This window comes from Curtobacterium sp. JUb34, assembly GCF_003755065.1.
Lineage (GTDB): Bacteria > Actinomycetota > Actinomycetes > Actinomycetales > Microbacteriaceae > Curtobacterium.
The window spans coordinates 917913-1006435 of record NZ_RJVH01000002.1; the positions used below are offsets into that span (position 1 = coordinate 917913).

At 70.6% G+C, this 88523-nt stretch carries 87 protein-coding genes; 47 read left to right on the forward strand and 40 right to left on the reverse strand.

Translation table 11 applies throughout. The annotated features are described in order from the left end of the window. Positions 1 to 35: 35 nt before the first annotated feature. Complete coding sequence (locus tag EDF63_RS10785; RefSeq protein ID WP_148061766.1) at positions 36 to 845, reverse strand: GAF domain-containing protein; 810 nt, start codon at positions 843 to 845, stop codon at positions 36 to 38. Between the two features lie 113 nt (positions 846 to 958). On the opposite strand from EDF63_RS10785, the gene EDF63_RS10790 reads away from it, so the two are divergent. Further along, positions 959 to 1855 (forward strand): patatin-like phospholipase family protein, encoded by an 897-nt coding sequence (locus EDF63_RS10790; RefSeq protein WP_123312990.1) that lies wholly within the window; start codon positions 959 to 961, stop codon positions 1853 to 1855. After that, positions 1852 to 3891 (forward strand): alpha/beta fold hydrolase, encoded by a 2040-nt coding sequence (locus tag EDF63_RS10795; protein WP_123312991.1) that lies wholly within the window; start codon positions 1852 to 1854, stop codon positions 3889 to 3891. The genes EDF63_RS10790 and EDF63_RS10795 overlap by 4 nt, the downstream gene beginning before the upstream one ends. A gap of 89 nt (positions 3892 to 3980) precedes the next feature. Here EDF63_RS10795 and EDF63_RS10800 read toward each other — a convergent pair whose 3' ends face one another. Beyond that, complete coding sequence (locus tag EDF63_RS10800; RefSeq protein WP_123312992.1) at positions 3981 to 5174, reverse strand: acyl-CoA dehydrogenase family protein; 1194 nt, start codon at positions 5172 to 5174, stop codon at positions 3981 to 3983. Positions 5175 to 5221: 47 nt separating this feature from the next. Here EDF63_RS10800 and EDF63_RS10805 point away from each other — a divergent pair, with 47 nt between their 5' ends. Beyond that, the gene (locus EDF63_RS10805; RefSeq protein WP_123312993.1) at positions 5222 to 5830 is read left to right on the forward strand and encodes a QsdR family transcriptional regulator; all 609 of its coding nucleotides are present in this window, start codon (positions 5222 to 5224) and stop codon (positions 5828 to 5830) included. Beyond that, complete coding sequence (locus EDF63_RS10810) at positions 5827 to 6270, forward strand: thioesterase family protein (RefSeq protein WP_123312994.1); 444 nt, start codon at positions 5827 to 5829, stop codon at positions 6268 to 6270. The genes EDF63_RS10805 and EDF63_RS10810 overlap by 4 nt, the downstream gene beginning before the upstream one ends. Positions 6271 to 6289: 19 nt before the next feature. On the opposite strand, the gene EDF63_RS18680 is transcribed toward EDF63_RS10810, so the two are convergent. The 3 genes from EDF63_RS18680 to EDF63_RS10820 form a co-directional block, all read right to left on the reverse strand. Continuing rightward, on the reverse strand, positions 6290 to 6439 hold the full coding sequence (locus tag EDF63_RS18680) for a hypothetical protein (protein WP_185021375.1): 150 nt from the start codon (positions 6437 to 6439) through the stop codon (positions 6290 to 6292). 47 nt (positions 6440 to 6486) lie between these two features. Then, positions 6487 to 6927, reverse strand: coding sequence for a VOC family protein (locus EDF63_RS10815; RefSeq protein WP_111086862.1), 441 nt, complete (start codon positions 6925 to 6927; stop codon positions 6487 to 6489). Positions 6928 to 7084: 157 nt separating this feature from the next. Continuing rightward, positions 7085 to 10543: a bifunctional proline dehydrogenase/L-glutamate gamma-semialdehyde dehydrogenase gene (locus tag EDF63_RS10820; protein ID WP_123312995.1), complete on the reverse strand. Its 3459-nt coding sequence runs from the start codon at positions 10541 to 10543 to the stop codon at positions 7085 to 7087. Between the two features lie 105 nt (positions 10544 to 10648). On the opposite strand from EDF63_RS10820, the gene EDF63_RS10825 reads away from it, so the two are divergent. The 4 genes from EDF63_RS10825 (at position 10649) to EDF63_RS10840 (ending at position 15861) form a co-directional block, all read left to right on the forward strand. Beyond that, positions 10649 to 11551 (forward strand): LysR substrate-binding domain-containing protein, encoded by a 903-nt coding sequence (locus EDF63_RS10825; RefSeq protein ID WP_123312996.1) that lies wholly within the window; start codon positions 10649 to 10651, stop codon positions 11549 to 11551. A 135-nt stretch (positions 11552 to 11686) separates the two neighbouring features. Beyond that, positions 11687 to 13249, forward strand: coding sequence for a putative Ig domain-containing protein (locus EDF63_RS10830; protein ID WP_123312997.1), 1563 nt, complete (start codon positions 11687 to 11689; stop codon positions 13247 to 13249). Positions 13250 to 13469: 220 nt separating this feature from the next. Next, positions 13470 to 15086: a putative Ig domain-containing protein gene (locus EDF63_RS10835; RefSeq protein WP_123312998.1), complete on the forward strand. Its 1617-nt coding sequence runs from the start codon at positions 13470 to 13472 to the stop codon at positions 15084 to 15086. Between the two features lie 142 nt (positions 15087 to 15228). Next, positions 15229 to 15861 carry an FMN-dependent NADH-azoreductase gene (locus EDF63_RS10840; RefSeq protein ID WP_123313158.1) on the forward strand — a complete coding sequence of 211 codons (633 nt, stop codon included), beginning with the start codon at positions 15229 to 15231 and terminating at the stop codon, positions 15859 to 15861. A 2-nt stretch (positions 15862 to 15863) separates the two neighbouring features. On the opposite strand, the gene EDF63_RS10845 is transcribed toward EDF63_RS10840, so the two are convergent. The 3 genes from EDF63_RS10845 to EDF63_RS10855 all read right to left on the reverse strand — a co-directional run bounded on the left by EDF63_RS10845 (position 15864) and on the right by EDF63_RS10855 (position 17649). Beyond that, positions 15864 to 16244, reverse strand: a complete 381-nt coding sequence (locus EDF63_RS10845; RefSeq protein WP_123312999.1) for an antitoxin HicB — start codon at positions 16242 to 16244, stop codon at positions 15864 to 15866. Between the two features lie 11 nt (positions 16245 to 16255). Next, a complete protein-coding gene (locus EDF63_RS19120; RefSeq protein ID WP_395871820.1) occupies positions 16256 to 16459 on the reverse strand; it encodes a type II toxin-antitoxin system HicA family toxin in 204 nt (67 codons plus the stop codon). 146 nt (positions 16460 to 16605) lie between these two features. Then, complete coding sequence (locus EDF63_RS10855; RefSeq protein WP_185021376.1) at positions 16606 to 17649, reverse strand: MBL fold metallo-hydrolase; 1044 nt, start codon at positions 17647 to 17649, stop codon at positions 16606 to 16608. A gap of 169 nt (positions 17650 to 17818) precedes the next feature. Here EDF63_RS10855 and EDF63_RS10860 point away from each other — a divergent pair, with 169 nt between their 5' ends. The 3 genes from EDF63_RS10860 (at position 17819) to EDF63_RS18690 (ending at position 19302) form a co-directional block, all read left to right on the forward strand. Then, the gene (locus EDF63_RS10860; protein ID WP_123313002.1) at positions 17819 to 18862 is read left to right on the forward strand and encodes an ATP-dependent DNA ligase; all 1044 of its coding nucleotides are present in this window, start codon (positions 17819 to 17821) and stop codon (positions 18860 to 18862) included. Positions 18863 to 19000: 138 nt separating this feature from the next. After that, complete coding sequence (locus EDF63_RS18685) at positions 19001 to 19162, forward strand: hypothetical protein (RefSeq protein ID WP_159573681.1); 162 nt, start codon at positions 19001 to 19003, stop codon at positions 19160 to 19162. Next, on the forward strand, positions 19159 to 19302 hold the full coding sequence (locus tag EDF63_RS18690) for a hypothetical protein (protein ID WP_185021377.1): 144 nt from the start codon (positions 19159 to 19161) through the stop codon (positions 19300 to 19302). The genes EDF63_RS18685 and EDF63_RS18690 overlap by 4 nt, the downstream gene beginning before the upstream one ends. Positions 19303 to 19320: 18 nt before the next feature. Here EDF63_RS18690 and ligD read toward each other — a convergent pair whose 3' ends face one another. After that, positions 19321 to 20340 carry a non-homologous end-joining DNA ligase gene (ligD, locus tag EDF63_RS10865; RefSeq protein WP_123313003.1) on the reverse strand — a complete coding sequence of 340 codons (1020 nt, stop codon included), beginning with the start codon at positions 20338 to 20340 and terminating at the stop codon, positions 19321 to 19323. A gap of 32 nt (positions 20341 to 20372) precedes the next feature. Between ligD and EDF63_RS10870 the strand changes: the two genes are divergently transcribed. Genes EDF63_RS10870 through EDF63_RS10880 form a run of 3 tightly spaced genes read left to right on the forward strand, consistent with a single transcriptional unit; the run spans position 20373 to position 23097 of the window. Continuing rightward, positions 20373 to 21269: a DUF429 domain-containing protein gene (locus EDF63_RS10870; protein ID WP_185021378.1), complete on the forward strand. Its 897-nt coding sequence runs from the start codon at positions 20373 to 20375 to the stop codon at positions 21267 to 21269. A gap of 9 nt (positions 21270 to 21278) precedes the next feature. Beyond that, positions 21279 to 22496: a glycosyltransferase gene (locus tag EDF63_RS10875; RefSeq protein ID WP_123313005.1), complete on the forward strand. Its 1218-nt coding sequence runs from the start codon at positions 21279 to 21281 to the stop codon at positions 22494 to 22496. A gap of 1 nt (position 22497) precedes the next feature. Further along, complete coding sequence (locus EDF63_RS10880; RefSeq protein WP_123313006.1) at positions 22498 to 23097, forward strand: uracil-DNA glycosylase; 600 nt, start codon at positions 22498 to 22500, stop codon at positions 23095 to 23097. A gap of 19 nt (positions 23098 to 23116) precedes the next feature. Here the strand turns inward: EDF63_RS10880 and EDF63_RS10885 are convergent, their stop codons facing one another. Then, on the reverse strand, positions 23117 to 23545 hold the full coding sequence (locus EDF63_RS10885) for a DUF6892 domain-containing protein (RefSeq protein ID WP_123313007.1): 429 nt from the start codon (positions 23543 to 23545) through the stop codon (positions 23117 to 23119). A 98-nt stretch (positions 23546 to 23643) separates the two neighbouring features. Between EDF63_RS10885 and EDF63_RS10890 the strand changes: the two genes are divergently transcribed. Together EDF63_RS10890 and EDF63_RS10895 are read left to right on the forward strand one after the other, a co-directional pair. After that, positions 23644 to 25098 carry an APC family permease gene (locus tag EDF63_RS10890; RefSeq protein ID WP_123313008.1) on the forward strand — a complete coding sequence of 485 codons (1455 nt, stop codon included), beginning with the start codon at positions 23644 to 23646 and terminating at the stop codon, positions 25096 to 25098. A gap of 301 nt (positions 25099 to 25399) precedes the next feature. Then, positions 25400 to 26020 carry a hypothetical protein gene (locus EDF63_RS10895; protein ID WP_123313009.1) on the forward strand — a complete coding sequence of 207 codons (621 nt, stop codon included), beginning with the start codon at positions 25400 to 25402 and terminating at the stop codon, positions 26018 to 26020. A 28-nt stretch (positions 26021 to 26048) separates the two neighbouring features. Here the strand turns inward: EDF63_RS10895 and EDF63_RS10900 are convergent, their stop codons facing one another. The 3 genes from EDF63_RS10900 to EDF63_RS10910 all read right to left on the reverse strand — a co-directional run bounded on the left by EDF63_RS10900 (position 26049) and on the right by EDF63_RS10910 (position 27693). After that, positions 26049 to 26480 (reverse strand): hypothetical protein, encoded by a 432-nt coding sequence (locus EDF63_RS10900; protein ID WP_123313010.1) that lies wholly within the window; start codon positions 26478 to 26480, stop codon positions 26049 to 26051. A 335-nt stretch (positions 26481 to 26815) separates the two neighbouring features. Continuing rightward, the gene (locus EDF63_RS19125) at positions 26816 to 27136 is read right to left on the reverse strand and encodes a hypothetical protein (protein WP_123292409.1); all 321 of its coding nucleotides are present in this window, start codon (positions 27134 to 27136) and stop codon (positions 26816 to 26818) included. Positions 27137 to 27312: 176 nt separating this feature from the next. Then, the gene (locus tag EDF63_RS10910) at positions 27313 to 27693 is read right to left on the reverse strand and encodes a hypothetical protein (RefSeq protein WP_123313012.1); all 381 of its coding nucleotides are present in this window, start codon (positions 27691 to 27693) and stop codon (positions 27313 to 27315) included. A 76-nt stretch (positions 27694 to 27769) separates the two neighbouring features. On the opposite strand from EDF63_RS10910, the gene EDF63_RS10915 reads away from it, so the two are divergent. After that, a complete protein-coding gene (locus tag EDF63_RS10915) occupies positions 27770 to 28105 on the forward strand; it encodes a hypothetical protein (RefSeq protein ID WP_123313013.1) in 336 nt (111 codons plus the stop codon). 6 nt (positions 28106 to 28111) lie between these two features. Here EDF63_RS10915 and EDF63_RS10920 read toward each other — a convergent pair whose 3' ends face one another. Beyond that, positions 28112 to 28603: a DUF427 domain-containing protein gene (locus EDF63_RS10920; RefSeq protein WP_123313014.1), complete on the reverse strand. Its 492-nt coding sequence runs from the start codon at positions 28601 to 28603 to the stop codon at positions 28112 to 28114. A 187-nt stretch (positions 28604 to 28790) separates the two neighbouring features. Here EDF63_RS10920 and EDF63_RS10925 point away from each other — a divergent pair, with 187 nt between their 5' ends. Beyond that, positions 28791 to 30209 carry an amino acid permease gene (locus EDF63_RS10925; RefSeq protein WP_123313015.1) on the forward strand — a complete coding sequence of 473 codons (1419 nt, stop codon included), beginning with the start codon at positions 28791 to 28793 and terminating at the stop codon, positions 30207 to 30209. Positions 30210 to 30368: 159 nt separating this feature from the next. Here EDF63_RS10925 and EDF63_RS10930 read toward each other — a convergent pair whose 3' ends face one another. The 4 genes from EDF63_RS10930 to EDF63_RS10945 form a co-directional block, all read right to left on the reverse strand. Then, complete coding sequence (locus EDF63_RS10930; protein ID WP_185021379.1) at positions 30369 to 31064, reverse strand: M23 family metallopeptidase; 696 nt, start codon at positions 31062 to 31064, stop codon at positions 30369 to 30371. Positions 31065 to 31250: 186 nt separating this feature from the next. Beyond that, positions 31251 to 32249 (reverse strand): helix-turn-helix domain-containing protein, encoded by a 999-nt coding sequence (locus EDF63_RS10935; protein WP_185021380.1) that lies wholly within the window; start codon positions 32247 to 32249, stop codon positions 31251 to 31253. A 99-nt stretch (positions 32250 to 32348) separates the two neighbouring features. Then, the gene (locus EDF63_RS18695; protein WP_185021381.1) at positions 32349 to 32525 is read right to left on the reverse strand and encodes a hypothetical protein; all 177 of its coding nucleotides are present in this window, start codon (positions 32523 to 32525) and stop codon (positions 32349 to 32351) included. Between the two features lie 110 nt (positions 32526 to 32635). Next, entirely contained in the window at positions 32636 to 33193 is a 558-nt protein-coding gene (locus EDF63_RS10945) for a hypothetical protein (RefSeq protein WP_123313018.1), read from the reverse strand. Between the two features lie 83 nt (positions 33194 to 33276). On the opposite strand from EDF63_RS10945, the gene EDF63_RS10950 reads away from it, so the two are divergent. Next, positions 33277 to 36705 carry a DEAD/DEAH box helicase gene (locus EDF63_RS10950; RefSeq protein ID WP_148061767.1) on the forward strand — a complete coding sequence of 1143 codons (3429 nt, stop codon included), beginning with the start codon at positions 33277 to 33279 and terminating at the stop codon, positions 36703 to 36705. 42 nt (positions 36706 to 36747) lie between these two features. On the opposite strand, the gene EDF63_RS10955 is transcribed toward EDF63_RS10950, so the two are convergent. Then, on the reverse strand, positions 36748 to 37527 hold the full coding sequence (locus EDF63_RS10955; RefSeq protein ID WP_123313020.1) for an aldo/keto reductase: 780 nt from the start codon (positions 37525 to 37527) through the stop codon (positions 36748 to 36750). A 137-nt stretch (positions 37528 to 37664) separates the two neighbouring features. Between EDF63_RS10955 and EDF63_RS10960 the strand changes: the two genes are divergently transcribed. The 5 genes from EDF63_RS10960 to EDF63_RS10980 all read left to right on the forward strand — a co-directional run bounded on the left by EDF63_RS10960 (position 37665) and on the right by EDF63_RS10980 (position 41623). Then, positions 37665 to 38444: an HNH endonuclease family protein gene (locus EDF63_RS10960; protein WP_123313021.1), complete on the forward strand. Its 780-nt coding sequence runs from the start codon at positions 37665 to 37667 to the stop codon at positions 38442 to 38444. A 76-nt stretch (positions 38445 to 38520) separates the two neighbouring features. After that, positions 38521 to 39186 carry a GPP34 family phosphoprotein gene (locus EDF63_RS10965; RefSeq protein ID WP_123313022.1) on the forward strand — a complete coding sequence of 222 codons (666 nt, stop codon included), beginning with the start codon at positions 38521 to 38523 and terminating at the stop codon, positions 39184 to 39186. Between the two features lie 143 nt (positions 39187 to 39329). Next, positions 39330 to 40133 carry an SDR family oxidoreductase gene (locus EDF63_RS10970; protein ID WP_123313023.1) on the forward strand — a complete coding sequence of 268 codons (804 nt, stop codon included), beginning with the start codon at positions 39330 to 39332 and terminating at the stop codon, positions 40131 to 40133. A gap of 25 nt (positions 40134 to 40158) precedes the next feature. Further along, positions 40159 to 40575, forward strand: a complete 417-nt coding sequence (locus EDF63_RS10975; RefSeq protein WP_185021382.1) for an SseB family protein — start codon at positions 40159 to 40161, stop codon at positions 40573 to 40575. 367 nt (positions 40576 to 40942) lie between these two features. Continuing rightward, on the forward strand, positions 40943 to 41623 hold the full coding sequence (locus EDF63_RS10980; protein ID WP_123313025.1) for a hypothetical protein: 681 nt from the start codon (positions 40943 to 40945) through the stop codon (positions 41621 to 41623). Positions 41624 to 41633: 10 nt separating this feature from the next. On the opposite strand, the gene EDF63_RS10985 is transcribed toward EDF63_RS10980, so the two are convergent. From EDF63_RS10985 to EDF63_RS11010, 5 genes are all read right to left on the reverse strand, one after another. Then, positions 41634 to 45128: a TM0106 family RecB-like putative nuclease gene (locus tag EDF63_RS10985; protein WP_123313026.1), complete on the reverse strand. Its 3495-nt coding sequence runs from the start codon at positions 45126 to 45128 to the stop codon at positions 41634 to 41636. A gap of 87 nt (positions 45129 to 45215) precedes the next feature. Next, positions 45216 to 45767 carry a hypothetical protein gene (locus EDF63_RS10990; RefSeq protein ID WP_123313027.1) on the reverse strand — a complete coding sequence of 184 codons (552 nt, stop codon included), beginning with the start codon at positions 45765 to 45767 and terminating at the stop codon, positions 45216 to 45218. Beyond that, positions 45767 to 46564, reverse strand: a complete 798-nt coding sequence (locus EDF63_RS10995) for a hypothetical protein (RefSeq protein ID WP_123313028.1) — start codon at positions 46562 to 46564, stop codon at positions 45767 to 45769. Before EDF63_RS10995 ends, EDF63_RS10990 begins: the two co-directional genes overlap by 1 nt. Next, positions 46555 to 47040, reverse strand: a complete 486-nt coding sequence (locus EDF63_RS18700) for a hypothetical protein (RefSeq protein ID WP_185021383.1) — start codon at positions 47038 to 47040, stop codon at positions 46555 to 46557. The genes EDF63_RS10995 and EDF63_RS18700 overlap by 10 nt, the downstream gene beginning before the upstream one ends. 65 nt (positions 47041 to 47105) lie before the next feature. Beyond that, a complete protein-coding gene (locus tag EDF63_RS11010) occupies positions 47106 to 47360 on the reverse strand; it encodes a DUF1653 domain-containing protein (protein ID WP_185021384.1) in 255 nt (84 codons plus the stop codon). Between the two features lie 47 nt (positions 47361 to 47407). Here EDF63_RS11010 and EDF63_RS11015 point away from each other — a divergent pair, with 47 nt between their 5' ends. The 4 genes from EDF63_RS11015 to EDF63_RS11030 all read left to right on the forward strand — a co-directional run bounded on the left by EDF63_RS11015 (position 47408) and on the right by EDF63_RS11030 (position 49577). Continuing rightward, a complete protein-coding gene (locus EDF63_RS11015) occupies positions 47408 to 48007 on the forward strand; it encodes a TMEM175 family protein (protein WP_123313030.1) in 600 nt (199 codons plus the stop codon). 18 nt (positions 48008 to 48025) lie between these two features. Beyond that, positions 48026 to 48397, forward strand: coding sequence for a hypothetical protein (locus EDF63_RS11020; protein ID WP_123313031.1), 372 nt, complete (start codon positions 48026 to 48028; stop codon positions 48395 to 48397). Positions 48398 to 48639: 242 nt separating this feature from the next. Then, on the forward strand, positions 48640 to 49104 hold the full coding sequence (locus tag EDF63_RS11025) for a co-chaperone YbbN (protein ID WP_123313032.1): 465 nt from the start codon (positions 48640 to 48642) through the stop codon (positions 49102 to 49104). Then, on the forward strand, positions 49101 to 49577 hold the full coding sequence (locus EDF63_RS11030) for a DUF4395 domain-containing protein (protein ID WP_123313033.1): 477 nt from the start codon (positions 49101 to 49103) through the stop codon (positions 49575 to 49577). The genes EDF63_RS11025 and EDF63_RS11030 overlap by 4 nt, the downstream gene beginning before the upstream one ends. 84 nt (positions 49578 to 49661) lie before the next feature. On the opposite strand, the gene EDF63_RS11035 is transcribed toward EDF63_RS11030, so the two are convergent. Further along, complete coding sequence (locus EDF63_RS11035; RefSeq protein ID WP_123313034.1) at positions 49662 to 50603, reverse strand: ADP-ribosylglycohydrolase family protein; 942 nt, start codon at positions 50601 to 50603, stop codon at positions 49662 to 49664. A 91-nt stretch (positions 50604 to 50694) separates the two neighbouring features. Between EDF63_RS11035 and EDF63_RS11040 the strand changes: the two genes are divergently transcribed. After that, the gene (locus EDF63_RS11040; RefSeq protein WP_123313160.1) at positions 50695 to 51339 is read left to right on the forward strand and encodes an NrtR DNA-binding winged helix domain-containing protein; all 645 of its coding nucleotides are present in this window, start codon (positions 50695 to 50697) and stop codon (positions 51337 to 51339) included. Positions 51340 to 51382: 43 nt separating this feature from the next. Here EDF63_RS11040 and EDF63_RS11045 read toward each other — a convergent pair whose 3' ends face one another. After that, positions 51383 to 51811 (reverse strand): hypothetical protein, encoded by a 429-nt coding sequence (locus EDF63_RS11045; RefSeq protein ID WP_123313035.1) that lies wholly within the window; start codon positions 51809 to 51811, stop codon positions 51383 to 51385. A 94-nt stretch (positions 51812 to 51905) separates the two neighbouring features. Here EDF63_RS11045 and EDF63_RS11050 point away from each other — a divergent pair, with 94 nt between their 5' ends. From EDF63_RS11050 to EDF63_RS19065, 10 genes are all read left to right on the forward strand, one after another. Beyond that, positions 51906 to 52649, forward strand: coding sequence for an ATP-binding cassette domain-containing protein (locus EDF63_RS11050; protein ID WP_123313036.1), 744 nt, complete (start codon positions 51906 to 51908; stop codon positions 52647 to 52649). Next, positions 52649 to 53941, forward strand: a complete 1293-nt coding sequence (locus EDF63_RS11055; protein WP_123313037.1) for a hypothetical protein — start codon at positions 52649 to 52651, stop codon at positions 53939 to 53941. The genes EDF63_RS11050 and EDF63_RS11055 overlap by 1 nt, the downstream gene beginning before the upstream one ends. Beyond that, entirely contained in the window at positions 53938 to 54543 is a 606-nt protein-coding gene (locus tag EDF63_RS11060; protein WP_123313038.1) for a hypothetical protein, read from the forward strand. The genes EDF63_RS11055 and EDF63_RS11060 overlap by 4 nt, the downstream gene beginning before the upstream one ends. After that, positions 54525 to 55112 carry a hypothetical protein gene (locus tag EDF63_RS11065; protein WP_123313039.1) on the forward strand — a complete coding sequence of 196 codons (588 nt, stop codon included), beginning with the start codon at positions 54525 to 54527 and terminating at the stop codon, positions 55110 to 55112. Before EDF63_RS11060 ends, EDF63_RS11065 begins: the two co-directional genes overlap by 19 nt. A 190-nt stretch (positions 55113 to 55302) precedes the next feature. Further along, a complete protein-coding gene (locus EDF63_RS11070) occupies positions 55303 to 56190 on the forward strand; it encodes a MurR/RpiR family transcriptional regulator (RefSeq protein ID WP_123313040.1) in 888 nt (295 codons plus the stop codon). Positions 56191 to 56198: 8 nt separating this feature from the next. After that, the gene (murQ, locus tag EDF63_RS11075; RefSeq protein ID WP_123313041.1) at positions 56199 to 57113 is read left to right on the forward strand and encodes an N-acetylmuramic acid 6-phosphate etherase; all 915 of its coding nucleotides are present in this window, start codon (positions 56199 to 56201) and stop codon (positions 57111 to 57113) included. A 60-nt stretch (positions 57114 to 57173) separates the two neighbouring features. After that, positions 57174 to 58709 (forward strand): PTS transporter subunit EIIC, encoded by a 1536-nt coding sequence (locus EDF63_RS11080; RefSeq protein ID WP_123313042.1) that lies wholly within the window; start codon positions 57174 to 57176, stop codon positions 58707 to 58709. Next, positions 58709 to 59734, forward strand: a complete 1026-nt coding sequence (locus EDF63_RS11085; RefSeq protein WP_123313043.1) for a MupG family TIM beta-alpha barrel fold protein — start codon at positions 58709 to 58711, stop codon at positions 59732 to 59734. The genes EDF63_RS11080 and EDF63_RS11085 overlap by 1 nt, the downstream gene beginning before the upstream one ends. Before the next feature lie 64 nt (positions 59735 to 59798). Further along, positions 59799 to 60284 carry a DNA mismatch endonuclease Vsr gene (gene vsr, locus EDF63_RS11090; protein WP_123313044.1) on the forward strand — a complete coding sequence of 162 codons (486 nt, stop codon included), beginning with the start codon at positions 59799 to 59801 and terminating at the stop codon, positions 60282 to 60284. Beyond that, a complete protein-coding gene (locus EDF63_RS19065; protein ID WP_185021386.1) occupies positions 60248 to 60568 on the forward strand; it encodes an NUDIX domain-containing protein in 321 nt (106 codons plus the stop codon). The genes vsr and EDF63_RS19065 overlap by 37 nt, the downstream gene beginning before the upstream one ends. A gap of 55 nt (positions 60569 to 60623) precedes the next feature. Here the strand turns inward: EDF63_RS19065 and EDF63_RS11100 are convergent, their stop codons facing one another. The 3 genes from EDF63_RS11100 to EDF63_RS11110 form a co-directional block, all read right to left on the reverse strand. Further along, positions 60624 to 61418, reverse strand: coding sequence for a hypothetical protein (locus EDF63_RS11100; protein WP_148061768.1), 795 nt, complete (start codon positions 61416 to 61418; stop codon positions 60624 to 60626). Positions 61419 to 61797: 379 nt separating this feature from the next. Then, complete coding sequence (locus EDF63_RS11105; protein WP_123313046.1) at positions 61798 to 63510, reverse strand: DUF2075 domain-containing protein; 1713 nt, start codon at positions 63508 to 63510, stop codon at positions 61798 to 61800. Then, positions 63497 to 63817 carry a nucleotide pyrophosphohydrolase gene (locus tag EDF63_RS11110; RefSeq protein WP_123313047.1) on the reverse strand — a complete coding sequence of 107 codons (321 nt, stop codon included), beginning with the start codon at positions 63815 to 63817 and terminating at the stop codon, positions 63497 to 63499. Before EDF63_RS11110 ends, EDF63_RS11105 begins: the two co-directional genes overlap by 14 nt. A 185-nt stretch (positions 63818 to 64002) precedes the next feature. Here EDF63_RS11110 and EDF63_RS18885 point away from each other — a divergent pair, with 185 nt between their 5' ends. Together EDF63_RS18885 and EDF63_RS11120 are read left to right on the forward strand one after the other, a co-directional pair. Further along, positions 64003 to 64506 carry an HNH endonuclease gene (locus tag EDF63_RS18885; protein ID WP_221180549.1) on the forward strand — a complete coding sequence of 168 codons (504 nt, stop codon included), beginning with the start codon at positions 64003 to 64005 and terminating at the stop codon, positions 64504 to 64506. 58 nt (positions 64507 to 64564) lie between these two features. After that, positions 64565 to 65011: a hypothetical protein gene (locus EDF63_RS11120; protein WP_123313048.1), complete on the forward strand. Its 447-nt coding sequence runs from the start codon at positions 64565 to 64567 to the stop codon at positions 65009 to 65011. A 3-nt stretch (positions 65012 to 65014) separates the two neighbouring features. Here EDF63_RS11120 and EDF63_RS11125 read toward each other — a convergent pair whose 3' ends face one another. Beyond that, positions 65015 to 65947 (reverse strand): NADP-dependent oxidoreductase, encoded by a 933-nt coding sequence (locus EDF63_RS11125; RefSeq protein WP_123313049.1) that lies wholly within the window; start codon positions 65945 to 65947, stop codon positions 65015 to 65017. A 139-nt stretch (positions 65948 to 66086) separates the two neighbouring features. Between EDF63_RS11125 and EDF63_RS11130 the strand changes: the two genes are divergently transcribed. Then, on the forward strand, positions 66087 to 66659 hold the full coding sequence (locus tag EDF63_RS11130) for a hypothetical protein (protein ID WP_123313050.1): 573 nt from the start codon (positions 66087 to 66089) through the stop codon (positions 66657 to 66659). Positions 66660 to 66738: 79 nt separating this feature from the next. Here EDF63_RS11130 and EDF63_RS11135 read toward each other — a convergent pair whose 3' ends face one another. Then, positions 66739 to 68796 (reverse strand): DUF262 domain-containing protein, encoded by a 2058-nt coding sequence (locus tag EDF63_RS11135; RefSeq protein WP_185021387.1) that lies wholly within the window; start codon positions 68794 to 68796, stop codon positions 66739 to 66741. Positions 68797 to 68949: 153 nt separating this feature from the next. Here EDF63_RS11135 and EDF63_RS11140 point away from each other — a divergent pair, with 153 nt between their 5' ends. From EDF63_RS11140 to EDF63_RS11155, 4 genes are read left to right on the forward strand one after another with little or no spacing between them, the layout of a single operon-like run. Then, the gene (locus EDF63_RS11140; RefSeq protein ID WP_123313052.1) at positions 68950 to 69789 is read left to right on the forward strand and encodes an ABC transporter ATP-binding protein; all 840 of its coding nucleotides are present in this window, start codon (positions 68950 to 68952) and stop codon (positions 69787 to 69789) included. Next, on the forward strand, positions 69786 to 70595 hold the full coding sequence (locus EDF63_RS11145; protein WP_123313053.1) for an ABC transporter permease: 810 nt from the start codon (positions 69786 to 69788) through the stop codon (positions 70593 to 70595). Before EDF63_RS11140 ends, EDF63_RS11145 begins: the two co-directional genes overlap by 4 nt. A gap of 53 nt (positions 70596 to 70648) precedes the next feature. Next, a complete protein-coding gene (locus EDF63_RS11150) occupies positions 70649 to 71851 on the forward strand; it encodes a sensor histidine kinase (RefSeq protein ID WP_185021388.1) in 1203 nt (400 codons plus the stop codon). Continuing rightward, a complete protein-coding gene (locus tag EDF63_RS11155) occupies positions 71848 to 72474 on the forward strand; it encodes a response regulator transcription factor (protein WP_123313055.1) in 627 nt (208 codons plus the stop codon). The genes EDF63_RS11150 and EDF63_RS11155 overlap by 4 nt, the downstream gene beginning before the upstream one ends. A gap of 131 nt (positions 72475 to 72605) precedes the next feature. Here the strand turns inward: EDF63_RS11155 and EDF63_RS11160 are convergent, their stop codons facing one another. From EDF63_RS11160 to EDF63_RS11185, 6 genes are read right to left on the reverse strand one after another with little or no spacing between them, the layout of a single operon-like run. Next, positions 72606 to 74708 (reverse strand): glycoside hydrolase family 36 protein, encoded by a 2103-nt coding sequence (locus EDF63_RS11160; protein WP_185021389.1) that lies wholly within the window; start codon positions 74706 to 74708, stop codon positions 72606 to 72608. Continuing rightward, positions 74705 to 75598, reverse strand: coding sequence for an ABC transporter ATP-binding protein (locus tag EDF63_RS11165; RefSeq protein WP_123313057.1), 894 nt, complete (start codon positions 75596 to 75598; stop codon positions 74705 to 74707). The genes EDF63_RS11160 and EDF63_RS11165 overlap by 4 nt, the downstream gene beginning before the upstream one ends. After that, entirely contained in the window at positions 75595 to 76467 is an 873-nt protein-coding gene (locus EDF63_RS11170) for an ABC transporter ATP-binding protein (RefSeq protein ID WP_123313058.1), read from the reverse strand. The genes EDF63_RS11165 and EDF63_RS11170 overlap by 4 nt, the downstream gene beginning before the upstream one ends. After that, positions 76464 to 77486: an ABC transporter permease gene (locus EDF63_RS11175; protein ID WP_123313059.1), complete on the reverse strand. Its 1023-nt coding sequence runs from the start codon at positions 77484 to 77486 to the stop codon at positions 76464 to 76466. The genes EDF63_RS11170 and EDF63_RS11175 overlap by 4 nt, the downstream gene beginning before the upstream one ends. Before the next feature lie 12 nt (positions 77487 to 77498). Then, complete coding sequence (locus EDF63_RS11180) at positions 77499 to 78488, reverse strand: ABC transporter permease (protein WP_123313060.1); 990 nt, start codon at positions 78486 to 78488, stop codon at positions 77499 to 77501. A 34-nt stretch (positions 78489 to 78522) separates the two neighbouring features. Continuing rightward, positions 78523 to 80208 carry an ABC transporter substrate-binding protein gene (locus tag EDF63_RS11185; protein ID WP_123313061.1) on the reverse strand — a complete coding sequence of 562 codons (1686 nt, stop codon included), beginning with the start codon at positions 80206 to 80208 and terminating at the stop codon, positions 78523 to 78525. Between the two features lie 116 nt (positions 80209 to 80324). On the opposite strand from EDF63_RS11185, the gene EDF63_RS11190 reads away from it, so the two are divergent. After that, entirely contained in the window at positions 80325 to 82928 is a 2604-nt protein-coding gene (locus tag EDF63_RS11190) for a glycoside hydrolase family 2 protein (RefSeq protein ID WP_123313062.1), read from the forward strand. A gap of 63 nt (positions 82929 to 82991) precedes the next feature. Here EDF63_RS11190 and EDF63_RS11195 read toward each other — a convergent pair whose 3' ends face one another. The 3 genes from EDF63_RS11195 to EDF63_RS11205 form a co-directional block, all read right to left on the reverse strand. After that, positions 82992 to 85154 (reverse strand): alpha-galactosidase, encoded by a 2163-nt coding sequence (locus tag EDF63_RS11195; RefSeq protein WP_260233063.1) that lies wholly within the window; start codon positions 85152 to 85154, stop codon positions 82992 to 82994. Continuing rightward, positions 85151 to 87166, reverse strand: coding sequence for a beta-galactosidase (locus EDF63_RS11200; protein WP_123313063.1), 2016 nt, complete (start codon positions 87164 to 87166; stop codon positions 85151 to 85153). The genes EDF63_RS11195 and EDF63_RS11200 overlap by 4 nt, the downstream gene beginning before the upstream one ends. A gap of 92 nt (positions 87167 to 87258) precedes the next feature. Continuing rightward, complete coding sequence (locus tag EDF63_RS11205) at positions 87259 to 88389, reverse strand: ROK family transcriptional regulator (protein ID WP_123313064.1); 1131 nt, start codon at positions 88387 to 88389, stop codon at positions 87259 to 87261. Between the last annotated feature and the right edge of the window lie 134 nt (positions 88390 to 88523).

The window sequence follows — 88523 nt, forward strand, 5'->3', positions numbered from 1 at the left end:
ATCGTACGTCGAGCGTCCGACAGAGCGTGTGAGCATCACGGGCCTTTCCTTGGATTGCGGTCGCGCTCGGGGAACGAGTAGGTCAACGAGAACGCCACGGCCATGAACGAGGCCATCATCGCGATGTTCTTCGCGTCGAGTTCGGTGAAGGCGTCGGGGACCGGGGAGTCGACGGTGAGCATGCCGAACGAGTACTGGTCGGACCGGATCACCACCGAGACGTACGAGGAGTACCGCGGTTCGAAGCCGGACACGTCCTGGTCGACATCGACGTCGGCGGAGCGGTCGCCGACGATCCGGGGCGATCCCCCGATCAGCACCCACTCGAGGTTGCGGTCGCCGTAGGGCGTTCCCGCGCGGAAGACCCCGGCGGTGTCGCCGGCGCCCCCGTGACCGATCGGCTCGAGCGCACGCAGATCGGTGGACAGCTGGTACACGTTGGCGCGGACGTCGGGGACCTTCGGCAGCAGGTAGAACGCCAGGGCCACGGCGACGCGGTCGGCGACGACGGAGAGTTCGGCGTGACGCTCGGAACGGGGCAGTTCGGCGAACCGGACGAGCCGGGTGGCGATCTGGCCGAACGCGTACCGGACGGCCGTCGACTGTTCGAGCTCTGCCGCGGTCGCGTTCTCCTCGGCCGCCGAGCGCGCGGCGTCGCCGCGCCGAGTCCGGACCACCTGCACCACCACGGCGACGGCCAGCACGACGAGCCCGAACACGACGAGTGACAGTCGGACCGCCGGGGTGGCGAACAGGTTCGGCAGCTGGAACGCCGCGGTGGGCGCGGCCGCCACCAGGATCGGCCACCCGACCGTGCCGACCCGTCCTGAACGCTGTTGCCCCATGACCACGACGCTAGGTCACGCCACCGACGCGATCGGAGTTGTCCACAGGGCAGTTCTCCACAGCGAGACCGGGTCTCCACCAGCGCGTCGCCGGCAGCTGGTAAGCAGGACCCATGACCGACGTCGCGACGCCCGTACCCGGAACCAGAGCCCTCGTCCTCGGCGGTGGTGGTGTCGCCGGGATCGCGTGGGAGGTCGGTGTGCTCTCCGCCCTGCAGGACGCCGGCGTCGACCTCGACGCAGCAGACCTCGTCGTCGGTACGAGCGCCGGCAGCGTCGTCGGGGCCTTCGTCCGCAACGGCGCGGTACAGCAGGCGTACGACCAGCAGCACACCCCGGCGCCGACGACCTACGTCGAGCCGCCGGCCATCGACACCGACGCCGTCCAGCAGCGGATCGGCGGCGCGCTCGAGGGGGCGACCGGCGAGCAGGACGCCCGCGCCCGCCTCGGCCTCGCCGCCCAGCAGGTCACCGACGGACAGACCGACGACGACCGCGTGGCGACCTTCGCCGAGACCCTGCCGTCCACCGAGTGGCCGGGCAAGCCGCTCGCGATCACCGCGGTCGACGCCACCGACGGCACGTTCCGGCTGCTGACCGCGGCCGACGGCGTCCCGCTTCCCCGCGCGGTCGCCGCGAGCTGCTCCGTGCCCTTCGTGTGGTCGCCCGTCGGCATCGAGGGCCGACCGTACGTCGACGGCGGGGTCCGTTCCGGCACGAACGCCGACGCCGCCGCCGGCCACGAGCGTGTCCTCGTCATCGCCTGTGGTCCCGAGGGTCCGTCGCCGGTCGGCCCCTGGCTCGACGTCGCGGTCGAGTCGCTCCGCGCCGGCGGCAGCTCGGTCGAGGTCGTCGTGGCCGACAGCACCGCGCAGGAAGCCTTCGGCACGAACTCGCTCTCGCTGGCCACCCAGGCGCCGTCGGCCGAGGCCGGCCGCACCCAGGGCACGGCGGTCGCCGAGCAGATCGCCGCGTTCTGGGCGGACGACCTGGTGAGCGTGGACGCATGACGACGCCGTTCTCCGACCTCGACCAGTACATCGCCCTCCCCCGGGTCGACGGGATCGCGATCAGCCCCGACGGTGAGCGCGTCGCCCTGACGGTCAGTGCGCTCGACCCGGACCGCACCGGGTACCGCCGCTCGATCTGGCAGGTGCCAGCAGGGAACGACGCCGACGCGGCCAGCGGAGACGCACCTGGTACCGCCGTCCGCCTCACCCGCTCCGCCAAGGGCGAGGGCGGGGTCGCCTTCACCCGCACCGGCGACCTGCTCTTCGTCTCCGCGCGGCCCGACGCCGACGCCGACGAACTCGAGACAGCTCAGCTCTGGGTGCTCCCGGCGACCGGCGGCGAGGCCCGTCCCCTCACCCGGCTCGCCGGGGGCGTCGGCGGCGTCCTGGCCACCGCGGCGTCGTCGGACGTCGTCGCGCTCACCGCCGACCTGCTGCCGGGTGCCGGCTCCGAGCCGGAGACGGTACTCGAGGCCGACGCAGCACTCCGCAAGGCCCGCACGGACAAGAAGGTCCGCGCGATCCTGCACGAGACGTACCCGGTCCGGTACTGGGACCACGACCTCGGGCCGGCCCAGACCCACGTCCTCACGCTCGACACCGCCGGCGCGGACGAAGTCGCTCAGCCCGTCGACCGCACACCGGCCCCGGGCCGGTCGCTGGACCACGTCGCCGGGGCGCTCACGCCCGACGGATCGGTCCTGCTGGCAGCCGTGGGCGTCCGGGAGGCCCGTGGGAACCGCTCGACGCTCGTCACGATCGACTGCACCAGCGGCCACCGCACGGTGCTGTTCGACGACGTCGACGTCGACCACGAGATGCCCGCGCTGAGCCACGACGGCCGCACGATCGCGTGGGTCAGGACGGTTCGCTCCACGCCCGCCGGCGCGGCCCAGCAAGAAGTTTGGACCGCCGGCATCGACGGGTCGGACCCGCACCGCATCGCCACCGACTGGGACCGCTGGCCGAGCGAGCTCGTGTTCGAGCACGGCGACCGGGCACTGCTCGCCGTGGCCGACCAGGACGGCCGGGCACCCGTGTTCCGCATCCCGCTCGACGGCGCAGCCGTCGAGCAGCTGACCCACGACGACTGGGCGTACTCGAGCCTGCGCGTGGCGGAGGCGACCGGTGCGGTCGTGGCGCTCCGGGCCTCCTGGGCGGCGCCGCTGCACCCCGTGCGGATCGCGACGGACGGGGTGGTGACCCCGCTCGCGACGCCGGCGGCCCTGCCCGACGTCCCCGCGCACCTGGAGGAGGTCGAGACCACCGCGGCCGACGGCGCGCGCGTGCGCGGCTGGCTGGTCGTGCCGGAGGGCGACGGGCCGCACCCGCTGCTGCTCTGGATCCACGGCGGACCGCTCAACTCGTGGAACCAGTGGTCGTGGCGGTGGAACCCGATGCTCCTGGCGGCGCGCGGGTACGCCGTGCTGCTGCCGGACCCGGCGCTGTCGACCGGCTACGGGCTCGACTTCGTGAACCGCGGGTGGAACGCGTGGGGGCAGGCCCCGTACACCGACCTGATGGCGATCACCGACGCGGTCGAGGCGCGCGCCGACATCGACGAGACCCGCACGGCCGCGATGGGCGGTTCGTTCGGCGGTTACATGGCGAACTGGGTCGCCGGGCACACCGACCGGTTCCGCGCGATCGTCACGCACGCCAGCCTGTGGGCGCTCGACCAGTTCAACGGCACCACGGACTCGTCGCAGTACTGGTCGTCGATCTTCGACGCCGCCGGCATCGAGGCGAACGACCCACACCGCTTCGTGGCCGACATCACGTCACCGATGCTCGTCATCCACGGCGACAAGGACTACCGGGTGCCGATCGGCGAGGGGCTGCGGCTCTGGTCCGAGCTCGCCGAGCACCACGCGGCGCCGGACGGCACGATGCCGCACCGGTTCCTGTACTTCCCGGACGAGAACCACTGGGTGCTCTCGCCGCAGCACGCTGTGGTCTGGTACGAGACGGTGTTCGCGTTCCTCGGGCAGCACGTGATCGGCCAGGAGTGGGAGCGGCCGGAGCTGCTCGGGTAGTCACGGCCCTGGACGACCCGGAACGACACGATCGACGTCGTACGACATCGAGAACGTCGTTCCGGGTCGGACCCGCCGAGCCGACGCGCCTAGACGAACGCGGCCTGCCCGGTGATCGCCCGCCCGACGATGAGCGTGTTCACCTCGCGTGTGCCCTCGTACGAGTAGATCGCCTCGGCGTCCGCGAAGAACCGGGCCACTCCCTTGTCGAGCACGATGCCGTTGCCGCCCTGCACCTCGCGGCACCAGCCGACGGTCTCGCGCATCTTCGCGGTCGCGAACGCCTTCGCCAGGGCGGAGTGCTCGTCTCCCCCGACACCGGCGTCCTGCATGGCCGAGGCCTGCGTGCAGAGCGCGATCGAGGCCGTGATGTTCGACAGCGACTTCACGAGCAGGTCCTGCACGAGCTGGTGCGACGCGATGGGCTTGCCGAACTGGATCCGCTCGCGGGCGTACGAAAGCGCTGCTTCGTACGCGCCGACCGCGATGCCGACGGCCTGCCAGGCCACCTCGGTGCGGGTCAGGCGCAGCACCTCGGCCGTCGACCGGAACGAGTCGGCGCGCTGCAGCCGACGCGATTCCTGCACGCGCACCCCCTGCATGACGATGTCGGCGTTCTGCACCCCGCGCAGCGCGATCTTGTCCTCGATCTTGGTCGCGGTGAAACCGGGGGTGTCCGTGGTGACCAGGAAGCCCTTCACCTGCTCGTCCGCGACGTCCTTCGCCCAGATGACGACGACGTCAGCGAAGGTGGCGTTGCCGATCCAGCGCTTCTCACCGTCGAGCACCCACGTGTCGCCGTCGCGCCGGGCGGTGGTGCGCAGGCCGCGGGCGGAGTCGCTGCCGGACAGCGGTTCGGTCAGACCGAACGCCCCGATGAGCTCGCCGGTCGCCATGCGCGGCAGCCACTCGCGCTGCTGCTCCTCGCTGCCGGCCACCGCGATCGAGTTCATCGCCAGGCCGGACTGGACGCCGATGAACGTCGCGACGCTCGCGTCGACCCGTCCGAGTTCGAGCGCCGCCCACCCGCGGTACACGGCCGAGTTCTCGAACTGGCGCACGAGCGGGATCCCCGGCCCGTACATGCCCAGCTCAGCGAGCGGAGCGATCACCTGCATCGGGAACTCGGCGCGTGCCCAGTACCCGTCGGCGATGGGCGCGACCTCGTGCTCGAGGTACTCGCGGAGTCGCCCGATCGACGCGCGCTCCGGCTCGGTCAGCTGCTGTTGGAAGCCGTAGAAGTCCGATTCGAGGAGGCCCGTCGTGGGCGTCAGCGTTGACATGGAACCAACGATGCATCATTCTCGAAAACGTTGCAAGGGAGGGTCGCGTGTACACATCGGATTCTGCGCTGCGCGCCTTCCGGGAGGCCCGCCACACCTTCATCGACGGCGCACGGATCGACATGAGCGCCTTGGCTGCCGCACTCGGCGTGGACCGTACGTCGCTGTTCCGGTGGGTGGGCAACCGTGACCGGTTGCTGTCCGAGATCCTGTGGTCCCTCGCAGTCCCGACGCTCGACCGGGCGTCCCGCGCTGCCGACACGATCGGGTCGACCGGCGCAGCACGCATCGTCGACGTGCTCGACCGGTTCACCGTCGACCTCATCGACGCCACCTACTTCCGCGCGTTCCTCACCCGCGAGCCCGCGCGGGCGATGCGCCTGCTGACCACCTCGGAGAGCGACGTGCAGAGCCGGTTCGTCGACCGGATCACTGCACTCGTCGTCGAGGAACAGTCGTCCGGCGAGTTCGATCCGGCCCCGCTCTCCGCCGAGGAGCTCGCCCGGCTGCTCGTCCGGATCTCAGAGTCGTTCACCTACGCTGAGTTCATCTCCGGTGAGGCCCCCGACCCTGTCCGGGCACGCGCCGCGTTCGAGTACGTGCTGCGCCCCGCCGCCGATCACGCCACACCCGCACCTCCGATCGGAGACCGATGACCATCGACGAGTACCCGTTCCGCCGCCTCTACCCCACGCGGTGGAACGACAACGACATGTTCGGGCACGTCAACAACACGATCTACTACTCGGCGATGGACAACGCGTCGACGTACTGGTTCCGCGAGCAAGCGGGGCTCGACCCGTTCTCGTCGGAGTGGATCGCGGTGCTGGTGTCGTCGAGCTGCCGGTTCGTCGAGTCCGCCGTGTGGCCGGACGTCATCGATGTCGGGATGCGCTCCAAGCACCTCGGCAACACGAGCCTGTCGTGGGAGTTCGGCCTGTTCCGCCAGTCCGACGGCGCGCTGCTCGCCACCGGCGAGTTCGTGCACGTGATCATCGACCGCGAGGGTGCCCGCCGGCCGATCCCCCTGCCGGAGTCGCTGCGCGAGCTCGTGACCGGCACGATGGTCGCCCAGCAGCCCGCCGTCGCCGACTGACCGCGCGCACGACGCCCGGTCAAGGGCGGTAGTCGTCGCGGCTCGGCCGGTTCAGCCGCGCGGCGAGGTCGTCGCCCGCGGGCTTCGCGCCGTTCAGGGTCCCGAGCACCTTCGCGATGGTCGACGACACGAAGCCGATCCCCCGGCCGATGGCGTGTACGAAGCGCATGACGTCCCCTCTCGTCACCCCATGCTAGCCCGCGGCCCGAGGACTGCTCAGGACTTGAGGGCTGCGAGCTCGAGGTTGATGTCGTCGGGGTCCTGCACGGAGAGGATCACCATGCCGGCGTCCCCGAGGTCGGTCACCTCGCCGTGCTCGACCCCCGCGGCGTCGAGACGTGCGGCCGCCTGGTGCAGCTCGTCGACCGACCCCACGACGAAGCTGACGTGGTCGAGTCCCACCGTGTCCGGGTTGAACGTCTGCCCCGCCGGAGCGACCGGGCGCAGGCCGAAGACCTGGTCGCCGAGCTGGAACACGGATCCGCCGTAGAAGCGCTCGCGGTCCTCGCGCACGCCGGGCTCGTCGACCTGGTCGCTGAAGTCGATCGCCGGGTCGGTGCCGAGCAGCTGCTGGTAGAACGCCTTGCTGCGGTGGATGTCGGTCACGGTGACGCGGACGTGGGCCAGGGCGGTCGGGCGTGCGAACGGTTCGGTCATGGTGGATCTCCTCCGGGTTCGACCCGACGCAGGGCCGTCGGGTGCGCGCCGTGGTTGCGACGCACCCCCAAGGAAACCCCTGCCACCTCCGTGCATACCGACACCGTGCGGCGACCGGACAGCGGCGCTGGACCCGAACGCCAGCGCCGCGGTCCGGTCAGATCAGGTCGTCGGTCAGGTGGTTCGGCGTGCCGAAGCGGTGCGCCGTGATCGACACCGCCTGCTCGCGGACGAAGGGCAGTATCTCGAGCCGACCGGCTTCGGTCACCGGGCCGCCGTACACCGCAACGTCCGGACGGCCACCGACGGCCGAGTACAGCGCCGAGGTGTCACCACCGATGAGCCGGACACGGGTCGACGGGCCCGCCGCGATCGACGACGCGAAGGCCTCGTCGGAGGCCGACTGCGTCACGGACCGGACGATGGGCAGCGAGCGGAGCGCCGATGCGACGGACTCGGGCAGCGCGGCGGCCGTCGAGACCTCGATCGTCGTGCCGGCCCGGAGTGCAGCCGCGACGACACGGACGAGGTCAGGAACAGCATCCTCGTCATCAGAAGCCAGGCGCACCTGCACCGACGGGACCGGCAGGTACCGCGCGATGTTCCGCTCGGCGCTCAGGGCCGAGACGTCGGTCGCGGTGCCGAACAGCGTCGACCAGGCCTGCTCGTCGGACGCCAGCGCACGGTCGAGCACCGGCGACGACACCTCGGCCGCCCGGACGAACGCCCGGATCGGGGCGGACGGAGCCGCCGAAGCGGTCGCAGCAGCGGGGGTCCACGACCCGAGCCCGAGCAGGTAGTTCAGCCCACCGGCCTTCGTGCCCGCGCCGACGGCCGACTTCTTCCACCCCCCGAACGGCTGGCGGCGGACGATCGCACCGGTGATGCCGCGGTTGACGTAGAGGTTGCCCGCCTGGATCCGCGACAGCCACGTGCCGATCTCGGCCGGGTCGAGCGAGTGCAGGCCCGAGGTCAGGCCGTAGTCGACCTCGTTGACGATGTCGATCGCTTCGTCGAGGGTGTCGGCGGTCATCATGCCGAGGATCGGACCGAAGTACTCGGTGCGGTGGAACTCCGAGCCGCGTCGGACGCCCTGACGGACACCCGGGCTCCACAGCTTGCCGGTCTCGTCGAGCTGCTTCGGCTCGACGGCCCAGGACTCACCCGCGCCGAGCGTCGTCAGGCCGTCGAGCAGCTTGCCCGACGCCGGCTCGACGACCGGGCCCATCTGCGTCGCGGCGTCGGTCGGGTAGCCGACGGTGAGTGAGGACACGGCGTCGAGGAGCTGGTTGCGGAAGCGCTTCGACTTCGCGACCGACCCGACCATCACCACGAGCGACGCGGCCGAGCACTTCTGGCCGGCGTGCCCGAAGGCCGAGGCGACGACGTCCTTCACCGCGAGGTCGAGGTCCGACGACGGGGTGACGATCACGGCGTTCTTGCCCGAGGTCTCGGCGAGCAGCGGCAGGTCCGGGCGGAACGAGCGGAACAGCTCGGCGGTCTCGTACGCACCGGTGAGGATCACCTGGTCGACCATCGGCGAGGCGATGAGCTGCTGGCCGAGCTCGTTCTCGGACACCTGCAGGAATGCGAGCACGTCGGCCGGGGCGCCGTGGGCGTCGAGCGCGGTCTCGATGATCGAAGCGAGGACTGCCCCGGAGCGCTCGGCGGGCGGTGCCGGCTTGAGGACCACGGCGGACCCGGCGGCCAGCGCGGCCAGGGTCGAGCCCGCGGGGATCGCGACCGGGAAGTTCCACGGCGGCGCGACGAGGGTCAGGCTTGCCGGGGTGAACGTCGCGCCGTCGACCTCGTCCAACGAGCCAGCGAGCGTGCCGTAGAAGTGCGCGAAGTCGATCGCCTCGGACACCTCGGGGTCGGCCTGGTCGATGGTCTTGCCGGTCTCGGCGGCCATGACCTCGATGAGTGCGGCGCGGTTCGCCTCGAGCGCGTCGCCGACGGCGTGCAGCACGGCGCCACGAGCGCCACCGGACCAGGTGCCCCAGACGGCACCGGCGGCCTTGGCGCGGCCGAGCGCGGCGTCGAGCGCCGTGGCGGAGTCGACCCGGGCCTCCTGGACGGCGCGGACGCCGAGCGTCGACGACGCGACGCGTGCGGTGATCGCGTCACCCCACGAACGGACGGAGGCGACCGACGGGTCGCTGTCCGGCGTGTTCTCGAACCGGCCCGGTCCGGGGCGTCCGACGGCCGCGTAGCGGTCGGCGACGCGGTGGGACGCCGGGGCGGCGAGGCCCTCAGGCGTGGCGAGCGGCACGAGCGACGCGCGGAACCGCTCTTCTTCGCGCGCGAACAGCGGCGGCGAGGACACGAGCGAGAAGACCGCGGACATGAAGTTGTCCTGCGAGGCGCCTTCTTCGAGTCGACGGATCAGGTACGCGATCGCGACGTCGAACTCGCCCGGGTGGACGACCGGTGTGTACAGCAGGAGCGAACCGACGGTGCGGCGGACAGCTTCTGCCTGGCCCTGCGCCATGCCGAGCAGCATCTCGAACTCGATGCCGTCCCGCACGCCCCGCTCACCGGCGAGCAGCCACGCGTGCGCGACGTCGAACAGGTTGTGCCCGGCGACGCCGACGCGGACGTTCTCGACGCGCGACGGCGTGAGCGCCCAGTCGAGCACGCGCTTGTAGTTGGTGTCGGAGTCCTGCTTGGTGTGCCAGGTGGCGAGCGGCCAGCCGTGCACCGAGGCCTCGACCTGCTCCATGGGCAGGTTCGCGCCCTTGACCAGGCGGACCTTGATGCCGGCACCACCGCGGGCACGGCGAGCGGCGGACCACTCCTGCAGCTGCTCCATCGCGGCGAGGGCGTCGGGCAGGTACGCCTGCAGCACGATGCCGGCCTCGAGGCCGAGGAACGCGGGCTCGTCGAGGAGCTTCGTGAAGACCGCGATCGTCAGGTCGAGGTCCTTGTACTCCTCCATGTCGAGGTTGATGAACTTCGCCGGGGTCGCGGCGGCGGCACGCTCGAACAGCGGGCGGAGCTGCTCCACGATGTCGTCGACGGCGTGGTCGAACGCCCACGGCGAGTGCGGGTGCACGGTCGACGAGACCTTGATCGACACGTAGTCGACGTCGTCGCGGGCCAGGAGCTTGTGCGTGCCCTCGAGCCGTCGTGCGGCCTCGCGCTCGCCCAGCACGGCCTCACCGAGCAGGTTCACGTTGAGCCGGACGCCGTCCCGCTTGATCTTGGCGATCGCGGGGCCGAGCTTCGAGTCGGTCGCGTCGACGATGAGGTGGCCGACCATGCCGCGCAGCACCCGGCGGGCGATGGGCACGACGACGTTCGGCAGGACCGGTGCCATGCCGCCACCGAGGCGCACGAGTCCGCGCATCGCGGCGGGCAGGAACCCGGGGGCGCCGGGCGCGATCTGCCGGAGCTTGCGCGCGGCGACGGCGAGGTCTTCCGGGCGGACGACGCCGTCCACGAAGCCGACCGCGAAGTCCAGACCGGCGGGGTCGGCGAGCACCCCGGCGAGCTGCTTGGCAGAGCCGTCCACCGGGAACGACTCGGCCTCGGCCAGCCACTGTCGGACGAGTGCGACGGACTGGTCCGCCAGGGCGTCGTGGTCGGTGGCGGGGTGCTCCTGCAGGGTCGTCATGGGATCAGTGTGGAGTCCCGGGATACGGTAGCGGAAGCGACCGTTCCTGATGGGTACCGTTCAGTTGCACTACCGAATCCGCTGCGACCCCGGTACCGTCGGATCATGCTCGACGTCCGCCGCCTGGTCCTGCTCCGCGAGCTGTCGATCCGCGGCACCATCGCGGCCGTCGCCGAGGCCATGAACTTCACCCCGTCGGCGGTGTCGCAGCAACTCAGCGCCCTGGAACGCGAGGCCGGAGTCCAGCTCCTGCGCAAGGCCGGACGGCGGTTGCAGCTCACCCCGCAGGCCGAGGTGCTCGTCGCCGCCGCCGGCCACGTGCAGGACGTGCTCGAGCAGGCTCAGGCGCAGGTCGAGGACACCCTGCCGTCCGTCCAGGGGCGGGTGCGCGTCGCCGTGTTCCAGTCCGCCGCCCTGGCCCTGATGCCGAACGCCCTGCACGAGATGGCCACCGAGCACCCCGACGTCCGCGTCGAGATGGTGCAGCGCGAGCCCGAGACCGCACTGAACGAGACGTGGGCGCGCGACTTCGACATGGTCATCGCCGAGCAGTACCCGGCGCACGCCGCACCGCACCTGTCCGGGCTCGACCGCTCCGACCTGACCACCGATGCGGTCCGGTTGGCGTTGCCGCCGCTCGACACGGCGCTGTTGCCGGTCTCGAGCCTCGAGGACGCCGAGGCCCTGCCGTGGGTGATGGAACCCCGTGGGACGGCCTCGCGGCACTTCGCCGAGCAGGTGTGCCGACGCTGGGGCTTCGAGCCGGACGTACGCTACGAGACCGCCGACCTGCAGACCCAGATCCGTCTGGTCGAGTCCGGCAACGCCGTCAGCCTGATGCCCGATCTGATGTGGACCGGGCGCACGACGACCTGCCGCCTGCTCGAACTCGCCGAGCAGCCCCGTCGCACGATCTTCACGGTCGTGCGCGCGGCCGGGGCGTCCTCGCCCGCGGTCCGTGCACTGCGCGCAGCGCTCGAACGCGCCGCGGCGGCCGTCGGCGACTGACGGACCCGTCCCCGATCCGGCCGACTGCACCGAGACCGAACCGAGACCTGACGGGCCGTCAGGATCGCTGGATCGCCGACATCTCCTTGGTGAGGGCACTTCTCGGTGCCCCGTCCGGCATCCGAGGGGGATCCCATGAACAGGCCCAGCACGTCCACCACGCGACGCGTCACCGCGATCGGCGCCGCCGTCGCGATCGTCGCCGCCTCGTCGGCCTTCGGCATCGGCGCCACGACCGCCGTCGCCGCCGAGGAACCGGCGGCGACCAGCACCGCGAAGCCGGCCGCACCCGCCGCCACCGACGCACCCGCCGCCACCGACGCACCCGCGGCACCCGACACGCCCGCCACCGACATCCCCGTCCCCTCCGACGCACCGGACGAGCAGCCGGGAGGCCCGACCACCGACCCGACGTCGGCTCCCGCCGACGAGTCGGAGACTCCACCGCCCGCCGAGCCAGCCGACGACGCCGCCACGCCGAAACCGACAGCGACCTCGACTCCGACGGAAGCGGGAGCGGGAGCACCGGCGGACGTCGCCGCCGCCGAGGACGGCAGCGACCTCGCGTTCACGGAGCCGTCGACCGAGGACGCCCCACTCGCCCTCACCGCGACCGTCGGCACCCCGTTCTCGCACACCTTCCAGACCACCGGCGGCAACGGCACCGTGGGCTACGCGATCCAGGACGCCCCGTCCTCGGCCGCCGGGCCGTCCGACTACAGCGTCAACGTCGAGACCGGCGTGCTGAGCGGCACCCCGACGGACGCCGGCACCTTCCGCTTCGAGGTCGTCGCCCTGAGCGGCTCGACCCAGATCACCGAACACGTCGAGCTCACCGTCTCCCCCGCCGCAGAGCCGGACGTCATAACGTTCGACGAGCAGTCGAAGCCCGAGTCCCCGATCCGCATCGAGACCACGGCCGGTGACACGGTCGACCGGACCTTCACCGCGACGGGATCGTCGAGCGAGCTGCACTACATCCTGCTCAGCGGTCCGACCGCCTTCCCGGTGCCGGGCAACGCGTACCCGACGGCTCCGGCGGGCCTGTCCGTGGACGAGGCGACGGGCCGACTCAGCGGTGCACCGACCCAGGCGGGCGAGTGGGACTTCCAGGTCATGGCGATGAACGGCGCCCGCGCGGCGACGCAGTACGTCCACCTGTCCATCCGTCCGGCCGCCACAGCCCACCTCGAGCTGCTCATCGGGGTCATCGGGACGGGCCAGGCCTGGCAGGCGGGCGAACACGGTCTGCGCGAGATCTTCGCCGAGAGCCCCGACGCGAACCCGGTCGACGCTGTCCCGGCAGCCCAGGGCGCGACGATGTCCGTCCGGGTCACGCCGCTCGACGCGTACGGCAACCCGACCGAGGACAACGAGGGAACGACGCCGACGGTGACGAGCAGCGTCTCGTCGGACGAGGTCTCGTTCCCTTCCGACCCCTGGAACGCTCGCGTCGGGTTCCCGCACGCGTCGCCGCACACGATCACGGTCGCTCTCGACGGGGTGTCCACCTCGTTCGACGTGGACGTGCAGCCGGCGGCAGCGACCATCGGCACCACGACCCCGACAGTCGGCTCCGGGACCGGCACCCTCGCCTACACGGGCGCCGAGACGTCCGGCCCGCTCGCCTGGGCACTCGCCCTGCTGGGCATTGGCGGTGGCCTGCTCGTCCACCGGCTGCGTCGCCGACGCGCCTGACGCGGTGCACCGCACCGGATGACGGACGGGAGGCCCGTGGCGGATCCGCCACGGGCCTCCCGTCCGACGCGGGTTCCCGCACGGACCCCCAACCATGGTCACATTCCGGTCACCAACCCCTGACCGGCCACGCAGCCGCACTACGATCCGAGCAGGCCGAAACTCTCGGCAGATTCTTACGATCCGGCCACCCAGCCGGACCTGAACATGGGGGGAACCCGTGCACCGCAGCACCTCCGCCGTTCGTCGCGCATGCGCCGTCGGCACCACCGTCGCACTCGTCGGTCTGACCACCGGTCTCGGCATCATGTCCGCGACCGCCGCCAGCGCCGTCGAGCCGGTCGACTCGACGCAGCCCGTCGTCTCCGAGGAGACCCCGGCACCCGTCGACGCGACGGAGACGCCCGCACCGACCGACGACCCGACGGTCCCCGCAGACGAGACCCCGGCCCCTGCCCCCGCCGAGGAGACCCCGGCCCCGACCCCGAGCGACGACGCGACCGCCCCGGCCGACGAGCCCGCCGCTCCGGAGACGACGGCTCCGGCCGCCGAGACCCCGGCGCCGACCGCGAAGCCGACCCCGGACGTGACCAGCAAGGCCGCCGACGCCACCGTCACCATCGACGGCGCGGCGAAGGTCGGCACGCTCCTGAGCGCCGTCGTCACCGGCTTCGACGAGGACTCCTCGTACAAGTACGTCTGGGCTGACCAGGACCGCAACGTCCTGTCGAAGACCGCGACCTACCGCATCGACCCCACCGACGTGCGCAAGACGATCACCGTCACCGTGACCGGCACGCTGCCCGGCGCCACGGACACCACCTCGGTGACCTCCGACGCGACGGCGCCCGTCAGCCAGACCCCCGCCTTCCTCGGTGAGGACGGCAAGCCGACGAAGGCCGGTGCCGACGTCGACCACCCGCTCGAGCTGAGCGCCACCGCCGGTGACGCGTTCTCGTACACGTTCCGTGCGCGGGGCTTCCCGGAGCCGACGTACAAGCTCGCGTACTTCTTCGACGAGGATGCCGAGTTCAACGACTCCCCCGCCGACCAGCTGCCCGACGGCCTGACCTTCGACGCGTCGACCGGTGAGCTCAGCGGTGTCACGACCTGGAGCTCCGACTGGACCTTCGCCGTCACCGCGACCAGCGGCACCGAGACCGTCACGCAGTACGTGGACCTGACCGTCGAGGCAGCAGCACCGCTGGGCGTGGTGGTCTTCACGACGGACCGTGCCGGCGCGTTCGACTTCGACGACGACGACACGAGCACCCGGACCACCTGGGTCATCGACCCGGAGGGCAAGGTCTACACGATCACCATGAAGGGTGACGGCGAAGGTGGGTCCGTCGGGACCGAGGTCGACGGTGGTCGACCGACCATCAAGCAGGGCGGCACCCTGGTCGTCTCCGGCAACCTGGTCGACCGGTACGGCAACGAGATCCTCGACGAGAACGACGAGTCGATCGTCCCGACCGTCACGTCCGACGTCGCCAGCGACGTCATCGCTCCGGACCCCGACCTGGACTTCTTCGGTCTCGTGAACGTCACGTTCCCGCACGCGTCGATCCACAACCTGACCGTCGCCGCCGGCGAGTTCAGCACCTCGTTCGCGGTGGACGTCCAGCCGACCGCGGTCCCGGCCGTGCCCGGCGTCTCCACCCCGGTCGCACCGGTCCCCGCGGCCGCACCGGTCACCCCGACGAACCGTGGCGGCCAGCTGGCCTACACGGGTTCGGACGCCACCGGTGCCCTGCCCTGGGCCCTCGGCCTGCTCGTCGCCGGTGCCGGCCTGATCGGCGCCCGCACCCTGCGCCGTAGCCGCGCACAGCGCTGACGTACAACGAGCGCTGACGGCCCCCGTCGTCTCCCGTCCGTCACGTGCCCGCGTGACGGACGGGAGGCCCACCTCGGCCCCGCCTGACCCCGCACCGGGGCGGCGGGGCCGTTTCCGTGCCACCGTCGGTAGCGTGGGCACCATGCCCACGCTGCTGCACATCGACTCCTCGGCCGACCTCGCTCACTCCCGTTCGCGCGCGCTGACCGCCGCGTTCGCCGACGCCTGGCGCGCCCGCGGACCGGAGTACACGGTGGTCCGCCGCGACCTGCACGTCGACCAGCTCCCGCACCTCGAGACCTCGGCGCTGCACTGGGCAGCAACGGACCGCACCGCGGACGAGACCGTCGCACCCGAGGCCGATGCCCTCCGCCAGGAGGTCATCGACGAACTCCTCGCCGCCGACGTCGTGGTGGTCGGTTCGCCGCTGTACAACTACACGGTGCCGTCGACGCTCAAGGCCTGGATCGACCGCATCCACATCCCCGGGGTCCTGGCGGGCGACGTGCAGCCCCTGACGGGCCGTCCGGTCGTGACCGTCGTCAGCCGCGGTGCGACCTACGACGCCGGCACCCCGACCGAGGACTGGGACCACGGCTCGCCGGTCCTGCACCTCATCCTCGGCACGGCGCTCGGCATGAAGCTCTACCCGATCACGGTCAGTGCGACCCTGGCCGACCGGCTGCCCGACCTCGCCCCGCTCGCCGAGCACGCGTCCGCCGAGCTCGCCGACGCGAAGACGACGATCGAGCGCCTGGCCACCACGCTCGGCTGACGTCAGGACGCGTTCGCGAGCTGGTGCACCCGTTGTGCGGAGAGCCCGAGGACGGACGCCATCTCCGCGTACGTGTACCCGTCGGCCCGCATCCGCGTCACCACGTTCCGCGCCAGCCGAGCCGCTTCGGCCCCGTCCTGCCGTGCCTGCTCAGCGAGTGCGCGGGACGCTTCCCAATCGGCACGGGCGTCGTCGGGAAGGACGAACTCGACGTCGATCGCAACGTCCTCCTCTGGGACGTCCAGTGTCAGGGCGACGCACTCCCGCGCCATCCACTCGACGTCGCCGACTCGCCGGGCCTGTGTGACCGCGCCGGCCGCGGGGATCTCGATCGCCCACCAGCGGCCCTCTCGGTACACGGTCGCTCGGTACGTCGTCGTCATCGTTCCTCCGTTCATCGCCAGCTGTCCGGTGCATCCGGGAAGATCCTGAGCACCTGCCGCACCACGCCGGGGCTCAGCTCCCGGTGCTTCGGGACGACGAGGCGCCCGCCTTCGGGTCCGCGCCACACCTCGTGGCTCCCACGGGTCCGGTCCAACCACCATCCCCGATGCCGCAGGAACGTCGTGACCACCCGGTGCTGCACAGCTCGCACCACGATATCAAGCCCTTCTAGTCAGGTCCATCAAGGGCCAGTAGAGAACCTGGACCCTTTCCGAGTCTGACGAGCGCGCGGGTGAGAACGGCGCAGGCGTCCCTGATCTGTGCAGGAAGACGATCGCCCAAGCAGGTGTGGAGGAACGGTCAGGCGGGGCGGACCTCGTCCGACCGGCCGAGCAGCTCGGCGTGGAACGCCGTCTGCGTCAGCGCACTCGCGAGCAGGAAACCGGTCATCGACTCGATCCCGCCGCTGAACGGTACCCGCGCGGCGACCTCGAACAGCGTGGGCCGATCGAGCACGTCGAGCGCCTCGGCGACGTGCCGTGACCGTTCCTCGCGGTGCCGCGCCAGCGTCCGTGCGCGGGCGACGACGTCGGTGAACCGGTACTCGTGGCCCGGGCAGACCTCGAGCCCGGCGTACACGTCGAGTCGGCCGAGCGACGCCAGGTAGTCGCCGAGCGGGTTCGTGGCGGTCCGACCGCCGAGGCCGATCCCGGAGTTGATCCGCGGCAGCACGTGGTCGCCGGTGAACAACAGTCCGTCGGCCTCGTCGACGAAGCACACGTGCCCGGCGGTGTGCCCGGGCGTCCAGAGCGTCCGGATGGTGCGACCGGGGATCGGCAGCACGTCGCCGTCCGCCAGCAGCAGGTCGGCGTACGGCGCCTCGCTCCGCCCGAGCCCGATCCGTCGCCCGCTCCCCCAGGCCGCGACGACGCCGTCGTGCAGCTCGGGCGGCAGGCCCCACGTGGCGATGTCGGCGTCGTTCTGCACGGCGTCGGTGCGCTCGCGGTCCAGCGCCTCGACCTCGAGCCCGTGCATCGCGACCCGCGCACCGGTCGCTCGGCGGATCGCGGCGGCGGCGCCGAGGTGGTCGGCGTGCAGGTGCGTGACGGCCACCAGGGACACGTCGTCGAGCGACCGGCCGATCGCCGACAGGGCGTCGCGGACCTCGTCGACCCCGCCGTCGGCCGACCACCCGGGGTCGATCAGCGCGAGCGAGCCGTCCGCCCCCTCGACCGCGTAGACCAGGGTCGCATCGGGCACACCGAACCGGAACGGCACCGCGAAGGTCCAGATGCCCGGCCGGACCTGTTCGACGGGCGGCAGGACGCCGTCGCGGAGCGCGGCGGCCTGCACGGGGCTGATCGGTTCCGGAGCCGGCGCTGCCGACGGGGGCACGGTCGTCACCCGCACCACACTACTAACGCGCGCCGAGCCGCCCAGGGTGAGCGGTGCCTCCCGGCCGCACTTCGTGAGCAGAAATGGTCGAGTCGTCGCGCCGGACCCGACCATTCCTGCTCACGAAGCGCACACCCCGCCCACGCAAGCCCAACCCGCGCCCGAGTAGACACGACGCATGAAGATCGCACCGATGCTGGCCAAGGCCGTCGCCGACGTCCCGGACCCCGACAGCGTGACCGGCGGCCTGCGGTACGAACCGAAGTGGGACGGCTTCCGCGGCATCGTGACGATCGACGGCGACGACGTCGAGATCGGCAGCCGCGGGGCGAAGCCGCTCACCCGCTACTTCCCCGAACTCGTCGAGGCGTTCCGCGCCCAGTTCGGCGGCCGCGACCATCCCGTCGTGCTCGACGGCGAGGTGATCCTGCGCTCCGGCGAGCCCGGAGCCGAACGTCTCGACTGGGAGGCGCTGTCGCAACGCATCCACCCGGCGGCGTCGCGGATCGCGAAGCTCAGCGCCGAGACGCCGGCCCAGTTCGTGGCGTTCGACCTGCTCGCGGCGGACGGCGACGAACTGGTCGACCTGCCGTTCGACGAGCGACGCGAACGCCTGGAGCAGCTCGCGAGCGGCATGTCCGACCCGCTGTTCGTCACGCGCACCACGCTCGACGTCGAACAGGCCCGCGAGTGGCTAACCACCTTCGAGGGCGCCGGACTCGACGGCGTCGTCGCCAAACGCCGGGCCAAGCCGTACGAGCCGGGCAAGCGGACGATGCTCAAGATCAAGCACCACCGGACGGCTGACGTCGTCGCGATCGGGTACCGCGTCCACAAGAGCGGTTCGGGGGTCGGGTCGCTGCTCGTCGGGTTGTACGGCGACGACGGCGAGCTCCGCCAGGTCGGCGGCGTCTCCGCCTTCTCCGACGAACGCCGGCTCGCCCTGGTCGACGAGCTCGAGCCCGTCGTGCTCCGCGATGCGGACGGGAGGCCCGTCACCGGCGACGGGGAACGGTCGCGTTTCTCGTCGGGTCGCGACACGTCGTTCGTCCGGCTGGCGCCGGAGGTCGTGCTCGAGGTCCGGTACGACCAGATGGAGGGCGACCGGTTCCGGCACACGGTGCAGTTCGAACGGTGGCGCCCGGACCGCGACGCGGAGTCGTGCGGCTTCGACCAGCTCGAGGTGCCCTCGGCCTACGACCTGCGGGATGTCCTGTCCTGACGCCCCGTTGTCCGTTTTTCGACGTGTTCGCGGCACCAGCAGGAAAGTAGTTAGGCAAACTAGCGACGCGCTGCCAGCATGGTGATCAGCAGCACGAGGCGCCCATCCCGGGAGCCCCAGGATCGAAAGCGGATCGACATGAGCACCAGCACGCTTGTCCGCCACTCGCAGCGGAACCCCTTCACCGAGGTGCGCGAGGCACGCCGCCAGCGCACCCTCCAGCTCAGTGCGGTCATCAGCGCCATCGCCGGCGTGACCGCCACGGCGCTCGCCCTGGTCACGATCGGTCTGGGCTCGTGATCGTCGACGGGATCAGTGACGCGCACCGCGGCACCTGGTCGCGGCTGACCCGCCTGCACACGGCGAGCGTCGGGCTGCCCCTGCAGACGTCGCGTGTCGACGACCCGGATCGTTCTACGGACACGCTGCCCGCCGTCTGACGCTTGCGCTGGCCCGGGTCAGGGCTTCTTCGCTCGCGACGGCTGCACGCGCGGCGGTTCCCCGGGCATCTTCGGGAAGTCCGGCGGGAAGGGCAGCTCGCCTTCGCCGTTCTCCAGGTCGCGCTCCCACCACTCCAGCAGTGTGGCGATGCTCGCGTGCTCGTCGTGCATCGCCTGCCACGGATCACCGATCGTCGCCAGCCGTTCCGGGACCGTTCGGATCGTGAACGTCGTCGGGTCGGCTGTCGGCAGTTCGTCCCAAGTGATCGGCGTCGACACCGAAGCCCGCGCCAGCGCCCGCGGACTGTAGGCACCGGCCATCGTGCGGTCGCGGTTCGCCTGGTTGAAGTCGACGAAGACCCGCTGGCCGCGTTCCTCCTTCCACCACGCCGTCGTGACCCGGTCGGGCATCCGCCGTTCGAGTTCGCGTGCGGCGGCGATCACGGCGTGCCGGACGTCGAGGAACTCGTGCTCGGGTGCGATCGGGGCGAACACGTGCAGACCGCGGTTGCCGCTCGTCTTGATCCACGCCGTCAGGCCCGCTTCCGCCAGGACCTTCCGGAGCTCCTGCGCCACCGGCACCGTGTCCGAGAAGTCCGTGCCGGGCTGCGGGTCGAGGTCGATGCGGAGCTGGTCCGGGTGGTCGCTGTCCTCGGCGCGCGACGCCCAGGGGTGGAAGACCACGGTGTTCATCTGCGCGGCCCACACCGCCACGGCCGGCTCGTCGACCACGAGCTGCGGGTGCTTCCTACCGCTCGGGTACGTCACCGTGACCGATCGCACGTACTCCGGGGCGCCCTTCGGCGGGTTCTTCGAGAAGAACTGCTCGCCGTCGACCCCGCCGGGGAACCGCTGCAGCGAGATGGGCCGGTCGCCGTTGGCCCGGACGAAGGCGTCGCCCACCTTCACGAGGTACTCGGCGAGGTCGAGCTTCGTGATCCCGGCGTCCGGCCAGAGCACGCGCGATGGACTGCTGATCCGGACCTCGCGGTCCCCGTCGGGCCCGGGAACCCGCACCGTCGTCGCTTCGCTCGCCATGCAGCGGAAGGTACTCGGTGCACGATGGACGAGTGAGCGCGTACCTCGGAGTGGACCTGGCGTGGGGGCTCGGCACCGCGAGCCGCGCCCCGAACGAGACCGGACTGGTCGCGATGGAGTCCGACGGCACGATCACCGATGCCGGATGGGCCCGCGGGGTCGACGACGTGACCGACTGGATCGCGGCGCACCTCGGGCCACGGTCCCTCATCGCGGTCGATGCCTCACTCGTGGTGACGAACCCGACGGGCATCCGCGAAGCGGAACGGCAGGTGGGGCAGCGGTACGGCCGGTGGAAGGTCGCGGCGAACCCGACGAACCAGGCCTCTGCGGCGAGCGCCGGCGCCCAGCTGCTCGACCGGCTCACCGAACTCGGCGTCGAGTACGTGTCCGACACCGCATCGATGCACGACAGGACCGGGCCGGCGGTGTTCGAGTGCTACCCCTACACGACGCTCGTCGGGGTGGAGGAGCTCGGCTACGACGTGGAACGTCCCCGCTACAAGCGACTCGACCTCCGGATCCCCGCCGCCGAAGCACGTGCCCGTCGCGCCGAGGCCTTCGACGAGCTGGTGCGGCGGCTGCGCGAGACCCCGCTCGACCCGCCGCTGCTGCTCGACTCGCACCCGCTGACAGCGCGGCTCGCCGACCCGTCGGTGCTGCACGGTCCGACGCACAAGCGCCGCGAGGACCTGCTCGACGGCGCCCTCTGTGCCTGGACGGCGGCGTTCTGGGAGCGACACGGCGACCAGCGCGTGCAGATCCTGGGAGGCGATCCGAGCCTCCCCACCGACACGGCCGCGACGCCGCTGGCGCGTCGCCGCGGAACCGGCGGCGTGGCCCCACCGTCCGATCCTGTGGACGAGGCGGGCCGCCGGCCCGTCGTGGTGGCGCCCGCGCGCCCGTCGCAGCGGAGGCCGCGCGGCTAGGGTTGACCGGTGAGCACGACGAGCGAACCCCTGCACATCGGGCTGGTGTCGCTGCACACCTCCCCCGGAGACGAACCCGGGTCGGGTGAGGTCGGCGGCATGAACGTCGTCGTCCGACACCAGGCCGAGGCGTTGGCCGACCGTGGCCACCACGTCGACATCATCACGCGGCGTTCGGCGCCGACGCAGCCGGACTCGGTGTCGCTCGTGCCGGGTGTGTGTCTGCGGTTCCTGTCGGCGGGTCCGGCAGAGCCCGTGCCGAAGGGCGAGCACGACGCGTTCATCGAGCCGTTCCGGCGCGAGCTCGAGCAGCTCGGGCCGTTCGACGTCCTGCACTCGCACCACTGGTTCTCCGGTGCCGCTGCTCTGCCGGTCGCCCGGGAGCGCGGCATCCCGCACGTGCAGTCCTTCCACTCGATCGCGGCCGACCCCGAGACACCGCTGTCCGAGGGCGAGCGGCCCGAGTCGGCCGGGCGCATCGCGGGCGAGCAGCTGCTGGCTCGGGAGTCGGACGCGGTCGTCGTGGTGTCCGAGGCCGAGGCCTCGACGGTCCGGACGCGGCTCGGCGGTGCCGACGCGCGCATCTGGATCGTGCCGCCCGGGGTCGACGGGTCCGTCTTCCGCCCCGCCGCCGTCGGTGCGCGCCGAGCCGCCACCCCCTACGTCGTCGCTGCGGCTCGCGTCCAGCCGTTGAAGGGGCTCGACCTGGCCATCGAGGCGATCGCGGGCATCAGCCAGGAGGCCCGCCCCACGTTGGTCATCGCGGGTGATGCCTCGAGTGAGGCGGGCGACTACGTGGACGAACTGCGTCGGCTCGCCGCCGCGCGTGGCATCGCCGACCGCGTCACCTTCATCGGGCCGCAGTCGCGTGCCGACCTGGCGTTCCTGTTCCGTGGCGCGGCAGCCGTGCTCGTGCCGTCGCACTCCGAGACGTACGGTCTCGTGGCGCTGGAGGGCTCGGCGTCCGGGGTGCCGGTCGTGGCCGCCGCTGCCGGGGGTCTGCGCGAGGCCGTGGTCGACGGGGAGACGGGCGTCGTGCTCGAGTCCCGTGAGCCGTCGGTGTGGGCTGCAGAGATCGAGCGGATCCTGACGGACTCCGGGTACGCGGCGGGACTGGCCTCGGCAGGCCGCGAGCACGCGGAGCGTCTCAGCTGGGAACGGTCGGCTTCGGGCCTCGAGGACGTGTACCGCCGGGTGCTCGGCAGCGGGTCGCGGATCGGATCGTGAGGTGACGGCGTTCGACGCGTTCTGGGCGGCGCTCGACGCCGTGCCGGTCGAGCCCGACGCCGAAGCGCTGTACGACCTCGGTTCGGCCGAGGGACGACTGCGCCGGTCGAACCTGCAGCGGTACCTGGAGCGCTTCGGGCCGGCGGCGGACACCCTGCTCGTGGCCGAGGCACCCGGGTGGCGCGGCATGACGAACACCGGCATCCCGTTCACGAGCATGCGCGAGCTCGGACCCGGGTACTCCGCACCTCCTGAGCCGACGGCACCGTGGGAGGCGTCCTCGCGCGTCGTGCAGGCTGCGCTGTCCGACTGGACTGGACCGCTGCCCGTGTCGTGGGCGATCTTCCCGCACCACCCGTTCGTCGCCCCGGACCGGCTGACGAACCGGACGCCGCGGCCCGCCGAGGTCCGCTCGGGAGCACCCGTCGCCCTCGCACTGCTCGAGGCCCTCGGCGGCGTCGAGCGGGTCCGGGTCGTCGCCGTGGGTCGGAAGGCCCAGGGTGCGCTCGCGCTGGCCGGCATCGAGGCGATCGCCGTCCGGCACCCGGCGCAGGGCGGCGCGACGCAGTTCACCGAGCAGCTGCGAGCGCTGGACCGCTAGCCCGTGCCGGTTCCTCCGCTCAGGCCGAGCGGACCTCGATGCCCTTCGCGGCCAGGGCCTCGGCGACGTGGGCGGGCAGTGGAGCCGCGGCGTACACGGTGCGGAGTGCCGGCAGGTCGAGGACGTCGTCCCAGTTCTGCGGGTCGAATCGGTCGTCGGAGCCCTCCCACCCGGGGTGCACGTCCTGGAGCACCTCGAGGTCGGTGTCGACGGTGAGCTCCGTGACGAGCGACAGGTGCGACGGCAGGAGTTCCAGGTCGTCGTAGTACTCGCGGGCGCGGTCGTCCTGGCCGTCCACGTCGAGGTCCTCGTCCGTCTCGTCGGCGGTCTCCGGATCGTACGGGTCGAGGACGTCGAGGTCGTAGCAGAGGACGTCGAGCACCAGCAGCTTCGCGTTGAAGTCGGCGAACTCGACGGGCTCTTCGGTGGTGTTCGACTCGTGGTCCATGGCCCGGAGAGTATCCGTCGCCGAGCGACCGTGTTGCGATCGCGAGAAACCTTCCTGTGGGACTAGACAGCAAGGTGTCCCGCGCGCAAGGGTGACGCATGGCCACCACCAAGACGGACCGACCACAGCAGGAGCAGCCCGAGCTCCGCAGGGTCATCGGTCCCAAGCTCCTGCTGCTGTTCATCGTCGGCGACATCCTGGGGACGGGTGTCTACGCGCTCACCGGTCAGGTCGCGGCAGAGGTCGGAGGAGCAGCGTGGCTCCCCTTCCTCATCGCCTTCGCGGTCGCCCTGCTGACGGCGTTCTCGTACCTGGAACTCGTGACGAAGTACCCGCAGACCGCGGGCGCTGCGCTCTACGTGCACAAGGCGTTCGGCGTCCACTTCATCACCTTCATCGTGACCTTCATCGTGATGTGCTCCGGCATCACCTCGGCGTCGACGGCGTCGCGTGCGTTCGCCGCCAACCTCGGCGTCGGGTTCGGGCTCGAGCTGCCGAACGTCGTCGTGATGCTCATCGCCATGGGCTTCATGCTCGCGGTGATGGCGATCAACTTCCGCGGCGTCAGCGAGAGCGTGAAGACGAACGTCGTCCTCACCCTGGTCGAGCTGTCCGGTCTCGTCATGGTGATCCTCATCGGTTTCTGGGCCATCGCGGGTGGCAACGCGGACTTCTCGCGCGTGGTGATGTTCGAGACCCCCGAGGACAAGACCCTGCTCATGTCGATCTCCACGGCGACGTCGCTGGCGTTCTTCGCGATGGTCGGCTTCGAGGACTCGGTGAACATGGCCGAGGAGACCAAGGACCCCTCGCGGATCTTCCCGAAGGTCATGCTCACCGGCCTCGGTATCACGGCCGTGATCTACACGCTCGTGTCCATCTGTGCCGTCGCCGTCGTGCCGATCGGTGAGCTCGCCGGCAACGAGACCCCGCTCGTGACCGTCGTGCAGACCGCGGCGCCGGACTTCCCGATCGCCGACCTGCTGCCGTTCATCTCGATGTTCGCCGTGGCCAACACCGCCCTGATCAACATGATGATGGCGTCGCGACTGCTGTACGGCATGAGCAAGCAGGGCGTGCTGCCGGGGTTCCTGGCCCGCATCTCCCCCGCCCGTCGCACCCCGTCGAACGCGATCGTCTTCACCACCGCGATCTCCCTGCTGCTCATCGGCTGGGTCTCGCTCGACCCGGACTCCCCGATCGTGGTCGTCCTCGGTGGCACGACCTCACTCCTGTTGCTCACCGTGTTCGCCGTCGTGAACCTGACGGTGCTCGTGCTCCGCCGCGACAAGGTCGACCACAAGCACTTCCGTGCCGGCGTCATCATCCCCGTCATCGGCGTCATCACCTGCCTGTGGCTCGTCCTGCCGTTCTCGTCCGGACGTGACCCGCAGCAGTACCAGATCGCCGGCGCACTGCTGGCCCTCGGCGTGGTGCTGTGGGCGGTGACGTGGTTCACGCACGGCCGCAAGCAGCCGGAGAAGGCACCGACCGGCCTGGTCACCGAACCGACGAAGGTGCAGCACCCGCCGCACGACCACCGCGACGTCTGATGGACGCGACCGCCGTCATCTGGACGATCGTCATCGCGGCCATCGCGCTCGTCTCGCTCTCCGCCGGCGGATGGGGTCGGAGCAGGTCACGCCGACGCCGCCGCTGACGTCGGGCCGAAGCTGACGTCGGGCCGATGCTCGTGTTGCCGTTGACGGTCCTGGTTCCCGAACCCCGCGTTCGGCGAACCAGGACCGTCAGCACGTCACCGCGGCCCCCGATCGGGCGGGTGCGGTTCCCAGGCGGCGCCCGTACGCTCGTCGTGCTCCGCCTGCCCCGCCCCGTCCGTCGAGAGGTCCCGTCATGCGCCGTGTCGGCATCACGCTCGCGTCGGTGTTCGGCGCCGGCATCGTGGTCGTCGGCATCGGGGTCGTGGTGCTCGTCGTCATCGCGGTCAACTCGATCGCCGGGATCGCGAAGTCCAGCGCCGCCGACGCCACCCCCACGTGCCCGAAGGTCGCCTCGAAGACCGTCGGTGGCATGGTCGTCCCCGCCGGTCCCATCGCGGGTTTCTGCCAGGACCGCCTGGTCAACGCTGCGTCGGTGATCCAGGCCGCGAAGGCGCTCGGCATCGGGCCGCACACCCAGGCCGTCGGGGTCATGACGGCGATCGGCGAGTCGAGTCTGGTGAACCTGGACCACGGCGACGCCGCCGGCCCGGACAGCCGCGGCCTGTTCCAGCAGCGCGACAACGGCGCCTGGGGCACGTACGAGCAGCGGATGGACCCGTACACGGCGGCGTCGATGTTCTACGCGAAGCTCGTCAAGGTGCCCGGTTGGAAGACGATGACGCCGACGCAGATGGCGCACGCGGTGCAGATCAACTCGGACCCCGAGCACTACGCGAAGTCCTGGCCCGCGGCCAAGGCCGTCGTCGAGGGGCTGACGGGCGAGACCGTGCCCGACACCGCGCCACAGGGCTGACCGGTCACGAGACCACCGGACCCGACGGTCACGCCACTTCCTGGTCGTGCTCGTCGAGTTCGATCATCGCGGCACCGCCGTCGTGGACGATCACCTGGGCGCGCAGCCGGATCGCATGCTCGTCGAGGGCGCAGGCGCACGCGTCGACCCACTCCCAGTCGACCGGGTGCACCCGGTCGACGCCAGGCCGCTCCCACGCGAGCACCACGTCGACCGCGCCGAGCTGCCCGACGATCTCGGAGATCAACGACGCGAAGTCGTTGACGTGCTCGTCCGGCTGGTACGGCAGGTCGGCGATGGGCAGCAGGAACGGGATCGACATCCCGAGTTCGTCGAGGAACACCACCCAGCACTGCCGGCGCACCGGGCGGTCGACCAGGGCGGCGACGAGTTGGACGACGTCGTCGTCGGTACGGACAGGGGTTCGGATCAGGCGGTCGAGGGTGTCGGTGTCAGGCATGCCTCCAGCGTCGCGAACACCACCCGCTCACCGACGACCATCTTGTGCATCTGTGGACAACCTCGCCGCCGCAGCCACCTGTGGAGGACGACCTTGAGGCCGCGAGCCGTCCGACTTCGTCGATGCCGACGCCCCGCGACCTCGACCGTGCCGGGTACCGCCTGCTGGCGTTCGACCAGCGCGAGAACGACGCCGAACGGGCCTCCAGTCCGAACCTGACCGGCTCGGCGAGGTTCCACGACATGCCGCACGCTGATCGCCGAGGTTCCAGATCTCGACGAACAGGGCGCCGACATGCCGAGATTTCGGAACCTCGGGACGGCAGCCAGCGCCACTCAGATGCCGTGCGTCACCGAGCTCTCGATGAGGAGCAACGCCGCGAAGAACACGGCCACCACCGCAGCCATCCCCACGAGCACCACCGGCCACGCCAGCCGACGCCGCACCAGCCGCAGGATGCACACCACGATCGAGGCGACCAACACCAGCGCGATCAGGATCGGCCCGACGGTCACGACCGAGTCGCCCAGCCCCACGTTGCAGGTGTTCCCCGGGGCCGCGCACGACACGAACGCCAACGACATGAGCTTGATGCCCCAGCCCGCTGCCAACGCTTCGAGCGTCAGCACGACGAGCAGGGCGATGGAGGCGACCATGTCCGCGACGCGGCGGCGTCCTGCCAGCGGGTGGCGGGCCTCCCGTCCGAACCGTGCCGGAGCCGACCCGAGCGGATCGAGAGCCGAACCCGGAACCGCCCCTCGGACCGACTCCGGACGCGACCCGGGAACCGGGCCGACGTCGGCCGGACCGGACGACCGGGCGGGCGCGTCCATCAGGACCGCCGGCCGCGCGTGGACCAGAGGGCGGCAGCGATGAGGAGCGGCTGACCGAACAGGCGCGCGACCCGCTTCTCGTCGCTGTCGAGGCCGAAGGCGTCGCGGCGGTTCACCCACTGCGACAGGTTGCCCGGGAAGATCACCGTGAAGAACAGCGCAGCGACGGAACCGATGAAGCGCCGAGCCGGCTTCGGAGCGAGGACGAGCGCCGAACCGAGGGAGATCTCCGCGACACCCGAGGCCAGCACGGTCGTGTCCTCCGACAACGGCACGAACTCGGGCACCTGGGCCGTGAACTCCTTGCGCGCGAAGGTGAGGTGACTCGTGCCGGCGAACACGAGCGCCAGGCCGAGCAGGACGCGGAGGAAGGAACGCATGCCTCCATGGTGCCCGCTCCCGGACGACGGCGCTCGGGCGTGTACGGAACGCGGCCCGCTCGGTAGATTCAGACGCATGGGAGCACCCGCTCGGGACCACGAACCGCCAGCAGCCCCCGCGACCTTCGCCGTGCTGCTCGGACCGGTCGCGTTCTACCTCGGCATCATCGTGCCGGCGCAGGGCACGGTCCGGCACGTCCTGCTCGGCGCGGCGTTCGGCATCGTCTGCGTGCTGAGCGGCTGGCGCTCGATCACGATCGCCGGCCGCCGTCGCCGGGCGGTGCAGGTCTGGGCGTGGATCGGCATCGTCATCGGTGCGGCCGGGCTGGTCATGATCGTCTGGCAGCTGCTGGTCATCGCGACCGCCGGCGCGTTCCCGCCGCCGTTCTGGTCGCCCTACGCGAACCGCTGACGCGGGTCACCAGCCGAGCGTGCCCGGCGCCCCCTTGAACGGGCCGACGACGTCCGACGTGATCCAGCCGCCGTAGAAGTCGCCGTCCTGCGACTGCACGACCTCGCCGCCGACCTCGCACGAGTCCATCGCCGACGGGTAGATCGCGACGCGGTCCCGGAGCGACTCGTAGCCGGGTTCGGGCGTCGGGTAGTTCCACGCGGCGCGGCTCGCGACGGTGCCGTCCCCGCCGACCACGTCGAAGTACCGCGCACGGCCCTTGAACTCGCACATGCTCGACCCCTGGGCGGGGCGGAGGTCGAGGTCCGCCATCGGCAGGTAGTACACCGGCGGGTGCGAGGTCTCAAGGACCCGCACCGCATCGGTCGTGTCGGCCACGACGGCGCCGCCGAACCGGACGACGACGCGGGCGGTGACGGGCTCGACGGCGGGCGGGCGGGGGTAGTCCCAGACCGATTCCTGTCCGGGGCCGGGTTCGATCCGTTTCGGGTGGCGCATGGGGTCATGTGTACGCCGCGCGGCTGCGGTCGGCCTGCGGAGCGGGCCCGAGTCTCGGCCGGGTGGCCGCGAGTCTCGGGGTGAGCGACACTTCACGGGCCCGGCGGCGCGAGAACTGTCGCGCAGCCCGAGACTCGGCCCGCCGACCGCCCGCGCGCGGAGCCGCCGCAGGGTGCACCATGGGCGGGTGACGACGACGACACGCACGCTCTTCCGACGGAAGCCCATCGAGACGATCGATGACGACACCGGAGCCGAGGGTGGCCTGAAACGGCACCTCGGCCTCTGGCAGCTCACCGCGATCGGCATCGGCGGCATCATCGGCGCGGGGATCTTCACCCTCGCCGGCACCGTGGCCAACGGCGTCGCCGGTCCCGCGGTCCTCATCAGCTTCCTGGTCGCCGGCGTCGCGAGTGCCGCCGCAGCACTGTCGTACGCCGAGTTCGCCGGCCTGATCCCGAAGGCCGGCAGTGCGTACACGTACGGCTACGCGGTCCTCGGCGAGATCGTCGGGTGGTTCATCGGGTGGGACCTGCTGCTCGAGTACACCGCGATCGTGGCGGTGGTCGCGATCGGCATCTCGGGGTACGTCGGCTTCCTGGTGGGCCAGTTCGGCATCGACCTGCCCGCCTGGATGCTCGGCGCGCCCGGCACCGGCGACGGCCACGTGATCGACGTCTTCGCGATCATCCTGTGCCTCGTCACCGCGTTCGTGCTCACCCGCGGCATCCGCAGCGCCGCCCGCTTCGAGTTCGTGGCCGTCGGCATCAAGGTGGCGCTCGTCGTGCTCATCGTCGTGCTCGGGGTGTTCCACATCAACAGCGCGAACTACTCCCCCTACTTCCCGTTCGGCTTCGGCGGCGTGATGACCGGTGCCGCGACGGTGTTCTTCGCGGTGTTCGGCTACGACGCCATGTCGACCGCGGCCGAGGAGTCGACCGACGCCCGCAAGCACATGCCGAAGGCGATCCTGCTGTCGCTCGGCATCTCGATGGTCCTGTACGTGCTGGCGACCCTCGTGCTGACCGGTATGCAGAAGTACACCGACATCGACCCGGCCTCGGGCTTCTCGTCGGCGTTCGCCTCGGTCGGGCTCGGCGGGGTCGCGAACGTCATCGCGATCGGCGCCATCGTCGGCATCGTCACGGTGCTCGTCACCTTCATGCTCGGCGCCAGTCGCGTCTGGTTCTCGATGAGCCGCGACGGCCTCATGCCGAAGTGGTTCGCGAAGACCGACCCGAAACGCCACGTCCCGACCCGCGTGACCTGGATCCTCGGCATCGCGTCGGCGATCCTCGCGGGCGTCCTGCCGATCGGCGTCGTGGCCGAGCTCACGAACATCGGCATCCTGCTCGCGTTCGTGGTGGTCTGCTCCGCCGTGATCGTGCTCCGCTACCGGCAGCCCGACCTCGACCGCCAGTTCAAGCTGCCGTTCATGCCGGTCATCCCGATCATCGGCGTCATCGCGTCGCTGTGGCTCGTGACGTTCCTGCAGTGGGAGACGTGGGTGCGGTTCGCGATCTGGTTCGCGATCGGCCTGGGCGTGTACTTCGGGTACTCGCGGAAGCACAGCAAGCTCGCGGTTCCAGCCGATCGAGAGCGGTGACGATCACGGATCGGCTCGCTGCTCGTGCCAGTGGAGGGAGCAACATCGTTGCCTTCGCGGAAAGGCACCTCCCCCGCACAAGGAAAGGCGCCTCTCCTGGACCAGGAGAGGCGCCTCCCTTCTCGGCCGATCTGACGGGCCGCGGGACGGGAACCGGGGCTAGCTGATGCGGCGGTAGCCGGAGATGAACTGCCGCCCCTGCTTGTCCTTGATCTCCTTGATGCCCTGCGCACGCAGGAAGCCGAGCATCTGCGTGTCCGGCACACCCCAGTAGGTGTGCTGGCCGTGGTCGATGACGATGTACTCGTCGGGGCCGCCGGGCGTTGCGTTCGGGACGTGGGTGAGCCGGATCATGGTGCCTTCTTCGTCGTCGTCGGTGGAGTCGTCGTCGCCTGTGGGCGAACCAGGGTTGAGCGGTGCGTTCGTGAATGACGGGGCTGGGTCGATCGGGGTGCCGTTCTGGCGGAGTTCGAGGTGCAGGTGGGGACCCGTGGAGTTCCCCGTGCTCCCGACCTTGCCGATGAACGTCCCGAGCGACACTCGCTGACCGACTGCGGCGTTCATCGTGCCGTCGGCCATGTGCCCGTACCGTGTGCGCCAGCCGTCGCCGTGGTCGATCTCGACGAGGTTCCCGTACCCGCCCGAGAATGCAGCGACGGTGATCGTCCCCGAGGCGACGGCGAAGATCGGCGTCAGGTTGGGCGCCGCGATGTCCAGCCCCTGGTGGTTGGTCGAGCCGTCATGGCCAGGTGAAGGCCTCGAGCCGAAGCCCGATGAGATGTTGTGGCGCGCCGTGAACGGGTACCGCCATGCCGGTGCGGCGTACGCCGCAGTGGATCTCCAGAGCGGTCCCACGGCGAGCAGGGCTGCCCCTGCTCCACCTGCCGCCAGGAGCGAGCGCCTTCGGAGCAGAGCCTGCCCGTCGGCGCGTTGTTGAATTTTCCCCATGAACTGAACCTGGCAGAGCACACAGTCTTCGTCAAGGGTTCCGGTGTGTCGCTCGGGCTCGACCAGAGGGCGTCAGCGGCAGGAGTGACCCGCTCAGCGCCGCAACGTCTCCCGCGGGTACTCCCCGAACCGGGCCGCGTACGCCGCAGCGAACCGGCCCAGGTGCGCGAAGCCCCACCGCCGCGCGACGTCGGCGACCGAGGTCGTCGACGGGTCGAGCGTGCGCAGCTCCTCGCGCACGCGCCCCAGCCGGACCTCGCGCAGGTAGGTCATCGGTGAGCGCTCGAACGCCCGCTGGAACGACTCCTGGATCCCCCGGACACTCAGGCCGGCGGCCTGGGCGACGTCGGAGACCGTCAGGGGTTCGTGCGCGTGTGCCTGGACGTACTCGACCGCGGCGCGCAGACGTCCGTCGCTCCGTGTGCTGTAGCCCGCGGGGAACCGCTCGGCCTGCAGCGGGTACATCCGGAGCAGTGCCCGCGCGACGTCGCGCTGCGCCTCGTGCCAGGCGAGCGAGCCGTCGCCGTGCTCACGGAGGGCGCGCAGGGCCCCGGCGACCGAGGTCCGCCACTGCGCGACCGCCTCGGCGCCGGGTTCGGTCAAGCGGTCGAAGGTCATGGAGCCGTCGACCAGGTGGCGTTCGGCGGCGACGTCGAGCACCAGGTCGCGGCGCAGGTGCACCAGGCGCTGGTCCCAGTCCTGGTACTCCATCTCGAACCGCCGCTCGACGGGGAACAGGGTCGGCACACCGGGGCGCATCCGGACCTCGTCGCCGCCGACGTCGACCCGGGCCTCGCCGCGCTCGAGCCACTGCACGACGACCTCGCCCTCGGTGGCGACGTCACCGCGCAGGTACCCGTGCATCTGCGAGCGCCGGATGCTCAGGTGCTCGTCACCGACGCCGACGTACTTGAACCAGTAGTCCTGGTCGAGCGCTCGCGAGTACCAGGCCTTCCCCGCGTACATGCCGGCGAGGGAGGCGATGGCGGAGTCGGTGTCCCGACCACCGACCGCGACGAGCGAGCGTGCCGCGCCGGACGTGCTCGGGGTGGGCGTGCTCGGAGTGGGCGTCGACGTCTCGGTGTCGGTCATGCGGGCGCCTCCTCCACGGAACAGCACCGCGGGCATCAGCGGTGCCCCTACACGCTACGGACCAGCGGGCCGGCGAGTGCGTTCGTTGCGCTCCGCGGCCTAGCGTCCGCTCCAGCGTACCCAGCCCTGCACCTGCGCCGCGGCGCTCTCGAGCGACGAGTGCGCCCCGGCGATCGAGTTGTCGGGCGAACCGACGGTGAACTGGTCCGTCCGGGTGACGTCGCAGACGACCTCGGAGCCCAGCCACACGTTCCAGTGGTCTGCAGAATCGTGCACCCACCGCAAGCGGTCCGGCATGAGCGTGTCCAATCGAGTGGAGAGCGGCGAGCAGTCGTCGCCCGTCCACGCAGACGGTAGCCCCGTCCGATGTGTGCCGTTCGGGTGCGCTACGACAGGGGCTCGTAGTCCATGACCTGGCCGTCGTCGGTGCACACGGTCGAGGTCGCGCCGGAGTCGTCGATGACGGTGTACTTCGGCGACCACCAGGTCGGGGTGAGTGCGTCGTCCTTCGGGAACGTCCCGACGATCGTGTCCCCCGAAGTCTCGGGTTCACCGTCGATCGGGTCGACGGCGTTCGATCCCTGCGGCATGACGCCGTACGTGGTGCCGGTGACGGTGTCGTACTGGATGTACAGGTCGACGCCGCCCTGCATCTCGTCGTTGCCGAGCTGCACCTCGTAGGTGGTGCGGTTGTCGTCCGGGTCGACGGGGACACCCGTCCACTCGATGCGGTAGGCGTCGGCGGTCTCCTCGAGCGTCACGCTGCCGCGGCCGGTGACGAGGTCGCAGGCTGCGGTCCCCGGCGTCGTCGCCGCGGTGGTCTCGGTCGGTGTCGGTCCCGCGTCACCGGACCCGTCCGTCCCTCCGGAGGCGCACCCCGCGAGCGCAGTGGTCACGAGCGCCGCTCCCGCGAGCAGCATGCCGATCCGTCGGTTCATCCCCATGGTCTTCCCCCTGTCGTGGTGCGCCGCTCCGGCGCGGTTCCACCGTAGCAACGGACGTCGGTGGCACCTGGCACGATTGACCCGTGCCAGCAGCCCCGATGATCGACGCCGTCGACGTCATCCGCTTCGTCGGGCCGCAGACCTTCGGTCGCGCGCGCGACGTCGTCCGCGCGGGCCTGGTCGACGACGCCGTCTGGAACGCTGACGACGGCACCGTCACGGCGACCGTCTCCGGCACCGCCGACGACCCCTACGCGTGCCGCATCGACATGACCGTGGCCCGCGGCGACTTCATCCGGCCGGTCCGCAGCACGTGCAGCTGTCCCCTCGGCGGCGACTGCAAGCACGTCGCCGCTGCGCTGCTCACCATCAACGCCCGCGCCCTGGCCGCGAACGCCGGCCCGCGGCCGGAAGCGCCGGCTCCGCCGCCCTCGGACTGGAGGCACGACCTCGCCCGCCTCGCCGGTGACGACGCGCAGGCGGTCACCCCGCAGAGCACCCGCATGGGTCTGCAGTTCGAGTTGCGTGACGCGGTCCCCGCTGCGCTCGCAGCCCGGGCCCGGGCCGCCGGGCGCGCCCTGCCGGCGCCGTCCCGCAGCGTGCGGCTCGGGGTCCGGCCGGTGACCCGGAGCGACGCCGGCAACTGGGTGCGCGGGCAGCTCACCTGGGGCACGCTCCCCTACTCGCAGAACCGCCTGGGCCTCGGCGCCGAGCAGCACGGGTGGTTCATGCAGCTCGCGGCCCTGCACCGCGCCGGTCAGCTCGCGGGGCTGCCCGGCGAGAGCGACTGGCTCCACCTCGACGACTTCCGCAGTCCGCTGCTGTGGCCGTTGCTCCGGCAGGCGTCGGGGCTCGGCATCGCCTTCGTGACCGGCAAGCGCGAGGGCGGGGCGATCCTCGGCGAGCAGGCGCAGGTGCTGCTCGACGTCGCCCGGCACGACGACGCCGTGGTGATCGGTGCGAGCGCGGTGCTCGACGGCCGCCCGGTCGTCCACGGTGCAGCGCGGATGGTCGGCGACCACGGTGTGTACGTGTTCCGCGAGAGCCCCGAGTTCACGGTCGGACTCGCACCGACCCCGGCGCCCGTGCCCGAGGACCAACGCCGCATGCTCCTCGAGGGCACCCGCATCACGGTGCCGACGGCAGAGGTCGACGAGTTCCTGGCCGACTGGTCCCCCCGACTGCGCGGTGCCCTCGGACTCGTCAGTTCCGACGGGTCGGTCGAGCTGCCCGAGCGCACGCCGCCCGAACTCGTGCTCACGGCGACGTTCGAGCCGGCCCGCGCGCCCCGCACCGACGACAGGGTGCACCTGCACTGGCGCTGGCACGTCGACGGCCGCAAGGACCCGGTCTCGCTGCACGGGCCGCTCCCCGACCTGTCCGGGCTGCGCGCCGCGGACGATCCCGCCAGCGCCGCAGACGATCCGGCCACTCCCGACGACCCGACCACGGCGGTGGACCCGGCCACGTCGACGGCGCCGGCCGACGATGCGACGGCAGCTGAGCCTCCCGTCCGCCCTGCCGGCCCCGGTGGCCGACTGGACTGGTTCCAGGACGGCACCGTCGACGGAGCCGACGTCGCGGTGTTCGCGAACGAGTTCCTGCCCGAGCTGCCGACGCTCGGCGTCCGGACCGTCGTGCAGGGCGAGCGGCTCGACTACGAGCGGCTGAGCGGGCGGCCGCACATCCGCGTCACGACGATGCCGTCGGACAAGCACGACTGGTTCGACCTCGGGATCATCGTCAGTGTCAACGGCAAGCAGATCCCGTTCACGCCGCTGCTCACCGCACTCGCGGGTCGGCAGCGGCGGCTCAAGCTCGTCGACAACTCCTACCTGTCGCTCGCCGACCCCGCGTTCGACCGGCTCAAGGAACTCATCGACGAGGCCCGCGACCTCGACGAGTGGGAGCCCGACCAGCCGATCCAGGTGACGCCGCTGCAGGCCGGGCTGTGGACCGAGTTCGACCTGCTCGCCGACGAGACCTCGCACGACGAACGCTGGCAGGAGATCACCGCGGGGCTGATGGGGGCGACTCCCCCGGGCGACGTCCCCGTGCCGGACACCGTGCACGCCGAACTGCGGCCGTACCAGCACGCCGGGTACGCCTGGCTGTCGTTCCTGGCGTCGCACGGCATCGGCGGGGTGCTGGCCGACGACATGGGCCTCGGCAAGACCCTGCAGGTGCTCGCGATGGTCGCCGCCCGCCGTGCGGCAGACCCCGAGGCGCCGCCGTTCCTCGTCGTCGCGCCCACCTCGGTCGTCGGCAACTGGGTGGCCGAGGCCGCGAAGTTCACGCCGTCACTACGGGTGTCCGCCGTCACCTCGACGTCGCTGAAGGACCCCGGGCTCGTCGCCCGCACCGCGTCGCAGGCCGACGTCGTCGTCACCTCGTACGCGCTGCTCCGGCTCGACTCCCCGGCGTGGACCGACCTGCCGTGGTCGGCGCTCGTGCTCGACGAGGCGCAGTTCGTGAAGAACCCGCAGTCGCAGACCCACCGGGTGGCGTCCGACCTGCAGGCACCGGTGAAGTTCGCGATCACCGGCACCCCGCTCGAGAACGGCCTGACCGACCTGTGGGCGCTGTTCCACATCGTCGCGCCCGGACTGCTGTCCACGTGGACCCGGTTCGGCGACGACTACGTGAAGCCGCTCGCCTCGCCCGACCTGCGGGGTGAGGCCCGTCAGCAACTGACCGCGAAACTCCGGCGTCGGATCCGGCCGCTCATGCTCCGCCGGACGAAGCAGGCCGTCGCCGCCGACCTGCCACCGAAGCAGGAGCAGGTCGTCCGCGTCACGCTCGACCCCGCGCACCGCGAACTGTACGAGCGCACGCTCAACCGCGAGCGGCTCAAGGTCCTCGACCTCATCGACGACCTGTCGAAGAACCGGATGATCGTGTTCCGGTCGCTGACGCTGCTGCGGATGCTCGCGCTGTCGCCCGCGCTGGTGTCGAACGGTTCGGGCATGGCGGATCCGGCCGTCACGTCGCCGTCGACGCCGATCCCCTCCGCCAAGCTCGACCTGCTGCTCGACGAGCTCGAACAGCTCGCCGCCGAGGGCCGCCGTGCCCTGGTGTTCAGCCAGTTCACGTCGTTCCTGCGGATGGTGTCGGACGCCCTCGACGAGCGAGGTGTCGGCTACGAGTACCTCGACGGGTCGACCCGCAAGCGCCCGGAGGTCATCGAGCGCTTCCGGCAGGGCACCGCCCCCGCGTTCCTCATCTCGCTCAAAGCCGGCGGCTTCGGGCTCACCCTGACCGAGGCGGACACCGTGTTCGTCCTCGACCCGTGGTGGAACCCCGCCGCCGAGTCGCAGGCCGTCGACCGCACCCACCGCATCGGGCAGACCCGGTCGGTCAGCGTGCAGCGCTTCATCGCCGAGGACACCATCGAGGAGAAGGTCCTCGCCCTCGCCGCGCGCAAGGCCGAACTGTTCGCCACGATGATCGACGACGACGCACTGTTCGCCGAGGACCTGACGGCCGACGACATCCGCTCGCTGCTCGCCTGACGCGCCGGAGCGATCAGGCGAGCGCGAGCGCGAGCGCGGGTGTCAGCGTGCGAGCGCGTCGATCGCCGTGACCTCGTCCACCGAGAGCTCGATGCGGGCGCCGGCGGCGTTCGACCGGATGCGCTCCGGGTTCGACGACTTCGGGATGACGACGAAGCCGTGCGCGACGTGCCACGCGACGATGACCTGGGCGCTGTCGGCGTCGTGTGCGGTCGCGATGTCGAGCAGCGTCGGGTCCTGCAGGTTGCTCGCCTTGAAGGGGCTGTAGCCCTCGAGGACGACCCCGCGTTCGGCCAGCCCGTCCGCGATCGTCCGGTCGTACTCGACCGGGCTCCACTTGATCTGGTTCACGGCGGGGGTGGTGCCGGTCGCGGTGACGAGTTCGTCGATCTGGTCGAGCGAGTAGTTGCTCACGCCCACGGCTCGGGTCAGTCCGTCGGACTGGGCCTGGACGACCTGCTCCCACACGTCCGGGCGGGCCTCGCCGTTCGGCGGCCAGTGCACGAGCCAGAGGTCCAGGTGGTCGAGGCCCAGCTGGTCGAGGCTCTCCTCGATGGTCTCGCGCACGCGGTCGGCGTTGTCCGGCGGCAGCTTCGTCGTCACGAACACGTCGTCGCGGGCCAGGCCGGACTCGGCGAGGGCCGTGCCGACGCCGCGCTGGTTGCTGTAGCCGGTGGCGGTGTCGATGTGGCGGTACCCGGCCGCCAGTGCTTCGCCGACGGCGGCGGGGGCCTCGCCGTCGGGGATCTGCCAGGTGCCGAAGCCCAGGAGCGGCATCGACCCACCGGTGACGGACACGGACGGATTCGCGTAATCGGTCATGCCCCCGTGTCTACGCCGTCGGCGTCCGCCCGTTCGGAGCGTGGCCTCCGCGGCGGTGTCCGAGGTCTCCGGCATGATCGTCGAGGCCACCCGGCCCGCACCACCGCACCACCGCACCACGCAGGAGCCCCACCCGCATGACGTCCCGCCGACGCCGCCGTACCCGCATCAGCCTCACCTCCGTCCTCGTCGTCCTCGCCCTCGCGGTCGGTGGCTACGCGCTCGACGCCACCGGCGTCCTCGGTCCGGACGCCGACGCGGCTGCCGGGCCCACGGCAGTCGCCACGGCCACCGTCGGCACGGACAGCGGCGCACCGGAGCCGAGCCGCGCCTCCAGTCCGACCGTCAGCTCGTCGACCGACACCGACGCTGCGGACGCCCGCGCGCTCCTCGCCACGCTGCCCGTCAAGGGCAAGGCCGCCGGCACCGGGTACGACCGCACCGGTGCGTTCGGCAGCGCGTGGATCGACGTCGACCACAACGGCTGCGACACCCGGAACGACGTGCTCGCGCGCGATCTCAGCAGCATCGTTCGCCAGGGTCCGTGCAAGGTGATGACCGGCACGCTCGTGTCGCCGTACACGGGGGCGACGATCGAGTTCGTGCGCGGGAACACGACCTCGACCCTCGTGCAGATCGACCACGTCGTCGCGCTCGAGAACGCTTGGCGCACCGGCGCGCAGCAGCTCAGCCAGTCGGAGCGGGAGGCCCTGGCGAACGACCCGTCGAACCTGTTCGCCGTCGACGGCCGGTCGAACTCCCAGAAGCGCTCGGGGGACGCCGCGACCTGGCTGCCCGCGAACACGGCCTTCCGCTGCACCTACATCGAGCACCAGGTCACGGTGAAGGCGAAGTACCGCCTGTGGGTGGCTCCGGCAGAGCGGGCCGCGATGGTTCGGGGGCTGGACGCCTGCTGACGTCGGGCGGGCTGGCGCCGCTGGGTGTCGGCCTGGAGGCCCGGCGCACCTCCGCCCCGCGTGGCAGGCTGCGGACATGGCTGAGCCACTCACGGTCCCGCAGGCGTTCGCGCTCCTCCAGATCGAGCCCGACGGCCGGAAGTCCCTCGACGGGCAGACGCTGGACACCGGTCTCGCGGGCGCGGTCCTCGCCGACCTCGCGCTCCGCGGTGCGGTGTCGCTGCAGAACGGCCTGGTCGCCGTCGTCGACGGCGCCGCCACTGGCGACCCGGTGCTCGACGGCGTCGTCGGCTCGATCGCGGCGCCCGGTGCACCGCGCAAGGCGAAGTGGTGGGTGAGCCGGCTCGGCAAGCAGCAGCTCCGCGACGACGTCGTCGCCGGACTCGTCGAGCGAGGGATCATCAGCGTCGAGCAGGGCAAGGTGCTCGGGCTCTTCCCCACCACGAAGCACCCGGAGCGCGACGGAGCCCCGGAGGCACTGCTGCGATCCGGCATCGCGGACGTCCTGGCTCGGCGGGCGGGCCCGACGCCGTTCTCCGCTGCGGTCATCGGGCTGCTCGACGCGACGAACACGCTGCGCAAGCAGTTCGGCGCCGTCGACAAGGACCTGGTGAAGGAGATCACCTCGGGCACCTGGGCCAGCCCCGCGGTCAAGGCCGTGCTCGAGGAGATCCAGGCCGCGGCGATGATCGCCATCATGGCGGCGACCACCGCGACGACGACCACGATCGTCACGAGCTGAGGCCGGTGGCGCGATCGGCCCTGGTCGCCATGTAAAACAACAGGTGTAGTCTAGACGTCTCGATGCAGATGCATCGATCGGACTCGCTGCCCCACTGCGGACCCCGAGCCCTTCACCGTCGAAGACCTCAGGAGGCCTCCCCCATGCCCGAAACCAACTCCGTCACGTCCCGCTTCGCCGACCGCGTCGTCCTCATCACCGGCGGCGGCTCCGGCCTCGGCCGCGCCACCGCCGTCCGCCTGGCCGCCGAGGGCGCCGCACTCTCCCTCGTCGACGTCTCCGAGCAGGGTCTCGTTGCCACGAAGGCCGCCGTGCTCGAGGCCACCCCGGACGCACAGGTCCTGGCGACCGTCGCCGACGTGTCCGACGAGGCCCAGGTCGACGCGTACGTCACCGCCACCACCGAGCGCTTCGGCCGCATCGACGGCTTCTTCAACAACGCCGGCATCGAGGGCAAGCAGAACCCCACGGAGTCCTTCACCGCCGCCGAGTTCGACAAGGTCGTGTCGATCAACCTGCGTGGCGTGTTCCTCGGGCTCGAGAAGGTGCTCAAGGTCATGCGTGAGCAGGGCTCCGGCATGGTCGTGAACACCGCGAGCGTCGGCGGCATCCGCGGCATCGGCAACCAGTCCGGGTACGCCGCCGCCAAGCACGGCGTCGTCGGCCTGACCCGCAACTCCGCCGTCGAGTACGGCCGCTACGGCATCCGCATCAACGCCATCGCCCCCGGCGCCATCTGGACGCCCATGGTCGAGAACTCGATGAAGCAGCTCGACGCGGAGAACCCCCGCAAGGCCGCCGAGGAGTTCATCCAGGTCAACCCCACCAAGCGCTACGGCGAAGCCCCCGAGATCGCTGCCGTCGTCGCCTTCCTGCTGTCCGACGACGCGTCCTACGTCAACGCGACGGTCGTCCCGATCGACGGTGGGCAGTCGGCCGCGTACTGAGCAGCTCCGTGACAGCATGGCTGGCGTGAGCACCGATGAGACCAACGGATCAGCCTTCGGCCGCGGCGTCGACAAAGCCCCGCCGACCGCGGCCGCCGAACTCCGCCGCCGGATGGCAGCCTCGCCAGCGGGCTTCCTGCGGAGCGCGGCATGGGTCCCTTGGAAGCCGGCGGGCGGCCCGGAGGCCGGCAGCGTCGCCCACGTCATGATCCGTGACAAGCCGTTCGTGCCCGTCTTCACCGACCCGGACGAACTCGCCGCCGGTCTGCCCGACGCCGAGGGCCGTCCGGTTCCGATGTCCGAGCTCGTGACCGCGCTGCCCGAGGAGTTCGGCATCGTGGTCGACCCCACCAGCGCGGCCGAGGCGAACTTCCTGCACGCGGACGTCCTCGCCGAGATGCGGGCGCAGATGCAGAGCGGCGTCCCGACCAGCGACGACTGACTCGCGCGGCGTGCGGCACGACACACCGCTGCCACACGGTGGGCGCTTGAATGGTCATACCAATCAAGCGCCGAAGACCCGCAATGGTACCGGTCGGCCTTCGCTCCACCGGATCTTCCCGTCCACCCAGTTCTGGGGATCGCTCATGTCGGCCGAGGCGGCCAGGATTGGTCCGTCGTACTGAGCGGACGGGGGAACGACGATGCCGTTGGGCGGAACAGGACCACGAGACTGGTCCCCTCCGGAGTACTCGTCGGCGCCCCATCGACATGGCAATCGACGACTGCCGGTGCTCCACGCCCCCTCGCCGCTGCTGAACTCGACGCCACGCAGGCGCACGAAGCCCTGGGCATTCGCAACGCTCTCCATGCTGCTCGGAGCCGGCAGCGTCGTCATCGCGCTCGTCGAACCCCAGGAGTCGGGGACGCAAACGGGGTTCATCGTCTCGACCATCGGCATCTCGGCGATCGTCTTCGGCGTGCAGGCCGTCAAGACCGCACGCTGGGGCTCGGCAGCTGCTCGGGGGTTCGGTCGCGGAGGGGCGATCCTCGGCAGCGTCGGAACCGCGCTCATGGCGTACGCGGTTGTCGGATCTGCGTTGGTCGGTACCGGGGTCCACCTCCCGGCGCTCTCGCTCCCCCTGGGCAGCCGGAGCACCTCCAACGAGACGGCGGTGCTTCCCGAACGCCAGCCCGCCGCCGCCCCGGTGGAGACCGCCGCACCGGCAGGAGTGCCCGCAGTGCCACCGGCAGCGACGAGTGTCGAGACCGAACGGTCGGCCCTCGTGCAGAGTGCCGGAACGCTCGCCTTCGTCATGAAGCAGTCGTTCGGGGCGGGTCCGTACCCGCCGTCGCTTTCCGTGGGGATGACCGCTCCGGAGCGGATCATGTTGCCCGACGGCACCGGGCTCGCCGCCGTTCCGGACGGCGCCCGAGTGCTCTACTCCGTCGCGCCGGACGGTTCCGCGTGGTCCGTCACGATCATCGGCGCCGAGTTCGGTGCCGTGGCGACCTACAGCTCGACGGTTGGCACGGTCGAATCAGGCTGACGCCCGACGATCAGCCGCGCGGGTCGACGAGCTCGATGAAGCGGGACAGCAGGGACAGCCCCGCGATCGACGGCGGCAGGCCCGTGGTCAGCGCAGGCGAGTGCACGAGGTACGCCGCCCACTTCGCCCGCGAGATCGCCACGTTCAACCGGTTCGGCATGAGCAGGAAGTCGAGGCCGCGCGGGATGTCGGCCGCACTCGATGCCGCCAGGGACACGATCGACACCACGGCCTCGCGGCCCTGGAACAGGTCGACCGTGCCGACCTGGGTGCCGGTGAAGCCAGCGCGGTCGAGCTCCTGCCGGATCAGTGCCCCCTGCGCGTTGTACGGAGCGACGACGATGACGTCCTCGTCGGTCAGAGAGCGGGTCTCGGAACCGTCGGTCCACGTGCGGCCGACGACGTCGGAGACGAGTGCGACGACCCGTGCAGCCTCTTCAGCAGAGGACGTCGTGTTGCCCGCGTGCACGACCGGCACGGGGTGCACCCCGGCGCCGATGCCGTCGAGGTGCCGACCGGAGACCATCGACGCGAGCTGCCCGTCGTAGGACAACGCCGACACGGACTCGGTGAGCGCCGGCTCCATGCGGCGGGTGCGGGCCAGGAAGTAGCCGAACTCCGGCGGCAGGACGTGCTCGCCGTCCGCCAGCCAGCCGAGCGCGGACTCGTCGACGGGCTCCGGGTGCGAGCCCTGGGACACCTGCGGCAGCTGTTGCGGGTCCCCGAGCAGCAGGAGTCGGGTCGCGGCGATCGAGGACGCGATGGTCGGAGCGAGGGAGAACTGCCCGGCCTCGTCGACGACGAGCAGGTCGAGGGAACGGCGCTCGATCGTCGACGCGTTCGCGAACGTCCACGCGGTACCGCCGACCACGCCGCCGGTGCCCGAGGCCTCGCACGATGACAGGAACGCGGCGACGGCGGCACCGTTCTTCACGGGCGTCCAGGCTGCAGCGTCGAGTTCATCCTCGGTCGCACCGGACTTCGGCACCTTCACGACCCGGTCCGCAGGCACGCCAGCGTTCACGACCGAGGACAGGAAGTTCTCCGACGTCGCGTGGGACTGCCCGACGACCCCGACGCGCCAGCCGTACTCGCGGACGAGCCGCGCGACGACGTTCGACCCGACGTAGGTCTTGCCCGTGCCGGGAGGCCCCTGGATCGCCAGGTACGAGTGGTCGAGGCCGAGCAGCGTCGACACCACGGCGGACACCGTGTCGTCGCCCTGCACGGGCACGATCGCACCGCGCGGCGGCACCCGGCGCAGCAGGTCGAAGGCCGGGTCCGCCACCATCGAGGGCAGCTCGTCGAGGACCTGCTGCCCCCACTCGGCGATCGCCTCGGGCTGCGGCTTCGCGCGGGGCGGTGCGGACGGCGCGAGCGCGACCGGGAACTCGTGGTGCGGCTCCGCTCCGACGGGCAGCCCTTCCTTCACCAGCACCTCGACCGCATCGCCGTCGTCCCACACGTCCACGATCACGGCGCGAGATGACGTGCCCTTCGACCCGGGGCCCGGAGACACGAGCGACGGCGGGAGTGGGTCGTCGTAGACGAGGTGGGGCGTGCCTCCCGGCCGGAGCCGCGAACCGGGCGCGAGCGTCCCCGACAACCGGAGTTCCCGCGACTGCGAGCGGGCACGCGGCAGCGTGTCCCAGTCCCGCTCGACGGACGCACGCTCCACGACGAGCACGTCGCGGGTGTCGGCCCAGTCGTCGACCGGGTTGCGCAGGCGGTCGAAGTGGTCCTGCCAGAAGGTCTTCGCCTCGCGCCGGTGGTAGTCGATCGCCGCTGCGGCGAGCGCCAACGCGGTCTCGTCCGGCGTGCGATCGAGGGCGTCGACGCCCTCGAGGTGCGACGCGAGTGCGACGTACACCGGGTTCGGCTCGCGCTCGACGGGGATCGGCGGGAGCTCGAGTTCGAGCGCGGGGTCGGCTGCGTCCGGGTCGTCGGTGCGCAGCGACCGGAGCCAATCGCGCAGGCGCAGGGTCGAGCGGCAGTCGTAGGCGTTGTAGTCGGCGACCTCGTCGAGCATGTGCTGGCCGGCGGCGGGGTCGCCGTTCCGGAGCTCCTCGATCGCGTCGACGTAGGCGGTGATGCTGTCGGCGGCGTTCGTGACGTCGCTCTCGCGCAGGTCGTCGCCCATGTAGAGCGGCTCGAGCTTCTTGATCGAGTAGCTGTGGCTCCCCACGACCAGGGCCTTGCGGACGATCGGGTACAGGTCGACCAGGACCCCGGCGCGCAGCAGGTCGTCGACGGCCTCTTCACCGACGCTGTGCCGGGCGGCGAGCGACAGCAGGTGCGTCCGCTCGTAGGCCGCGTAGTGGTAGATGTGCATGCCCGGGTACTGCTGCCGCCGGGCTTCGATGAACGCGAGGAACTGCTCCATCGCAACTCGCTCGTCGCGGATCGTGTGCGCCCAGAACGCGGTGAACTCCGCGCGGTCGTCGACCAGGCCGAACAGGTAGTCGAGGCCCCAGTGCACGCCGTCCTCGGTGTGCAGCGGGTCGCCCTCGAAGTCGAAGAACACGTCGCCGGCGTCCGGTGCCGGGATCGCGTCGAGCGCGCGAGCATCGAGGACCTCGAAGCGCGGCTTGACGGGTTGGTCCGGCCCGTCGGCGCCCTTCCGTCGGGCGTCTTCCGACTCGATCTGGAGGCTCGCCTGCCGCACCAGACGATCCTGCGTCGCGCGGGACAAGCCCGGCACTGCCCGGGTGCGGACCGCCAGGTCGTCGATCGTCCGCACCTCGTGCTTGATGAGCTTCGCCCGCTGATCCAGGCGCATGCCCGCGACAAGGACGAGGTCGCGGTGCTCGGCCACCTGGGTCGAGCAGACGTCGCAGCGGCCGCACGACGAGTACCGCGGGTCACCCCACTGCAGCGGCTCGTCGGCGGCGATGCGCTCGGCGATGACACGCTGCAGCTCGGCGCGCTGCGTGCGGTACACCGGCGCGATGTCGGCGAGGTCGTGCGTGGTCGTCGTGCGGTCGCCGAGCACCAGGTGCACCTGCTGCCCGGTCGGGATGCCGTGCGCCTGCATCTGCTCGGCGTAGGCGGCGAGCTGGAGCAGGGCGCTGATCTTGGCGTGCCGGGCGAGCTTGGTGTCGTAGACCTCGTACTCGCCCTGGTCGTTGCGGATGATGAAGTCCGCGAAGCCGATGAAGCCCGGGCCGTCCGCCGTGGGTGCCGCGTGGAACGTCGGCTGGTACAGGACGTCGGCGCCGTCGGCGAAGGCCTGTCGCGCTTCGGCTGCGGCGCGTGCGTAGTCCGGCGGGGCGGGGCGGTCGAACTCGACGACGTCGCGGGTCTGCTTGAGGATGCCGAGGTAGTCGAGCTCGTGCTGGTCCCCAAGCCGGGCGGTGCGCTCGAGCATGTCGTCGTGCGCCTCGGGCAGGGCTTCCCCGCGGCCGAGCTTGACGTCGAGCCGGCGCAGGAACGCCCACTCGCAGGCCAACCATGTGCTGAGGTCACTCGGGCTGAGCAGCACGTGCCCGTCGACGCCGATCTGCATGCGTTCCCCCGTCTCTCTGGTGCCCTGCGAGCCTAGGGCCGCCCGCCGACACCGGCGCCGCGCGCGGTCAGACGGCAGCGGCCGGCGTCAGCGCACCTCCGCGGACTCCCAAAGGCGGCGCGCCAGCCGACCGGCCTCGAGGACGGCAGGCCAAGCGACCACGGCGAGCAGACAGCCGTCCGTGACGGCGCGCGTCAGCGGAACGAGCAGCAACGGCACCTGCGTCCAACTCGCGAGCATCCAGCAGCCCGCGGCGATCCCGATGATGCACCCGAGATGCCGCAGTGCCGTGGAACCGGCCCGACGGGCGATTACCACGCCGATGGCGAGCGCGAGGACCGGCCCGAGCATGTGCGCAACCGACACCGACCAGTACACGGCCATTGGTTCCACATCGACAGCCATGCGACCAACCACCTGAACTGCCAGGGCACCGAGCGTCCAGCCCACGATCCGGTCTCCACGCCAGCTGAGCACGCCCCCGATCAGCAGCAGCACGATGCTCGCACCCGCCAACACGGCGGACGAGCCGGCCATCGGACTCTCGAAGAAGATGCGGGTGAAGTCATCGGCTGCCTGGATCGTCACTCCGAGAGCCCCGAGCGCCCCGGCGCTTCGTCCGATCGACACGATGCGCATCAGTCCTCCGCTCCAGACCGGAGCAGGTCGTCGTGCCGTGACATGGCTGTTCGACACACCTGTTTCCACGCGGGGCCGCGCTCGGACAGCATCGATGGCCATCGCGCCTCGTCGTCCTCCGCACGGAGGAGCGCCAGATCACGCTGGTCCAACGACGCTCGCACGGCTTCGCCGACGCCAGAGAACGCCCGGTCGTAGTACGCGCCGTCCGTCTCCGTCACCCGCTCACCGCGGATCGCACGGACGGCCTCGTCGAACGTGTACTGGGAGCAGTTGGTCAGGAACTCCTGCTGCGCCGTCGGGGCAGGGGCGGATGTCGACGACGACCGCACCTCGGGATCCTCGCGAGGCGGATCGACCTGGGAGATCAGATCGCGCGGTCCGACGACGAACCAGTTCACGCCGCGCCGGGCTCCGCGTCCGTCCACGAGAGCGTCAGCCCATGACGGGAGGATCTGGTCGACGGACCGGCTGCTGCCGTACACACGAACGGAGACCGTGTCGGCCGCGTCCACGCAGTCGTAGCCACGCATCGAGTCCCAGAACGTCAAGTCGTCCTGGTAGTCGTCCCGGTCCTCACAGGGGAGCCCCGCAACGAGCACATCGGCAAGACGCTGCTGCGAAACGGTCTCGATGATCCGGGCGCTTTCCGTCGCCGGGCGGACGGTTGTGGTGGTCCGGGGCGTTCGGGTCGTCGTCGGGTCGGGAGCACCGCACCCGGTCGCGGCGACCGCGACGGCGCAAGCGCCCACCCAGATGAGCGAGCGCCTGCGCCGACGTGTCGCGATCAGCCCCACTGCACGCCCGCGACGCCCGAAGCAGTCATTCCCCGGATCTGCTTCGATGCCGCAACGTTGCCCCAGTTGATGACCACGCCACGGCGACCGGTCCCGCATCCCGACGCGGTCCACGTCGTCTGCGCACGAGCGTTGAAGCCCTTGCTCCACACGCAGACCCCGACCCGGCCTTGGTCGCGGTACCAGCTGTACGTGACCTTCGTCTTCGTGCTCGACCCGATGATGCTGCACCCCGACACGGACGTGAGCATCTTCGGGATCGCCGCGAACGCGCGGTCATGGCAGGGATTCTTCCGGCTGATCGAGTTCCCGTCCTCGTCGACCCGGGTCGCGTTCGCGGGGTCGAAGGTCGGGTCGACGACCACGTTGTCGGGAACGGCCGACAATGGGTCAGGTTCGGCCGCGACCGCCGGGCCGGCTGCCAGCAACGGTGAGACCACCGCGGCGACCGCGGCGACGACCAGCATTTGCTTCATGGTGTGCTGCACTGCACACCCCCCTCTCAGTCAGACAACCGCTCTGGTTGCCGCTGCAAGGTATATCAATGTTGTGACTGATATGACAAGGCCAGCTGCTCCGTGCTCGGTGCCGGTACGAACCGCGGCCCGTCGTACCCGTCACGGGTCACGTGCGCCGTGAAGTCCGCGAGCGAGCGGACCCAGTGTCCCCGCTCGCCGTACAGCGCCTGGTAGACGACGACCGGTTCCTCGGTCTCGACGTCACGGGCGACGAGCAGCACCTCGTAGTCGTTGCCCTTGAAGTGGCGGTACCGGCCAGGAGTCACGTCGTCGCTCACACCCGCGATGCTAGGGCCGGCTGGCAGAGCGCTCCTACACTCGGGCCATGACCGAGCACGCTCGAACGGACCGCGGCCTCGACCGACTCGTCAACTTCTCGGACGCCACCGTCGCCATCGCGATCACGCTCCTGATCCTGCCGCTGGTCGACATCGCCAGTGACCTGCGCGACGGCGAGGGCGCGGGCGACCTGCTCAGAGCGCACTGGCCCGCCCTGCTCGAGTTCCTCATCACGTTCTGGTTGATCTCGCGGTTCTGGATCCTCCACCACCAGGTGTTCGAGCACGTCCGCTCCTACAACGCCCGGGTCATGCAGCTGAACTTCGTGTGGCTCATCAGCATCGTGTTCCTGCCCTTCGCGGCGAACCTGCTCAACAGCGGCGAGAACGACGACCGTGTGGCACACGCGCTCTACCTCGGCAGCATGGTCGTGACGAGCCTGGCGCTCACCGGCATCGAACTCGTGCTGCGCCGGAACCCGGAGTTGCTCGCCACACCGCTGGGCGACTCGGCGCGGGGACTCATCGCCGCCGGCCTGCTGTCGCTCGCCCTGATCCTGTCGGTGGTGTTCCCGAACATCGGTCTGCTCTGGGCCCTGCTCCTCGTGCTGCAGGGCACGGTCGCACGGCTGCTCCGCCGAGTCTGATCGCGGTACGGTCAGCGCATGGGACTGGGGGACGCGGAGACCGTACTGGCACGCAAGAACGCGAACTTCGTCATCGACGAAGCGGCAGCGGATGCCGGCCTCGTCCGTTCGATCGCAGCACCCGGCCGGTTCGGGATGCGCCGTCACGAAGCCGCTGGAGGCCGGCTCACCCTGACCCCCGCGGTCCTCTGGTTCCGCGCGCACCCGTTCAACGTCGTCCGGCCGACGTTCGGCATCCCGCTCGACTCGATCGCCGAGCTCCACGACACCTCGCGCAACGTCTCGCGGCAGATGCAGGTCGTCCTGCAGGACGGGCAGCGGCTGACGTTCGTCATCTGGGGCGTCCGGGCGTTCATCGAGCGGATCGACCAGGCGCGCGCCGCGCTCTGACGACACGCGAGCCCACCCGCGTCACGTCGCCGGTCCACCGCGTCCGGCGACCGCCGCGCCGCCCTAGGGGTCGATCCCGGTCATTTGAATAGTATGCCTATTCTAGGCGCCGGCGACCGGCCGCCCGGCCGGTCGGTCGGACCTCCGGACGCGAGCCCCTCCACGATCGTCCGACCGCTCCGAGACCGTCACGTTCGGTCACGTTCACCCCTGGACGCACCAGAACGACGTACCGTCGCGGCATGACCGTCATCGTGGCCGTCGCCGTCCTGGTGGGAGTCCTCGCACTCGCCACCGTGATCGGCCTGCTCCTGCGCTCGAGGACGGGCCGAGCGGTTCCGCAGACCGGCCGTGCGCGCAGCACCCACGCCAGCCCCGACCGCACCGTCGCCGACATCGCTCCCCCGACCGCCTTCGGCACCCGCGCCACCCTCGTCCAGTTCTCCACGCCGACCTGCGCCCGCTGCCCGGCGACGGCCCGCCAGCTCGACGCCCTCGCAGCGCAGCACGCCGGCGTCGAACGGCTCGAGATCGACCTCGCCGAGCACCCGCACCTCGCCACCCGCTTCAACGTCCTGCAGACCCCCACGGTCCTGCTCGTCGACGGCGCCCGTGCCGTTCGCACCCGCTTCGGAGGCCCACCCCGGCCGCCGGAGCTCGCCGCAGCCCTCGACACCGTCCTCACCGGCCCACAGGAGTCCCGATGACCACCGCCCCCGACAATGCAGGCATCGACCCGCGCTCCCCGCGCTTCGGTGCCGCGATCACCACGGTCCTGCTCGCGCTGACGATCGTCCTCACGCTGATCCCCGCGACGTGGGTCGTCGGCATCGTCCTGCTCGCGGCCATCGTGGTGCTCTTCGCCATCGGCGGCATCGCCGGCATCCGCCGCCACCCCTACGGCGCGATCTTCCGTCGCTTCGTCCGGCCGCGGCTCGCCCCGCCCGCCGAGCTCGAGGCTCCCGAACCCCCGACCTTCGCCCAGCAGGTCGGCCTGTTCGTGACCGCGGTCGCGCTGCTCCTCGCCGTGCTCGGCGTGCCGTACGCGGCCCCGATCGGAGCCGCCGTCGCCCTGATCGCCGCGTTCCTCAACGCCGTCTTCGACGTCTGCATCGGGTGCTTGCTCTACGTGTGGCTGGTCCGCGCAGGCGTCTTCCGTCCGCGACGCGGCATCGCCTGACGGCGGTCGACCGGGAGGCCCGGCTCACCTCCGACTCGCCCGGCGGCGGAGGCCCCCCCACGGCAGCCTCCGACGCCGGGTCGGTCAGACGGCGAGCGCCTGCTCACTGAGCGCGACGAGGTCGTCCGCGCGCAGGTTCGGCCAGCCGTGCAGCAGCTCCCGCCACTGGGCCGGCAACGACGACGCCCCGTACAGCGCACCCGCAAGGCCACCGGCGATCGCGGCGACCGTGTCGGTGTCGTTGCCGGTGCGCACTGCGCGGACCAGGGCGTCCTCGAGCGAGGAGCTCTGCTTGACCGCGGCGTAGGCGGCCTGCAGCGCGGACACCACCCACCCGTTCGACTCCGTGAAGTCCACCGGCTCCGAGTGCTCGGCCGTGACGATCCGGTCCACCCACAGTCGGCGCCGGTCGAGGTCGAGCAGGTCGATCCCACGCAGGACGTCGAGCTCGCCGGTCAGCACCGCGTGCCGGATCGCCACGCACCAGAGCACGCACGCGTCCCCCGCGTCCGACTCGAAGTGCGTCAGGTCGCTGATCGCGCGAGCCGCCGAGGCGAGCCGTTCCTCTTCACCGACGTCACCGCGCAGGTACGCGAGCACCAACGGTGCGGTCCGCATCAGCGACCCGTTGCCGGCGGAGCGGCCCTTGACCTCGTGCTCCTGCCGGGCCGCAGCCCGCGCGACGGAGGCGATCCGCGCCTCCAGACCGGTCAACACGTTGCGCGTCTGGATGCCGACGTCGGGCGCGTTGACCGACCACGCTGCCCAGGCGGCCACCAGGCCGTCGAGGGCTGGCTCCGACGCCGGGTCGCCGCCGCGGGCGACCGTGCGGAGGATCGGAACGGCCATGCTCGTGTCGTCGGTCCACTCCCCTGGCGCCCAGCCGAAGGAGCCGCCGCCGGTCATCGTGATCGGGGTCGGCTCGGGCACTGCCGGTCGGAACTCGTACCCGGCGCCGAGGGCGTCGCCGGCGGCGGAGCCGAGGACGGCACCGACTGCTCGGTCGTGGATCTGCGGGGTGGTCATGTGGACCTCCGGATCGGGTTTGCGCGGAATTGCGTAAAACCGATCCTGCACCACTCCCCGCGTTTACGCAAGTGTGCGTAAACTCGCCAACGTGACCGATGAGTACCGCGACGCGAGCGGCCGACGACTGACGGACTACCCGCGACCATCCGTCGCCGTGGACACCGCCGTGCTGACCGTCCCGGCGGGCGGTCCACTGTCCGTCGTGCAGGTGCGCGATGCCACCGAGGGCGACTGGCGACTCCCGGGGACGTTCGTGCACGAGGGCGAGCGGCTGGCGGACGCGGTGCTGCGGTCACTCTCCACGAAGGCGGGCGTGACGGGGCTCGCACCGCAGCAGCTGCACGTGTTCGACGACCCCTCGCGGGACGACCGCGGGTGGGTGCTGTCGGTGGCACACCTCGACGTGGTGCCGGCTCATGCTCTGGACTTGGACGAGTCCCGGGTGCGACTCGCGCCGGTGACCGAGGCGCACGGGATGGTACACGGGCACGACGACATCCTCGAGTTCGCGGTCGCTCGGCTCCGGACCGCGCACGAGGAAGCGCCGGATCCACACGGGTTGCTCGAGGAGCCGTTCACGATGTCGGAGTTGCGGCAGCTGCACGAGGCAGTCCTCGGCGAGCGCCTGCTGCCGGACTCGTTCCGGCGAGCGATGCTGCCGAAGCTGGTCGCGACGGACACGAAGCGGGCAGACGGGCCGGGGAAGCCGGCGACGCGGTACCGGCGGGGATGACGGAGCCCGCCGGCCGCCAGGGCGACCGACCGGCGACGCCCGCTCAGTAGGCCTGGCGCACCGTCGACACCGAAAGACGCAGCGTCGGCTCGTGGGAAGCGCCGTTGAGCGCCCAGATCGTCCAGTGGTACCGGTCCGGCCTGGTCATCACACCCCAGTCGCTCCTGCCGCACTTGTTGACCTTCGTGCCCATGCTCTTGTCCGGAAGCCATCCGCGCTCATCGATGAGCCGCACGGATGCGGACTTGAACCCGTTGAGGTTCCCCGAGATGCGGCAGCCCGCGAAGGTCGTGGCAGTCCGGACCCTGTCCTTGTGCGAGTCCTGCCAGCTGCGCGAGTTCTTCCCGATGGCGACGCCGGTCAGCTTCGACGACCACGAGCCCTCAGCGAATGCTGGCGACGCCGCGAACACGGTGGCGACGATGACGCCCCCGGAGACTGCTGCCGCCGCTCGACGACTGAACTTGATCATCTGTTTCCCCCCTCGAGGTGATGGCCCGGGAGATCCGAGCCGTGAGCACGCTAATGTACGGTGAAACATCAGTGCAAGGTTTCAGGGGGTTGTCTTGGCCGTACAGATCGATGAGCTCGCGTTCGGGTACCGACGAGACCACCGGGTCTTCGGGTCCGTGTCGGCGGTGTTCCCGAGTGGGGGCAGCGTCCTGCTGGGGCCGAACGGCGCTGGCAAGTCGACACTCCTGGGGCTCATCGCCGACACGCTCCGACCGCAGGCCGGCACGATCCACGTCGACGGGCTGGGCAGTGCGAGAGACCGTGAGAACCGTCGGAGGTACCGCCGAGGGGTCGCGTGGCTCCCACAACGGAGCGGTGCCTTCCCCGGGCTCACTGCTCGGGAGCACGTCGCCTACTGCGGCTGGTTGAAGGGCCTCTCACGCAGTGATGCCTGGGACGGCGCCGTGGCAGCACTCACGGCAGTCGATCTCTTCGCGCGGTCCGATGTACGGGCCACGACCCTGTCGGGCGGGCAGATCCGGCGCCTCGGCGTCGCCGGCGCGCTCGTCTCAGGAGCGCAGTGGATCCTGCTCGACGAACCGACGGCCGGATTGGACCCGGCGCAACGGGCACGCTTCGCGCAGGTCATCCAGAACCTGCCGAGCGAGGTCTCCGTGATCGTCTCGACCCACCAGACCGAGGACGTCGCGACGACGTACGACCACGTGGCCGTGCTCGTGGACGGACACGTCCCGTTCTCCGGTTCCGTCGACGCCTTCACGGAACCGTTCGAGGGGCTCTCCCCCGCTGACGCGATCACCGCGTCGTACGCGCGCTTCACGAACGAGGACGACTGATGCGCCCGATCATCCCGTGGCGCAGTCGCGCCGCGGTGTGGCTCCTCGCGCCCGGGCTGCTCGGCGTGGTCGCGTACAGCGTGCAGTTCTCGTCCGAGACGTCTGTGGCCGGGTACTGGCCTGCCGCGTTCGCCGGCTCCGCGATCTACCTGGTCTTCTCGTGCGGCGTCGCTGCCACCGCTGGCGCCTGGGAAGGACGGCGGTACCGGTCCAGCGCATCCGCCATCGAGAGCAGCAGCAGATCGAGTGCAGCAGTCCTCGCCGATCACCTGTGGACGCCGCTCGCCGCCGGTGTCCTGCTCCAGGTCGTCGCCATCGTGCTCATGAGCCGCGACACTTGGGGGGCTCCAGGTGGCCCGTCACTGCTCGTCGGCCTGGCGCTCGGGAGCATCCTGTTCTTCCACGCCTGTGTCGGGTTCGCCATCGGTCGCTGGCTCCCGCCGGTCGCGTCGCTGCCACTGAGCCTGCTCGCGTCGTACAGCTGGCTCGGATTCTCGTGGGCCGTCGACTACTTCCCGCTCCGCTACCTCGCCGGCCTCGTCATTGCCGACTGCTGCTCGGTCGAGACGTCACTCGACCTGCGAGCGCCGATCATCGCGACCGTGTTCAGCGCACTCGCCGGAGTCAGCCTGCTGCTCATCGCGGCTGCGCGGCAAACGAGTGGCGATCGACTCCATCGGTTCGGCGTCCAGATCGGCGCAGCCTCGTTGGCAGTCGTCACGGTGATCGCACTCGTGTCCGGTTCGGGCCTCGGAGCCGCGCCCATCACCGAGCGTCCGCAGTCGCAGTCGGTCTGCAACGGACACCGCCCGACTATCTGCTTGTTCCCGGAGCAGCGCGCCGACGGTGACTCCGAGGCCGTGATCCGGAAGGCCGCCGGCAACCTGAGCCGGTCCGGCGTCACCATGCAGCCGACGATCCGGGCGAGCAACGTGCCCTCGTCTCCGGACGACCTGAACATGATCGTGCAGGTGCGGATGACGGACGCCGACCTGGTGCACAGCCTCACCACCTCGGTCCTGGGCGATGCAGAGGTCGCGTACTGCGAGTCCGACCCAGACGACACCGAGCGGCTCAACGACGCCGCCGTCGCGAATCGCTGGCTCATCGACGTGGCTGCGCACGGGATCGTCGCTGCGGATCGCGTGGAACCCGCGCTGGAGATGGACGACCCCTCGGCACTCCGAAGACTGCGGAACGCCACGCTGCTCGAGCAGGCGGACTGGGTGACCGCGACGATCCGCCGCTTGACCGACTGCTCCATCGGCCACATCGCAGTGCCGGCCGCATGATCTGGTGGTTGCGTGTGCACCGCACGATGGCGCTCCTCGGGCTCACAACCGCCGTCACGGTGCTCTCGATCGGCCTCGGACCGATCGGCATGCTGTTCCCGTCGTTCGGCGGTGGCGCACACTTCGCGATGATCCCCGCTGCAGCGGTCGGTCCGTTGGTGCTCGCGATCGCGGCGGGCGCATCGATCAGCCGCGCGCCGTTCCCCGCTCCGGCCCGACGGACCGACCTGCTCGAGCTGAGCACCGTCCTCGTGGTGATCGGACTGGTGTGCACGATCGGTGGCGTCGGCCTCGCCCTCGGCGCAGACTCAGCTGTCTCGCTCGCCACCATCCGGAACACGATCGCGTTCTGCGCGCTCGCGGTGGCCTGCCGCGCGGTGCTCGGTGATCGCTACCAGTCCGTGCCGGGCGTCCTGTACCTGCTCGTCGCAGGGCTGTTCGGTCGCGGAACGCCGGATCGCCCTGCCGTCTGGGCCGGCATCGTCACCACGAACGCCGAACTCACCTACTGGCTGTTCGTCGCGCCGATCGTCATCGTCGCGACCGTCGTCACCGTCGGGCGATCCGCTCGTAGGGTGGGGGCATGGGGGAACTCGAACTGACAGCACGGCGCGCCTGGCGACGGACGACCCTGCTCGCACTGATCGGAGCCGTCGTCGGCGCCGTCATCGGCGGGCTGCTGGCCACGACCGAGTCAGGCGCCGTCGCAGTCCTCACCGTCGTCGGCTTCGGCGCGTCCGTCGGTGGCCTGACCGGTACCTTCTCGATCCTCGTCACGACGATCGGGATGTCGACCGCGATGCAGGCCACCACGGCGGGGCTCTCCCCTGCCGGCAAGCGCATGGTGACGCAAGCCATCAAGACCGGCAGCCCGATCCAGCCAACCGAGTCCGACCTCGCCCTCCGAGCACGCGAGCATGCACGACTGCTCTCCACCTACCAGCCGCTCGCCCTCGCCCAGTTCCTCCTGCTCTACCTCGGCATCGCTGGCGCCCAGTTCCCGATGTTCGCTGACGAGGACGTCTCCGGCTCGGCGTTCCCCGGGTTCCTCTGCGCAGCACTGCTCATCACCGCACTGATCGTGACGCCGATCCTGCTGCGCGCAGTACGTCGATCGCGGCGGTACCTGCGGGCGGCGACTGTCGTGGCATCCCCGTCCCCGCAGGCCTGACGAGCGCGACCGCCCAGGTTCGCGTCCGCCGCTCATCGAGTGAGCAGAAAACGTCGAGTCCGCTGCGGCGACTCGACCTTTCTTGCTCACTGAACGCGCGAGCTCCCGCCACGCAGCCACCGCACCACCCGTAACACGCAATTTACTTTCACGACTGGCGCTCGCGCACGAAAGACGCTTTCATGGCGGGATGACGATCACCGATCGGGTCGAGCGCGCCGACGCCTTCGCCCTCGTCCGCACCCAGTCGGCCACGATGCCGTCGAGCATGCGTGCCATCGCCGACGCCGTGCTCGAGGACCCGGCGGCCGCAGCCACCACGAACGCCACCGAGCTCGCCGGCCGCGCGGGCGTCTCCCCCGCCACCGTCTCCCGCTTCGCCCAGCACCTCGGCTTCGCGAACTTCGCCGGCCTGCAGCGCAGCATGACCCGGGCCGTCGAACGCGGCATCCACGAGCGCGAGCACACCGAGATCCACGCCGGGGTCGCCGTCGACGACGACGTCGCCACCGTGATCGCGAAGGTCACCGAGGACGTCCGCGCCGTGATGGCCGACACCCGTGCCGCCCTCGACCCGCACGCACTCGAAGCAGCAGCCGTAGCCGTGAGCGAAGCCCGCCGGGTCGTGCTGTACGGCGTCGGCGCGAGCGGCATCGTCGCGCGGGACCTGCACCTCAAGCTCGAACGCATCGGCATCGTGAGCTCGATCGCCGACGACCCGCACAACGCCCTGACCCTCGCGAGCGTCATCGGCGAGCACGACGTCCTGGTGCTCGTCAGCCACTCGGGCTCCACCACCGAGACCCTCGAGGTCGCCCACGCCGCCGCAGCCCAGCGGTCGACGATCGTCGCCATCACCGGCCACGCCAACGCCCCGCTCGCCACCACGGCCCACCACGTCCTGCTCGGTGTCGCCGGTGCCGAGAGCGCCCTCCGACCCGCCGCCATGGGCAGCCGCATGAGCCAACTCGCCATCGTCGACGCCCTGTTCATCGTCGTCGCGCAGCGCACCGACGAGCGGTCCCAGCCGCTCCTCGCCCGCAGCCGCGACGCCGTCCGCACCCACCACCGGAACTGAGCACCACCATGACCCACACCCACGACGCCCTCCGCGACGAACTCGCAGCCCTCACCACCGAGGCGACCGACCACTCGCTGGACGACATCGACACGATCTCCACGCTCGAAGCTGCCCAGCGGATGAACGCCGGCGACCGCAGCGTGCCTGCGGCACTGGAGCCGTGCCTCCCGGCCATCGCCCTGGCGGCAGACTCGATCGCCGCAGCGTTCGCGCGTGGTGGCCGACTCGTCTACGTCGGCGCCGGCACGCCGGGCCGGCTCGGCGTCCTCGACGCCAGCGAGTGCCCGCCCACCTTCGGCACCGACCCTTCGCAGGTGGTGGGGCTCATCGCCGGCGGCGACGTCGCCCTGACCACCGCCGTCGAGGGCGCGGAGGACGACGAAGCAGCGGCCGTCCGCGACCTCGACGTGCTCGGCCTGACGGCCGACGACGTGGTCGTCGGGATCAGCGCGTCCGGCAGGACGCCCTACGTGATCGCGGCCATCCTGGAGGCCCGACGCCGGTCCGCTCTGTCGGTCTCCGTCGCGTGCAACCCCGACTCGGCCGCGGGGCGGGAGGCCGACATCGCCATCGACGTCGTCGTCGGCCCCGAGTTCATCGCCGGGTCGACCCGCCTGAAGGCGGGCACCGCGCAGAAGCTCGTGCTGAACATGCTCACCACGCTCGCGATGGTGCGCAGCCACAAGACGTACGGCAACCGCATGGTCGACGTGCGGGCGACGAACGCGAAGCTCGTCGCGCGGGCGTTCTCGCTCGTGCAGGACGTCACCGGCGCTGCTTCCGCCGAGGTCCAGGCGGCGCTCGATGCCTCGGACGGCGAGGTGAAGACGGCCATCGCCGTGATCCTCACCGGTGCGTCGGCTGCTTCGGCCCGTGAGCGCCTCGATGCTGCTGCCGGCTCGTTGCGCGCCGTGCTGTAGAGCCCGTTCCCCCTTCTCCGCTTTCCTTCCGCTCGATTCCTTCCCCCGAGGAGCACAGCAATGCCCGATGCACAGCAACTCGCCCAGCAGATCCTCGACTCCGTCGGCGGTTCCGCGAACATCGCCGACGTCGAGAACTGCATGACCCGACTCCGCGTCGAGGTTTCGTCTCCCGCGTCGGTCGACCTGCCGGCGCTCCAGGCCACCGACGGCGTCATGGCCGCCATCGCGGCCGGCTCGAACCTGCAGATCGTGCTCGGCCCGGGTCTCGTCGACCGCGTGGCCGACGGCCTGGAGGCCCTGCGCGCGGCCGCCCCGTCGGTTGCGGCTGGTGGGCCTGGTGCGTCCAGTGCCGCTGGTGCGTCTGGTTCGTCGCCTGAGGAGCTCGCCGCTCGCGGCGCGTCGATCAAGGCGACTGCGCGGGCTCGTTCCGACGGCCGCACCATGCGCGCGATCCGGAAGATCTCCGCGATCTTCATCCCGCTCATCCCCGCACTGATCGCCTGCGGGCTCATCGCCGGGATCAACGGCATCCTGACGAACCTCGAGTGGGTGCCCGGCGTGACGCCGTTCCTCGGCGTCCTGTCGTCCGGCTTCCTCTCGCTGCTCGCCGTCTTCGTCGGCATGAACGCCGCGAAGGAGTTCGGCGGCACGCCCATCCTCGGCGGTGCGGTCGGCGGCATCATCGTCGCGGCCGGTGTCGCGAACGTCACCGTGTTCGGCGAGACCCTCGCTCCCGGGCAGGGCGGCGTGCTCGGCGCGATGGCCGGCGGCATCCTCGCCGCCTACGTCGAGCGGTTCATGCGGCGCGTGACTCCGGACGTGATCGCGCTCATCGTCGTACCGACCGTAACTGTCCTCGTCGCCGGGTCGATCACGCTCGGGATCCTGATGTCCGTCGCGGGTGTCGTCTCGGTCGCGATCGGCACCGCTGCGACCTGGCTGCTCGCGAACGGAGGTGCCTTCGCCGGCTTCGTGCTCGGAGGCCTGTTCCTGCCACTCGTCATGACCGGCATGCACCAGGGCCTCATCCCGATCCACACCACCCTGATCGACCAGACCGGGTGGACCGTGCTGCTGCCCGTGCTGGCGATGGGTGGTGCCGGGCAGATCGGTGCGTGCATCGCGCTGTGGGTGCGGTTCCGGTCGAACGCCTCGCTGGTGCGGACCATCCGCGGTGCACTTCCGGCTGGGTTCCTCGGTGTCGGCGAGCCCTTGATCTACGGCGTGACGCTTCCCCTCGGCCGGCCGTTCATCACCGCGTGCATCGGTGGCGCCTTCGGTGGCGGTGTCGTCGGGCTGTTCGACCAGCTCGGGCACTCCGTCGGGGCGATCGCCATCGGGGCCTCGGACCTGTCGCTCATCCCGCTGCTGAACGGCTCGTCCGGGTACGGGTGGGCGTTGCTCGGGTACGGGTCGGGGCTCATCGTGGCGTACGTCGTCGGGTTCGTGGCGACGCTGCTGTTCGGGGTGTCCGACTCGGTGCGGGCCGACCTCGAGGCGCAGTCGTCTACACCGTCCGGCGACCCCGCCGCTCCGGATGCGCCGCTCGACGTGCAGGTCACGCCCGCTGACTCCGTGGGAGCTGCACGCTGATGCGGTTGGGCGCGAGCGCGTACCTGGCGCACGGTCCGCTGGCTGGTCCGACCTTCGAGGCCGCCGCGGCCGCGGGTGCGACGCTCGCGTTCACCTCGTCGCACATCCCGGAGGACTCGCCTTCGGGCGCCCGAGCCGCTGCGACCGCGATCGTGTCGGCGGCTGCGTCCTCGGGGCTGTCCGTCGTCGCCGATGTCTCCCCCAACACCGCGCGGTTGCTCGGTGATTCGCCGTGGGACTTCCTGCTGTCGATCGGAGTGGCTCGGGCGCGGATCGACTTCGGGTTCTCGGTCCCTGAGATCCTCTCGATCGCTGCCGTCCTGCCGATCGCCCTCAACGCGAGCACGCTGCGGGCCGCCGACCTGGTGCCGTTCGCAGGCCTGGACGTCGAGCTGATCCACAACTTCTACCCGCGGGAGTGGACCGGGCTGGCGTTGTCCTCCGTCGCGGCGTCAGTCTCAGCTGCCCGGCAGTTCGGTTGGCGTGTCGGTGCGTTCATCGCGGGCGACTCGGTCCGCCGAAGGCCGCTCGGTGAAGGGCTGCCGACCGTCGAGCAGCACCGGAACATGCCGCCGTTGTTCCAGGCTGTGGCGCTCGTCGATGCTGGCGTGGACGATGTGTACGTCGGGGACCCGGCGCTGACCGATCACTCGTGGTCGCGCTTGGGGTCGTTCGTGCTCGATGACGTCGTCGTGCTCGACGGGACAGCCGCTCCGGGTGTTCACCCGGCGGTCATCGAGGCGCTGGCGGTCCCCGATCGGAACCGGCCGGATGCGGCTGAGGCCATGATCCGGCTGGAGCACTCGCGGGAGCGGTTCGTCGGGTTGCCGCTGCCTGAGGTGGGTGGGCAGTCGAGGCCGGCGGGTTCCGTCACGGTGCAGTTGGCGTCGGCGGGAAGGTACTGCGGGGAGGTGGCGATAACGCTGCGGGACTTGCCTGCTGACGATCGTGTCGCCGTCCTCGGAGCACTCACCGTGCCCTTGGCGGCGTTGGGAGACCAGTCGCTCACAATCGTCCTCGGCTGACTCCGATTCCACTGGTCCTCGCGCCCGCCCCGAGAGGCGCGTTCCTTCGACCAAGATTCCGGCAATGGAGCACTGGGAAGCGGATGACGCGCGGCGACGACACATGGCCCGACTCGGTCGTCGCGACACGGCTCCCGAGTTGGCTGTTCGCCGCGAACTGCACCGACGTGGGCGGCGCTTCTTCGTCGACCGGCGGGTGAGCGCGCGTTGTCGGGCACGGCCTGACCTCGTCTTCCCTCGCGCCAAGGTCGCGGTGTTCATCGATGGCTGCTTCTGGCACTACTGCGAGGAGCACGCTCACCTCCCGAAGGCCAATGCCGACCTTTGGCGCCGGAAGCTGCTGGCCAACCGTCAGCGCGATGCGCAGAACGAAGCGCTCTTGGTCGCCGAGGGCTGGCGAGTCATCAGAGCCTGGGAGCACGACGAAGTCTCTCGATCCGCAGATCGTGTGGAACACGAGCTCGAGCGATGGAGCTCGATCGTCAACCGACGTCGCCCGTGTAAAACGGAACGGTGCAGCAGACCATCGAAGTCGTCGCGGCAGTTCTGACACGAGCAGACGGGAAGATCCTCGTTTGCAGGCGCGCCGTGGGCCGCGCGTCGGCAGGGATGTGGGAGTTCCCCGGCGGCAAGGTAGAGGAGGGCGAGGGCGCCCGAGATGCCCTCAGACGAGAGCTCCGTGAGGAGCTGGCTATCGAGGGAGAGATAGGTGACTTGATCACTCGGGACACGACAGCTGTCGGGGACTTGCTGATCGACCTCGCTTGCTCGGCGACGAACCGCTACGGAGTACCGACCACGACGAAATGCGGTGGACGAGCCCCAAACACTTGAATGGCTTGCACTGGGCGCTAGCTGACCTGAAAGCGGTGGCCGCTCTGCGTCAAGGTCAGTCAAGCCCGTAACGTCGGCTCTCAGCCTTCTGCCAACGGCGATGATGGGCGAAGTACCGCTCCGTGGTCTCACTCCAAGCAGCGCAGGTCCGGCCGACTATCACTCCCACGGCGAGGCCGAGGTCCGCGCTCATCGGAGTCCTCCGAGGACCGCGCTCGATCACTCCGCTCCGCCCGACCACCACGTAGCCGAGCTCGAACATTGAGTCGCACCCCAGCCGGCAAGCGGCCATCACCGTGTCTGTGCGGTGCCGTTCGGCGTTCGTCGTCTCGGCGCGTCGTTTGATGTGCGCAGTCACGAGCATCGCAACGGGAAGGTCACGGCCACAGAGGGCGCAGGGAGCCACGACATCGGCCCCGAACAGGTACCTCCGCAAGCGAGTCTGCTCGCCGCGGACTTGAACCACGACCTGTCGGTCCCCGCGGTAGTCGACAGTGGTTCCCGCTTCATCGAGCTCCGGCCAGGAGGTCAGCTGCGCTGCGTCGACCCGCAGCCCGACCTCATCCAACAACCAGTTCGCGAGAGTGCCCGTCACCTCCGACAGGTACACCTGCTTGACCGCGCCATCTCTCGAGAACGGCCAGCTCGTGACGTCCCGCTCGGTCCGTAGCTCGTGTGGGATGTCGGCGAGGACGATGGGAAGCTCCAGTTCCCGGATGCTCACTTGGAGCAGACGACCGTCAACTGACCATGGCGTACTCGAGTGGTCGAACGGTGGGGGCCCGTCAAACGCCGGCCGGACAACCGTGCTCCAACCGCGGATCGCCTTGCGGGAGTAGTGGATGACCACGTCACCCTCGTCAGGGTCGAGCAACCGATCCCAATGCGCGCGAGCAGTTCCCGTGCTCTGACCCGTTCTCGGACGCGAACGTTTCGGCGCCCAGAGCATACTTGCCTTCAGTTCTTCTTCGAACGTCTGCCCTTGGTTGACCCAGAAGATCCGCACGCTTGCCCCATCACCCGTTTTCCTAACAAGTGAGAGGCTAACGAACGGAATTCCGAAGAGCCAGGTCCTCCGCGGCCCTCGATGCGGTCTCTGTTGTCTTCCGCTCAGCGCGGACCATCGGGCCGCAACAACATCGCCAAGTCGGCGAACGGGGCAAACACGTCACTCGAGTCCCACGGAGTGGCTTCTCCTCGAAGCCAGATCCCACGTCGTTACAGAGCGCTCAGAGAAACTGCGCGAGCCGACGGCGCAACGCTGTGTCGGCCACGTAGACGTACGTTCCTCGGACACCGCGCGTGAGAAGCACCGAGTAGATGTTGCTCACGAAACGTCGGAGGTCGCTGTCTGAGTACGAGATCCCGAGCCGCGGATTGTTCTCCATGCCCTTCTTGTCGAAGTAGTTCGACCGGTCGAACACCATCTCCTTCGATACCGGGTCGAACCGCATGTCAGGGCCGATGATGACCCCTACGTAGTTCAGGTCGTACCCCTGCACAGTGTGGATGGAGCCGACTTGGTCGACGGCACCCGGTGAGGTGATCCAGTCAGTCTGTGTCTGGTTCCACTGGAACTCGCGACCGTCGATCTCGATGTCGATGGCGCTCTTGTCGTGCTTGCTCTTCCACTTCCAGGCGTAGCCAGCGACGAGCCGTGAGAGACCCACTTCCTCCTCGCGTGCCCGGATGGCATCGTGCATCTCACCCAGATCGTCGAACATGCGGAACTCGTAGTCGCCGAAGGTCATCGGTTCTGGCGACTCCCCCCGCATGATCGCGCGCACGTAGGACACGTAGTCGGCTCCGCCCTGGACGCGCATCTGCGTGAAGAGCCGGTAGTGACGGTCATGCTGCCTCGCCGCGTTCACGAGGTCCTTCTGCAGTTCCTGCGGTAGGTCCGCAGGTCGGACACTCTGTTCCGAGTCGATCAGGAAGATCTGGTGTTTGCTCCGGTCGCGAATCCAGTCGACCTGCGTGAAGTGATCAGCGTCGGCGCCGAAGAGCTGCTGATTGATCTCGCCGAAGCTCTTGTTCTGCGGTCCCGATGCCTGGTTCGCGCGGTGGTTCAGTCGGTGCGACTCGTCAACGACCAGCAGGTCCCACTTCTCAGTGCTCCTCCCGACTTCGAAGGGAGTGAGCACCATCGCCTTCTCGAGGCCAGGGGTCTTGCGGAACACCCTCTTCAAAGAGGAGCGGAGTGCCTGCTGCGGCACGACGAGACCGACACGAAAGTCAGCCAGCAGGTCACGGTTGTCCTCGGTGAAGTAGCCCGAGAACATCGAGTCACCGTCCACCTCGTCGACCCCGACGCCGTTCGCGATGTCCCGGAGAAGCTTGAGCAAGTAGACGGCGACGATCGTCTTGCCCGTGCCCGGGTCGCCCTGCACGACGATGGTGCTGCCGGAGCCGGCCAGGAAGTCGTCGAACAGCCCCTCGAGGATGTCCTCCATCACGACGGCCTGATCACGGTTGAGCGCTTTGAACGGCGAGAGCTTGAACAGCTCGCTGTTCTCGATCTCGGCGATGCTGCGTGTGAAGAGCTTCTGCTTGCGCAGCGCTTCGAAGATCTCCTCGAAGGTCTCTCGGTACCGCGCGCGGTCGTAGTAGTCCGCGTTGACGACGCCCTTGTTGCTGTTCAGGACCGTGTACTTGTCGTCCCCAGCGAACAGGCCGATGAGTTGCGACTCCAGGTCCAGACACACCGACTTGTTGAAGGTGCTGTCGAGCACAAGGCGCACTGCCTTCAACGACCGACGTTCCGCGGAGTCGAGGTGCTGCCGCATACGAGAAGCAGTATTGAGCGTCTCGCCGACGTACACACGCTTGCCGTCGTCGAGGATGTAGACGACCGGCCAGTTCAGGAACCGAGGGTCCTCTTCGCGCCACAGCCGCAGGTGCCGATCGTTGAACGGGAGCTGCGCGATGTCAAAGCTGGTCATACTTCGTGCTTCGTCCTCGGGCCTGCTCGACCGGGTACTTGTCCCGGGTGACGGCGAGTTTCTCGCGGATGATCTCCGCGGGATCGAAGCCGAGTCGATCGGCGAGGAGATGGCAGTAGGTCAGGACGTCGGCGAGTTCCGAACGGACTCGATCGACGTCGGCATCCGGGGCCCACTGGAAACACTCGAGCAGCTCCCCGGCCTCGATCGAGATGCTCTTCGCCAGGTTGTCCGGTGAGTGGAACTGCGCCCAGTCTCGCTCTTCAACGAACGCGCGAATCTCCACGCGCAACCCCTCATCCGTCATGTCGGCACGGTAGCAGGCCGTTGGTGTCTCGCAGACGAGCGACGAGGGCGCGGAAACGTGGCTCCCACCCGAATGGGTGCTGTCCGGACTGGTCGCGTCACGCGAAGATGGACGCCGAAAACAGCCATGATGCGAGGGAACACTCAGTGCTACGCAGAGCCGAAAACGTGTCGATGAGGCACCGCGTGAACTTGTTCACGCGCAGGGGCCGGGTCGAACTGACCGTCGGACGTTCGACCTACTACGTGGGCGCGAAGCTCCGGAAGGACGAGCTCAGCGGGGCCTTCGCTTCATCTGATCGCACGCCGGTCAAGGTCGGCCGTGTGAAGGAACGCCAGTACTGGTGGTTCCGGGGCCGTTGGTTCTGGGACAACGACAGCTTGCTGCCTGAGCAGGTCTTCGCGCTGCTCGAGACCCGAGACCGCCGACAAGCCGCCACGATCGCGCGTGCGCACACGATCGCGAACAGTCCGGCCGAGCCCCTGCAACGCCGTCGCGGAGTAGTTCCCCGTGACGTCCAAGAGCTGGTGTGGGCCCGCGACGGTGGCCGCTGCAACTGGTGCGGGACGACGTCGGAGCTCCAGTTCGACCACGTGATCCCGTTCTCCCGTGGTGGCAGCAACGAGCCGGAGAACCTGCAAGTGCTCTGCGGACCATGCAACCGCAGGAAGGGCGTTGCGCTGGGCTGAAGACCCGGGGAGCACCACGGGACTTCAGTACCGGATCAGATGGACAGAACAGGCACCCATGCGACGTCAGCAAAAGAAGAAGCAGAATGAACCCCAGCGGTTCGTGTTCGACGAGGCGGAGTTCAAGCGCCTCTACCGCTGGGGGCGTTCACCGAGACTCAGCGTTGTGACCGCCTTCGGTGACACGGCGCCAGACGACCCCGAGATGGCGCTCCGGGTCCTGAGCAAGGTACGGGCCGATGCTGCAACGGCACCCGCGGCCATCCTCGGCATGTTCGCTCTGGCGGTGGCTGCGTTGAGCTTCACGGTGAACCTCATTGTCACCCTCACCAAGGGACCGAATCCCGACAGCGGGACTATGCACTTCGGGGTTGTCGAGGCCGTCATCGTCGGGATTCTCACACTCGGCGGACTCGCCGTCTACGTGTGGCAGTCGACCCGGCACCGCTGCGCCACGACGTGGAAGGAAGCCTTCGAGGACTCGCTCAGGTCCCGCGCGAAGTGAGGGTCACCACGTCAGCACGAACCGCCCCCGCGTCCCCCCAGCCTCCAACCGCTCATGCGCCTCCCCAGCCCGCGCAGCCGGCAGCACCTCCGCCACCCGCGGCGTCAACGTCCCACTCTCCACCGCGTGCCGCAGATGCTCGAGCTTGTCGAACGACCGGTACTCCGAGAACACCATCACCTGCACGAACTCGATCCCCCGAGCCCCGTTGCCCTGCCACCCACGCACGTCGAAGAACACTCCCCCGTCTCGAACAGCATCGACGACGACCCCACGCTGCACCGCAGCATCGGCGAGCGCATCGACCCCGTCCGGCACGAGCTCACGGACAGCGGCAGCAAACCCATCACCGCGAGGCACGATGTGGTCCGGTCCGAGCGACCGCACGACTGCTTCGTCCGCCGGAGCAGCATCCGCGATCACGGTCAGCCCGGCGGCCTTCGCCAGCTGCACCACGTAGTTCCCGAGCAGCCCAGCGGCCCCGGTGACGGCGAGCGTCTGCCCGGGCGCGAGCGAGGTGTGCGACAGGATCTGCAACGCCGTCAGCCCGTTCATCGGCACCGTGGAGGCGAGCGGAAGAGACGTCCCACGAGGGATCCGCGTGAACGACCCCACCGGTGCGACGAGCTCCTGCACGTACGCACCACCGTGGGCGGTGAGCGGCAGCGCGATCGCCATGACCTCGTCGCCGACCTCCCACCCGGTGACGTCGGGCCCGACCTCGTCGATGACCCCTGCGGCGTCCATCCCGGGCACGTACGGCGGCGAGGCCTGCGAGCTGTCCCGCTGACCGGCACGCACCCCCGTGTCGGTCGGGTTCACGGCGAACGCCTGCACCCGGATCCGCACGGACCCCGCACCGGCGTGCGGCTCCGGCACCTCGTGGACGGCGAGGGCCTCCGGCCCTCCGAATTGTTCGACTCCGACGACCTGCATCCTCCCGGTCTACGCGGACATTGCTTGACGCAACCTGACGCGACCCACCATCGGACGGGAGGCACCGTGCCAGCCCGCCACGGGCCTCCAGTCCGTCACGGGGTGACGTCCACTGCGCGTGGTGCGCCATGCTGACAGCGTGCGTTTCGACGAACTCCTCACCCGGCCCGACGGCCCAGCGATCGCCGAGGAGCTCGCCGCGCTCCGCCGACCCGCCCGGTACGTCCTCGAGGGCATCCACCAGGAGTCCCGGCAGAAGTACTCGCAGTTCCGCGTCGACGTCGACGAGGCCGCGCAGACCTGGACCTTGGTCCGCCAGCGCGCCAAACCGGTCTCCTACCGCGACGGCGTGCTGCACGAGCCCGACGACGGCCCGATCGAGGTGTCGTTCGCCCGGAGCATGGTCTCGTCTCCCCTCGTCCGGATGGCCGTCCCCGACCTGATGCTCCGGTGGGGCCGCGCCACGGACGACGTCCACCCGATCCTGGTCCAGCACATCGGCCAACACTCGATCCTGGTGACCTTCGAGCACGGCGAGGACCCGGCGTTCCGCTCGACGCTGGTGATCGACGAGCGCGACGGCATCGCCCGCCGATCGTACGAGTACGGCGAGGCCACGATCATCACGAGCGTGCGGACCGCCGAGCCGGACGAGGTCCTGCCCCGCGCCCGCTTCGTGCAACCGACGGACTGGATCCGGCCGCAGTACTGAGACGGTGACGGTTCCGGTTCACGATCCCCGACGATCACGAACCAGAACCGTCACCACCCCGGGACGAGAACACCACCGGTCACCCGTCGACGAGGCCGACGACGAAGCCGTCGATGAGGCCGATCCGCGCCGCGAGCGCAGCGGTAGACAGCCGATCCCGAGCGCGTGCGACGCCGCTCGCCGAGAAGACGAGTCCCTCGGCTTCCAGGACGGCCCGCGGATCTCGGTCGTCCGACGGGTCGGGCCAACGGAACCCCGGTGCCACGGTGCCACTCCCCTGCAGGACCCGGTGCGTCCCGTGGATGTGGGTCCCCGCCAGGTGCGCGCCCACCGCAGCGGGGTGCGTGCCGATGAGGGCCGCGAGGTCGCCGTACGAGGTCCAGCGCCCAGCCGGGATGGCCGCGATCGCCCGGTGCACGACCGACCAGTCCCGGCGGCCGCCGATCGCCCGTGCGCGCACGTTCGGGCCGGTCCACTGGCGGGTGATGCGGTCGGCGAACCACTCGCTCCGCGCCAGGATCTGCGTCCGACCCCACACCGGTGCATCGAGCACCAGTCGGTTGAGCGCGGTGAAGCTGCTCTGCCGGTACTCCTCCTGCTTCTCGGGGAACGGGCGGTTGCCGAGCGTCGCGTTGTACCCGGTGAGCGTCAGGTTGCCGAGCGAGTGGACGAGCCGTTCGTGCACGGCGTCGACAGGCTCCCCGTCGCGGTCTGCGGCGAGCGCTGCCCGCCAGTCCGGGGTCAGCGTCTGCGGCAGGACGTGCTCGATGGTGGACCGCTCGACGTCGATCGGTTCGTTGGGGTTCAGCTCCTCCTGCACCCACTTCAGGATGAGCTTCTGCTGGTTGCGGAGCCCGCGCAGGTAGAACGGCTGTGTCCGGATCGCTTCGCGCACCTGTTCGTCGGTCGCGAAGTGCTTCCGTCCGGTGGAGAAGTAGTCGAGCAGCACCTGGTCGACGGGTCGGTCGTCGAGTTCCCCGCATGCCTGCAGGATGATCCGGTTGAGTCCCTGCCCCGGCCGCCCGACGAGGGTGCGCCGGACGAGGTACGCCTCGAGGGTCGCGAGCGCCCCGGCGACCTCGGCGGAGGTACTGGTGCCGGCTGCGCGACGGGACAGCAGCCGCAGGGTGAGCGGGACGGTCGTGGTGGAGGACCACTCGGCGAGGTGCCGCAGGTGCTTCCGGACGGCCGGGTCGGACTCCTGCGACGGGTCCCGGATGCGCATGAGGTGCTCGGACAGTCGGCTGAACCGTTCGATCTCGGCCAGGATCTGTTCGTCGTCCATCGCCGCCAGGCGGGCCTGCTGCGAGCTGTAGATGTCGCCCTGTTTCAGCAGTGGTTCCTCGGCCACGGCGTCCAACCAGAAGAGCAGCTCGAGGTCGTTCACGCTGAGCCGACGCTGCATCGGGAGCCACCACGACGAGTAGGCCGATTCGCCTCGGTGCCCGAGTCGCATGAACAGGTCGTTGCGCACCAGGTCGCCCTGTGTCAGCCGCATCCCCGTGTTGTTGAGGGACTCGAAGATCCGGTAGACGTTGTCCTCGTCCTTCGCGGTGATCGAGACGAAGACCAGGCCACCGAGGACGGCGTCGCGGGTCAGTTCGAGGTCGTCGACCCGGCCGAGCTCGCGTCGGAAGTACGTGTACGCGTCGCGGACGCCGGACACCGACGCATCGGGTTCGTCCGGCACGTCGGCGCCGCCGTCGACCACGCTTCGGTACGCGTCACGGTCCGCCTGGGTCGGCAGGAGCTTGAGCCGGGCGTCGCCGGGCTTGAAGCGATCGGCGACGTACTGCTCGTGGATGCTCTCGGCGAGCACGGGCGACTCCGGACGGCGCTCCCGGAACGTGTCGCGCAGGGCGCAGAGCAGGATCGAGAGCGTCGTCAACCGCTGCTGGCCGTCGACCACGAGGAACTCCATGCCGCTCGGGACGATCGTGCCGGTCGAGAACACGAGCGACCCGGTGAAGTGCGTGGCACCGGGCTCGGTGCGTCGGGTCTCGCTGAGTTCCAGCACGTCGGCCCAGAGCCGCTCACGCTGGCGGGCCTCCCACGCGTAGGGCCGCTGGTAGAGCGGGACGAGGTACTGCTTCGGTCCCCCGAACAGCTCTTGCAGCGTGGTCTCACGGACGTCCATCCGGCGAGCCAAGCAGAGCCCCGTCGAAATCTGAAGTCGCGCATATCGGCGATGCGGCATGACCGGTCGCTGCGTCCGCATCCCCCGATCGGAGGATGCAGCACCACCGCCCCCACCGATCCCCCGCGGCGCCCCACCGGCCAGGCTGAACCCATGCCCGAGTCCCCCGCCATCGAGGTCCAGCACCTCAGCAAGACCTACGCCACCGGCAAGGTCGCCGTCGATGACGTCAGCTTCGTCATCCAGCCCGGCGAGACCTTCGCCCTCCTCGGCCCGAACGGCGCCGGCAAGTCCACGACGGTCGAGATCCTCGAGGGGTACCGCTCCCGCACGGCCGGCGAGGTCCGCGTCCTCGGCCACGACCCCGCCCGGACGAGCCGCAGCCACAACGCACGCATCGGCATCGTCCTGCAGACCAGCGCCGAGTCCCCGAACGTCACCGTCGCCGAGCAGCTGCACCACTTCGCGACGCTCTACCCGAAGCACCGCAGCGTCGACGACCTCATCGCGGCCGTCGGGCTCACCGCCCAGCGCAACACCCGCATCGCCCGACTCTCCGGTGGCCAGCGCCGCCGCGTGGACGTCGCCCTCGGCATCATCGGCCGCCCCGAGGTCCTGTTCCTCGACGAACCGACCACGGGCTTCGACCCCGAGGCCCGCCGCCAGTTCTGGGAGCTCCTGCGCCAGGTGCAGGCCGAGGGCACGACGATCCTGCTCACCACGCACTACCTCGACGAAGCAGCCCAGCTCGCCGACCGTGCAGCGGTGATCGCGGACGGGAAGCTGCTCGACATCGCCCCGATCGACGAGATCGGCGGCACCGCAGCCCGCACACCACGAGTCCGCTGGCGCGATGACGCCGGCGACCTGCACGACGAGCGGACGACCGACCCGACCGCACTCGTCCGCAGCAGCACCACGGCCATGCACGACCTCGAAGTCATCCGCCCGTCCCTCGAGGACGTCTACCTCGGAATGGTGGGCCAGCAGTGAACACCGCGACCAGCCGCATCTCGTACGAGATCCGCTCCTACTTCCGCGCTCCCGACGCCGTCTTCTTCACGTTCCTCTTCCCGATCATCATGCTGGCGCTCTTCTCGGTCGCGTTCGCGGACGCCGACCCGATCCGCGCCGTCGCCAGCAACGGGCGACCGATCAGCGTCGACTACGCCACCTACTACCTGCCCGGGCTGGTCGCGACGGGCATCCTGCTCTCCGGCACGCAGTCCCTGGGCGTCGACATCGCGACCGAACGCAGCGACGGCACGTTGAAGCGCCTCGGTGGCACACCGCTGCCGGTCCTGAGCTACTTCGTCGGCAAGATCGGCATGGTCCTCGTCACCACCATCGTCCAGACGGCGTTGCTGCTGGGCATCGCGAGCCTGGTGTTCGGCGTCGACCTGCCGACCGCGGCGAGCAACTGGGGCGTCTTCGCGGGTGTGATGGTCCTCGGTATCGCGACCAGCTGCGTCCTCGGCATCGCGATCTCGGCGCTCCCCCGCGAGGGCCGCCGCGCCACCGCCACGATCGTTCCCATCGTCCTGGTCCTGCAGTTCATCTCCGGCGTCTACCTGCCCTTCACGCAACTGCCCGATTGGCTGCAGAACGTCGCGTCCGTCTTCCCCCTGCGCTGGATGGCGTCCGGCATGCGGTCCGTCTTCCTGCCCGACGCGTTCGCGTCCGCCGAGCCGGGAGGCGCGTGGCACCTCGCCCTCGGAACGCTCGTGTTGGTCGCGTGGCTGGTCGGGGGCACGGTGGCCTGCGCCCTCACCTTCCGCTGGAACCGCAAGGACGCCTGATGGGGCCTGTGGAGAACCGCTCCGCGGTGCTGCATCGATGGGATGCTGTGGTCATGAGCGGCGAGACGTGGGTGCGCAACCGGTGGTTGCACGTGTTCTTCGCGGGCACGATGCTCCTCACCGCCGTGATCACCGCGCTCGGCTGGTCCCCGTGGTCGACCCGCTGGCCGGCGTACCTCGCTGTGGTGGTCCTCGTCGTGGCGTACATCGCGTACGGGCACCGCGGCTACGACAGTTCTCGAGCCGCCGCCTCGTTCCTGCCGCTCGTCGTCGTCGCCGCCCTGGTGCTGCCGGCCGTCGTGCCGAGCACCGCCTTCGTGCAGTGCATCGTGTTCCCGCTCGTGTGGGTGCAGTCCGAGCGGGTCCGCACCGCGGTCCTGCTGTCCATCGCGGTCGGCGTCGCGAGCGGCATCGGCCTGCAGGTCTCCGAGGGCCCGGACGCCCTCGTCAGCACCCTGCTCATCGAGGGCATCAGCGTCATCGGCGCCTGTGCGATGGGCGTGTGGATCTCGAGCGTCGCCGGCCTGTCCGAGGAGCGCCGCCAGCTCGTCGAGGAGCTCCGCGCCACCCAGCAGTCCCTCGCCGACGCGAACCGCACGGCGGGCATCGCGAGCGAACGGGAGCGCCTGGCCCGCGAGATCCACGACACTGTCGCGCAGAACCTGGCCGGGATCGTCATGCTCACCGAACGTGCCCGCGGGGACCTGGCGAACGACCGCTCCGATGCGCTCGAGGAACGACTCACCGTCCTCGAGGAATCCGCGCGCGCCGCCCTCGAGGAATCCCGCACCCTCGTCGCAGCCGGTGCCGCCGGCATGACCCGCGACAGCCTCGCCGGCGCCCTCCACCGCCTCGCCGAACGACACACCCGCGAGACCAGTGCAGTCGTCACGGTCGACGCGTCCGACAGCGCACTCGACCGCGATGCGCAGGTTGTCCTGCTCCGCGTCGCGCAAGAGGCCCTCTCCAACGTCCGCGCCCACGCCGGCTCCGCCTCCGCGCAGGTCCGTCTGTTCCCCGACGAAGGGCACACCGTGCTGCGGATCACCGACGACGGCACCGGGTTCGACCCCGAGCAGCCCACGGCCGGGCACGGCCTGCGCGGACTCCGCGAGCGCCTCGCCCTCGCCGGCGGGACCTGCACGATCACGAGCGCCCTGGGCCGGGGCACCGTCGTCGAGGCGGCCCTGCCCACCGGAGCCGCGCCGGGCCTCCCGTCCGCCGTTCGTCACCCCGTGGCGGAGGTGACCCGGTGATCCGCGTCGTGGTCGCCGACGACCACCCGATCGTCCGCTCGGGCATCGTCGCGTTGCTGCAGGACGCCGACGACATCGACGTGGTGGGCCAGGCCAGCGACGGCCGTGCCGCGGTGTCCGTCGTGCTGGCGGAGCGCCCCGACGTCGTGCTGATGGACCTGCGGATGCCCGAGCTCGACGGTGATGCGGCGACGGCGGAGATCCTCGCGGCGGAGCCAGACGTCCGCGTCCTGATCCTGACGACGTACGAGTCCGACGACCAGATCCTCGCGGCCATCGAGGCCGGTGCCACCGGCTACCTGCTCAAGGCGGCCCCGGAGTCCGAGATCCTCGCCGGGGTGCGGGCGACGGCGCGGGGCGAGACCGCGCTTGCTCCCTCGGCTGCGGCTGCGCTCGTCCGACGCGCCACCGGTGGGATCCCGACGGGCCCGTCCCTGACCCCGCGCGAACTCGAGGTCCTGCAGCTCGTCGCCCAGGGCAACTCGAACCCGGCGATCGGCCGCGCCCTGTTCCTGAGCGAGACGACGGTGAAGACGCACCTCGGGCACGTGTTCGAGAAGCTCGGCGTGAACGACCGCACCCGTGCCGTGACCCGCGCGATGGAGCTCCGCCTGCTCCCCTGACCCGCGCGCTTCCCGACGCGCGCTTGGTGAGCAGAAATGGTCGGGTGCGTCACCGCGACCCGACCATTCCTGCTCACCATGTGACGCGCCCCGCTGCCATCGAGGCGCGCCCCACCCGGTGTCACCACCGCTCAGTGCTCCGCGCCCGCCTCCTCCGGTCGGATGCGGAACACCCGTGCCGTCGGGGTGGCGCCACCGTGACCGACGTGGAGCACGCCCGCCGATGCCTCCCACGAGACGGACCACGATCCGAGCACCGTCGGGAACAGCGGCTCGACGACGACCTCCTCCCCGGCGAAGCCCGACAGCGGCATCGACACCGACGAGCCGGCACCGGGCAGCGCCCAGACCGACAAGTACAGCTCCCCTGACGTGGCCCGCAACCCGAGGGCGAGCCACGGGTCCTCCCACGCCGGCAACCCGAGCGGCCAGACCGGCATCGACGTGGTGACGTCCGCCAGCACGGCCCGGTGTGCCTCGATCGCAGAACGCACGACCGCCCGCTGCGATGTGCTCATCGAATTCAGGTAGCCGGACAGGTACATCCGCCCGAGCACCCCGTTCACGAGCGACAGCGTGAACAGCTCCGGGTCCATCGTCGGCGCCGGGTAGGCCCAGTTCCCGGCCTGCTCGGGCAGCATCGCGGCGGGAGCGGCCGCGGTGATCGTGGCGGACAACACCGGGTCCTGCTGGTCCGAGGTCGACTGCATGTGCAACCGGGACAGCATCGCGGAGTCAGCGCGCATCGCTCCCGAGGCACAGTTCTCGATGAGCAGCGACGGGTACCGGGCCTGAACGTCGTCGAGCCAGTCGAGCAGCGCCCGCTGGTGGTCGAGCATCCCGGCGAACGGCCCCGTCATGGTGTTGTTGTCCATCTTGAAGAACGTCACCCCGAGCCCTCCGACCAGCCGGTCGACGACCGCGTCCAGGTGCGCCCGAGCCTCCGGCGAACGGAGGTCGAGCAGGTGCCGTCCGTGCTCGGCGACCCGCACACCGTGGTGGTGCGCGAAGGCATCCTCCGGCAGCGAGATCGCCAGCGGTGAGTGGATGCCGATGACCTCGGGTTCGAGCCACAGCCCGGCCTGCATGCCCCGCGACCGGATGTGGTCGATGACGGCCCCGAGCCCGGTCGGGAACCGCGACGCTGCTTCCTCCCATGCTCCGACGGTGTCCCACCAGTGCCCCTCGGCGTACCAGCCGGCGTCGATGCAGAACAGGTCCGCTCCGGCGTCGGCAGCGGCGTCGATCAGCGGGAGCAGCTTCTCGGTGGTCGGGTCGCCCATGAGCGTGTTCATGTAGTCGTTGAACACGAGCGGCAGGGCACGGTCGGCCTCGCGCACGTGCCGGAACGCCCGACGCTGCGCCGTGAGCACCTCGAACGCGCCACCCACCGAACCGGCGATGCCCACCGACACCGGAACGGAAACGAACGGCTGCCCCGGAGCGACGACGGCCGTCCACTGGTGTTCCTGGTCGGTCGGTCCGCTCAGCAGCACGTACGCGTGCCGCCGGGTCTCGCCGAGTTCGTACAGCCACGGCCCGTTGTGCTCGATCTGCCACACGAGCGCGTACGGAGCCGGCACAGCGCCGTCCGCCTGCAGCACCCCGATCGGCAGCGCCTCACCGGTCGACCACGACCCCCGGTTCTGCACGACGGCACGGCTGCGGGGCGGGTGGTGCTGCGCCTCGCGGTCGATGCGCGCCAGCCCGATCGACCGCAGCGGATCGGTCCGCCACCGGCTCTCGGCCGCCCAGTCGTTGTCCGCGTGCACGAGGGCCAGGTCGTCGACGCCGACCCCGGAGTCCGTCAGGAACGCCCCGGTCGCGAACGACGACACGAAGTCCACGACGTGCTCGCCGTCGTCGGCGGAAACCTCGGTCCACGTCTGGAACGCCGCGACGTCGGCGCGCGCCCGGAACACCGACTCGACCTGGAGGCCCGTGGCGGCGTCCGTCTGCACGATCCGGAACCACGGATCGGTCGCGTCGTCGGACCCACGCCACGACACAGGTCGCAGTCGCGCCCCGATCGTGGAGTCCACGTGCCGGAACCCGCCCGGGAACCGCCCGTGTCCGATCGTGGTCAGCTCGACCAACGGCTGCGGGTCGTCGGGTCCGTCGGCGAGCGCTCCACCGGCCGGCACGAAGGACACGAGTGCGGCGGGCTGGTCGTCGCCGATCCGGAAGCGTGCCGAGAACCCGGGCGTGACCCAGTCGGCGAAGGCTCCGCTCACCGTGCGCCGACCGGCGCGGGCGAACTCGTCACCCAGTCACCGATGCCGTGGTCGTAGCAGGTGGTGTTGTCGATCTTCGCGCGGTCGAGGGCGCTGCCCGAGGTCACCTTGCGGTCGATGCGCTCGGGGTCGGGGGCGGCCTCGGCGAGCAGCCGGGTGTAGTCGTGCTGCGGGTTGAGGATCACGGCGTCGGAGGGCCCGCGTTCGACGACCCGGCCGCGGTACAGCACCAGGATCTCGTCGGAGAAGTGGCGTGCGGTCGCCAGGTCGTGCGTGATGTAGAGCACGGCGAGGTGGTCCTCGCGCTGCAGGCGTCCCATCAGGTTGAGCACGCTGAGCCGGATCGACACGTCGAGCATCGACACCGGTTCGTCGGCGATGAGCACCTGGGCACCCGGGGCGAGTGCGCGGGCGATGGCGACGCGCTGCCGCTGCCCGCCGGAGAGCTCGTGCGGTCGGCGGCTCGCGAAGTCCTCGTCGAGGTTGACGCGGCCGAGCAGTTCCCGCACCTTCTCGGCGGTCTCGTCGGCACCTCGGGCCCGGTGGTGCAGCTGCAGCGGCCGGGCGATGTGGTGCTCGATCGAGTGGAACGGGTTGAGCGACGCGAAGGGGTCCTGGAACACCATCTGCACGTGCCGGCGGTACATGCTGCCGACGACGGGTGTGCCGTCCTCGAGCCGCACGTCGATGGAGCCTCGTGTGGTGCTCTCGAGCTTGGCGAGCATGCGGGCGATGGTCGACTTGCCCGAGCCGGACTCCCCCACGAGCGCGACGGTCCGGCCCGGCAGCAGGTCGAACGACACGTCGTCGACGGCGCGCAGGGTGGTCCGCTTCAGGCCCTTGCGGGTGTGAAAGTCCTTGCCGAGGTGGCTGACGGTCACACTGGTCATCGGATCTCCTCGTGGACTGCGGCCGCGTGGTCGTCGACGCCGGAGCGGATGAACGCGCCGCGCTCCCCCGACAGGCTCGGGAACGACTGCAGCAGCTTCTGCGTGTACGGGTGCTTCGGGTCGTGCTGGATGACCGAGGCGCGGTCGCACTCGACGACCTCGCCGCGCAGCATGATCGCGATCCGGTCGCTGATCTCGAGCAGCAGCGGCAGGTCGTGCGTGATGAACACGACGGCGAACCCGAGCTCGTCGCGCAGTCGGACGATCTCGCGCAGGATCTCGCGCTGCACCACGACGTCGAGCGCGGTGGTGGGCTCGTCCATGATCATGATCTGCGGTTCGAGCAGCATCGCCATCGCGATCATCACGCGCTGCCGCATTCCGCCGGACAGCTCGTGCGGGTACGCGGTGATGCGGGACGGGTCGACGCCGACGCGGCTCAGCGCGTCCTCGGCGATCGCCCGCCGTTCCTTGCGGGACAGGTCGCGCCGGTGTTCCTTCAGGGCGTCGTCGAGCTGCGCCCGGATGGTGGTGACCGGGTTGAGGGCGTTCATCGCGCCCTGGAACACCATCGACAGCTTCGACCAGCGCACGGCCCGCAGCTGTTCGTGCGGCAGCCCGAGCAGGTCGATGTCGGTGCCGTCGCGGTCGTGGAACGTGATGCTGCCCGAGGCGACCTTCGCCGGCGGTCGGTGCAGCCGGGTGATCGCGTAGGCCAGGGTCGTCTTGCCGCAGCCGGACTCCCCCGCCAGCCCGAGGATCTCGCCGGGGGCCAGGGTGAGCGACACGTCCTTGACGGCGTGCACGGGGTGTTCGGTCTCGTAGACGACGTCGAGGTGGTCGATCGTCAGCACGGCTTCGGCACTCATCGGACGAACTCCTTCGTGGTGCGTGCGGAACGCGTGGCGCGGGCGGCGCGCTTCGCACGACGGTCGCGCCGTCGCTGCGCCCGCACGTTGGCGAGCCGCGGGTTGATGACCTCGTCGATCGAGAAGTTCACCAGGGACAGGCCCATGCCGAGCAGCGCGATGAGCAGGCCGGGTGGCACGAACCACCACCAGGCACCGTTCGCCAGCGCGAAGCCGTTCTGGGCGTAGAAGAGCATGGTGCCGAGCGTCGACGAGTTCGACGCCCCGAGGCCGAGGAACGACAGCCCCGCTTCCCCGAGGATCGCGGCGATCACCGCGAACACGAACTGCGACGCCAGGACGGGCAGCAGGTTCGGCAGGATCTCGACGGCGATGACCCGCCAGGGTCGTTCGCCGGCGACCCGCGCGGCGGAGACGTAGTCGCGGTTGCGGATCGACATCGTCTGCGCACGCAGCACCCGGGCGGACCCGGCCCACGAGGTGATCGCGAGGACGACGGCGATGGTCCAGAGCCCGCGGGCCTCGCGCGGCACCAGGCCGGAGATCACGATGACGAGCGGCAGGCCGGGGATGACGAGGAACACGTTCGAGAACAACGAGAACGCCTCGTCCATGATCCCGCCCAGGTAGGCGCCGAGGATCCCGAAGAACGCGGACAGCACCGTGGCGAGCACGCCGACGATAAGGCCGATCTGCAGGCTGCCGCGGGTGGCGTAGGCGAGCTGGGCGAGGACGTCCTGCCCGGTCTGGGTCGTGCCCAGGACGTTCGAGCCGCTCGGTCCCTGCAGTCCGGAGTCGCGGATGGTGGTCGGGTCGCCGACGAGCAGCGGCCCGACGACGCCGAACAGCGTGACGCCGGCGACGAGCGCGATGCCCGTGACGAGCCACGGGGTCAGGGTCGGTAGGAAACGGCGGATGCCGCCCTTCGTCTGCCGCCGGGTGGCGATCGACGTGGTGGTGTCGGCCTCTTCGGCGAGTGCGCCGATGGTGGGTTCGGTGTCCTGCTGGATGTTGGTCATGGCGTGTCCTCCCTAGCTCCGCGCCCGCGTCCGCGGGTCGATGAGCCCGTACAGCAGGTCGACGACGAGGTTCGCGCCGAGGACCGCCAGGGTGATGAACAGGAAGATCCCCTGCATGAGCGCGTAGTCGTTGTTCGTCACGGCGGACAGCAGCTTCGACCCGATGCCCGGGTACGAGAACACCTGCTCGGTGACGACGGAGCCGGACACGATGAACCCGAGGGAGATCGCGAAGCCGGCGACCGAGGGCAGGACGGCGTTCCGGGCGGCGTAGTTCCGCAGGATCTTGCCGTCGGAAAGCCCCTTGGCCTGGGCGGTGGTGATGTAGTCCTCGGAGAGCGTCGACACCATCATGTTGCGCATGCCGAGCAGCCAGCCACCGAGGGACGCGAGCACGATCGTCACGGCGGGCAGCACGCCGTACTGGACCGCCGAGGCGATGAAGTCCCAGTTGAACCCGGGGGTCAGGATGACGTCGTAGCCGCCCTGCGCCGGGAACAGGTGGATGCCGGTGGCGAAGAAGTACACCAGGATCAGCGCGAGCCAGAAGTACGGCACCGCGGCGAGCAGGGTGGTGGCGGGCACGAACGAGTCGAGCCAGGTGCCCGGACGCCAGCCGACGAAGGCACCGAGGCCGACGCCGATGATCGCGGCGAGGATCGTCGCGATCCCGACCAGGGCGATCGTCCACGGCAGCGAGCTCGCGATGACCTCGGTGACGGGCGCCGGGAAGTAGCTGACGGACACCCCCAGGTCACCGCGGAACACGTTTACCAGGTAGTGGCCGTACTGGGAGATCAACGGTTCCGAGGAATCGCCACCGAGGAGCAGCTCGTACGCCTGCCGTGTCGCCGGGGTCACCTGCCCGCCGCGCTGCTGGAGCTTGGCGAGCAGGATGTCCACCGGGTTCCCGGGCAGCAGCCGCGGGATGATGAAGTTCAGCGTCAGTGCCGCCCACAGCGCGACGATGTAGAAGCCGATCTTGCGCAGGAAGTAGGTCATCGTCGAGTGCTCCTCGGTCGCGATCCCATCGTGGTCAGCCCTTCGCCGGCTTCAGTGCCTTGAAGATCTCGGCGTTGTCCGGGCTCGCCCAGACCGCCGGGAAGGCGTAGAGGTCGTCCTTCGTGGGCCAGCCGGTGAACTTCGCCGCGTGGAACTCGCTCGTCGTGCCGCCGGTCATCACGGGGATGTACGGCAGGTCCTCGACGATGTGCTGCTGGATGGTGTCGAGCTCCGGCTGGGTGGCGGCGGTGTCCTCGGGGTCGATCGTGGCGAGCTTCGCGATGGCCTTGTCGACGTCGGGGTTGCTGTACCGGGAGATGTTCATCGGGGCCGCTTCACCGACCTTCGCGGTGTTCGCCGTCGTGAAGTAGTTGTTGTACAGGTAGTACGGGTTCGCCGTCGGGCCCTGGCCGAGCGAGTCGATCGCGAGCTCGAAGTTGCCCTTGGTCTTCTTGTCGGTCCACTCGTTCCACGACGACTGCTGCGCCTTGAGCTCGATGCCCGCGGCCTTGAGCTGCTGCGTCATCGTGTCGATCGCGGTGATGTAGTCGGTCCAGCCGGTGACGACCTCGACGGTCAGGGACAGCTTCTTGCCGTCCTTGGCGTAGATGCCGTCAGCGCCCTTCTTCCACCCGGCGTCCTCGAGCGTCGACGCGGCGGCGGCCTTGTCGGCGGTCTCCGGCATCACGGCGGGCTCGATGTCCTTCGAGATGGTGTCCTTCTGCGTCGTGGTGAGCGCGAAGGTCGGCGAGATCTCGCTCGCGGTGTTCTCGAACGCCAGCGAGTTGAGCTGCTTGCGGTTGATGGCGTCGGCGATGGCGTGGCGGACGGCCGGGTCGGTCTGCGGGCCGGCGCAGCCGAGGTCCGTGTTCGCGCAGGTCAGCAGCGCCATCTGGTTCTGGCCGACGGTGATGCCGTCGTATCCGTTGTAGTTGCCGGCGATGTCGTCCATGTTCGGCACCGGGCCGGTCTGCCAGTCGATCGAGCCCTGCTTGAGCGCGTCGGCGCCGGCGGTGTTGCCGGAGAGCGACAGGTAGCGGATGGTCTTCACGGCCGGGGCGCCGTCCCAGTACTTCTTGTTCGCCTCGAGGGTGAAGGCCTGCGCCTTGAAGGTGCCGAGCGTGTACGGACCGGTGCCGACGGGCTCGCGCACGACGTCGGTGGTCGGGTCGATGTCCTTCCACAGGTGCTCCGGCACGATCCAGGTCTTGCCGAGCAGGTTCGGACCGAGCACGAACGACGGCTTGTCGAACGTCACGACGACCTTGTCGTCGCCGTCGGCCTTCGCGGTGCCGTCGTAGCCGATCGAGTTCAGGGCCTTCTGCTTCGTGAGCATGTCGAGCGTGAAGACGACGTCCTTCGAGGTGAAGGGCTCGCCGTCGCTCCAGGTCGCCCCGTCGCGCAGCGTGATGGTGAGCTGGGTGCCGTCCGTGTTCCACTCGTAGGACTTGCCGAGCAGCGGCTTCGGGTCCTTCGTGTTGACGTTGGTGATGAAGAACAGCGACTCGTAGATCGTGCCGACGCCACCGATGTTGGACGGCGACCACGGGTTGAAGTTGATCTGGTAGTCGCCGGACTGTCCGGTGTAGGCGACCAGGGTCGAGGCGGCGTCGCCCTTCGTGCTGGCGCTGCCGCTCGCGCTGCAGCCGCTCAGCGCGAGGCCGGCGGCGAGGAGTACGGCGGCGCCGATGGCGAGCCGTGAACGGGTTGGGTTGAACATCGTTGTCCTCTCGGTCTGCGTCGTCGCAGGATCCACGTTGTGAGCGTGATTGTTACACGCGTAAACTAAGGCGGTCAAGGGGTCGTGTCACGGCCCCGTAACGATGAGGAGACGCAATGGAGCGGACCACCCTGGACGGCACGTGGACGGTCGAGGCGGTGCACGGACCGGCACAGGCCGATGCGCACCGGGAGCCGGTCGCCGCGATCGTCCCCGGCTGCGTGCACACCGACCTGCTGCGGGAGAGTCGGATCCCCGACCCGTTCGACGGCGACAACGAGGCCGCGACCCAGTGGATCGGCGACACGGTCTGGCGGTACCGCCGCACGTTCGAGTGGTCGGGCACGGGCACGCACGACCGCCACGACCTGGTCGCCGACGGTCTCGACACCCTCGCGACGATCGAGCTGAACGGCGTCGTCGTCGCGACCACCGCGAACCAGCACCGCGCGTACCGGTTCCCCGTCGGGCACCTGCTGCGCCCCGGCGCGAACGAGCTCGTCGTCACCTTCGACGCCCCGGTCCCCGCGGCCGAGCGGCTGTCCGCCCTGCACGGCGGCGAACTCCCCCACGTCAACCACCACCCCTACAACGCGCTGCGCAAGAACGCGTCGAACTTCGGCTGGGACTGGGGCATCGACGTCGCCACGAGCGGCATCTGGAAGTCGATCGGCATCGAGTCGTGGAGCGGCGCCCGCATCGCGGCCGTCCGCCCGCTCGTCGACGTCGACGGCACCACCGGCGTGCTCACCGCGCACGTGGACGTCGAGTTCGCCGGCTCCTCCGGCGCCTTCTCGCAGGCCATCGGCAGCGCGCCCGTCGCGTCCGCGGGCGGTGACGCCGGTGCCGGACTGGAGGCCCGGATCACCCTGGCCCCGCACCACGCGTCCGCAGCGCGCCCCGGTGCCGACACCGTGCCTCCCGTCCGCACCGCCGACCACGCGGAGACCGCCGGCCGGGTCGTCGGCGCGCGCCCCGTCGTGACCGGTCCGGACCGCACGGCCGGGTCCGCCGTCGTGCGGCTCGAGGTGCCCGAGGTCGCCGTCTGGTGGCCGCGCGGCGAGGGCGACCAGCCGTTGTACGACGTCCGGGTCGAGGTCGGCGACGACGTCTGGACCGGCCGCGTCGGGTTCCGCACCGTCACGCTCGACACCGCGGCCGACGCCGGTGGAGCGCCGTTCCTGCTCCGGGTGAACGACCGGCCCGTCATCGTGCGCGGCGCGAACTGGATCCCCGACCACGCGTACCTGACCGAGATGACGCCCGAGCGCTACGCCGACCGGATCGACGACGCGATCGACGCGAACGTCAACCTGCTCCGCATCTGGGGCGGCGGGATCTACGAGTCCGACGACCTGTACGACCGGTGTGACGAACTCGGCGTGCTCGTCTGGCAGGACTTCCTGTTCGCCTGCGCCGCCTACGCCGAGGAACCCTGGCTCGCCGACGAGGTCGAGCCCGAGGTCCGCGAAGCCGTCACCCGGCTCAGCCCGCACCCGTCGCTCGTGGTGTGGAACGGCAACAACGAGAACCTCGTCGCGTACGCCGAGTGGGGGTGGCGACCGTCGCTCGTCGGCCGGACCTGGGGCAACGGCTACTACCGCTCGCTGCTGCCGTCGATCGTCGCCGAGCTCGACCCGACCCGTCCGTACACGCCGGGCAGCCCGTTCTCGTTCGACGAGTACCTGACGCCGAACGACGAGCGGAACGGCAGCGTGCACATCTGGGACGTCTGGAACCGGCTCGACTACCGCGCCTACGCCGACTGGAACCCGCGGTTCGTGGCGGAGTTCGGGTTCCAGGGGCCGCCCGCGTGGTCGACCCTGACCGCGGTCGTCCACGACGAGCCGCTCGACCCCGACGGCCACGAGATGCTCGTGCACCAGAAGGCCGACCAGGGCAACCAGAAGCTCGCCGACGGCATGCGCGGGCACCTGCCCACACCGACGAGCATCGAGGACTGGCACTGGGCCGCGCAGCTCAACCAGGCGCACGCGATCCGCTTCGGCATGGAGTGGTTCCGGTCCCGCACGCCCGACAACACCGGCATGATCGTCTGGCAGCTCAACGACGACTGGCCCGTGGTGTCCTGGGCACTCGTCGACCACGCGGGCATCCGGAAGCCGGTCTGGTACGCGGTGCGACAGGCCTACCAGCCGGTCCTGCTCACCGTGCAGCCCGCTGCGTCCGGTGCTGCCGGTGCTGCGGGTGGGCTCGACGTCGTGCTCGTGAACGCGTCCGGGGCATCGGTCGCCGAAGCGGTGACGGTCTCCCGCGTCGCGTTCGACGGCACCGTGCTCGAGTCGTCCTCGTTCCCGCTCACCGCCGGGCCCGCCGACGCCGACCGGGTCACGCTGCCGGCTGCGCTCGCAGTGCCCGGAGATGCCGGCTCCGAGGTGCTGGTCGTCACCGGGGCAGGGACCCGCACGGTGTTCGACTTCGCCGAGGTCGTCGACCAGGTCCTCGCCCGGTCGCCGCTCTCGACGTCGGTCACGGCGACCGACGACGGGGCCGTCGTGACGGTGACGGCGACGTCCTACGCGCGGGACGTCTCGCTGTTCCCGGACCGCGTGGACCCGGCCGCTCGGGTCGACGACGGCCTGGTGTCCCTGCTCGCCGGCGAGTCGGTGACGTTCACGGTGACGGGTGCGCCGGGCATCGACCCCGAGGCACTCGTCGGCCCGCTCGTCCTCCGCCACGCGGGCTCGCTGCTCCCCTGACGCGGGCGCCCGCTCGCCGACCGTGCTGTCGGCGAGCGGGCGATCCGCTCGGCAGGGGGCGGGTCAGTCGAGGGCGGTCAGCTCGAACACGATCGCGGTTGCGGGGGCCAGCAACGGCAGCCGCGCCCCGACGTCCTCGAGCACCGCCCCCGACAGCTCCAGGTGCCCGCGAACGAGCCACGCCGGCGGCACCATGTCGAGCCCGTGCGGCACCCGCAGCCCCGCGACCGGGGCCAGCCGGTAGCGCCGAGCCCGGTCGAGCCCCCGCATCCGCAACGGCACCGGCAGCGACTGCGGCCCGGTCTCGGTCCGTGCGACCCGCACCAGCGCCCGCGACCGGTCGACGGCCACCACCGAGGTCGCCACGAGCCCGGGGTCGCCGAGCTCCAGGTGCCGCAGCCGCCCGGTGTGCAGCAGCCCGCGCTCCCGCTTGTACAGCGTCGTCCACGCCCGCAACCGGTCGAGCTCCGACGGTGACAGCCGGGTGACGTCGGTCTCGATGCCGGCGGAGCCGAACAACGACACCGCCATCCGGAAGTCCAGGTCCAGGTGCCGTCCGGTGGTGTGCGAGACCTCGGGGCCGACGTGCGAACCGATCAGCTCGAGCGGCAGCAGCGCCTCGGTCCAGCGCTGGATCGGCAGCCGTTCGAAGGCGTCGTTGGAGTCCGACGGCCACACCCGGTCGGTGCGCTCCAGCACGCCGAGGTCCACTCGGGCGCCCCCGCTCGCGCACGCTTCGATCTCGAGCCACGGGTGCCGGGCGCGCAGGGCGTCCATCAGCGCCCAGACCCCGCGGGTGTGCCCGTCGATGCCGGCGCGTCCGGCGTGCACCGCGTGCACGATGTCGCGGTTCTGGTCCCACTTCACGAAGTCGACGTGGTGTGCCGCGATCACGGCGGACATCGCCTCGAGCACGTACGCCCGCGCGAGCGGGTTCGCCATGTCGAGCACGTACTGGTTCCGCCAGGTGCGGACGTCGTCCTCGGGGCGCTGCAGCAGCCACTCGGGGTGCGCCGCCGCGAGTTCGGACACCGGGCTCACCATCTCGGGCTCGAACCACAGCCCGAACTCCATGCCGAGTCCGCGGACCCGGTCGACCAGCGGCCCGAGGCCGTCGGGCCACACCGTCGGGTCGACGCGCCAGTCGCCGAGCGACGTCGAGTCCGAACGCCGTCCGAGGAACCAGCCGTCGTCGAGCACGAACCGCTCGACGCCGATGTCCGCCGCGGTCTCGGCCAGGGCCACCAGGGGCGCGAGCTCCTGCCGGAAGTAGACGGCCTCCCAGGTGTTGAGCACCACGGGCCTCGGGCGCTTCGGGTGGCCGGGGCGGCTGCGGAGCGAGTCGTGCAGCCGGTCGGACAGGCCGTCCAGCCCGGCGTCGCTCCAGACGAAGACGGCGTCGGGCGCGGCGAAGGACTCCCCCTGCCCGAGGACGACCTCGCCGGCGCGCAGGAGTTCCCCGGCGCCGAGCAGCGGTCGCGCTTCGGCGAGCACGTCGTACCGGTGCACCGAGTCGGCACTCCAGGCCAGGTGCACGCCCCAGACCACACCGGAAGCGTCCGAGAACCCGGGCGTCCCGAGCACGAGCAGCGTCGGGGCGTCGTGGCCGGTGCGACCACGACGGCTCTCCCGCGCGTGGCTCCCGGCGGTCAGGGCTCGACGCTGCGGGGTCCGCTCCCGGGTCCAGCGTCCGGCCAGGTCGAGCACCTCGCCGACCCGTTCGTCGACGGGCAGCGTCGCCTCGAGCGCCTGCAGGTGCACGGGCACCGCGGCCCCGTTCGTCACGGTGTGCCCGACGCGCAGCACCCCCGCGCCGTCGAGCCGGAAGGCACTCCGCAGCAGCAGTTCGTCGGACACCGCGGTGACGACCAGGGAGCCCGGCTCCGCGGTCACCTCGACGTCGCGCCACCGCGGCACGAGCGGCAGCCCGTCGACGTGCCCCGCGATCCCCGGTCGGCCCTCCCACCCGTCGCGTTCGGTCGGCAGCACCGTCAGCGGCCAGGCCGCGTCGAGCGCGCTCGGTCCGAGCGGCCGTCCGACCGCGAGCCGCAGGTCGTCACCGTCACTCTCCGCGACGGGTCCGACGTCGCGGCCCCAGTGCAGCACCTCGGGCAGTCCCTCGTCGGCGGTCGCGAGCACGAGCGACACCCCGCCGTCGCGCAGGACGTGCACCCGCCGGCCGTCCAGCGCGTGCGCCGGCGCCGGGTCGCGGTCCACGACGGTCACGACGCACGCTCCTCGCGCAGGACGCGGACGCGTCCCGCGGGGACGACGGTCTCCGGACCGTGGCCGGAGCCGTCGAGCAGGTCCGTACCGGACGCGGTGACCGTGACGTCGTCAGCGCGGTGGTTGACGAGGAACAGGAAGACGGAACCGTCGTCGTGGACGCGGCGCACCGCCTCCAGGCCGGGAGGCGCGGCGACCGTCCGCGGGAGCGCGCGCTCCTCGATGACCCGGTCCACGAGCCGCTGGGTGCTCTGGGCAGGCAGCATCGCGGACACGTACCAGGCGCCGCCGCCGACGGCGCGGCGGGTGACCGCTGCGCGGTCCGCGAGCGGGCCGCCCGTGTACCGGAGCACGACGTCGGCGTCGTCGACCACCACGGCCTCGGCCCAGTCGGTGACCGTCCCGCCGTCGTCGAGCGTGCGGGTCTCGTCACGCTGCAGCGGGGTGAACTCCTCGCTCCAGGCGCTGAGCACCTGCCGGAACGCGCCCGGGTAGCCGCCGGCGCGGATGCGGGCGGTCTCGTCGGCCACGCCGGACAGGTAGGTGACGATCAGGGTCGCACCACGGTCGACCACCGCGGCGATCCGCGCGGCGGTGGCGTCGTCGACGACGAGCATCGTCGGGACGACGATCACGTCGTACCCGTCGAGGTCGGCGTCCGAGGGCACGACGTCGGTGAGCACCTGCCGGTCGTGGAACGCGGCGTACCAGGCACGGAGCTCCCGCGAGTACCGCAGGGCTCGGTGCGGCTTCAGCCCGGACTGCAGTGCCCAGCCGGACGGCTCGTCGACGACGATCGCGACCCGCGCCGGTTCGACGCGACTGCCCTGCACCGGGGCGAGGTCACGGAGTGCACGCCCGAGCGCGACGACCTCCCGCCAGATGCGCGTGCGGGTGCCGGCGTGCGGGACCATCGCGGAGTGGAACTGCTCGGCCCCCGCGGTCGACGCCCGCCACTGGAAGAACAGTGCGCCGTCGGATCCGCGGGCGACGTGCACGAGCGAGTTCCGCAGGATCTCCCCCGGCTCCTTCGCCCGGTTGCGCTGCTGCCAGCTCGGCCCGCCCGTCGAGTGCTCCATGAGCAGCCAGGGGGTCCGGCCGGCGGTGATGCCGCGCATCCGGTCGGCGGCGAGGGCGAGGTCCTGCTCGCGGTGCGGGTCGTCGACGAGCGTGTAGTGGTCGTTGGCCGGGATCGCGACGTGCTTCGCCCACTCGGCGTAGTCGACGACCTGCGATCCCGCTCCGACCATGAAGTTCGTCGTGACGGGGACGTCCGAGTACTGCTCGATGACGGCCTTCTCGGCGTCGAAGTGCCGGAGCAGGGCGTCGGAGGAGTACCGCTCGAAGTCCAGCGCGAGGCCGGGGTTCGGTGCGCCGCCGACGCCTCGAGGCGGTGAGACCTCGTCGAAGGACGTGTAGGTGTGCCCCCAGAACGCCGTTCCCCACGCGGCGTTCGCGGCGTCGACGTCCCCGTACCGTGCGGCGAGCCAGCGTCGGAAGTCCGCTGCCGACTCCTCGCAGTAGCAGCGACCGTTCCCGCCGCCGAGCTCGTTGCTCACGTGCCAGAGCCGCACCGCCGGGTGGTGTGCGTAGCGTTCGGCCAGGGCACCGACGATCCGCAGGGCGTGCTCGCGGAAGACCGTCGAGGCGGCGCACCACCCGAGGCGTCCACCCGGCCGCTCGCGGCGTTCCGTGGCGTCCACCGGCAGGACCTCGGGGTGGGCGGTCAGCAGCCAGTTCGGCGGGGCGGCGGTCGGCGTCGCGAGGTCCACCGCGATGCCGTTCTCGTGCAGCAGGGCGATGACGTCGTCGAGCCAGTCGAAGGTGTACTCCCCCGGCGACCGCTCGAGCAGCGCCCACGAGAAGACCCCGATCGTGACCAGGTTCACCCCGGCCTCGCGCATCAAGCGGACGTCCTCGAGCCAGACCGCACGGGGCCATTGTTCCGGGCTGTAGTCGCCGCCGAACGACAGGCCGTCGGTCGGCCACGGGACGGTGGGGGCAGCGGTCACGGCATCTCCTTCGATGGGTGGACCGCACCAGCCTCCCGTCTCCGGCGACGTTTGTCAACGTGTGTAACTAACGCACCTCGAGTCGCGCCACGTCAGGTCTCGAGCAGCTGCCGGATCGCGACGACCGCACCCGCGCGCGCCCACTCCGAGAACTCGAACGGCTGCACCTCGACGGTCACCGGCTGCCGGTACGGAGCCAGGGCTGCCCGGAGTGCCTCGTCGACCGTCGACCGCGCCAGGTCGTACACGGGCAGTCCGTCCCCGGTCAGCACGATGGCGGCGGGATCCGCGATGTGGACGGCCGTCGCCAGGACCACACCGAGTGCTCGGCCGGCGTCCTCGAACGCGGATACGGCCCGCTCGTCGCCGGTGCGCGCCAGTTCGACGACCTGCTCGTACGTCGAGCCCTCCCGCCCGGCGTTGCGGACGATCACCGGGCTCGGCAGGAAGCTCGAGGCGCACCCCGCGTGCCCGATGCCGCAGTCGGGTCCCCCGCCGAGGACCGGCAGGTGCCCGATCCGGCCGAGACGCCCGTGTTCGCCGGTGGACACCTGCCCGTTCACGATGAGCCCCAGACCGAGCCCCTCGCCCACGGTGACGAGGGCCATCGAACCACGGCCGGCGCCCGCACCGAACCAGTGCTCCTTGACGGTCAGGGCATGGACGTCGTTCGCCGTGAAGGCAGCCAACCCGGTGCGCTCCCGGACCATCCGCGCGAACGGGACGTCGGCCCACCCGAGGAACGGGGACGACGCCACGACGGCCTCTCCGCCCCGGACGAGCACGTCACCCGGCAGGGAGACCCCGACGGCACAGATCGCGGGGTGTGCGGCCCGTAGGCGCTCGTGCACCGCGCTGATCTGGTCGGCCAGGGTTTCCGGAACCGTGGACGCGACGGCTTCCTCGTGCAGGGCGAGCACGCGACCGCCCAGGTCGGTGACGGCGGCGTACAGGCGCTCACGCGTCAGCTTCACACCGAGGAACTCCCACTGCCCCGAGCTCGACTGCAACAGCTCCGACGGCCGGCCCGTGGCACCCCGCACACCGGTGCCGACCTCGACGACCAACCGGTATGCCACGAGGATGCGCATCGCCCTGGTCAGGCTCGCCCGCGACAGCCCGAGCGACCGAGCGATCTCGGCGCGGGAAAGCGTGCCGTGGATGAGGATCTCCCGCAGTGCCAAGCGGGAACCCTCGGGCAGTGCCGGCCAGGCTTCGGTCATCGTTCCTCCGTCGTCGGCTGATCCTACGGCCTGCCCGGAAACGCAGAAAACCCCTGACCAGTGCTGGTCAGGGGTTCCCTGGTGTTACTGAGGTTAAGTCCGGCGGCGTCCTACTCTCCCACAAGGTCCCCCTT

Coding starts and splice junctions, on each gene's coding strand:
- EDF63_RS10970 (WP_123313023.1), top strand. CDS start 39,330: ATGCCCGAAACCAACTCCGTCACGTCCCGCTTCGCCGACCGCGTCGTC.
- EDF63_RS11110 (WP_123313047.1), bottom strand. CDS start 63,817: ATGACGGATGAGGGGTTGCGCGTGGAGATTCGCGCGTTCGTTGAAGAG.
- EDF63_RS11135 (WP_185021387.1), bottom strand. CDS start 68,796: ATGGACGTCCGTGAGACCACGCTGCAAGAGCTGTTCGGGGGACCGAAG.
- EDF63_RS10825 (WP_123312996.1), top strand. CDS start 10,649: ATGCTCGACGTCCGCCGCCTGGTCCTGCTCCGCGAGCTGTCGATCCGC.
- EDF63_RS10830 (WP_123312997.1), top strand. CDS start 11,687: ATGAACAGGCCCAGCACGTCCACCACGCGACGCGTCACCGCGATCGGC.
- EDF63_RS11015 (WP_123313030.1), top strand. CDS start 47,408: ATGACCGAGCACGCTCGAACGGACCGCGGCCTCGACCGACTCGTCAAC.
- EDF63_RS19125 (WP_123292409.1), bottom strand. CDS start 27,136: ATGGTCGCCTCCATCGCCCTGCTCGTCGTGCTGACGCTCGAAGCGTTG.
- EDF63_RS10910 (WP_123313012.1), bottom strand. CDS start 27,693: ATGCGTTCCTTCCTCCGCGTCCTGCTCGGCCTGGCGCTCGTGTTCGCC.
- EDF63_RS10915 (WP_123313013.1), top strand. CDS start 27,770: ATGGGAGCACCCGCTCGGGACCACGAACCGCCAGCAGCCCCCGCGACC.
- EDF63_RS11045 (WP_123313035.1), bottom strand. CDS start 51,811: ATGATCAAGTTCAGTCGTCGAGCGGCGGCAGCAGTCTCCGGGGGCGTC.
- EDF63_RS10955 (WP_123313020.1), bottom strand. CDS start 37,527: ATGACCGATTACGCGAATCCGTCCGTGTCCGTCACCGGTGGGTCGATG.
- EDF63_RS11140 (WP_123313052.1), top strand. CDS start 68,950: ATGCCCGAGTCCCCCGCCATCGAGGTCCAGCACCTCAGCAAGACCTAC.
- EDF63_RS10920 (WP_123313014.1), bottom strand. CDS start 28,603: ATGCGCCACCCGAAACGGATCGAACCCGGCCCCGGACAGGAATCGGTC.
- EDF63_RS10785 (WP_148061766.1), bottom strand. CDS start 845: ATGGGGCAACAGCGTTCAGGACGGGTCGGCACGGTCGGGTGGCCGATC.
- EDF63_RS10885 (WP_123313007.1), bottom strand. CDS start 23,545: ATGGACCACGAGTCGAACACCACCGAAGAGCCCGTCGAGTTCGCCGAC.
- EDF63_RS10900 (WP_123313010.1), bottom strand. CDS start 26,480: ATGCCTGACACCGACACCCTCGACCGCCTGATCCGAACCCCTGTCCGT.
- EDF63_RS11190 (WP_123313062.1), top strand. CDS start 80,325: ATGGAGCGGACCACCCTGGACGGCACGTGGACGGTCGAGGCGGTGCAC.
- EDF63_RS10990 (WP_123313027.1), bottom strand. CDS start 45,767: ATGCGCATCGTGTCGATCGGACGAAGCGCCGGGGCGCTCGGGGCTCTC.
- EDF63_RS11205 (WP_123313064.1), bottom strand. CDS start 88,389: ATGACCGAAGCCTGGCCGGCACTGCCCGAGGGTTCCCGCTTGGCACTG.
- EDF63_RS10860 (WP_123313002.1), top strand. CDS start 17,819: ATGAAGATCGCACCGATGCTGGCCAAGGCCGTCGCCGACGTCCCGGAC.
- EDF63_RS10935 (WP_185021380.1), bottom strand. CDS start 32,249: ATGACCGACACCGAGACGTCGACGCCCACTCCGAGCACGCCCACCCCG.
- EDF63_RS11185 (WP_123313061.1), bottom strand. CDS start 80,208: ATGTTCAACCCAACCCGTTCACGGCTCGCCATCGGCGCCGCCGTACTC.
- EDF63_RS10945 (WP_123313018.1), bottom strand. CDS start 33,193: ATGGGGATGAACCGACGGATCGGCATGCTGCTCGCGGGAGCGGCGCTC.
- EDF63_RS10820 (WP_123312995.1), bottom strand. CDS start 10,543: ATGACGACCCTGCAGGAGCACCCCGCCACCGACCACGACGCCCTGGCG.
- EDF63_RS11055 (WP_123313037.1), top strand. CDS start 52,649: ATGCGCCCGATCATCCCGTGGCGCAGTCGCGCCGCGGTGTGGCTCCTC.
- EDF63_RS11180 (WP_123313060.1), bottom strand. CDS start 78,488: ATGACCTACTTCCTGCGCAAGATCGGCTTCTACATCGTCGCGCTGTGG.
- EDF63_RS11070 (WP_123313040.1), top strand. CDS start 55,303: ATGACGATCACCGATCGGGTCGAGCGCGCCGACGCCTTCGCCCTCGTC.
- EDF63_RS11080 (WP_123313042.1), top strand. CDS start 57,174: ATGCCCGATGCACAGCAACTCGCCCAGCAGATCCTCGACTCCGTCGGC.
- EDF63_RS11020 (WP_123313031.1), top strand. CDS start 48,026: ATGGGACTGGGGGACGCGGAGACCGTACTGGCACGCAAGAACGCGAAC.
- EDF63_RS10890 (WP_123313008.1), top strand. CDS start 23,644: ATGGCCACCACCAAGACGGACCGACCACAGCAGGAGCAGCCCGAGCTC.
- EDF63_RS11150 (WP_185021388.1), top strand. CDS start 70,649: ATGAGCGGCGAGACGTGGGTGCGCAACCGGTGGTTGCACGTGTTCTTC.
- EDF63_RS11025 (WP_123313032.1), top strand. CDS start 48,640: ATGACCGTCATCGTGGCCGTCGCCGTCCTGGTGGGAGTCCTCGCACTC.
- EDF63_RS10840 (WP_123313158.1), top strand. CDS start 15,229: ATGCCCACGCTGCTGCACATCGACTCCTCGGCCGACCTCGCTCACTCC.
- EDF63_RS18700 (WP_185021383.1), bottom strand. CDS start 47,040: ATGAAGCAAATGCTGGTCGTCGCCGCGGTCGCCGCGGTGGTCTCACCG.
- EDF63_RS10965 (WP_123313022.1), top strand. CDS start 38,521: ATGGCTGAGCCACTCACGGTCCCGCAGGCGTTCGCGCTCCTCCAGATC.
- EDF63_RS10980 (WP_123313025.1), top strand. CDS start 40,943: ATGCTGCTCGGAGCCGGCAGCGTCGTCATCGCGCTCGTCGAACCCCAG.
- EDF63_RS10895 (WP_123313009.1), top strand. CDS start 25,400: ATGCGCCGTGTCGGCATCACGCTCGCGTCGGTGTTCGGCGCCGGCATC.
- EDF63_RS11065 (WP_123313039.1), top strand. CDS start 54,525: ATGGGGGAACTCGAACTGACAGCACGGCGCGCCTGGCGACGGACGACC.
- EDF63_RS11165 (WP_123313057.1), bottom strand. CDS start 75,598: ATGACCAGTGTGACCGTCAGCCACCTCGGCAAGGACTTTCACACCCGC.
- EDF63_RS10810 (WP_123312994.1), top strand. CDS start 5,827: ATGACCATCGACGAGTACCCGTTCCGCCGCCTCTACCCCACGCGGTGG.
- EDF63_RS10815 (WP_111086862.1), bottom strand. CDS start 6,927: ATGACCGAACCGTTCGCACGCCCGACCGCCCTGGCCCACGTCCGCGTC.
- EDF63_RS11035 (WP_123313034.1), bottom strand. CDS start 50,603: ATGACCACCCCGCAGATCCACGACCGAGCAGTCGGTGCCGTCCTCGGC.
- EDF63_RS11120 (WP_123313048.1), top strand. CDS start 64,565: ATGCGACGTCAGCAAAAGAAGAAGCAGAATGAACCCCAGCGGTTCGTG.
- EDF63_RS11060 (WP_123313038.1), top strand. CDS start 53,938: ATGATCTGGTGGTTGCGTGTGCACCGCACGATGGCGCTCCTCGGGCTC.
- EDF63_RS11105 (WP_123313046.1), bottom strand. CDS start 63,510: ATGACCAGCTTTGACATCGCGCAGCTCCCGTTCAACGATCGGCACCTG.
- EDF63_RS11030 (WP_123313033.1), top strand. CDS start 49,101: ATGACCACCGCCCCCGACAATGCAGGCATCGACCCGCGCTCCCCGCGC.
- EDF63_RS18680 (WP_185021375.1), bottom strand. CDS start 6,439: ATGCGCTTCGTACACGCCATCGGCCGGGGGATCGGCTTCGTGTCGTCG.
- EDF63_RS18685 (WP_159573681.1), top strand. CDS start 19,001: ATGAGCACCAGCACGCTTGTCCGCCACTCGCAGCGGAACCCCTTCACC.
- murQ (WP_123313041.1), top strand. CDS start 56,199: ATGACCCACACCCACGACGCCCTCCGCGACGAACTCGCAGCCCTCACC.
- EDF63_RS10790 (WP_123312990.1), top strand. CDS start 959: ATGACCGACGTCGCGACGCCCGTACCCGGAACCAGAGCCCTCGTCCTC.
- EDF63_RS11125 (WP_123313049.1), bottom strand. CDS start 65,947: ATGCAGGTCGTCGGAGTCGAACAATTCGGAGGGCCGGAGGCCCTCGCC.
- EDF63_RS10845 (WP_123312999.1), bottom strand. CDS start 16,244: ATGACGACGACGTACCGAGCGACCGTGTACCGAGAGGGCCGCTGGTGG.
- ligD (WP_123313003.1), bottom strand. CDS start 20,340: ATGGCGAGCGAAGCGACGACGGTGCGGGTTCCCGGGCCCGACGGGGAC.
- EDF63_RS10960 (WP_123313021.1), top strand. CDS start 37,665: ATGACGTCCCGCCGACGCCGCCGTACCCGCATCAGCCTCACCTCCGTC.
- EDF63_RS10985 (WP_123313026.1), bottom strand. CDS start 45,128: ATGCAGATCGGCGTCGACGGGCACGTGCTGCTCAGCCCGAGTGACCTC.
- EDF63_RS11175 (WP_123313059.1), bottom strand. CDS start 77,486: ATGACCAACATCCAGCAGGACACCGAACCCACCATCGGCGCACTCGCC.
- EDF63_RS10800 (WP_123312992.1), bottom strand. CDS start 5,174: ATGTCAACGCTGACGCCCACGACGGGCCTCCTCGAATCGGACTTCTAC.
- vsr (WP_123313044.1), top strand. CDS start 59,799: ATGGAGCACTGGGAAGCGGATGACGCGCGGCGACGACACATGGCCCGA.
- EDF63_RS11085 (WP_123313043.1), top strand. CDS start 58,709: ATGCGGTTGGGCGCGAGCGCGTACCTGGCGCACGGTCCGCTGGCTGGT.
- EDF63_RS10795 (WP_123312991.1), top strand. CDS start 1,852: ATGACGACGCCGTTCTCCGACCTCGACCAGTACATCGCCCTCCCCCGG.
- EDF63_RS11170 (WP_123313058.1), bottom strand. CDS start 76,467: ATGAGTGCCGAAGCCGTGCTGACGATCGACCACCTCGACGTCGTCTAC.